This is a genomic window from Streptomyces sp. NPDC085866 (assembly GCF_044541035.1).
Lineage (GTDB): Bacteria > Actinomycetota > Actinomycetes > Streptomycetales > Streptomycetaceae > Streptomyces.
On record NZ_JBITSQ010000001.1, the window covers coordinates 590,388 to 705,730 of the forward strand.

A 115,343-nucleotide genomic window follows, 5' to 3' on the forward strand; every position below is an offset into this window, starting at 1 on the left:
TCCCGAACGGCCCGCACATCCAGATGTACCGCCGGCTGGAGTTCGGCCGCCTCGCCCGGCTCAACGTCCTCGACACCCGGCAGTTCCGCACCGACCAGGCGACCACCCAGGACGGCGCCGAGAGCCCGTCGATGACCATGCTCGGCGCCGAGCAGAAGCAGTGGCTGCTGGACGGGCTGCACGACTCCCCGGCCCGCTGGAACCTGATCGCCTCGCAGATCATGATGGCCGAGACCGACCTGCTGCTCGGCGACGGCAAGCTCTGGTACTACGACGCCTGGGACGGCTACCAGGTCGAGCGCAACGCCCTGCTGGAGGAGTTCGCCGACATCCGCAACCCGGTCGTGCTCAGCGGCGACCGGCACCTGACGATGATCAGCGACCTCAAGGAGGACTTCGCCGACCCGGACTCCGACGTGGTCGGCGCGGAGTTCGTCGGCACCTCCGTCTCCAGCAACGGCGACCAGGACCAGGCCGCCTTCCACGCCCAGTGGGACCCGCTGATGGCGGACAACCCGCACTGGAAGGTGATCGACGCCCACCGCGGCTACCACCTCTTCGACATCCGCCGCGACGGCATCGACGCCCAGGTCCGGGTCGTCGACACGGTGGTCGGGCCGCAGGCCACGGCGAGCACGCTGGCGCGGCTGCGGGTGGAGTCGGACGAGCCGGGCGTGCGCCTGGCCTGACAGGTGAGACCCAGGTAAGTCTCTTACCGTCCGTTGACCATGGAGACGGACTGCACGAAAGAGACCCTGCCCGCCGGGACCCGCCTGCTGCACATCGGCCCGCACAAGACCGGGACCACGGCCGTCCAGGGGGCGCTGTTCGCCGCGAAGGAGAGGCTGCCGGAGTACGGCGTCGCCTTCCCGGCGCACAGCCGCCACCCCATGGAGGCCGCCCTCGCCGCCTGTGCCCGGCCGGCGATGATGGGCGACACCGTGCCGACGGACCGGCACTGGACCCGGCTGCTGGAGCAGGTGCGGGCCACCGGGGCGAGGACCTCGGTGATCAGCAGCGAGTTCTTCGCCGACGCCCCCGACGACGGGACGATCAACCGGATCGTCCAGCAGCTCGGGGGCATGCAGGGGAGGGTGCACGTCCTGGTCACGCTGCGTCCGCTGGCGAGGATCATGCCCTCGCAGTGGCAGCAGTACGTGCAGAACGGGCTGCGTATGGGCTACGAGGACTGGCTGGAGCACATGCTCCGCAAGCCGCCGTACGAGAAGCCGAACCCCAGCTTCTGGCAGCGGCACCGGCACGACCGGCTCGTGGAGCGCTGGGCCCGGGTCGTCGGACCGGAACATGTCACCGTCGTCGTGGTGGACGACCGCGACCGCGACGGTTTGATGCGCACTTTCGAGACACTGCTCGGGTTGCCGGTAAATCTTCTTCAGCCGACCGCGGACACCGCTAACCGCTCTCTTACCTTGGCCGAGACCGAGATGCTGCGGAATCTCAATGTGGAATTCCGTGGCAATGGACTCCCCGCCGAGCTGTATTCCCGGCTTGTTCGCAACGGTGCGGTGCTGCATATGAAGAACTCGTGCAGCCCCACGCCCCGGGACGTGAAGATCTCGACTCCCGGCTGGGCGGCCGAGGCGGCCGGTGAGATCGGCGCGGAGATGGCCGAAACGATCGGTGCGCTCGGCGTACGCATCATCGGCGACCCCGCCCTGCTCTCGGCGGTGCCCCAACAGCCTTTGCCGGCCGCGCCGGAGCCGCGGATCTCCCTGGAAGCGGCGGCCCGGGCCCTGTACGGCGCGCTCGCCGCTGCCGCCTCGGCACCCCTCGCTGCGACCCCTGCCCGGACCGTGCACGAGACGTCGTCGAAGGAGCTGGTCAGGGTGCTCGGTCAGCGCTGTCTGAAGCGGCTCGGGCGACGCTGAACGGCACCTGAACGGAACCTGAACGAAAACCTGTGGACTTACTCACAGCAATTTCATGGGGGTTCAGGGCAACCTCCCCCAATCACCAGGAGTGCAAGGTGAATGACAGGTTGCGCGCACATATGCATGGGACGTCACTCACCTTGCACTGCGGTTACCCGAAGTGGGACCATTTCACGGTTCCCTGTCGCCGCAAGGTAGGTCAGCCTGTGTCCCAGCACATAGCCAAGCCCCGAACCACCGCAGTGATCCTGGCCGGTGGCACCGGTCAGCGGGTGGGTCTGTCGATCCCCAAGCAGCTGCTGAAGATCGCCGGCAAGGCAGTCATCGAGCACACCCTGACCACCTTCGAGAACGCCGAGTCGATCGACGACGTCATCGTGCTGATGGCGCCGGGCTATGTGCCGGACATCGAGAAGATCGTCGCCAAGGCCGGGTTCCAGAAGGTCAAGAAGATCATCGAAGGCGGCTCGACCCGCAACGAGACCACCGAGCGCGCCATCGAGGCCCTCGGCGAGGGCCTGGCCGAGGGCGAGGACCTCAACGTCCTCTTCCACGACGCCGTTCGCCCCCTGCTCTCGCAGCGCGTCATCGACGACTGCGTGAGCGCGCTGGAGCGCTTCCAGGCCGTCGACGTCGCCATCCCGTCCGCGGACACCATCATCGTCACGCGCACCCATGGTGAGGACGGCGAGTTCATCACCGAGATCCCGGACCGCTCCCGGCTGCGCCGCGGCCAGACGCCGCAGGCCTTCAAGCTGTCCACGATCAAGCGGGCCTACGAGGTCGCCGCCGGTGACCCCAACTTCCAGGCCACGGACGACTGCTCCGTCGTCCTCAAGTACCTGCCGGACGTGCCGATCCACGTCGTCGCGGGCGACGAGTACAACATGAAGGTGACGCAGCCGGTCGACGTCTTCATCGCCGACAAGCTGTTCCAGCTCGCCTCCACTGCCGCCCCCGAGCAGAACGGCGAGGAGGCCTACCGCGAACTCCTCACCGGCAAGACCGTCGTGATCTTCGGCGGCTCCTACGGCATCGGCAAGGACATCGCCGAACTCGCCGAGTCCTACGGCGCGAACGTCTACGCGCTGGGCCGCTCCACCACCGGCACCCACGTGGAGAACCCGGAGGAGGTCGACGACGCGCTGTCCAAGGCGTACGCGGAGACCGGCCGGATCGACTACGTCGTCAACACCGCGGGAGTGCTGCGCATCGGCAAGCTCGCCGAGACCGACAACGCCACCATCGAGGAGGCGCTGAAGGTCAACTACCTGGCCCCGGTGCAGATCGCCCGTTCGTCGTACAAGTACCTGGCCGAGACCAAGGGCCAGCTGCTGCTCTACACCTCCAGCAGCTACACCCGCGGCCGCGCCGAGTACAGCCTCTACTCCTCGACCAAGGCCGCCATGGTGAACCTCACCCAGGCGCTGTCCGACGAGTGGGCCGGCGACGGCATCCGCGTGAACTGCATCAACCCGGAGCGCACCGCCACCCCGATGCGCACCAAGGCCTTCGGCCAGGAGCCGGCGGGTTCGCTGCTCTCCTCCGAGGCCGTGGCTGGCACCTCCCTGGACGTGCTGCTGTCGGAGCTGACCGGTCACGTCATCGACGTCCGTCAGCAGGACCCGACGGCGGACGCCGCCAAGGCCTCCGGGTTCGAGCAGGCGCTGGCCTCCGTCCTGGACCGCCAGGACGGCATGTAATAATTGCGGCTAAATAGCTTTTATGAATTCAGGCCTCTGCGGCCGCCCATTCGCCGGGCATTCGCAGAGGCCTGAATCCGTACACCTCGCGAAAGCACCGCCACCTCCGGCAATACCGAACAAAACCGGCACTCTCCCTCCCAGAGCAGGTTTCTCTGTGATATCCACCGCTATTCGCGTCGCCCGGGTGGGCAGCGTGGCCGAGCTGGCCGCGGCGGCCCTCGTGATGCTGGGCTTCCCGGCGCTCATGCTGGCCGCGCTCGTCCCGAGCGTCTACGCCTTCGCGGCCGTTGCCGCCGTGACGTACCTGGCGGACCACTATCTGCACCGCAAGGGCAGCTACCTGATCAACCGCCTCAGCAAGGTCCGGGCCGGTCTGTCGATCCGGTTCCTGATCCGGCAGCTGCTGCTGATCCTGCTGCTGGCCCGGCTCTCGCACGCGGACGAACTGATCTTCTACGGCGCGGTCGCCTGCTTCATCGCCTTCTACGGCCTCCAGGCCCCGCACGGCGCGCTGGTCACCCTCATCCGCAACCGTCGCCGGATGCCGGTCGCCACCCGCAACGTGGACCTGAAGTCCCGCATCCGTATCCCGGACGCCCCGCCGCGCCGCCTGCTGCACCGCTCCGCGGAGAAGATGCTCCACCTCGACCTCTTCGCCGTCGTCGGCATCGTGGTCTCGGCGATCGTGGACTCGGCCGTCGCCGGCTTCGTCGGCATCGGCCTCACCGTGGGCCTCGGCTGCCTGTACGTCCTGGTGCTGGTGCCGTACGTGCGCGGCCGGAAGATCCCGCCGAAGGCCGACGTCGTCCTCGCCGCGGTCGACGAGTGGCTGGCCGGCTACAAGCCGGAGACGGTCCTGTACTTCTCCGGCTCCAAGGACTCCGCGTACCAGGTCAACATGTGGCTGGAGACGATGGAGCGGCTGGAGACCCGGCCGCTGATCATCCTGCGCGAGCGGGCCATCCTGAACAACCTGGCGCCCACCACGGTCCCCGTCATCTGCGTGCCCGGAGGGGTGCACCTGATGAACCTGGACCTGACGACCGTGCGCGTCGCCCTGTACGCGGCCAACGTCGGCAAGAACATCCACCTGCTGCGCGTGCCCACCATGAAGCACGTCTTCATCGGCCACGGCGACAGCGACAAGCTGGCCAGCGTCAACCCGTACAGCAAGGTGTACGACGAGGTCTGGACCGCCGGCCGGGCCGGCCGCGACCGCTACGCCATCGCCGACGTCGGTGTCCGCGACGACGACATCGTCGAGGTCGGCCGCCCGCAGCTGGCGCCCATCCAGACCTGGCAGGGCGTGCCCGGCACAACCGCCGACGGACGCTGCCCGACCGTTCTCTACGCCCCCACCTGGGAGGGCTGGGACGGCAACCCCGGCAACACCTCGATCGTGCTCGCCGGCGAGAACATCGTGAACAAGCTGGTGCAGGCCGACCCGCCGGTCCGCGTCCTGTACAAGCCGCACCCCTTCACCGGCACCGTCAGCAAGGAAGCCGGCGCCGCGCACCAGCGCATCACGGCCCTGGTGGAGAAGGCGGCTGCTGAGCGTGCCGTCGATCCGCGCTTCAGCGCCGACGCGGACGCCCAGGCCGAGGCGAAGGCGGACCTGGTCCGGATCGAGGCCCGGATCGCCGAACTGACCGGCAAGGGCGGTGAGAAGGGCGACGAGGCCGAGGCCACCCGCGACGGGGTCGTCGACGTCCAGCAGCACGAGGAGATCGCCCGGCTGCGCACCGAGTGGAACGACGTCTACTGGCGCTCCTTCCCCTCCTACGAGCACCGTGTCATCACGGGTGCCGAGCCTCGCCTTTACGACTGCTTCAACGTCTCGGACGCGATGGTCTCCGACATCTCCTCCGTGGTCTCCGACTTCATCGCGAGCGGCAAGCCGTACGCGGTGACGGACTCCGCCGAGCTGGGCGTGGAGGAGTTCAAGCGGCAGAACACGGCCGTGCGCGCGGCGACGATCCTCTCCAACAGCGCGGCCGAGCTGGGCGGCCTGCTGGAGGCCGTGCGCGACCCCTCCACCGACCCGCTGGCCGAGGACCGGAGCGAGCTGAAGCGGTACCTGCTGGGCCCCGACGAGCCGAAGTCCATCGACCAGTTCAACACCGCGGTCGCCGACCTGGCCCTCAAGGCCGAGGCCCGCAACGTCGGCCAGGAGTCCCGGCCGGTCGCCGGGAACGCCGACACCGCCGAGCTGACCAACGCGGTACCGGGTCAGCGCGGGGCGTCCGCCGGTGAGACGGACGGTGTGAGCGCGGGCTGACCCCCCCCGCTGCGCGGCCCCCGAGGAGCACCCCTCGGGGGCCGTTGCCGTGTCCGGCGGTCTTGCGCGGCTCTTAACCGCTGCTGAACCGCTCTTACTCCGGCTGCGTACTGTTTCGTACCGCCCGCCGTACTCCGTGTCTGTCCGTTTCCTGTGAGCGCGGCTCCGGTGTGACGTGCACCACTGATTACCCGCAGTGAGGCAACCGCTTCCCACGGGTGCCCGTCTATCAGGTTGCGAATGAGGCAATACGGGGGAAATGGTCCGTTGACCAGCGGGAAGCAGCAAGGGGGAAACGTGACCGTCGTGACGCAGCCTGATGTCACCGTGATCATCGGGGCGTACGAGGCGATGCCGTACCTGGTCGAGTGCCTGGCATCCGTCGAGGCGCAGACCATCGACCCGGCGCGTATGGAGGTCATCGCGGTCGACGACGGCTCGACGGACGGCACCGGGGAGTGCCTGGAGGAGTTCGCCGACCGCGCCCCCATGCAGGTCACCGTCATCCGCCAGGACAACTCCGGCGGCCCCAGCGGACCGCGCAACGTCGGCCTCGGCAAGGCGGCCGGACGCTACGTCTTCTTCCTGGACGCCGACGACCGGCTCGGGCCCGAGGCCCTGGAGCGCATGGTCGCCATGGCCGACAAGAACGGCACCGACGTGGTGCTCGGCAAGGTCGAGGGCATCAACCGCATCCCGCCGAAGTCCATGTGGGGCAAGACCCTCGACCGGACCGACGTCTTCTCGTCCAACATCAAGTTCACGCTCAGCGCGCAGAAGCTGTTCCGCCGGGCGCTGCTGGAGAAGCACGGCATGCGCTTCGACGAGTCCCTGTGGACCGGCGAGGACGCGCTGTTCACCATGGAGGCCTATCTGCGGGCCGACGGCGTCTCGGTGGTCGCCGACTACCCCTGCTACTACCTGGTCGGCCGTGAGGACGGCAAGCACGTCACGAAGACGGGCAGTTACACGCTCCGCTTCGACTCCGCGCGCGCCCTGATGAAGCTGATCGCCGACATGGTCCCGCCGGGCGCCAAGCGCGACACCCTGATGATCCGGCCGTTCCTCATCACCCTGCTGCCGCAGTTCGGGCCCAAGTTCCTGACGGACGGCGAGGACGTCCGCCGGCACAAGTTCGAGCTGGCCAAGCCGCTGATGGACGCCTACTGGACGCCCGAGGTGGCCCGTCGGCTCAAGGTGCACGAGCGGCTGCGGCTGCACCTCGTGGCCCTGCAGCGGCCCGAACTGCTCCTGGACGTCGTGAAGTTCGTCAAGGCGAAGAAGCAGGCCGCCGCGATCCTGGAGAAGCGCGGCACCCGCGTCTACCTCGTCTACCCGCACTTCCGGTCCAAGGAGGCCGGCATCCCCGACCAGGTCTACCTCGCCGAACCCCGCGAGGCCCGGGCCTTCGAGGGCTACCGGGAGGCCGCCGCCAACTCCTTCCTGCGCCGGGCGCTCAGGAAGATCCGGCGGATGCTGCCGAGCGGAGGATTCGGAGCGGCGGCGGCCTGAGGGCCCCCGCCGGCCGTCACTGCCTGCCGGACTGCAGCGCCCGGCGCAACGGTCGGCCCACCACGCGGCGGGCGCGTCGGTAGACGGATGCGGTGGGCGCGGGCACGCCGTCCTTGGTCTTCCTCGCCCGCGCCAGTTCCCGGCGCAACTGGGTGTTGTCCTGCGTCAGTTCGCTGACCCGGGTGTGCAGCCAGCCGAACCGGCTGCTGAGCGAGGCGAGGTCGGTGTCGTTCCAGGGGCGCACACCCGGCGGGAACGACAGCGAGTCCATCTTCTTCTCGAAGGCCGCACCGCCGTCGCCGTGGGTGAAGGTGTTCTGCAGCCCGTTCCTGTCCAGGAAGCCGACGAACCGCTCGAAGCGCTCCCGGTGGTTGCCGACCAGCCCGCCGAAGTCGGCCTGCTCGTACAGCCGCGCCGGGTCGGCCGCCTCCGGGTCCTTGACGACCTTGTCCAGCCGCTGGTGCGGGATCTCGAAGTACCGGCACAGCTCCAGCGTGCGCGAGTCGCCGCACAGCACGGTCGCGGGCGTCCCCGCGAGCAGCGCCGCGATGTTGCCGTGGATGCGCGAGCCGAAGGAGAAGTCGAAGGGGCGCAGCTCGTCGATCCAGGTGACCGGGTCGACGTAGACCCGCACCTTGTCCTCCCGGTACATCGGGTGGTCCGGGTGCGTCGGCATCGCGGTCACCACGGCGTTCGGGTCGCTGAGGTCCCGCCAGTGCAACTGCCGCGCGTCGCTGAGGTTCTGGCCGATGAAGCGCAGGTTCGGGTACCGGTCGTGGGCGCGGGTGATGACCGGGCCGAGGCCCTGCTTCTTCACCGCGCTGTGCGAACCGTTGACCGCGATTCGCGACTCGGCGGTGAGTCCGGGCACCCGCTTGCGTACGTCGAGTTCGCTGCCGTACAGGAACAGCGACGGGCAGCCGATGACCTCCACGTCCCTGAAGCCCATGTCCCGCAGGTACTGCTCGGTGAACTCGCCCCGCACCCCGATCGAGGCGCTGCGCTCCAGCACCGCGGCGCAGAACTCGCGCACCGTCGGCTCGATGCTCTTCAGCCGCGCCGGGTCGTAACTCACCCCGGTCTGCGCGCCGACGCCGAGCACCACGACCGGGATCCGCAGGCGGGTGATGAGCCGGGTCAGGCGCTTCAGCGCGGTCTCGAAGGACGGTCGGAAGGCGTTGGCGAGCGGCACGACGAAGGCGTCGTACTCCGCGTTGATGCGCGCGGCCGCGGCCACCTCGGTCCGTCCGCCGTTCGAGACGACCTCGGTTCCCGGGACCTCGAGGATCTTGTGCGCCGCGTCCTGGAAGATCAGGTTGCCCGCGTTGGTGGCGATGACGTCCTGGTGGAGAGCCTCCTCCACGGTGAAGACGTCGTAGGGGCTCTTGCCCGAGCGGAGGAGTATGCGCTTCGAATGGCGAACGTTAGGTGACACGGAGGTCAAATTATGTTTGTCAGAGATTTAATTTCTATAGGCAACCAGTACAACCTTTTTACCGTATGCAAGCAGTGAGCAAACGGTTACGCCGCGCCTGTCCGGAGGCTGGACCGGTGCGCAGCGCACGGCCCCCTTCGCGTAGATTGCCGCACAGGCAGCCGGAACCGGGCGAGGGGACAGCAGGCAAGGTGGCAAGGGCAAGGCAGGCCGTGGGTGAGGCCCGCAGGATCGTCGTCAAGGTGGGCTCCTCGTCGCTGACCACCGCCGCGGGCGGCCTGGACGCCGACCGCGTCGACGCACTGGTCGACGTCCTCGCCAAGATCCGCAGCGGGGGAGAGAAGGAGATCGTGCTGGTCTCCTCGGGTGCCATCGCGGCGGGCCTCGCTCCGCTGGGCCTGCGCCGCCGCCCCAAGGACCTGGCCCGTCAGCAGGCCGCCGCCAGCGTCGGCCAGGGGCTGCTCGTCGCCCGCTACACCGCCTCCTTCGCCCGCTACGGCGTGCGCGTCGGGCAGGTCCTGCTCACCAGCGACGACATGAGCCGCCGTGCCCACCACCGCAACGCCTCCCGCACCCTGGACAAGCTGCTGGCCATGGGCGCCTTCCCCATCGTCAACGAGAACGACACCGTCGCCACCGACGAGATCCGCTTCGGCGACAACGACCGCCTCGCCGCCCTCGTCGCCCACCTCGTCCACGCCGACCTGCTGGTGCTCCTCTCCGACATCGACGGCGTCTACGACGGTGACCCCAGCAAGCCGGGCACGTCGCGGATAGCGGAGGTGCGGGGGCCCGCCGATCTCGAGGGGATCGAGATCGGCAGCGCGGGCAAGGCCGGCATCGGCACCGGCGGCATGGTCACCAAGGTCGAGGCCGCCCGGATCGCCGCCGCCGCGGGCATCCCGGTGGTGCTCACCAGCGCCGTCCATGCCGCGGAGGCGCTGAGCGGCGGTGACACCGGGACCTACTTCCACCCCACCGGCAGGCGCTCCGCCGACCGGCTGCTGTGGCTCCAGCACGCCTCCACCCCGCAGGGCTCCCTCACCCTGGACGACGGCGCCGTCCGCGCGGTCGTGGAGCGGCGCAAGTCGCTGCTGCCCGCCGGAATCGCCGCCGTGGAGGGCGAGTTCAGCGCCGGCGATCCCGTCGAGCTGCGCGACGGCACCGGCCGCGCGGTGGCCCGCGGGCTCGTCAACTTCGACGCCAAGGAGATCCCCCAGCTGATCGGGCGTTCGACCCGGGAGCTGGCGCGCGAGCTGGGCCCGGCGTACGAACGCGAGGTCGTACACAGGGACGACCTGGTGCTCCTGCACCCGTAAAACGGGGCGTAACGACGGCCCCCGGTGGGGGACGTTCCGTAAAACCGCCCCGCGGAGCCGTAGGGCCTGCTCAACTTTGTCTCAGGAACACGTTCCCGAGCGCTGCGTGAAGGAGGCTGTCGTGAGACGAGTGCGCCCTGGGGCGGCGTCGCGTGGTGCTCTGACGAGCGTCGCGGCCGGGGACACCTACGAGGAGCCCAGGGACCTGCCCCGCCTGTGGCACGTCACCCTCAGCGTCTCCGGGCAGGAGGTCCCCCTCAAGGATCTGCGGCGCGCCCTGGAACAGCTGGCCCATGACCACCCCTTCCTGCTGACCAGCAGATACGCGAACGACCACGCGGAGATCCGCTACTGGGAAGAGGCCCGCGACCTGCACGACGCCGCCGCCGTGGCCCTGCGCCTGTGGGGCGAGCACCGCCAGACCTCCGGACTCCCCGCCTGGGAGATCGTCGGCCTGGAGGTCATCGACCGGGAGACCTACCACCAGCGCATCGCCGAGGGCTACGGCCCGCCGCCCGCGACCCCGGTAGGGATTCATCCCTTCTGACCCTGTATCGGCGTTTCCGCACGCTTGATCCCGTCTCGGGGTGTGGAACGAGCGATGAACGGCCCCGTTCGGCGCACTACCCTTCCCTCATGACCACGCTCTCGCCTTACGACTCCATGTCCCCGGTCACCCAGGCCGCCTACCGGGCCAAGGCCGCCGCCGCCGACCTCGCGCCGCTCCCGCGCGCCGTGAAGGACGACGCGCTGCTCGCCATCGCCGACGCCCTGGAGGTCCGGACCAGCGAGATCGTCGAGGCCAACGCCAAGGACGTGGCCAAGGCCCGGGAGAACGGCACCAGCGAGGCCATCGTCGACCGGCTCACCCTCACCCCCGAGCGGGTCCGTGCCATCGCATCCGACGTCCGCGACGTCGCGAAGCTGCCCGACCCGGTCGGCGAGGTCGTCCGCGGCTCCACCCTCCCCAACGGCATCGACCTGCGCCAGGTCCGCGTCCCGCTCGGCGTGGTCGGCATCATCTACGAGGCCCGCCCGAACGTCACCGTCGACGCCGCCGCCCTCTGCCTGAAGTCCGGCAACGCCGTCCTGCTGCGCGGCTCGGCCTCCGCCTACGAGTCCAACAGCGCTCTCGTCCGGGTGATCCGGGACGCCGTCGGCGGCGCCGGGCTGCCCGCCGACGCCGTCCAGCTGGTGCCCGGCGAGAGCCGCGACTCCGTGCGCGAGCTGATGCGCGCCCGGGGCCTCGTCGACGTGCTCATCCCGCGCGGCGGCGCCTCCCTGATCCAGACCGTGGTCAACGAGTCCACCGTCCCCGTCATCGAGACCGGCACCGGCAACTGCCACGTCTACGTCGACGCCCGGGCCGACATCGACATGGCGATCGAGATCCTCATCAACTCCAAGGCCCAGCGGGTCAGCGTCTGCAACGCCGCCGAGACCCTCCTGGTCCACCAGGACATCGCCCCCGAGTTCCTGCCGCGCGCCCTCGACGCCCTCGCCGAGGCCGGCGTCACCGTCCACGCCGACGAGCGCGTCATGGCCTACGCCAAGGACTCCAAGGCCACCGTGGTCGAGGCCACCCCGGAGGACTGGGAGACCGAGTACCTCTCGTACGACATCGCCGCCGCCGTCGTCGACTCGCTGGACAAGGCCGTCGAGCACATCCGGCTGTGGACCTCCGGCCACACCGAGGCGATCGTCACCACCTCCCAGCAGGCCGCCCGCCGATTCACCCAGCTGGTCGACTCCACCACCGTCGCCGTGAACACCTCCACCCGGTTCACCGACGGCGGCCAGTTCGGCTTCGGCGCCGAGATCGGCATCTCCACCCAGAAGCTGCACGCCCGTGGCCCGATGGGCCTGCCGGAGCTGACCAGCACGAAGTACATCGTCACCGGCGACGGTCACGTGCGCCGCTGACGGCCCTGGCGAAAAGGTGTCTCAGCAGGCGGATGAATTTCCATACCGTCTGCCCAAATTGACCCCCCAGGTCTACTCTGGATCCGTGCCGGAGGACGTGGGGGGCACGCCGTTCCCTGACGGCTGGGAGCCCGACGACGACCACGACCGCGGGGTGTCGGACGAAGAGTTCGCCTCCGTGGTCTTCGACGAGGCCTTCGTGCAGGCGGCCGTGGTGCACGAGCCGACCGCCGTGGAACGCCTCCTGGCCGCCGCGCAGGCGAGAGCCGAGGCCTCCGAGGCAGAAGCCCGCCGTGCCCGCGCCAGAGGCGAGCGCTACGACGACGGGTACGGCCCCGAAGGGACCGATTTCGGTCATGATCGGGACGACGGCGAACTGGACGACGCCTACGCCCTCGGCGACGGCCGCGGCGTCTTCGGGACCCACGGCAAGCAGGTCCGCTGGCACCGCCCCGTCGCCTGGGTGCTCGCCCTCGTGATGGGCATCGGTATGGTCGCTCTGGCCTTCGCCGCCGTCTACCGGGGCGCCTCCTCGAACACCCGCGACCGGGTGCCGTCCCCCGCCGCGACCGGCCTTGAGCAGGGCGCGGCCTCGCCCCCCTCGGCTTCCGCCGACTCCAACCCGCCGGCCGTCTCGGCTTTCCCGCGGACCCCCTGAACGCCCGTACGGGCACCTGTTGAGAACCTGTCAGAAGTTGTCGCGTAGCGGGGCGTTTACCCGAGGCCCACGAGACCTACTCTGAAAGTATGGGCGGGCCTGGAGACCCACCTGAGGGGACACCCGAGGGCGGCCCCGGAGGTGGAGAGGACGAGTACCGATCCGTCGTGTTCGACGAGTCGTTCGTCCGCGCTGCCCGCCTCCAGGAGTACTCCGCACAGGAGCGCATGGGCGACCACGCGCCCGCCGTGCGCCGCCGCCCGACCCTGCGCCGGGGACTGACCCGGCAGCTCCTGATCCTCGCCCTGCTGCTCGCGGTCGCCTTCGGTACCGCGATCTACATGGGCGTCCGTCACCCGTACGGCTCCCCGCAGGCCCGGCGCTCCGCCGAGGCCCTGCGGATGACCGTCATCCCGCTCGCGCCCCAGGGCAAGGTGCCCGGCGCCGCCGACGCCGAGCTGCTCTACGCGCACAGCCCCGCCGCCCAGTTCGAGGTCGGCGCCGCCGGGATCCCGCTGCCGGCCACCCGCAGCACCCCGCACTTCTCCGACAGCCAGGTCACGGCTGCCCTGAGCATCGCCAGGACCTACCTGGTCCGTTCCTCCCTCGACCCCGACGTGCTCACCGGCCGCCAGTTCCGCCCGGCCCGGGCCCTCCTCGACTCCGAGCAGCTCGACCAGTTCGACCAGAGCTTCGACCACCCCGCGGCGGACGGCCGCCACGCCTCCACCGGCTGGCTGGTCCGCCTCGACCCCTCCCGCGCGCAACTGGCCGACGACCGGATCCGCGTCCAGGGCACCCTGCAGGCCGACGAGGCCGACGCGGCCACGCTGGAGGTCAGCGCCGACACGATCTTCGTCTACGCCCTGCGCCGTACCGGCGCCGCCGACGACGCGCCCGTGTCGCTGTTCACGGTCCGCCGTGAGACGACCTTCCACTTCGACCGTGACGACCTGCGCGTGGGCCAGCTCCAGCTGGTCACCTCCTACACCCAGGCCGGCCCCATGTCCTGCGCGGAGGACACGACCTCCTACCTCCACCCCCTGCTGGCCGGGGAGACCGCGAGGACGGGCGGGCCGGCCGGGACCGACCCTTATGCGACGGACAGCGCCACCGCGCTGTGCGGGACGCTGGCCGCTGGGGCTCAGCCGACGGGGTGAGGGTGCGTTGCCGGGTGCGCATGCGTGGGGGTTGCTCGCGCCACGCGGCGGAGCCGCAGCACATCGATACAGCCCCGCGTCCCCGGGGAGTTGCGGTTACTCCTCGTCCTTCGGTGATGAGTCATTCGACGAGGCGTCCTTCGGCGGCGCGTCCTTCGACGGAGCCGGGCTCTTGAAACCGTCGAAGCCCCGGCGGACTCGGCCGCCCAGGTCGCCGGCGCCGCCCGCGAGGTCTGCGACGAGCTTCATCAGCGGGTCCTTGGAGGTCTTCACGTCGTCCGCGTAGCTCGCGGCGGACTCGCGGAAGGAGTCGCTGACCGAGGTGTCCTTGTCCTCGGAGCGCCGCGGGTAGTGGCCGTCCATGATCCGCTGGTAGTCCCGGGACTCGGCCCACTTCTTCAGCTCGGCCGCCCGGATGGTGGCGAAGGGGTGCGAGCGGGGGAGCACGTTGAGGATCTTCAGCACGGAGTCGCGCAGATCGCCGCCGGCCTCGTACTCCTCCGCCTGCTCCAGGAACGCGTCCACGTTCATCTCGTGCAGGTGGTTGCCGCCCGCCATCTTCATCAGGCCGCGCATGGAGGCCTTCGGGTCCTGCCCCACCAGCAGCCCGGCACGGTCCGCGGACAGCTCCGACTTGCGGAACCACTCCCGCAGCGCCGTGACGATCGCCATGATCGCGAAGTTGCCCAGCGGTATCCAGGCGACCTTCAGCGCCAGGGTGGTGAGGAACAGCAGGATCGTGCGGTACACCGCGTGCCCGGACAGGGCGTGGCCCACCTCGTGCCCGACGACCGAGCGCATCTCCTCCTCGTCGAGCAGCTCGACCAGCCCCGTGGTGACCACGATGATCGGCTCGTCCAGGCCGATGCACATCGCGTTCGGCTGCGGGTCCTGGTTGACGTACATCGGCGGGACCTTCTCCAGGTCCAGGATGTAACAGGCGTCCAGCAGCATGTCGTGCAGATGCTTGAACTGCCGCTCGGAGACGCGCACCGAGTCGGACAGGAACAGCAGCCGCAGGCTCCGCTCCGGAAGCAGCCCGCTGAGCGCCTTGAACACCGTGTCGAAACCGCTCAGCTTGCGCAGCGCCACCAGGGCCGACCGGTCGGCCGGGTGCTCGTACGCGCGCGAGGAGATCCCGGGGAAGCGCCTGCGCTGCCTGCTCGGCACGCGCTCGTGCCCCGTCTGCTCGCGGCCGTCGTCGGACATGTCTTCCCCCATGTGCGTATGAGTGCCTCACTGTGCCCCCGAGGCAGGAGCCAGCCTAGGCGGAGATACCGTGGACGGGCAGTACAGCCGAAGGAGTCCACGTCATGGTGCACCACCCCGCAGCCGCCTGGCTGACCGAGGCCGCCAGCAGTGCCGTCCAACAGCATGGTTCGGGGAATCTGCTCCGGGTCGTCCTGATCGTGATGATCCTTGGCTGTGTACTGACCGCGTGGTTCCTGCTGCGCGGCTACAAGCGGAAGGACGACTGACCGCCCGCGGAAGTTCCCTCGCCGACGGTCGAGCCGCGCCCGTGCCCGCACCAACGGCGGAGTCGGGGTGATCGCCGCCGGGCCGCCCGCTTACGATGAGCCGACGTCTTTATCCCGCCCACACGCGATAGGTCCTGCCGAAGATGAGCTTCCACAGCACCGCAGCCCAGTTGGTCACCCTCGCCGCCGGGGGCGAGGAGCACGGCGGCAACCACGACAGCCTGAACCCCGCCATCACCGGCGGCAGCGCCCTCGTCATCCTGCTCCTGCTCCTGTGGATCACCACTCGCTTCAACCGGGACCGCTGACCCGGGACCCCGTCCCCCGCCGGGGCCCTCGGGTGGGGCCGGTAGGGTCTGCACGCATGGGAGAGCAGGACATGCCTACCGGCCCGGCGCACGAGACGGCCGCACCCGCGGCCGCCGACGCCACCCAGCACGCCGAAACGGCGGCAGGCACGGTGAAGACCCCGGCGTACGGCCCGGGCAGCGGCCCCGCCCACTCGGGCAAGCGCCGCCTCGGCGTCATGGGCGGAACGTTCGACCCGATCCACCACGGACACCTGGTGGCGGCCAGCGAGGTCGCGGCGCAGTTCCAGCTGGACGAGGTGGTGTTCGTGCCCACCGGCCAGCCGTGGCAGAAGTCCCACCGCAAGGTCTCCCCGGCCGAGGACCGCTACCTGATGACGGTCATCGCGACCGCGGAGAACCCGCAGTTCTCCGTCAGCCGCATCGACATCGACCGCGGCGGCCCCACCTACACCGTGGACACCCTGCGCGACCTGCGGGCCCTCAACCCCGACACGGACCTCTTCTTCATCACCGGCGCCGACGCCCTCGCCCAGCTGCTGACCTGGCGCGACTCGGAGGAGCTGTTCTCCCTGGCGCACTTCATCGGCGTCACCCGGCCCGGTCACCACCTGACCGACCCCGGCCTGCCGGAGGGCGGTGTCACACTCGTCGAGGTACCCGCGCTCGCCATCTCCTCGACGGGCTGTCGTGCGAGAGTCGCCAAGGGCGAGCCCATCTGGTACATGGTGCCGGACGGAGTCGTGCGCTACATCGACAAGCGCGAGCTGTACCGCGGCGAGTGAGCCGAGAGGGGCACCGGTGAACGACCGATACGACGCGGGGTACGGAGACGGCCAGTACGAACTCGTCGGCTACGACGAGTACGGCCGGCCGGTGTACCAGCAGGTCCCGGCACAGCCGTCTCCGCAGCAGCCCTACGACCCGTACGCCCAGCAGGGCTACGGCTACGACCCGTACGCCACCGGACAGCAGCCGGCCCAGCCCTACGACACCGGCAGCCGGCGCCCCGCCCCGTCCTACGACGCGTACGACACCGGCCACCAGACGCCCGCCTCCTCCTACGACACCCACGGCGGCAGCGGCACGGCGAACGCGTACGACCCGTACGGCCAGACCGCGACCAGCGGGCAGTACCCGCGCGTCGCCGAGCAGACCGCCTACATCCCGCAGCAGGCCGGCCCGGCCGGGGAGCCGGAGCCCCAGGCCGACCCCGAACGCGAGTACCACACCGGGCAGTTCGCCTTCGTCGAGGAGCCGAGCGACGACTCCGAAGACGTCATCGACTGGCTGAAGTTCACCGAGAATCGCACCGAGCGCCGCGAGGAGGCCCGCCGCCGCGCCCGCAGCCGGATCGTCGCCCTGCTCGTCGTCCTCGCCCTCGTCGCCGTCGGCGGTGTCGGCTACCTCTGGTACGCCGGAAAGCTGCCCGGCCTGTCCTCCTCCGGCTCCAAGTCGGGCACGGCGACGCCGACGGCCGCCCAGAAGCGTGACGTGATCGTCGTCCACCTGCACAACACCGGCAAGGGCGGCACCTCCACGGCGCTGCTGGTCGACAACACCACCACCGAGCAGGGCACGACCGTCCTGCTGCCCAACTCCCTCACGCTCACCGGCGACGACGGCAGCACCACGACCCTCGCCAAGTCGGTCGACGACGACGGCGCCTCCGGCACCCGCGACCAGCTCGACACCGTCCTCGGCACGAACATCCAGGGCACCTGGCGCCTGGACACCCCGTACCTGCAGAACCTCGTCGACCTGGTCGGCAACATCGACATCGACACCAACACCGACGTACCCGACCCGGACGCCAAGAAGAAGGGCACCTCGCCGCTGGTCCACAAGGGCAAGGCCCAGACCCTCAGCGGCAAGGCGGCCGTCGCCTACGCCACCTACCGCGCCTCCGGCGAGGCCCAGAACGCCCAGCTGGAGCGGTTCGGGCAGGTCATGCAGGGCGTGCTGCGCAAGATCTCCTCGGATGCGCAGGGTGCCACGGTCACCGTGCAGACCCTCGCGCAGATCCTCGACCCGCCGCTGACCGACAAGGACCTCGGCGCCTTCCTGGCCAAGCTCGCCGACCTCGCCAAGGGCGGCGACTACAGGACGGCCCTGCTGCCCGTGCAGTCCGACGGCACGCTGACCGCCCGGACCAGCGACAGCGTGGTGAAGGACATCCTCGGCGGCACCGCCAAGAGCCCCGACGCGGGCTCCGCGGTCCGGGTCTCCGTCCAGAACGCCACCGGTGTGAAGGACGACACCGAGAAGGCCCGCGTGGTCCTGCTCAACGGCGGCTTCACCTTCCTGGAGGGCGGCACCGCGTCCGCCGCCCAGGGCACCTCGAAGGTGCTCTACGCCGATGCTGCCGACAAGGCGAACGCCGCCGAGGTCGCCAAGACCCTCGGCCTGCCCGCCGGCTCCGTGACCAAGGGCACCGTCTCCTCCGGCGCCGACGTCTCGGTCGTCCTGGGCAGCGACTACCGGCCCGCCTCCTCCTGACAGCGGCAGGGGCACCCCGTGTGATCCGTTAATCACATGGGGTGCGCCCGGCGGTCCGTGAGACCCTTGATGTCAAGTGACCCCTTGACGGAAAGCCATGTAGTGACCGCCACTGATCGTTCCCTTGAGCTCATCAACACCGCTGCCCAGGCGGCGGCCGACAAGCTCGCCCACGACGTCATCGCCTACGACGTCAGCGACGTACTGTCGATCACAGACGCCTTTCTGCTGGCCTCCGCGCCGAACGACCGCCAGGTCAGGGCGATCGTCGACGAGATCGAGGAGCGCCTGCTGAAGGAACTCGGCGCCAAGCCGGTACGCCGCGAGGGCGACCGCGAGTCCCGCTGGATCCTGCTCGACTACGTCGACATCGTCGTCCACGTCCAGCACAGCGAGGAGCGCGTCTTCTACGCCCTGGAGCGGCTGTGGAAGGACTGCCCCGAGCTCGAGCTGCCCGCCGACGCCAAGGCCACCCGCGGCAAGGCCGAGGAGCACGCCAAGCTGCAGGCCGCCGAGGTCGCCGACGAGCCGGGCGGGGACTGGTGATGACCGCCACCGGCGAGGTGAGCGACCGCAGGGACCGGGGTCGCCGCATCATCCTGTGGCGGCACGGCCAGACCTCGTGGAACGTGGAGCGCCGCTTCCAGGGCACCACGGACGTCGAGCTGACCGAGACCGGCCTCGGCCAGGCCCGCCGGGCCGCCCGGCTGCTGGCCTCCCTGGGCCCCGACGTGATCGTCTCCTCGGACCTGCAGCGGGCCGCGAAGACGGCCGCCGAGCTGGCCGCCCTCACCGGCCTCGACATCGTCCGCGAGGAGGGCCTGCGGGAGACCTACGCGGGCGTCTGGCAGGGCCTGACGCACGAGGAGATCATCGCCCGCTACGGCGAGCAGTACGCCGCCTGGAAGCGCGGCGAGGCGGTGCGTCGCGGCGGCGGTGAACTGGAGACCGAGGTCGCCGACCGCGCCGCCCCCGTCGTGCTGCGCCACGCCGAGAAGCTGCCCGAGGACGGCACCCTCGTGGTGGTCAGCCACGGCGGCACGATCCGCACCACCATCGGCCGGCTCCTCGGCCTGGAGGCCCAGTACTGGGAGAGCCTCGGCGGTCTGTCCAACTGCTGCTGGTCCGTGCTCGGCGAAGGCGCCCGCGGCTGGCGGCTGCTGGAGCACAACGCGGGCACCCTCCCGGAGCCCGTCCTCGGCGACGACGACTGACCTCTGACCCCGGATTTCACTTTCTGGCAGGTCACAGGCTAGAGTTCTTCTTGTTCGCCCCGCCGAGCGGGAAGAACACCAGGGGCTATAGCTCAGTTGGTAGAGCGCCTGCATGGCATGCAGGAGGTCAGGAGTTCAATTCTCCTTAGCTCCACTGATCGACACTCAGTCGAGTTGTCAAAGATCGGTGAAGAGGATCCCGTCCCCTCAGGGGGGCGGGATTTTCTGTGTTCATCCTTGAGTCGGTCGGGGCCCTGCGGGCGTATAGCTCGGCGGAGACGTTCTCGGTGTGCCCATGGGCGCGGCACGGAACGGCCGGAGTGGGGGCCGTGTCCGGACTGGTACTGAGGCGTCGCTGACCGTATTGGTCCGGCCGTGGCAGAATCAAACGGCCGGAAGGGGGCGCGGCCCGACGGGAGGAGTAGCGATGCCTGCGAGCATCCTTGAGGAGGGCGGCCACCTCCTCGGTGCGGCGTTGATACGGGACACGGCAACCCGGCTCAGCTGCCCTTCCTGCGGTTCCGCGCGTGTCGCCCAGGTTCTCGGGGACAACGGCGGAATCTCCTACGTGTGCACGGCCTGCGGCCACAGCTGGAGCTGATCGATGGGTGCACACAGGCGAAAGTGCGACTGGTGCGGCAGTGGTACGCCGATCGTCCGTGACATGGAACCGGTCAATCCCGACTACCAGTACTGGTGCGAGGAATGCGCGCGGGCGCTGATCATAAAAGGCGACCCGATCGAGACCTACCGCGAGCTGGAGGGCGAGCCGATCTACGGCCGGCTGCTCGAGGAGCACTGCACGCTCAAGAGGTTCTACTCCTTCGTGACCGCTTGACGCGCTGCTGACCGCGGCCGGGGGCTCGGCAACGATGTCCGGGCCAGCGCGAGGAACAGTGCGGCGGATCCTCCGTAGAGGGCCGACAGCGTCAACTGGGTGCCCGTCTCATGCAGTTCGGGCCGTCCGGGGCCGTGCGGCACCCACCACGGGGCGTACGAGCAGAAGACCAGCGCCGTCCCCAGGGCGGCGGCCCGGTGTCCGCGCGTCCACAGCAGCAGCACCACGGGCACGCACCACACCCAGTGGTGCGTCCACGACACCGGACTGATCAGCAGTGCCGTGACCGCACAGGCGCACGCCGCCCAGGGCCGCATCCCCCGCAGCTCCGCCGTCACCGCCACCGCGAGCCCCAGGGCGGCCGTCACGGCCGCGACGGCGACCCAGAGGGCTCCCGGGTCGGGCGTGTGCAGCAGACGGGCCAGAACGCCGCGCAGGGCCTGGTTGGCGGTGGCCTCGACGTGCCCGGCCCGGTCCGCGCGGAACACCGTGTCCGTCCAGAACCGCCACGAGTCGTACGGCAGAGCGGCCGCCGCGAGCAGTGTCGCCCCGGCGAACGTGGCGGCGGCCCCGCGTGCGTGCCGCAGCCAGGGCCCGCCCTGCCCGCCCCCGAGGCGGGCCACGACACCCGTGGCGAGCAGGAACGCCGGGAACAGCGCGGGGGTCAGCTTGACCGCTGCGGCGAGCCCGAGCCCCGCCCCGGCCAGACGGCCGTACCCGCCGGCGGGACGACGGGTCAGATCCCACAGCACCAGGGCGGCCAGCAGCAGGTTGACCTGGCCGTAGCGCAGCGTCGTCCACACCGGCTCGCACCAGACGGCCGCCGCCGCGACCCACCAGGCGCTCTCCGCGCGCGCGTGGCCGACGAGTTTCAGCGACAGCCGTACGAACACCACGAGCAGGGCGAGATTCCCCGCCGTCGCCAACACCCGCAGCGTCAGGGGGTCCGGCAGGGTCAGCGCGGTGAACAGCAGGGCCGCGAACGGCGGGTAGGTGGAGGGCAGGTGTGCGGCGGTCGCCCGCAGCGCGTACAGGTCGCCTCCCGCGCGGACGGCGGCCCCCTCGGCCCGGTACACCATCAGGTCGACCATCGTCACGTGCGCGGCCCGCTGTGCCAGCCAGAACGCCGTGAACGACACCAGGCACGCAACCACGGCCACCGGCACCCGGCGCCGGGCTCCGGCGAACGCGATCAGGGTCACGAAAGCAGACATTAGCCCCCGTATAAGGGCAGAGCGGAAACCGATTTGGTGCTGCCCCCCAGGGACCGTGTAATGTTGGCGTCGCCGCCGGGGAAACCGGGCGGAACACCGCAAGGGGCTATAGCTCAGTTGGTAGAGCGCCTGCATGGCATGCAGGAGGTCAGGAGTTCAATTCTCCTTAGCTCCACAGAAGTCGAGGGCGGACCATCCGAACGGATGGTCCGCCCTCGGCGTGTTCCACGCTGTTTCCCGGGCGTCCCGGGCGTCCCGGGCGTCCTGGGTTTTCCGGGCGGCCCGGGTTTTCCGGGTTCTCCGGGGTGGGCAGACCGGAGGCGGTCACCCGGCTCGGGTGACCGCCTCCGGCTTCGCTCAGCGTCCGAGGGCGCGGCGGCCGCGGCCCTGGGACAGGACGGGCAGGTTGCGGGAGGGCGCCTGCCCGCGCGTGTCCTCCTCGATGCGCAGCGCCAGTGCCGGGCAGCGGCGCACCGCGCGCAGTGCCTTCGCCTCCGCGTAGCGCGGCACCTGTGCCTGCGCCACGGTCGGGAAACCGTCCGCGCCCAGTTCGAAGACCTCCGGGAGGATGTCGGCGCACAGGCCGTGGCCCCGGCACAGTGTCCAGTCGACGTAGATCTTCTGGCGGCTGGAGCCGCTCTCCTCGGGCTCTCCGCCGCCCGCGATGCCCGCAGGGGCCCTGCCTCCCTCGAAGAGCGGCAGAACGCCCTCCACGGGCCGTCCGCAGCCGTTTCCGAGGACGTGCGCGGCCAGGTCGTCGGTGAATGCCTTGATGGTCGACTCCAGGAACATCGCGGAGCCGTCGGGGTGCGAACACGCCCCGCGCCGCTTCACGTTCTTCGCGACCTGCTTCAGCGCCTCAAGGGCGGCGGGGCCGCCGCCGTTGAGGATGTCCTCCATACCGCGCGCGGCGGCGGGCAGCCCGAGATAACAGGGGCCGCACTGGCCGGCGCTCTCCTCGGCCAGCCACTGGGCCACGCGCAGGGACTCGCCCAGCGGGCAGGTCTCCTGAGTGATCGGCAGGATCGCGCCCGCGCCCAGCGCGCCGCCCACCGCATCCAGGGAGTTGCGGGAGACGATCGCCTCGTTGACCGTGGCCGCGTCGATCCACTTGCCGTGGTAGCCGCCGGTCAGCACGCCCTGCGGCACCGGCGGGGCGCCGGCCAGCTGCAGGACGTAGCGCAGCGGCACGCCCGTGGGGACCTCCAGCACCATCGGTCGGGCGACCGCGCCGGAGACCGTCAGCATGACGGTGCCCGGCTCGTCGTACAGACCGGTGTTGCCGTAGCGCTCGGGGCCGATGCGGGCGGCGATGGCCAGTTGCGCGAACGTCTCCGCGTTCGACAGCAGGGTGGGCGCCCCGCCGACGCCGGACTGCGAGGCGCTGATCTTGCGGCCGGGCGGGATCGCCGGGCCGCCGTCGACCGAGCGGATCAGCGACGCGGCGGCGCCGGTGACCATACGCACGGGGTTGCGCTGCACCCACGCGCGCAGTGCCGATCTGCGGCTGTTGCTCAGGCCGCGCTCGGCGAGCGCGGCCTCCATGGAGCGCTGGGTGGACTCCCGGGTGACGCCGATCACGAGTGTGCGGGCACCGAGCGCCTCGGCGCACAGCAGGGCGCCGTCCAGGATGAGGTGCGGGGCACGGTTGATGAGCACCGTGTCCTTGCGGCAGGCCGGTTCGTCCTCACTGCCGTTGACGACGACGACCGGCCGCACCCCCCGCTTGATGGCGGACTCGGCGACCGAGCGCAGCTTCTTGTGGAAGGGGAAGCCCGCGCCGCCGCGGCCCTTGAGGTTGATGGCCTCGGCGAGTTGGGCGAGCTTCTCACCGCTCAGCGGGTCGAGCGGCCCGTGCACCTTCAGGTGCATGGGCAGGTCGAGCCGCTCCACAAGGTCGAAGCCCGACGTGAGCTGCGGAAGTCCGACCACGCGGACTTCGGGTACGTCGGGCAGGGCCTCGTTCACCTATAGCCTCCGGAAGGCGTGTTCCAAGGTTCGCCCGAACCCGGCGTCTCGTACGAGGTGCCGGGGTTTGGTTCTGTGGCGGGACCGCTGTTGAACGTGTCACCCGAGTTGTACGTGCCGTAGAGGTTGTTCGTCTCACCGGTGTCGTACATGTCACTCCCGCTGTATCCACCGGTGCCCGTATTGCCATAGACCGGGATGGTGTATCCCGTGTCCTGGAGCGGGTCGTACGCCGACGGCGGGGCCTCGCCGACCGGCGGCGGGGACGGGATCGGCCAGCTGCCCGAGGTGCTGGACGGGCCGTCCACGCGCGGCATCGCCTCCGTGGCCTGCAGATCCAGCGGCAGGTCCATGCGTGTGGTCTGGCCGGTGGCGAACGGCTGCTGCTGGGAGCCCGGAGTGGACACCGCGCGGTAGGCCGCCGCGAAGCCGGACGCGGGCTCGGATGCCGGGCTCGCGGGGGTCTGGTACAGCGGCGAGGCGGCGGGGGCCGGCCTCTCGGCCGGCGCGGCCTTCGGCTCGCGTCGGCCCTCGAAGCCCTGCAGGCCGGACTCGGCGACCCGGGAACGGCTCGCCTCCAGGCCCTCGAGGCCCTGCCGCTCCTCGCTGCCGATGAGCGCGACGATCCGGTCGGCGACCTTGCGCTTGAACGGGCGCGGCGCGGCCCGCAGCGCGAGCGCCGCCATGATGCCGACCAGGCACAACTCGTACGAGATCATGAAGAACGGCTTCGCTGCGCGCCCCGCGAACAGGCCGTGGATCAGCGCCGCGCACAGGGCCGGGTAGGCCAGCATGTGCATGGCGCGCCAGCGCGCCGCCACCGGGGCCGGGGAGGCGAACTGGTTGCGCAGCGCGCCGGTGACGCCCACGAAGATCATGAGCAGGGCGGCCAGCGAGCCGAGGCCGATCAGCCCCCCGCTGCCGGCGACGCCGAGGCTGAAGGGGATCAGCGCTGCGATCAGGACGGTGTGTCCCAGGGCCAGCTTGATCGTGATGTGCACCAGGAGGAACGCGATCGAGGCCACCGCGAGCACCCGGTGGATGGCTTGGGCGACGATCCGCTGACGGGTGTTGAGGATGAGCCGGTCCTGCGTGACCAGACCCCAGATCACCGAACTGGTGAGGCTGACGAGCGACAGGACGCCGGCACCGAAGTTCAGGAAGTCCTGGAGCCAGCCGCTTCCGTACACCACAACCACGGGTATGAGCAGCAGGACGACAGCAGTCGCCACCCCATAGGCCGACCGGCCCGGCTTGGGGAGTGAGCTGTTACTACGACGAGGGTTCATGGGGGCAACTCCGAGCAGTTTCGGGAAGGCGGTCCCGCTGCCGAACTCTAGGTGGCGCCATACCGATCAGTACGAGGTTTGAGTTATTGCGTTGTTATCAAAGGACAATGCGACCGTGTCGATGCCCTTTAGTGGGTGTTACGCGAAGTAATCCTTGACCTTCGTTCAGTTCTGGTCGGGTTCGTGGCATGTCCACATGGCATACGGACGTTCGTCGCCGCTTGCTCAAGGGCTGCGGTACCCTAGCGCCATGCGTGCCGTACGCCTTCTGCTTAGCGGGCCGCGCTGATCAGTACCGACCCCCGGCCGAGCCGGGTGGGTCGGCATCGGCGCGGCGTCCCCTCCTGTGCGAGGGGTTTTTTCGTTTCTCAAGGACACAGCCGCAGGCAGAGACGATCGATGGAGCTTTGAGGATCATGAGCGAGACGAACCCCGCTGCCCCCGCCGAGGTGGCCGCGCCGCACCGCTACACGGCCGCCCTGGCTGCCGAGATCGAGGCACGCTGGCAGGACTTCTGGGACGTCGACGGCACCTACGCGGCACCGAACCCGAAGGGTGACCTGGCCGGCGACGCCGAGCTGGCCGCCCGGCCCAAGAAGTTCATCATGGACATGTTCCCGTACCCCTCGGGTGCGGGCCTGCACGTCGGTCACCCGCTGGGCTACATCGCCACCGACGTCTACGCCCGGTTCCAGCGCATGACCGGCCACAACGTCCTGCACACCCTGGGCTTCGACGCCTTCGGCCTGCCCGCCGAGCAGTACGCCGTGCAGACCGGCACGCACCCGCGCGTGTCCACCGAGGCCAACATCGAGAACATGAAGGCCCAGCTGCGCCGGCTGGGTCTGGGTCACGACAAGCGCCGGTCGTTCGCCACGATCGACCCGGACTACTACAAGTGGACCCAGTGGATCTTCCTGCAGATCTTCAACTCCTGGTACGACGACGAGGCCCGCAAGGCCCGCCCGATCTCCGAGCTGATCGCCCAGTTCGAGTCCGGTGAGCGCGCCGTACCGGGCGACCACGGGCGCGCGTGGAACCAGCTGACCGGCGCCGAGCGCTCCGAGGTCCTGGGCGAGTACCGCCTGGCCTACGCCTCCGACGCGCCCGTCAACTGGTGCCCCGGCCTGGGCACCGTGCTGGCCAACGAGGAGGTCACCGCCGACGGCCGCTCCGAGCGCGGCAACTACCCGGTCTTCAAGGCCAAGCTGCGCCAGTGGAACATGCGCATCACCGCCTACGCGGACCGGCTGCTGGACGACCTGGAGGAGCTGGACTGGCCCGAGGCCATCAAGCTGCAGCAGCGCAACTGGATCGGCCGCAGCGAGGGTGCCCGCGTCGACTTCCCGATCGACGGCGAGCGCATCACGGTCTTCACCACCCGCCCGGACACCCTGTTCGGCGCGACCTACATGGTGCTGGCCCCCGAGCACCCGCTGGTCGACAAGTTCACCCCGGCCGCCTGGCCGGAGGGCACCCACGACGTGTGGACCGGCGGCCACGCCACCCCGGCCGAGGCCGTCGCCGCCTACCGCGCGCAGGCCGCCTCGAAGTCCGACGTCGAGCGCCAGGCCGAGGCCAAGGACAAGACCGGCGTCTTCGTCGGCGCGTACGCGACCAACCCGGTCAACGGCGAGCGGATCCCGGTCTTCATCGCCGACTACGTCCTGATGGGCTACGGCACCGGCGCGATCATGGCCGTCCCGGCGGGCGACCAGCGCGACTTCGAGTTCGCGCGCGCCTTCGAGCTGCCGATCCACTGCATCGTCGAGCCGACCGACGGCCGGGGCACCGACACCTCGACGTGGGAGGACGCCTTCGGGTCGTACGACGCGAAGATCATCAACTCCGCCAACGACGAGATCTCCCTGGACGGCCTGCCCGTCGCCGAGGCCAAGGCGCGCGTCACCGAGTGGCTGGCGCGCAAGGGCATCGGCGAAGGCACCGTCAACTTCCGCCTGCGCGACTGGCTGTTCAGCCGCCAGCGCTACTGGGGCGAGCCCTTCCCGATCGTCTACGACGAGGACGGCATCGCCCACTCGCTGCCCGAGTCGATGCTGCCGCTGGAGCTGCCGGAGGTCGAGGACTACTCGCCGCGCACCTTCGACCCGGACGACGCCGACACCCAGCCCGAGACGCCGCTGTCGCGCAACGAGGAGTGGGTCAACGTCACCCTGGACCTGGGCGACGGGCCGAAGAAGTACCGGCGCGAGACCAACACCATGCCCAACTGGGCCGGTTCCTGCTGGTACGAGCTGCGCTACCTGGACCCGCACAACAGCGAGAAGCTGGTCGATCCCGAGATCGAGCAGTACTGGATGGGCCCGCGCGAGGGTCAGCCGCACGGCGGTGTCGACCTGTACGTCGGCGGCGCCGAGCACGCCGTGCTGCACCTGCTGTACGCCCGCTTCTGGTCCAAGGTCCTGTACGACCTGGGGTACGTCTCCTCCGCGGAGCCGTTCCACAAGCTGTTCAACCAGGGCATGATCCAGGCCTTCGTCTACCGCGACAGCCGCGGCATCGCCGTGCCGGCCGCCGAGGTGGAGGAGCGCGACGGCGCGTACTACTACGAGGGCGAGCGGGTCACCCGGCTGCTGGGCAAGATGGGCAAGTCCCTGAAGAACGCGGTGACTCCGGACGAGATCGCCGCCGAGTACGGCGCGGACACGCTGCGCCTGTACGAGATGGCGATGGGCCCGCTGGACGTCTCCCGGCCCTGGGACACGCGCGCGGTGGTCGGCCAGTTCCGGCTGCTGCAGCGGCTGTGGCGCAACATCGTCGACGAGAACACCGGCGAGGTCACCGTCACCGACGCCGAGCCCGGCGAGGACACGCTGCGTGCCCTGCACAAGGCGATCGACGGTGTGCGCCAGGACCTGGAGGGCCTGCGCTTCAACACCGCCATCGCCAAGGTCACCGAACTGAACAACCACCTGACCAAGGGTGGGGGCGCCGTGCCGCGGTCGGTCGCCGAGCCGCTGGTCCTGATGGTCGCCCCGCTGTCCCCGCACATCGCCGAGGAGCTGTGGCGCAAGCTGGGCCGCACCGACTCGGTCGTCCACCAGGACTTCCCGGTCGCCGACCCGCGGTACGTGGTGGACGAGACCGTGACCTGTGTCGTGCAGATCAAGGGCAAGGTCAAGGCCCGTCTGGAGGTGCCGCCGGCCATCTCCGAGGAGGAGCTGGAGAAGGTGGCGCTGTCCGACGAGAAGGTCGTCGCGGCGCTGGACGGCGCGGGCATCCGCAAGGTGATCGTGCGGGCGCCGAAGCTGGTCAACATCGTTCCGGCCTAGGACGGGGTCCGAGCGGACGGCCGACTACCGATACCGGAACACCCGGGGCCCCGGGCGCCGGGGGAATCCGGCGTCGGGGTAGTCCCCTACGGGCAGGTTCGGGGTTTTTCTGGAACTCCGGGCCTGCCCGCTGCGTTTACCGTTGAGAGCACAGCGGCTCGTGCCGCATCCGGCGGAGGAGGAGCGTCATGGAAGCAGTGATCACCGTGTTCGCCCTGTTCTTCCTGCTCTTCGTCGGCCTCGGCGCCTTCGTCACGATCAAGGCGTTCGGCGCCGCCAAGCGGGGAGTGGACCGTACGATCGCGCAGGCCAGACGCACGGTCGAGGACCACACCCTGCGTGCCAAGTCCTTCGCCCAGGTCGGCCCCGCCGGGGAGATCGCCCAGCTGCGGCTCTCGCTGCGCACCTCGATGCGCGCCACCCAGGAAGCGCTGTACGCGGGCGCGCCCGAGGACGAGTCGCTGAAGGAGTCCCTCGGCCTCTTCGAGCGGCTCAGCGCCCACGGCCGTGAGCTGGACGCCGACCTCAAGCGCCTGGAGTCCGAGCCGGACCGGGCCACGCTCGCCGCACGGCTGCCCGAGCTGCGCAGCCGCACCGAGCGCATCACCAAGTCCGCCGACTCCCTGCGCTGGGCCGCCCGGGACCGGGCCCGCCGCTTCTCCGAGGACGACCTGGACTCGCTCAGCGCCCAGATCGACGTCGAAGCCGGGGCCCTTCGCCACTGGACGCGGGACGAGCCCACACCGGCGCCCCCGCCGTGGCCCGACGCCCCGGCCGCCGCCGGCGGCCCCGAGGCACGGCAGCAGACCTGGCAGGAAACACCCGGCTCCCGCACCGCCGATGAGCCGGCGACCCGGGCGATCACCCCGCCGACGCAGCGCCCCTCCTACCCCTGGCAGAAGAAGCCGCGCCCGGAGAGCACCACATGACCGGTCCGCTTCCGGACCGGCAGACAGGGGCTGGGCTGCCGCGTGAGCGCTACGGCAGGTAACCTCCAGCTCATGTCCCGCCATGTCGCTATCGTCACCGATTCAACGGCCTACCTGCCGCCGCGGACGATGGAGCGTCACGGCATCACAGCGGTGCCCCTGACCGTGGTCCTCGGCGACCAGGCGCTCGAAGAGGGCACCGAGATCTCGACCCGTTCCCTGGCCCAGGCGCTCCAGAAGCGGCGCCCGGTCACCACCTCCCGCCCCAGCCCCCAGATGTTCGCGGAGACCTACCGCAGGGTCGCCGAGTCCGGCGTGAGCGGCATCGTCTCCCTGCATCTGTCCGCCGAGCTGTCCGGCACCTACGACGCGGCGGTCCTCGCGGCGCGTGAGGCACCGGTACCGGTACGGGTGGTGGACACCGGGATGGTCGCGATGGCACTGGGCTTCTGCGCGCTCGCCGCGGCCGAGGCCGCGGAGGCCGGCGGCACGGTGGACGAGGCCGTGACGGCGGCCGAGAAGCGGGCCGCGGGCACCTCCGCCTACTTCTACGTCGACACGCTCGACTATCTGCGCCGCGGCGGTCGCATCGGCGCCGCACAGGCCCTGCTCGGTTCCGCACTGGCCGTCAAGCCGCTGCTCCAGCTGGACGGTGGCCGCATCGAGCTGTTGGAAAAGGTCCGTACGGCGTCCAAGGCGATCGCCCGCCTCGAGGAGATCGTGGCCGACCGGGCGGGCGGCGCCGACGTCGACATCGCCGTCCACCATCTCGCCGCCCCCGAGCGGGCCGCCGCCCTCGCCGACCGGCTGAGGGAGCGGGTGCCCGGGCTGGCCGATCTGCATGTCAGCGAAGTCGGAGCGGTGATCGGGGCGCACACCGGGCCCGGGCTGCTGGGAGCGGTCGTCTCGCCGCGCTGACACCCCCGTTTCCCGGGCCGCTGTCACTCGTGCGAGTGGTGGAGTTCTCCACAACCGGGCGGTGATCCCCGGGAATTGACCAAGATCATCGTGAAGTGGCGAGATGTTCCATCCTCGTCGCATGGCACTTCGATCACGCTCACGCACCGCCACCCCGACCAGCGGACCGGGCCGTGGCCCCACCTCCGACGGGCGCATCCGCCGCCACCCAGCCGACCGTCGCCGCGCCCGTCACCGCGTTCCCGCACCCGCGGAGGAGCTGCGCCGCCGTGCGGAACTCCTCTTCGGCGAACGAGCCGCGCAGTGGCGGGAGTCGGGGAACGCGCCGCCGGAGAGGCAGCAGCCGGCGCGTACGGCGATGGGGGTGGGGGCGGCGCCCGGGTCGAGGACGGCGACGCGGGTGGCGCCCGGGGTGGGGACGGCAACGGGATCGGCGTCAGGCGTGAGTACGGCGTCACCCGAACTCGCCGAGGCTCGTGTGCTGTCCACCGAGCTGGGGTCGGCTGCGGTGTCCGCGGAGCAACCGGCCGGTCCGGCAGACCAATCGGACACGGCGGAGCCCGTCCTGCCGGGCCTGCGGGAGCGGGCCGGGGTCGCTCTGCGGGAGCGGTTGCCGGTGTGGTTGCAGGTGCGGTGCGGGGTGGAGCGGCGGGGAGTGGTCGCGCTCACCGTGGTGCTCGTGGTGGCCGCCGTGTTCGCCGTCCAGCACTTCTGGTCCGGGCGGACACAGACCGTGAGCGCTCCCCAAGTGGTGCGTGCCGAGGCGCCGTTCGCCGGGAAGGAGGAGGGCGCGAAGTCCGGTGGTGCGGTGAGCGCCCCGGCGAAGCCGGGCGGGGAGATCGTCGTCGACGTCGGCGGCAAGGTGCGCAGGCCGGGGATCCGGCGGCTGCCGGCCGGCTCGCGGGTGGCGGACGCGTTGCGGGCGGCGGGCGGGGTGCGACCGGGGGTGAGTACCGAGGGGCTCAACCGGGCCCGTTTCCTGGTGGACGGCGAGCAGATCCTGGTCGGTGCGTCCGCAGGAGCGGCGGCCGCCCCGCCCGGGCCCGGCGGCGGTGCGGGTTCCGGACCGGTGGGGACGGGACCGGCGGCCCCGGTCTCCCTCAACACGGCGACCGTGGACCAGCTGGACACCCTGCCCGGGGTCGGCCCTGTGCTGGCCCAGCACATCATCGACTACCGCACCCGGCACGGCGGCTTCCGCTCGGTCGACGAGCTGCGCCAGGTCAACGGCATCGGCGACCGCCGCTTCGCCGACCTGCGGACCATGGTGCAGCCATGAGCGGGCCTTCCGAGCAGCCGCCGCCGACCGCGACCGACCTCCGCCTGGTGCCCCCGGCACTCGCGGCCTGGGCGACGGCTGCCCTGGTCCTCGATGCTCCGCCGGGCTGGAGTGCCGGCATCGCTCTGGCCTGTCTGCTCGCCGGAGCAGTCCTGCTGTCGGCCCGGCGGTGGGGGAGGCCGGTCGGGCCGCCCGCCCGGTTCGCCTGGGCCCGCGCCCCGGTCGCAGCCGTGCTCCTGTGCGTGGCCGCGGCCGCCGCCTCCGCCGGGCTGCACGGGGCGGATGTGCGGCGCGGGCCGGTGCCCGAGCTGGCGCGGCGGTTCGCGACCGTGACCGTCGAGGTCGAGCTGACCGGCGACCCCTGGCTGAGCAGGCCACGGGTGCGGGGTGATCACGCGGCGCCCGTGGCGGTGCTGGCCAGGGCGGAAGTGCGGCGCGTGGCGGAGGACGACGGGGCCGGGGTACGGACGCGGACTCCCGTGCTGATGGTCGTCGACACGGACGTGGCCGCGCCACGCGCCCCTCCCACGGGGGACGCGGCCGGTGTGCGGGGCACCAGCGGTGCACGCCCGGGCTGGCTCGGGCTGCTGCCGTCCACCCGGCTGCGCGTGAACGCCCGGCTGGCGCCCGCTCTGGTGGGCGGTGACCGGACAGCGGCCGTGCTGCGGGTGCGGAGCGAGCCCGTTCCGGAGCTAGTCACGGGGCCGAGCGGGCCGCAGCGGCTGGCGGGCCGGCTCAGGGCCGGGTTGCGGGAGGCGACCGAAGGACTGCCGGCGGACGCCCGGGCGCTGCTTCCCGGGCTGGTCGTCGGCGACACCTCCCGGATCACACCCGAACTGGACGACGCTTTCAAGGAGACGGACCTGGCGCACACCCTCGCCGTCTCGGGCAGCAACCTCACGATTCTGCTCGCGTTGCTGATCGGGCCGCCCGGTCTCGCCCAGCGCGTCGAGCGCCGTGGACTCGCCCCGCGCCTGGGGCTCTCGCTGCGGGCCACCGCCCTGCTCGCGGGAGCGCTCACGCTCGGCTTCGTGATCGTGTGCCGGCCCGACCCCAGCGTGCTGCGGGCCGCGGCCTGTGGCGCGGTCGCCCTGCTCGCCCTGGCGACGGGGCGCCGCAGATCCCTGGTCCCGGCGCTGGCCACGGCTGTTCTCCTGCTGGTGCTGTACGACCCCTGGCTGGCCCGCAGCTTCGGCTTCCTGCTCTCCGTGCTGGCCACCGGTGCGCTGCTCGTGCTGGCGCCCGGCTGGAGCGAGGCGCTGCAGCGGCGCCGGGTGCCGGCCCGGCTCGCCGAGGGGCTGGCCGCGGCCGCCGCCGCACAGGCCGTGTGCGCGCCGGTCGTGGCGGTGCTGTCGGCCCGGGTGAGTCTGGTGGCGGTGCCCTGCAATCTGCTGGCCGAGGTGGCGGTCGCTCCGGCCACCGTGCTGGGGTTCGCCGCGCTCGCCACGGCGCCGGTGGCGATGCCGCCGGCCAAGGTGCTGGCCTGGTGCGCCGGTTGGCCCGCCGGATGGATCGCGCAGATCGCCCGGACGGGGGCGGCGTTGCCCGGCGCGGGAGTGGACTGGCCGGGGAGCTGGCCCGGGGCGCTGCTGCTCGCGGCGGTCACCGTGGCCGTCGTCCTGGCCGGCCGGCGCCTGCTGCGGCACCCCTGGTGGTGCGGTGCGCTCGGTGTGCTGCTCCTGCTGGTGGTGATGCGGCCGGCGCCGCTGACCCGGGTGATCACGGGTTGGCCGCCGCCGGGCTGGCGGTACGCGATGTGCGACGTCGGGCAGGGCGACGCGACCGTACTGGCGGCCGGCGAGGGGGCCGGGGTGGTCGTGGACACCGGACCCGACCCCGCGCTGGTCGACCACTGCCTGCGGGAGCTGGGCATCACCCGCATCCCCCTGGTCGTCCTGACCCACTTCCACGCCGACCACGTCGCGGGGCTGCCCGGTGTCCTGCGGGGCCGCTCGGTGGCCGCGATCGAGACGACGGACTTCGAAGAACCGGCGGATCAGGCCGAGTTCGTGCGAAGGGAGGCGGCCGAGCGGCACATCCCGCTCACCCGGGCCGTGGCCGGCGAGGAGCGCCGCAGCGGACCGCTGGCCTGGCGGGTGCTGTGGCCACCCGCCGACCCGGCCCCGGGGCAGGCCGCGGTACCGGAGCCGGACGGACCGAACGACGCCAGTGTCACCCTGCTCGTCCGGTCCGGCGGACTGCGGATGCTGCTTCTCGGGGACCTCGAACCCCCGTCTCAGCAGGCCCTGTTGCACTCCCCGGCAGCGGCCCGGCTGGCGGGAGTGGACGTGCTGAAGGTGGCCCACCACGGCTCGGCCTATCAGGATCCGGACCTGATACGGCTGGCGGCCCCGCGGGTGGCGCTCATCTCCTGCGGCGCCGACAACCCCTACGGCCACCCGGCACCGGCGACCGTCGCCGCGCTGCGGGCCGGCGGGGCGGTGGTCCTGCGCACGGACCGGGACGGGGCGCTCGCGGTCGGCGGCGGCGGGACGGACGGGGAGGTGCGGGTGGCGAGAGACTGAGGGTTCGGCGAGAGACTGAGGGCGGGTGTTCGCCCAGACTGGGTGCATGAACCCAGCACAGGCAGACGCCTATCTCGGCCGCCTCGGTGCCGCCCGCCCGCCGCAGCCCACCACCGAGGCCCTGCGCGAGCTGCACCTGCGCCATCTGCGGACCGTGCCCTTCGAGAACCTGTCCATCCACCTCGGCGAGGAGATCGTGCTGGAGGAGAAGCGGCTGCTGGACAAGGTGGTCGAGGGGCGACGGGGCGGCTTCTGCTACGAACTCAACGGCGCGTTCGGGGCGTTGCTCGCCGCCCTCGGATAAGACGTCCAGCTGCTGGCGGCGCGGGTGTACGGGGACGAGGGGCGCCTCGGCATCCCGTACGACCATCTCGCGCTGCGGGTGCGGACGGCGGACGGCGGGGACTGGCTCGCCGACGTCGGGTTCGGGGCACACAGCCACTATCCGCTGGCCTTCGCGGAGCGTGCGGAGCAGCATGATCCCGGCGGGACGTTCCGGGTGGCGGAGGCCGGCCCGGACCCCGCCGGGGTGCTCGGTGGCGGGGGTGACTCGGCCGCGGCCCCGGACCTGGACGTCGTACGCAACGGCAGGCCGCAGTACCGGCTGGAGACGCGGCCCCGCGCGCTCGGGGACTTCGCGGCCGGGGCCTGGTGGCACAGCACCTCGCCGCAGTCGCACTTCACCCGGTCCCTGGTGTGCTCGCGGGTGACGGAGGACGGCGGGCGGATCACCGTCAGCGGCCGGGCGTTGACGACGACGGCCCCCGACGGGAGGAAGGAGACAACGGAACCGGGGACGGACGAGGAGGTGCTGGCGGTGTACCGGGAGCGGTTCGGGATCGGGTTGAGCCGGGTGCCGACCGTGCGGCATCGGAACGACTGATTCGGAAGGGCTGACCTGGCCGTTCGGTGTGCGGCGGGTGCCGGAGAATGGGGCGGTGAGCGATGTGAGACACGTGCTGGTGCTGCCCGACCGCGATGCCGCCGAGGAGGCGGCCGAGGCGCTCGGGGAGCGCTTCGCCGTCGACGAGGAGCCCCAGCTCGTCCGGGACGCCCTGGCCGGCGAGGACGACGCGGAGGACGCCCAGTGGCTGTTGGTCCTGCACGACGAGGACGGACGCCTGGACCCCGCCGAACTGGACGCCTTCGCGGGCGAGTGGGACGGCTGGCGCGAGGAGCCGTGACCCCGGGGCCGGCTCCGGGGGTGGTCCGGGACCGGTCGGAGCGCGCGGCCGGTTCGTTGTCAGTGCCGCGTGGGATGCTGTAGGCGATGGCCAGGAAGACTGCGAATGACGACCCTCTCGCCCCGGTGACCCTTGCCGTGGGCCAGGAGGACCTCCTGCTCGACCGTGCCGTGCAGGAGGTGGTGGCCGCCGCGAAGGCCGCCGACGCCGACACGGACGTACGGGACCTGACCCCGGACCAGTTGCAGCCCGGCACGCTCGCCGAGCTGACGAGTCCCTCGCTCTTCGCCGAGCGCAAGGTCGTGGTCGTACGCAACGCCCAGGATCTCTCGGCCGACACGGTCAAGGACGTGAAGGCGTACCTCGGGGCGCCCGCGGAGGAGATCACCCTCGTGCTGCTGCATGCGGGCGGTGTGAAGGGCAAGGGCCTGCTGGACGCCGCGCGCAAGGCCGGGGCGCGGGAGGTGGCCTGCCCGAAGATGACCAAGCCGGCGGACCGGCTGGCGTTCGTGCGAGGCGAGTTCCGGGGATTCGGGCGGTCGGCCACGCCCGAGGCGTGCCAGGCGCTGGTCGACGCGATCGGCAGCGACCTGCGCGAGCTGGCCTCGGCGGTGGCGCAGCTCGTCGCCGACGTCGAGGGGACGATCGACGAGGCCGTCGTCGGGCGGTACTACACGGGGCGGGCCGAGGCGTCCAGCTTCACCGTCGCCGACCGGGCGGTGGAGGGTCGTACGGCGGAGGCGCTGGAGGCGCTGCGGTGGTCGCTGGCCACCGGGGTGGCCCCGGTGATGATCACCAGCGCGCTGGCCCAGGGGGTGCGGGCGATCGGGAAGCTGTCGTCGGCGCGCGGCGGCCGGCCCGCCGATCTCGCCCGTGAGCTGGGCATGCCGCCGTGGAAGATCGACCGTGTGCGCCAGCAGATGCGGGGCTGGACGCCGGACGGGGTGGCCGTGGCGCTGCAGGCGGTCGCCGAGGCCGACGCGGGCGTGAAGGGCGGCGGTGACGACCCCGAGTACGCGCTGGAGAAGGCGGTCGTGACGATCGCCCGGGCCGCGCGGTCCAGAGGGCGGGGCTGAGCCTCCGGCCGGAGCGGTGATCCAGTCGCCCGGTGGCCGTCGGCGAGGAGAATCGGAGCTGTCAGCCGTACATCGCCGAAACACTGGAAGGTGGCGATCGACATGGCTGAACATCCGCACGCAGCCCTGGTCCGTAAGGGTTACGACGCCTTCTTCCGAGCCGACATGGACGCCCTGCGGGAGCTGATGACGGCGGACGTGACCTATCACGCGCCCGGCAGCCATCCGCTCTCCGGCGACTTCAAGGGCCGGGACGCCGTGATCAAGATGTACGGCAAGCTCTTCCAGGACAGTGGCGGCAGTCTGCGCCTCCAGCTGCGCAGCGTGTTCGTCGACGGCCGGGGGCATGTCGTGGCCCTGCACCACGTCACCGCGGAACGCGGGGACAAGCGCTACGGGGAGGAGGGATGCCTCGTCCTCAGGATCGTCGGGGACAAGATCACCGACATCGACGAGTGCGTACCGGACATCGACAGGAACAACGCCTTCTGGTCGTGACGCGAAGGCCCGGGGCGGCCATGCCGAAGGCCCCGCCGCCCACCCTGGGGAAGGGAGGGCACCGGGGCCTCGGACCAAGCTGGCGAGCCCGTTCCCGCGTGGCGAACGCAGGCCGCGAACAGGCTCTGGGGTGCCGGACGGGAGCGGATGAGAGAGGGCCCGCTCTGGGTCCTTCCGGCGGTCAGATCAGAAGGGAGTTTCAGCCCTTGAGGGACGTGACCTTGGAAGCAAGCGCCGACTTCTTGTTGGCGGCCTGGTTCTTGTGGATGACGCCCTTCGAGACGGCCTTGTCGAGCGCACGCGCGGCAGCGCGCTGCAGCTCGGTGGCCTTCTCGACGTCACCCGCGGCAGCGGCCTCACGGGCCTTGCGGATCGCGGTCTTCAGGGAGGACTTGACGGCCTTGTTGCGCAGCCGAGCCTTCTCGTTGGTCTTGATCCGCTTGATCTGGGACTTGATGTTCGCCACGAAGGAGCCTTTTCAGGTTCTGGTGCGGGGCCGCTCGGGTCCCGTACCGGTGATCCAAAAATTTTCTGTTCGTGCCTCGCGCTGAGAGGGCATGAGGCACAGCCATCTACAGTACCAGTGGCCCTCCGGGCGGCCCAAAACGGTCCCCGGTCCCTTCGCGTGGGACCATGGAGACTACGTATCGATCCGACCCGAGGCATAAGGCGCCTCAAGAGACAGGACCCTGCGTGCCCGCGACCCCTAACCATGTGCCCGAGCCGAGCCGTACCGCCCCGGCTCTGATCCGCAATTTCTGCATCATCGCGCACATCGACCACGGCAAGTCCACGCTCGCCGACCGGATGCTCCAGCTGACCGGTGTGGTCGAGCAGCGGCAGATGCGTGCTCAGTACCTCGACCGGATGGACATCGAGCGCGAGCGCGGCATCACGATCAAGTCCCAGGCGGTGCGTCTGCCCTGGGCCCCGACCGAGGGCCCCGACCAGGGCACGACGCACATCCTCAACATGATCGACACCCCGGGGCACGTCGACTTCACCTATGAGGTCTCGCGGTCGCTGGCCGCCTGCGAGGGGACCATCCTCCTCGTCGACGCCGCCCAGGGCATCGAGGCGCAGACCCTCGCCAACCTCTACCTGGCGATGGAGAACGACCTCACGATCATCCCCGTGCTGAACAAGATCGACCTGCCGGCCGCGCAGCCGGAGAAGTTCGCCGAGGAGCTGGCGAACCTGGTCGGCTGCGACCCGTCGGACGTGCTGAAGGTCTCCGCCAAGACCGGCCTCGGCGTCGACGCGCTGCTGAACAAGGTCGTCAAGGAGATCCCGGCGCCGGTCGGGGTCGCCGATGCGCCGGCCCGCGCGATGATCTTCGACTCGGTCTACGACTCCTACCGCGGTGTCGTGACCTACGTCCGTGTCATCGACGGCCAGCTCAACAAGCGCGAGCGCATCAAGATGATGTCGACCGGCGCGACCCACGAACTGCTGGAGATCGGCGTCAGCTCGCCCGAGATGCTCCCGGCGGACGGTCTGGGCGTCGGTGAGGTGGGCTACCTCATCACCGGCGTGAAGGACGTGCGTCAGTCGAAGGTCGGTGACACCGTCACCAGCCAGGCCAAGGGCGCCACCGAGGCGCTCGGCGGCTACAAGGACCCGAAGCCGATGGTCTTCTCGGGTCTGTATCCGCTGGACGGCTCCGACTACCCGGAGCTGCGCGAGGCCCTCGACAAGCTGCAGCTCAACGACGCCGCGCTGGTCTACGAGCCGGAGACGTCAGCGGCCCTCGGCTTCGGCTTCCGCGTGGGCTTCCTCGGCCTGCTGCACCTGGACGTGATCCGGGAGCGGCTGGAGCGCGAGTTCGGCCTCGACCTGATCGCCACCGCGCCCAACGTGGTCTACCGCGTGGTCATGGAGGACCGCACCGAGCACATCGTCACCAACCCGAGCGAGTTCCCCGAGGGGAAGATCGGCGAGGTGTACGAGCCGGTCGTGCGCGCCACCATCCTGGCGCCCACCGAGTTCATCGGCTCGATCATGGAGCTGTGCCAGACCCGGCGCGGCACCCTGCTCGGCATGGACTACCTCTCCGAGGACCGCGTCGAGATCCGCTACACCCTCCCGCTCGCGGAGATCGTCTTCGACTTCTTCGACCAGCTGAAGTCCAAGACCCGCGGCTACGCGTCCCTCGACTACGAGCCCACCGGCGAGCAGACCTCCAGCCTGGTCAAGGTCGACATCCTGCTGCACGGCGACAAGGTGGACGCCTTCTCGGCGATCACCCACAAGGACGCCGCGTACGCGTACGGGGTGCGGCTCGTCGCCAAGCTGCGCGAGCTCATCCCGCGGCAGGCCTTCGAGGTGCCGATCCAGGCCGCCATCGGCTCCCGGGTCATCGCCCGCGAGACCATCCGTGCCATCCGCAAGGACGTCCTCGCCAAGTGCTACGGCGGTGACATCTCCCGTAAGCGGAAGCTGCTGGAGAAGCAGAAGGAAGGCAAGAAGCGGATGAAGATGGTGGGTTCCGTGGAGGTTCCGCAGGAGGCCTTCATCGCGGTCCTGTCCAGCGATGACAGCGCGGGGTCGGGCAAGGGCAAGAAGTAACCAACGGTTACAGCGGGCTGTGTCCGCAAACCGGGCACAACAGGGGCTCGTCGTGCGAAAGCATGGCGGGCCCCTACGCGTGCGTAGCGTCGCTCTGCGTGGAAAGTGACAGGCCGATGCCCCTTACGCAGCGGCCGGTCGCGCCTTACCCTGATCCCTGCTCGATAGTTACTCGCGAGTTAAACAACAAGCCCGAACCTCACCCGTGAGTTAACCCAGCCGCACTTGAGCCAGCCGCACTGTCGCGGGCCCCGGAGGATGTCGTGACCGACACACAGACCCTGATCGAGAACCGTCCGCCGTCCGTCGCGGCCCTCTTCCTGGAGCGCGTGGCGGCCACACCGGACGCCGAGGCCTACCGCTATCCGGTCCCGGCCGCCTCCGGTCAGGGGCCCGACGACTGGAAGTCGCTGAGCTGGGCCGAGGCGGCGCAGCGGGTGTACGCGATCGCGGCCGGGCTCATCGAACTGGGTCTGCAGCCGGAGCAGCGGGTGGCGCTCGCCTCCTCGACCCGCGTCGAGTGGATCCTCGCCGACCTCGGCATCATGTGCGCGGGCGGCGCCACCACGACCGTCTACCCGCAGACCAATGCCGACGAGTCCGCGTTCATCCTCTCCGACTCCGAGAGCCGGGTACTGATCGCCGAGGACGCGGCCCAGGTCGCCAAGGCGGTGGAGAAGCGCGCCGAGCTGCCCACGCTGACCAAGGTCGTCGTCATCGACCCGGCCGGCGTCGAGACCGACGACTGGGTGACCACCCTCACCGAGCTGGAGCAGCGCGGCACCGCCTATCTGGAGAAGCACCCCGAGCTGATCAAGGAGCGGGTCGGCGCGCTCAGCAAGGACCAGCTCGCCACCCTCATCTACACTTCCGGCACCACCGGCCGCCCCAAGGGTGTGCGCCTGCCGCACGACAACTGGGCGTACATGGCGAAGGCCATCGCCGCGACCGGCCTGATCAGCGGCGAGGACGTGCAGTACCTGTGGCTGCCGCTCGCCCACGTCTTCGGCAAGGTCCTCACCTCCGGCCAGATCGAGGTCGGCCACGTCACCGCCGTCGACGGCCGCGTCGACAAGATCATCGAGAACCTTCCGGTGGTGCAGCCGACGTACATGGCGGCCGTGCCGCGCATCTTCGAGAAGGTCTACAACGGCGTCGCCGCCAAGGCCCGCGAGGGCGGCGGGGCCAAGTACAAGATCTTCCAGTGGGCCGCCGAGGTCGCCCGCGAGTACGCCAAGGTCTCGCAGGACAACTTCCGCCGCACCGGCAACCACGCCGTGCCGTTCGGCCTCGGCGCCAAGCACAAGGTCGCCGACGCCCTCGTCTACTCCAAGCTGCGGGAGGCCTTCGGCGGCCGGCTGCGCGCCTGTGTCTCGGGCGCCTCCGCGCTGGCCCCCGAGATCGGCTACTTCTTCGCCGGCGCCGGCATCCACATCCTGGAGGGCTACGGCCTCACCGAGACCTCCGCGGCCTCCTTCGTCAACCCGGGCGAGGCCTACCGCACCGGCACCGTCGGCAAGCCGCTGCCCGGCTGCGAGGTGCGCATCGCGGACGACGGCGAGATCCTGCTGCGCGGCCCCGGCATCATGGACGGCTACCACCAGCAGCCCGAGAAGACCGCCGAGGTGCTGGAGAGCGACGGCTGGTTCCACACCGGCGACATCGGCGAGCTGTCGCCCGACGGCTACCTGCGCATCACCGACCGCAAGAAGGACCTCATCAAGACCTCCGGCGGCAAGTACGTCGCCCCGGCCGAGGTCGAGGGCCAGTTCAAGGCGGTGTGCCCGTACGTCTCCAACATCCTGGTGCACGGCGCCGACCGGAACTACTGCACCGCGCTCATCGCCCTCGACGAGATCGCGATCCTGCAGTGGGCCAAGGAGAACGGCCTGGAGGGCAAGTCGTACGCCGAGATCGTCGCGGCCCCGCAGACGGTCGAGATGGTCGACGGCTACGTCAAGCAGCTCAACGAGGGCCTGCAGCGCTGGCAGACCATCAAGAAGTTCCGGCTGCTGCCGCGCGACCTGGACGTCGAGCACGGCGAGATCACCCCGAGCCTGAAGCTGAAGCGGCCGGTGGTCGAGCGGGCGTACAAGGCCCTGATCGACGAGATGTACTCGGGCACCCGCGAGGCGTGAGACAACCGCCCGGCCCCGGAAGGCACTTCGCCTTCCGGGGCCGGCGTGTGCCCGGAACAGGCGGAAAGGGCACGAGTGTCAGACCCGCCCCATAGGATGCACACAATCCCTCCACATGTGGGTTCCGCCAGTTCAGCGAGGTGAGCGTGCCCGTGTCCGCCGCGACGCCCGACGACGTCGTCCGTCACGTCTTCCGCTATCTCGCGGAGGTCGGCGAAAGCCGCACCAGGCCGGTACGCACCCACGACGACGCCCGGCACCAGATGTGGTTCGCGGATCTGCCCGAGCAGTTCGCCTGCTTCCTCACCGAAGCCGTCCCCGGCGACACCCCGTTGTGGCTGCGGGCCGACCGGCCCGTACGGCACGACCCGCCCACCCCGCCCCTGCCCCTCGCCCACTGGCTGGACGGACAGGAGATCCGCGACTCCGGGCGGGAGGAGCCGCCCGCGCCCCGCGCCGAGGCGGACATCCCTGCCGACGAGGTGTCGGCGGGCGGCAGTTCACGCACCGGGCACCTCACGGTCGCCCTCGCCGACCACCCCCACCGCGACGTCGTGCACGAGCAGTACGCCACCTGGTCACGCCAGTGGGAGAGGTGGGCGGCGCGCGACCGCGCCACGAAACCGGTCGTCCGCGCCTACGACCGCCTCTACCGCCTGTGCGTGGACGCCTCCGAACTCGGTGAGAGCTTCGAACTCGTCGTCGGCTTCGGCCATCTGACCTGGTCCGCCCAGAGCGAGCCGATCCGCCGGCACCTCGTCACCTGCCGGGCCGTCATCGCCATCGACCCCGACACCGGGGCCATCACCGTCGGACCCGACCCCGAGCACGGCAGCCCGGTCCTCGAGGAGTCCATGCTCGACGCCGGACAGAAGGCGCGCGCCGAGATCCGCGCCCTGGTCCGCCGGGAGCTGGAAGCCGCCGGCGACACCACGGACGCGATGCTCGCCGACCAGCTGCACCGCGCGCTCAGGACCTGGACCATCGCCGCCCACGAAGCGGGTCGCTACGACCCCTCACCCGTCCGGCACCGCGCGACGGGAGACCCCGTCGTACCGGTCGTCGGCTTCGCGCCCGTGCTGCTGCTCAGGGAGCGCACCCGGCGCAGCATGCTCGAGGCACTGCGCGGTGTCGCCCTGCACATCGAACAGGGCGCCGAACCCACCGCGCTGCTCCGCGCCGTCGCCGGAGCCGGCGGCGACCGCCCGCTGGGCGACCCCGAGCCCGACTCTCCGCAGGCCCACGGCGCCCGGTCCGAGCTGTACTTCGCCCTGCCCTCCAACGACGAGCAGCGCACCATCGCCGAGCGGCTGCGGGACCGCGACCTGGTCGTGGTGCAGGGGCCGCCCGGCACCGGCAAGACCCACACCATCGCCAACCTGGTCACCGACCTGCTCGCCCACGGCAACCGCGTCCTGATCACCAGCCACACGGCCCGCGCCCTGAAGGTCCTGCGGGACAAACTCCCCGCCAGCATCCGCGAACTGTGCGTCAGCCGCACCGACGACGGAGCCGGACAGCAGGAACTGGAACAGTCGGTCAAAGCCATCCTCGACCGGCAGGGTGACTTCTCCGCGCGCGCCTACCGCCGGCGCATCCAGGAGCACGAGGAGCGCCTCAGGTCCGCGCGCTCCGCACAGGCGCTCGCCCTCAAGTCCCTGCGGGCCCTGCGGGAACAGGAGACCTACCGCCACCCGGCCGAGATCGGCGACTACGAGGGCACCCTGACCCGTATCGCCGAACGCCTCGCCGCCGAGCGCCCGCGGTACGAGTGGCTCGGCGCCGTCCCCGCGGAGGAGCCCACGCTCGGCCCCGAAGCACTGACGGACCTGCGTCGCGCGGCCCTCGCCTTCACCGACCGGCACCGCGCCCTCGCGGCCACGGTCACCGCCGCGCTGCCCGATCCGGGGTGCCTGCCCACCGGACCCGCGTTCGCCGAGGCGGTCGAGACCGTCCGGGAGGCCGAGGCCGGCCTCGCCGCGCTCCGCCGGGACGGCTCCGCCTCGCGTCTGGACGACGCCGTGTCCAGCCTGACCGTCGAGCAGCAGGACCAGCTGGCAGCGGCCCTGGACCGGTTCACGGCGGCGGCCGCCGCGGCGTCCACCCTGCCCGCCGACTGGGCCGCAGCGCTGCGCCGCGAGGTCATGGCCGGGCAGGACCTCGGCACCCGTGACCGGCACGCACGTACCACGGCGGCCCTGACCGCGGTCGAGGAGGCGGCAGCGGCCCTCGGCTCCACCCTGGTCAGCGGCCTGGAGGCGTACGACGTGCCGACGGCGCTGGGGCTGGCCACCTCCCTGCGCGACGGCCTCGCCGCCGGCGAGAAGCTGCGCGGCCCGCTCGGCCTGAAGACCCGGCTGCGCAAGGCGGTGGGCGACTTCCCCGAGACGGCGCGGGTCGACGGCCGCACCGTCGAGACGGAGACCGCCGCCTCGGCCGTGGTGCACCGCGTCACCCTGGAACGGCACCTGCAGGACATCGAGCGGGAGTGGGGCGAGGGTGCCGAGGCCTGGCAGAGCGCCAACCGGCGCATGACCCGGCTGCGCCAGGACATCCACACCCTCACCGCCCTCACCACCCTCGCCGACCTGCGCCGGGGCGTGACGCGCGGGGCGGCCCCCGCACCGGGGCTCGCGGGCGTCGACTGGGGAGACGAGGAGCGGGTGGACACCGTCCGCGCCGCGCTCCGTGCCCGAGCCGCCCGCCGTGCCGCCGACCCCGCCCGCGCGCTGCTCGCCGACGCGCTCGACGTGCTCCGGGCCGCCGCCCGCCGGCGAGGTGCGACGGCGCCCGTGGAGCGGGCGCGCGCGGCGGCCGAGGCCCGTGACGCGGCGGCCTACGGCGCCGCGGTCGGCGAACTGGACGACCTGCGCGTGGCTCTGGACCGCAAGCAGGCGTGCGACGACGCCTACCGGGTGGTCGCGGCCGAACTCCCCGACACCGCGGACGCGTTGGAGTCCGCACCGGACGATCCCGCCTGGGACACGCGCCTGCCGGAGTTGGAGGCCGCCTGGGCCTGGTCGGCCTGGCACGCCCGGATGACGGACCTGACGGACCCCGAGGCCGAGGCACGGCAGCTGCGCCTGCTCGCCGAGGCGGACGCCGACATCCGCATCGGCCTGGAGCGGTTGGCGGCCGACAAGGCCTGGTTCAACTGCCTGTCCAGGCTCACCGACGACCAGGCCGTCGCCCTCACCTCGTACCAGCAGAACGTCCGCAGGCTCGGCAAGGGCACCGGCAAGTACGCGGCCACCTACCGCAGGCAGGCGCGGGAGAGCCTCCAGGCCAGCCAGGAGGCCGTGCCCGCCTGGATCATGCCGCTGCACCAGGTGACCGAGACCGTCCCCATGGACCGCGCCGGCCGCTTCGACGTCGTGATCATCGACGAGGCGAGCCAGTCCGGGCCCGAGGCACTGCTGCTCGCCTGGCTCGGCGCGAAGGTCGTGGTCGTCGGTGACGACCAGCAGGTCAGCCCTGCCCAGGTCGGCGTCGACCACGACGAGCAGTTCGCCCTCCAGCGGCGGCTGCTCGGCGAGCTGCCCGCCGCCCGCCGCAACCTGTTCGCGCCGACCGCCAGCCTCTTCGACATCGCCTCCGGACTCGCCGGCGGCCGCGGCCGGCTGATGCTCCAGGAGCACTTCCGCTGCATGCCGGAGATCATCGGCTTCTCCAACGAGCTCTGCTACGGCGGCCGGCTGCAACCCCTGCGGCAGTACGGCGCCGACCGGCTGCCACCGCTGCGCGCGGTCCACGTGGCCGACGGATGGGTGGAGGGCAGCGGGCAGAAGCAGGTCAACCGGCCCGAGGCCGACCGGCTGGTGGACGCCGTCGCCCGGTGCATCGCGGACCCCGCCTACGCCGGACGCAGCATGGGCGTGATCACCCTGCTCGGTGCCGGGCAGAAGTTCCTCATCGAGGATCTGCTGGCCGACCGGATCCCGCTCGACGAGCGGCAGCGGCGGCGGCTGCGCGTGGGCAACGCCGAGGAGTTCCAGGGGGACGAGCGCGACGTCGTCTTCATCGGCACGGTCGCCTCGCTCGCCGGTCCGGACGGACCGCGCCGCATGGGCCCCTACAGCAGCGCCCTGAACCGGCAGCACCTCAACGTGGCCGCCTCCCGGGCCCGCGACCAGGTCTGGCTCTTCCACAGCGTGACGCTCACGGAGTGGGGCGAGACCGACCTGCGGCGCGCCTACCTGGACTGGTTCTCGCGGCCGGCCGAGGAGCAGGACGGCGCGGGGCTCGGCGAGGTCCGCCCGGACGTGCCGCACGAGGCGTTCGACAGCCTCTTCGAGCAGCGGGTGTACCTGGCCCTGCGGGCCCGGGGCTACCGGGTGCGACCCCAGTATCCGGCCGGCCGCTACCGCATCGACCTCGTCGTCGAGGGCGGAACCCGGCGCCTGGCCGTGGAGTGCGACGGCGACGCCTTCCACAACGAGGAGAACGCGGACGCGGACGCGGCACGCCAGCGTGAACTGGAGCGGGTCGGCTGGACGTTCGTCCGCATCCGCGGCAGCCGCTTCTTCCTCGACGCGGAGAAGGCCCTCGAACCCCTGTGGGCGGAGCTGGACCGACTGGGCATCGAACGGGCGACGGCCGACGCCGAGCGGAAGCCCCGACCGTCCGCCCCGGCCGCGCCGACTGCAGCTCCGGCCGCGCCACTCGCGCCGCTTGCAGGTCCAGCCGCGTCGCCCGCAGCCAAGGCCGAACCCCGGCCCCGCACTGCCGCACGACAGCCCCGCGCATCCGTACCGAAGCCCCGCCCGGCAGAAGCGCCGACCACCCCGGCCGTCCCGCGCATCACGCCACCCACACCGCGCAGCACGCCTCCCACACCGCAAGCCGCGCCCGCCGCACCACAAGCGACCCCTGCCGGCCCCGAGTTGGTCTCCGTCGCCCGTCTCGACCGCGACGAGGTCAACTCGGCCCAGCACGCGTTCAGCCTGCGTGCGACCGTGACCGGTGCCGCTCGCTTTCTCAGCGATGCCGGGGTACCGGGCTTTCCGGGCGCCGATGCCGTGGACGTCCTGCGCGGTGGGCGACCCGTCGCACGGGTGGCCCATGCCGAGGTGCAGGCGATGATCCGTGCCGCGATCGCGCGCGTCGACGTGCCCGTCCTCGGGGACGACGGCCAGGTCGGAGTGGCCCGCTATCACGCGCCCGGCACCCCCGAAGCCGCTCACGGCCGGACGACGGAGCTGCTCCGCGTGGACCGACGGCCGACCGGAGCCGGAGCGGCGGACCGGCAGCCCGTGGCCCGGAACGCGCCCGGCCGGACGGCGGCCAAGCACACGCTGCCCGCCCTGCCGCGGCAGCCCGTGCGGACCGCCGAGACGGCCGTCGTCACTCGCGCCGCTCCCCCTTCCGAGCGAACGTTGCCGCGCCTTCGCGTCGACCGGATCAGTCTGGGCGCCCACCGGCGGGTGCAGCGGGAACTCAAGCGGGTGCAGGACGTGCTCGACCTGCCGTTGCCCGAGGTGGTGGCCGTCGACTCCGCGTCCCGCAAGGCCCAGCTGGCCGACCACGAGAAGCGGCGCGAGGCGCTGAAGCAACGGCGGAGCTTCCTGCGGGCCGTGCTCGACCAGGTCGTCCCCGACCCGTCCTACACCGGCGGTGCCGTCGTCGTGCCGGGATGCCTGGTCGGCGTGGAGGACCCGGACGAACCGGGGATCACGACATACGAAATAGCGTTGCTCGCCGGTGACGAGGCGGAGCGGCTCAGCCCCGACTCGGCCCTCGGCAAGGCACTGCTGTGGCGCGAGGTGGGGGACGAGGTGACCTGGCGGACCGAGCGCGGCACGACGCTGCGCGTGCTCATCCGGTACATCGAGGACTGAGCCGAGGCCACGGGAGGACCGAGCCGAGGAGGCGCGGGTGCTCGAATTCCGCACATTTTCCGACCGTGTTCGAGCACACCCCTAGCACAGTTCTCACGGGAGCCTGTCCACTTCGGTAACTCAGCGCATAGGCGTGGGGTCGCTCTGTCACCCTGGCCGCATGGACATGGCGGCCATACCGACGCAGCGGGAGAGCGAGAGTGACGACTGTGGGGCACGGGGACTCGCCACCCTGCCCGGCAGTCCCCTCGCGCCCGGCTCCGCCCGTGCGCTGGTGCGCGCCGCCTTCGCCGAGTGGTCCGACCGTGGGCTCGTCGACCCGGAACGGTCCGCACGGCTGGCCGACGACGCCACGGCCGTCGTCAGCGAACTCGTCACCAACGCCGTCGTCCACGCGGGCACGGGGGTGGAGATCGGCTGGCGCCTGGAGGAGTCCGGCGCGTTCGTGGTGGAAGTGCGCGACCACCACCCGGCGCGCGCGCCGCGCGACCCAGCGCACGGCGAGGCGCCGTACGACACCCCCGAGCACGGGCGCGGCCTGCGCCTGGTCGCCACCCTCGCCGAGTCCTGGGGCGTCACCTACCGCACCGGCACCAAGACGGTGTGGGCGCGGCTGTCCGCCGACGGCGGGGAGGACCCGGACGGGCCCGCCCCGGCCCGCACCCTGGCGGCCGCCGAGGCCCTCGCCCCGCAGCCGCAGCGCCCCGGGGCCGACCGGGACTGGCTCGGCCGGGGGGCGCTGTCCTTCCTCGCCGAGGCTTCCGACCTGCTCGCCGGGCAGCTGGACGAGAGCCTGGTCACGGCCCTCACCGGCCAGCTGATCGTGCCCCGGCTCGCCGACTGGTGCGCGGTGTGGCTGGAGGACGAGGCGACCGTGCGCGGCGGCGACGGCGGCGCGCCCACGCGTGTCTGGCACGCCAGCGAGAACCGCATCGAGGAGCTGTCCCGTGCCCTGGAGAAGGATCCGCCCTGCCCACGGGACGGGACGGGGGTGCCCCCGCTCGAGCAAAGTCGGGAGTGGGGGAGGTCCGGCCCGGAGCCGTACCCCTGGCCCGGCGACGCGCTCGGCCCGCAGGACGCCCACGGCGCGGCGCTGGCGTACCGGCTGATCGCGGGCGGCCGCCCGCTGGGCACGCTGGTCATCGGGCGCTGCGGGCTGCAGCGCTTCCCGGACGAGGTCACCGGGCTCGTCGAGGACCTCGGCCGCCGGGTCGCCCTGGCCATCGGCGCCGCCCGCCAGTACGCCCGGCAGGCCACCATCAGCGCCGTCCTGCAGCGCGGCCTGCTGCCCGGCGCGGTCGCCGAGATTCCCGGAGTGAGCAGCGCGCTCGTCTACGAGCCCTGCGACAAGGGCGGCCCCAGCGGCGACTTCTACGACCTGTTCCCGGCGGGCGACGGCCGCTGGTGCTTCGCCGTCGGCGACGTGCAGGGCAAGGGCCCCGAGGCGGCGGTCGTGATCGGACTCGCCCGCCCCTGGCTGCGGCTGCTCGCCCGCGAGGGCTACCGGGTCGCCGACGTCCTCGACCGCCTCAACCAGCTCCTCCTGGACGACGCCACCGAGGCCGCCGACGCGGCCGCCCGCGCGCTGGTCGCCGGCGGCGCCCGGCCCGTGGCCCCCGGGGACGGCCCGCAGACCCGTTTCCTGTCCCTCCTGTACGGCGAGCTGACCCCGCACGACGGCGGCGTCCGCTGCACCCTGGCCTCCGCCGGACACCCCCTGCCGCTGCTGCTGCGCCCCGACGGCGACGTGCGCACCGCCGCCCGTCCGCAGACCCTGCTGGGCGTCGTGGAGGACGAGACCTACACCAGCGAGACCATCGAGCTGGGACCCGGGGACAGCCTGCTGTGCGTGACCGACGGGGTGACCGAGCGCCGTTCCGGCTCGCGCCAGTTCGACGACGGCGACGGGCTGGCACGGGCCCTGTCCGGCTGTGCGGGCCTGAGCGCCGACCTGATCGCGGAAAGGATCCGTCGTCTGGTGCACGACTTCGGCGGCGGCCTTCCGGAGGACGACCTGGCCCTGCTGGTGCTGCAGGCGGAGTAACCGGCGTCGTACGGGACAATGGAGGACATGCCTTCCGCACTCCCCGACGGCGAGCCGGTCCCCGACGACGGCGCGCTGCCCGCCGCCGCGCTCGCCGGCGCCACCGACCGACCCCTCGGGTTCTATCTGCACGTCCCGTACTGCGCGACCCGCTGCGGCTACTGCGACTTCAACACGTACACCGCGACCGAGCTGCGCGGCACCGGCGGAGTGCTCGCCTCCCGGGACAACTACGCGGACACCCTGACCGACGAGATCCGCCTGGCCCGCAAGGTGCTCGGCGACGACCCGCGCGAGGTCCGTACGGTCTTCGTCGGCGGCGGTACGCCGACCCTGCTGGGCGCCGACGACCTGGTGCGGATGCTGGGTGCGATCCGCGACGAGTTCGGTCTCGCGCCGGACGCGGAGATCACGACGGAGGCGAACCCGGAGTCGGTCGACCCGGCCTACCTCGCCGCCCTGCGCGAGGGCGGCTTCAACCGGATCTCCTTCGGCATGCAGAGCGCGAAGCAGCACGTGCTGCGCGTGCTCGACCGCACGCACACCCCGGGGCGCCCCGAGGCGTGCGTGGCGGAGGCGCGGGCCGCGGGTTTCGAGCATGTCAACCTGGACCTGATCTACGGCACGCCGGGGGAGTCGGACGACGACTGGCGGGCCTCGCTGGAGGCGGCGCTGGGGGCGGGGCCCGACCACATCAGTGCGTACGCGCTGATCGTCGAGGAGGGCACGCAGCTCGCCCGCCGGATCCGCCGGGGCGAGGTCCCGATGACGGACGACGACGTCCACGCCGATCGCTATCTGATCGCCGAGGAGATGCTGTCCGCGGCGGGCTTCGACTGGTACGAGGTCTCCAACTGGGCCACCTCGGAGGCGGCCCGCTGCCTGCACAACGAGCTGTACTGGCGGGGTGCGGACTGGTGGGGCGCCGGGCCGGGGGCGCACTCGCACGTGGGCGGGGTGCGTTGGTGGAACGTCAAGCACCCGGGGGCGTACGCGGCGGCGCTGGCGTCGGGCCGCTCACCGGGCGCGGGCCGGGAGCTGCTGTCCGACGAGGACCGCCGGGTGGAGCGCATCCTGCTGGAGCTGCGGCTGCGGGAGGGGGCGCCGCTGTCGCTGCTGAAGGAGGAGGGGCTGGCGGCGTCCCGGCGGGCGCTGGCGGACGGACTGCTCCAGGAGGGGCCGTACGACGAGGGGCGGGCCGTGCTGACGCTGCGGGGGAGGTTGTTGGCGGATGCGGTGGTGCGGGATCTGGTGGACTGATCGCTCAGGCGGGTGAATCGGTGAGGGAGGCTGCGCAGGGTGCCTTGTTGGCGGTTCATGGGGGTGCGGCCCTGAGACCGCCAGGGCATGATCAAGTACTTCCAGAGCCGGAACCGCCCGAGGGCATCAGGGCCGAGTTGCTGCGGCGAGAAGGTCAGGCCCCACCGCCACCCGTGACGAAGTCGATCAGTTCCTCCACTCGCCCCAGCAACTCGGGCTCCAGGTCCTTGTAAGACCCCACGCGCTGCAGGATCGCCTGCCACACCGCGCCGGTGTTCTCCGACGGCCACCCCAGCGCCCGGCACACCCCCGTCTTCCAGTCCTGCCCGTGCGGCACACGCGGCCACCCCGGAATCCCCAGCGAGGACGGCTTCACCGCCTCCCAGATGTCGATGTACGGGTGACCGACCACCAGCGCGTGCTCGCTCGTCACCGACTCCGCGATGCGCCACTCCTTCGTGCCCGGGACGAGGTGGTCCACGAGCACACCCAGCCGCGCGTCCGGCCCCGGCCCGAACTCCGCCACGATCGCCGGCAGGTCGTCCACGCCCTCCAGGTACTCCACGACCACGCCCTCGATGCGCAGATCGTCGCCCCACACCTTCTCGACCAGTTCGGCGTCGTGCCGGCCCTCGACGTAGATGCGTCCGGCACGGGCCACGCGCGCGCGTGCGCCGGGGACGGCCACCGAACCGGACGCCGTACGGGTGGGCCGTACCGGACCCGAGGCGGGCCGCACCAGGGTGACCACCCTGCCCTCCAGCAGGAAGCCGCGCGGTTCCATCGGGAACACCCGGTGCTTGCCGAAGCGGTCCTCCAGCGTCACCGTGCCCGCCTCGCAGCGGATCACCGCCCCGCAGAAACCGGTGCCGGGCTCCTCGACCACCAGGCCGGGCTCCGCCGGGACCTCCGGCACCGGCTCGGGCTTCTTCCAGGGCGGGGTCAGGTCCGGCGAGTACATGCGAGGGCGCGGGCCCGAAGGGCCCTCGTTGGAAGGGCGGTGGCGGGAGACGGGTGGGCGCATTCGGATGACGATAGGAGAAGCGGCCGACCTGCACTCACGACACGCCGAAACGCGCTGCCAGCTCGTCGCGCTGCCGTCGTACGAACGCCGCGTCGACCACCGCACCGTGACCGGGGACGTACAGCGCGTCCTCGCCGCCGAGGGCCAGCAGCCGGTCCAGGGCGTCGGGCCAGCGGGACGGTACGGCGTCGGGGCCCGCCTGGGGTTCGCCGGACTCCTCCACCAGGTCGCCGCAGAAGACGATCTCCGTGCTGCCGGAGACCGAGCCGGGGACGAGGACCGCGAGATCGTGGGCCGTGTGGCCGGGGCCCACGTTGGCCAGCAGCACCTGCCGGCCGTCGCCGAGGTCCAGCGTCCACTCGCCCGAGACCAGGTGGCGGGGAGGCGACAGGGTGGCGACGGCCGCGTCCGCGTCCGCGGCCGGCAGTCCGTGCCGGACCGCGTCCCGGCGCAGCTCCTCGCGTTCGTGGGCGAACACCGAGTCGATGCCCACCGCCGCGTACGTCTGCGCCCCGGTGAAGGCGGCCGCGCCGAAGACGTGGTCGAAGTGGGGATGGGTGAGCGCGAGATGGGTCACATCGTGCCCCGCCAGCTGCTGCGCCCACGTCCGCAGCCGCTCGCCCTCGGCCGGGCTCGACCCGGCGTCCACCACCAGCGCCGTACCCGCCCCGAGAACCAGGCCCACAGTGCAGTCCCAGCCGGGCAGCCGGCACCGTCCGACCACGGGCGCCAGCCGCTCCCACCCCAGCTCTTCCCAAGTCACCGTCATACCGCGACGCTAGCGGTAGAACCTTCCCCCGCTCTCGGCCTCGCTCGAGCCGGGGGACGCCCATCAGCAGGACCGACCTTGCCCGGTGAGTACCCCACGCCCGTACACTGGGCTGGGGAAGGCTGGCACTCGGACACGCAGAGTGCCAGGCGGGCGACCGGAAGAGCCGAGGGGACGACATGCTGGAGGTGCGCGCGAATGCTGAGTGAACGCAGGCTTCAGGTGCTGCGCGCCATCGTCCAGGACTACGTGGGCACCGAGGAGCCGGTGGGCTCGAAAGCGCTCACCGAGCGGCACAACCTCGGCGTCTCCCCGGCGACCGTGCGCAACGACATGGCGGCCCTGGAGGACGAGGGGTTCATCGCCCAGCCGCACACCAGTGCCGGGCGCATCCCCACCGACAAGGGCTACCGGCTGTTCGTGGACAAGCTCGCGGGCGTCAAGCCGATGTCCGCGCCCGAGCGCCGGGCGATCCAGAACTTCCTCGAGGGCGCCGTCGACCTCGACGACGTCGTGGCCCGCACGGTACGGCTGCTCGCGCAGCTGACCCGGCAGGTCGCCGTCGTGCAGTACCCGTCCCTGACCCGGTCCACCGTGCGACACGTGGAGCTGCTCTCGCTCGCCCCCGCGCGCGTGATGCTCGTGCTGATCACGGACACCGGCCGGGTCGAGCAGCGGATGGTCGACTGCCCGGCGCCCTTCGGTGAGGCGTCCCTGGCGGACCTCAGGGCCCGGCTGAACAGCCGGGTCGCGGGCCGCAGGTTCACCGACGTGCCGCGCCTCGTCGAGGACCTGCCCGAGGCCTTCGACGTCGAGGACCGCGGTACGGTCTCCGCAGTGCTCTCCACCCTGCTGGAGACACTGGTCGAGGAGAACGAGGAGCGGCTGATGATCGGCGGCACCGCCAATCTCACCCGCTTCGGACATGACTTCCCCCTCGTGATCCGGCCCGTCCTGGAGGCCCTTGAGGAGCAGGTCGTGCTCCTCAAGCTCCTCGGCGAGGCGAAGGATCCGGGCATGACCGTGCGCATCGGGCACGAGAACGCCCACGAGGGACTCAACTCCACCTCCGTCGTGTCGGTCGGCTACGGTTCGGGCGGCGAGGCGGTTGCCAAGCTCGGCGTGGTCGGACCGACCCGCATGGACTACCCGGGAACGATGGGAGCGGTACGCGCAGTGGCACGGTACGTCGGACAGATCCTGGCGGAGTCGTAAGTGGCCACGGACTACTACGCCGTTCTCGGCGTGCGCCGCGACGCGTCGCAGGATGAGATCAAGAAGGCGTTCCGTCGGCTCGCGCGCGAGCTGCACCCGGACGTCAACCCGGATCCGAAGACCCAGGAGCGGTTCAAGGAGATCAACGCCGCTTACGAGGTGCTGTCGGACCCGCAGAAGAAGCAGGTCTACGACCTCGGCGGCGACCCGCTCTCCCAGGCGGGCGGCGCCGGAGCGGGCGGCTTCGGGGCCGGTGGCTTCGGCAACTTCTCCGACATCATGGACGCGTTCTTCGGCACGGCGTCGCAGCGCGGCCCGCGCTCGCGCACCCGGCGCGGCCAGGACGCGATGATCCGCATCGAGGTCGAGCTGGACGAGGCGGCCTTCGGGACGACCAAGGACATCCAGGTCGACACCGCGATCGTCTGCAACACCTGTAACGGTGAAGGTGCCGCACCCGGCACGTCCGCCCAGACGTGTGACATGTGCCGCGGCCGCGGTGAGGTCTCCCAGGTGACCCGGTCCTTCCTGGGCCAGGTCATGACCTCCCGCCCCTGCCCCCAGTGCCAGGGCTTCGGCACGGTCGTGCCGACCCCGTGCCCGGAGTGCGCGGGCGACGGCCGGGTCCGCTCCCGGCGCACGCTCACCGTCAAGATCCCGGCCGGTGTCGACAACGGCACCCGCATCCAGCTGGCCGGCGAGGGCGAGGTCGGCCCCGGTGGCGGTCCGGCCGGTGACCTGTACGTCGAGATCCACGAGCTGCCGCACCAGACCTTCCAGCGGCGCGGCGACGACCTGCACTGCACGGTCACGATCCCGATGACGGCGGCGGCCCTCGGCACCAAGGTGCCGCTGGAGACCCTGGACGGCATGGAAGAGGTCGACATCCGGCCCGGCACCCAGTCCGGCCAGTCGATCCCGCTGCACAACCGGGGCGTCACGCACCTGCGCGGCGGCGGCCGGGGCGACCTGATCGTCCACGTCGAGGTCACGACCCCGACCAAGCTCGACCCCGAGCAGGAGCGACTGCTGCGCGAGCTGGCGAAGCTGCGCGGCGAGGAGCGTCCGCAGGGGCAGTTCCAGCCGGGTCAGCAGGGGCTCTTCTCGCGGTTGAAGGACGCTTTCAATGGGCGCTGACGCCGGCTGAAGCGGCGGCCGGGGGTCCGGGGGTTGGCCCCCGGGCAGGCACAGTCGGCCGGGTCAGCAGGGCCTGTTCTCCGGCCTGAAGGACGCGTTCAACGGGCGCTGAGCCATCGGCTGCGGGGTGCTCCGGCACCCCGTATGCCGGTGGCCTATGCCGCGGGAAGCCCGGATTCGGACTTGTTCAGAGGACGTGACAACATGCCGTCATGTCCTCCGCACTGACCGATCTCTTCCCCCACCCGATCGTGCAGGCCCCCATGGCGGGCGGTGTCTCCGTCCCGCAGCTCGCCGCCGCCGTGTCCGAGGCGGGCGGTCTCGGGTTCCTCGCCGCCGGATACAAGACCGCCGACGGCATGTACCAGGAGATCAAACAGCTGCGGGGGCTCACGAGCCGGCCTTTCGGCGTGAACCTCTTCATGCCCCAGCCCGAGTATGCGGAGTCCGGCGCCGTCGAGGTCTACGCGCACCAGCTGGCCGGTGAGGCCGCCTGGTACGAGACCGAGCTGGGCGACCCCGACAGCGGCCGGGACGACGGCTACGACGCCAAGCTCGCGGTCCTCCTCGACAACCCGGTACCGGTGGTCTCCTTCCACTTCGGCGTCCCGAGCCGGGACGTCCTCGACTCCCTGCGCCGTGCCGGAACCTTCACCCTGGTCACCGCCACCACCGCCGAGGAGGCCCTCGCGGTCGAGCGGGCCGGCGCGGACGCGGTGATCGCACAGGGTGTGGAGGCCGGCGGCCACCAGGGCACCCACCGGGACATCCCGGAGAACGACGGCTCCGGCATCGGCCTGCTCTCGCTGATCGCCCAGATCCGTGAGGCCGTGAGCGTCCCGGTCGTCGCCGCCGGCGGCCTCATGCGCGGCAGCCAGATCGCCGCCGTCCTCGCGGCGGGCGCGAGCGCGGCACAGCTGGGCACGGCGTTCCTCGTCACCCCGGAGTCCGGCGCCAACGCCCAGCACAAGCAGGCGCTGACCAACCCCCTGTTCGCCCGCACCGAGTTGACCCGCGCCTTCTCCGGCCGCCCGGCGCGCGGCCTGGTCAACCGCTTCCTGCGCGAGCACGGCCCGTACGCCCCCGCCGCCTACCCCGAGATCCACCACCTGACCTCACCGCTGCGCAAGGCCGCCGCCAAGGCCGGCGACGCCCAGGGCATGGCGCTGTGGGCAGGCCAGGGCCATCGGATGGCCCGCGAGCTGCCGGCCGGGGAGCTGGTGGAGGTCCTCGTCGGCGAGATCGATGCGGCGAGGACAGCGTTGTCGCGCGGAGGTGACGGGCGATGACGGCTCCGGTCTTCGTGGTCGAGCATTTCCGCTCGGACGGCTACCGGTACGTCCTGGACGGGCCCGAGGGGCGGCACGCCGTCTCCGTGAAGCGGCTGCAGCCCGGTGAGGAGGTCGTCCTCACCGACGGCGCCGGGCGCTACGCGGTGTGCGAGGTGATCGGCACCGAGGGCAAGGACCGGCTGATCGTCCACATGACCTCGGTCTCCGAGGAGCCGGAGCCCGCCCCGCGCATCACCGTCGTCCAGGCGCTGCCCAAGGGCGACCGGGGCGAGGTCGCCGTCGAGACCATGACCGAGGTCGGCGTAGACGCCATCGTGCCCTGGCAGGCGGCCCGCTGCATCACCCAGTGGAAGGGCGACCGCGGACTGAAGGCCCTCGGCAAGTGGCGGGCCACCGCCCGCGAGGCCGGCAAGCAGTCCCGCCGGGTCCGCTTCCCCGAGGTCGCGGACGCGGCGACGACCAAGCAGGTTGCCGCACTTCTCGCCAAAGCCGACTTCGCCGCCGTCCTCCACTCCGACTTCGAGCACGGCAGCGCACCGCTCGCCACCGCCGAACTTCCCGCCGAGGGCGAGATCGTGCTGATCGTGGGGCCCGAAGGGGGCGTGTCCCGCGACGAGTTGGCACTCTTCGAGGAGGCGGGTGCGCGGGCCCACGTGCTCGGCCCCACCGTGCTGCGCACCTCCACCGCCGGTACCGCCGCCGCGGCGCTGCTCCTGGGCCGCACCGGCCGCTGGTCCTGACCCGAACCTGGGGGAACACGATGGAACTCGCACAGGTGCGGCTCCTCGTCACCGACTTCGCCGCCTGCTACCGCTTCTACGCCGAAGTCCTCGGTCTCAAGCCGCAGTCCGGCGCCACCGAGGGCCCGTACGAGAAGTTCAGCCCGCACGCGGGCTCCGCCGGGATCGCCCTGCAGGACCGCGCCATGATGGCCGAGATCCTGAACGAACTGGGCGACCCGGCCGACGGCCACCGCTCCCTGGTCGTCCTGCGCGTCGACGACCTCGACGCCTACTGCGAGCAGATCACCTCCCGCGGCGCCACCCTGCTCCACGGCCCGGCCCCCATGACCGACCGCATGCGCGTGGCCCACCTCAAGGACCCCGAGGGCAACCTGGTGGAGCTGCAGGAGTGGCTGCTGCTGCGCGGCTGAGGTCAGCCGGCCGGACAGCGGCCCGACGCCGGGTTCCTCGCCGGGAACAGCTGGACGTCCTCACGCCGGACGGCGAAGGAACGGTGGCCGGCGTCGCCGGGCCGGGCGGGGTCCCACAGCTCGATCCAGTCGCCCGCGGCGCCGAAGGACAGCACCGGGTGGCCGGTGACCACCGGTCCGTTGTCGACGGGGATCGGCCGCGCGACGGGGCGTACGCAGACGAGTGTGCCGTGCAGGCCGAAGTAGGCGCCCGGCGTACGGCCCTGGGCCGCGGCGGACTGGGCGCGGGCCGCGGCCGACGTGGCCTTGTCCACCCCGTACTTCACGCCCTGCGTGGCGAAGAGCAGGGCGACGGCGCCGAGCATGAGCAGGGTCGGACGGCCGTAGTCGCCCTTGGTGAGGTGGAAGTGTCGCAGCCAGCCTGCGGTGGCGGCGATCAGCGCGACGAAGAACACGACGACGGTCAGCGGTTCGGCCACGGCCACGTACGTCCACAGGGAGGAGGACGGCACCGAGTCCTGGCCGATGCCGAACTCGTCCAGATAGGCCGTGCGCAGCTGTTGTCCCAGCCAGGCCACGAAGGTCCCGAGCACGGGCACCGCGAGCGGGATCAGCCACACGGCGTGGCGGACGACGAAGGTGCCGCGCAGGGCCACCACCAGACCGGTGACGGTGTAGCCGGCGAGCACCAGCAGGACCACGATCTCCCACCAGAAGCGCTGGGGGAAGGTGGTCCCGGCCAGGGCGCCGAAGCCGGTCGCACACAGGGTCACGGTCAGGCCGGCCACCAGCTTCACGGACAGGCTTCTGTCCCGGGTCTCCTTGAACACGTGCCCGAGCGGCAGTCCGCCCGCCAGGCCGAGCAGCGCGGGCAGCAGCTTCCAGCGGCCGGGCAGCCAGGCCACGTACAGACCGCACAGGAGCGCGAGCACGAGACCCACCCCGCCCGCCAGCGTCCAGGCCAGCTGGATCCGGCGTTCCTGATCCGGCAGGGACGAGGGAGGCGTGGTGTCCGAGTAGTGCGGCACGCGCACCGCGTGCCGGGTCGCGTCGAAGGCGACCCCGCCCAGATCGCGGCTCCCCAGTTCCGTGCGCACCTCGTCCTCCGTGGTTCCGGCGGGGACGGAGATCAGTCGGTGTTCGTCGGCGAGGCCGAGCCGCTTCCACAAGTCTGCGGCCAGACGGCCGACGGCGGTTGTGGCCGGCGGTTTCACGTGCAGGTGGTACGTCGTACGGCCGCGGGTCCGCTCTCGCTGCACCAGGGCCGCGTCCCGGACCCACGCCCCCAACTCGGCCTGCGCGGCGAGCTGTTCCACCTGGCGGACCCCGGCCCGCACCGCACCCCTGCGGGCGCCGCTCAGCCGGACCTCGACCGTGAGGGCCGTACGGTGTGCGGTGTCCGTGCGGGCGGAGCGCACCGACCAGCCGCGTTCTTCGAAAAGCCGTGTGACCAGCGCGACTTCGTCCGCGTGGTCCACGACCTCCACCAGCATGCGCACCCGGCGCCGCGGCGGCACCGGAACCGTACCGGCCGGGGCCGACGGCGGGCCGGCGTCGCTGTCCGGGGCCCCCTCGCCGGAGTCGCGGCGCTGTGCGGGCAGTGCGCCGTTCCGGCGGGTGCGGATCCGCAAGGGGAGCAGGGGCGTCAACGGTCCTCCGGCGAAGGCGAAGTGGGGCTGCGTGCCATCCGATTGTGGCGCCGGCCGATCATCCGATGGTGACCGCTCCGAACTGACGAGTGGCCGTATGCGGCCTTCCCTCGTGCCCGGGTCGGTGGCACGCTGCCCTGCATGGGGGTGTTGAGGCGGATTCGGTGTCGGGCGCGGCCCGCGCGCGTGCCGGCCGTGGCCGGGCTTGCCGTGGTGGCCGTGGGAGCGGTCGTGGGATGCCAGCCGGGGGGTCTCGGTTCGGCCGCGGCGGCGTACACCACCGACACGACCGCCACCGCCGAACTGAAGCGGCAGCATGTGAACGTGAGTTGGCTCACCTGTACCGGGAACTACGGCGGCTCGGGCAGCCGCACGCCCGGGAGGGCGCCCTCGCCGACGGAGACCACCGTCGTCTCCGTCGACTGCCAGGGGCAGACCGACGACCTGCGGAAGATCACCGTCGTCGGGGTGGTGACCAAGACCGTCGACGGCGCCTGTGTGCGCGGGGATCTGACGGCCCGGGTCGAGGGCAAGCAGGTGTTCCACGTCGGGGGGCTGGGCAACTGCAACGCCAAGCCGGGGCCGACGTACGCACCGCCCGTCACCTCCCGGCCCTCCGGCGGGCAGCCGACCGTCACCGTCACCGTGACCCGGACGATCTGGTGCAAGGGCGACCCGACCTGCTGGCCCGCGCAGGGCAAGTGATCGAAACCCAGGGCGCGGGCGGCGGTCGCTGCGTAAGGTGACGGGGTGACTAAGGGCGCTTCGACGGGAACCTCCGGCTACCTCCGATTCCCCCATCTCCACGGCGACTTGGTGACCTTCACCGCCGAGGACGACGTGTGGCTCGCACCCCTGGACGGCGGGCGGGCCTGGCGGGTCAGCGCCGACAACGTGCCGGTGACCCACCCCCGCATCTCGCCCGACGGCACGACCGTCGCCTGGACCTCCACCCGTAACGGCGCACCCGAGGTGCACACGGCCCCGGTCGCCGGCGGTCCCGCCAAGCGGCTGACGTACTGGGGGAGTTCGAAGACCCAGGTGCGTGGCTGGACCCCGGACGGCGAGGTCCTCGCGGTCAGCACCCAGGGCCAGGCGAGCCTGCGCCGCAGTTGGGCGCGGGCGATCCCGCTGGACGGCGGCCCCGCCACCACGCTGCCGTACGGTCCGGTCGGCGACGTCGCGTACGGCCCGCGCACCGTGCTGCTGTCCGCCCCGATGGGACGCGAGGCCGCCTGGTGGAAGCGCTACCGAGGCGGCACGGCAGGCAAGTTGTGGATCGACCGTGCCGCCGAGGGCGAAGAAGGCGCCGGCGAGTTCGTGCGGCTGCACGAGGAGCTGGACGGGAACATCGAGTACCCGCTGTGGGCGGGGGACCGGATCGCGTTCCTGTCCGACCACGAGGGCACCGGAGCCCTCTACTCCTCCCTCGCCGACGGGACCGACCTGCGGCGTCACACTCCCCATGGGGGCACCTCCCGCTCGAGCGAAGCCGAGAGCGGGGGAGGCTTCTACGCCCGGCACGCCGCCTCGGACGGCCGCCGGGTCGTCTACGCCAGCGCGGGCGAACTCTGGCTCCTCGACGACCTCGACGGCGCGGAACCACGCCGCCTGGACGTCCGGCTCGGCGGCGCGCGCGTCGACCTGCAGCCCCACCCGGTGAACGCCTCCCGCTGGTTCGACCACGCCGCCCCCGACCACACCGCGCGCGGCAGCGCGGTCGCCGTGCGCGGCGCCGTCCACTGGGTCACCCACCGCTCCGGCCCGGCCCGCGCGCTGGCCGCACAGCCCGGCGTACGGGCGCGGCTGCCGCACACCTTCCGCGCGGACGGCGAGGAATGGGTGGTGTGGGTGACGGACGCCGAGGGCGAGGACGCGCTGGAGTTCGCGCCCGCCACCGGAGTGGCACCCGGCGCCGTCCCGCGCCGGATCGCCGCCGGACAGCTCGGCCGCGTCCTGGAGCTGGCCATGGCCCCCGACGGCAGCCGGGCCGCCGTCGCCTCGCACGACGGCCGGCTGCTGCTGGTCGAGCGCGACACCGGCGAGGTCCGCGAGGTGGACCGCAGCGAGGACGGGGACGTCAGCGGCCTCGCCTTCTCGCCCGACTCCGGCTGGCTCGCCTGGTCCCACCCCGGCCCGCATCCGCTCTGCCAGCTCCGCATCGCCAACACCACCGACCTGTCGGTCACCGAGGCGACCCCGCTGCGCTTCCAGGACTACGCGCCCGCCTTCACCCTGGACGGCAAGCACCTCGCCTTCCTCTCCAGCCGCTCCTTCGACCCGGTCTACGACGAGCACGTCTTCGACCTGGCCTTCGTCGAGGGCGTCCGCCCGTACCTGATCGCCCTCGCCGCGACCACGCCGTCCCCGTTCGGGCCGCAGCGGCACGGCCGGCCCTTCGGGACCCCCGACAAGGAGGAGACCCCCGACGCCGAGGGCACCCCGGCGACCCGGATCGACCTCGACGGTCTCGCCGACCGCATCGTGCCCTTCCCGGTCGAGGCCGGCCGCTACGCCAACCTGCGGGCCGCCAAGGACGGCGTGCTGTGGCTGCGCTACCCGGTGCGCGGCGTCCTCGGCGCCTCCCGGGCCACTCCCGACGACCCGGACCCCAAAACCGAGCTGGAGCGCTACGACCTCGCCCAGCAGCGCCTGGAGCACCTCGCCGCCGACGCCGACTACTTCGAGGTCAGCGGTGACGGCAAGCGGGTGCTGCTGTGGACCGACAGCCGTCTCAAGGTCGTACCCGCCGACCGGCGCGCCTCCGACGACGAGGACAGCGACTCGAACATCACGGTCGACCTGAGCCGCATCCGGCAGACCGTCGACCCGGCCGCCGAGTGGCGGCAGATGTACGACGAGACCGGCCGCATCATGCGGGACAACTTCTGGCGGCCGGACATGAGCGGCGTCGACTGGATCGGCGTCCTCGACCGCTACCGCCCACTCCTCGACCGCCTCGCCACCCACGACGACCTGGTGGACCTCCTGTGGGAGGTGCAGGGCGAACTCGGCACCTCGCACGCCTACGTCACCCCGCGCGGCGGCTTCGGCAACGGCGCCCGGCAGGGCCTGCTCGGCGCCGACATCTCCCGCCACCCGGACGGCAGTTGGCGCATCGACCGCATCCTGCCCGCGGAGACCTCCGACCCCCAGGCCCGCTCCCCGCTCGCCGCGCCCGGTGTCGCCGTGCGCCCCGGGGACGCGATCGTCGCGGTCGCCGGACAGCCGGTCGACCCGGTCACCGGCCCCGGCCCGCTGCTGATCGGTACGGCCGGAAAGCCGGTCGAGCTGACCGTCTCGCCCGCCGGCGGGGGCGACCCCCGGCACGTGGTCGTGGTCCCCCTCGCCGACGAGGAGCCCCTGCGCTACCACGCCTGGGTCGCCGACCGTCGCGCCTACGTCCACGAGAAGTCCGGCGGCCGTCTCGGCTACCTCCACGTGCCCGACATGCAGGCCCCCGGCTGGGCCCAGATCCACCGCGACCTGCGCGTCGAGGTGGCCCGCGAGGGCCTGGTCGTCGACGTCCGCGAGAACCGCGGCGGCCACACCTCCCAGCTCGTCGTGGAGAAGCTGGCCCGGCGCATCGTCGGCTGGGCGCTGCCGCGCGGCATGCGGCCGTACAGCTACCCGCACGACGCGCCGCGCGGCCCCGTCGTCGCCGTCGCCAACGAGTTCTCCGGCTCCGACGGCGACATCGTCAACGCGGCGATCAAGGCCCTCGGTATCGGCCCGGTCGTCGGCACCCGCACCTGGGGCGGCGTCATCGGCATCGACAGCCGCTACCACCTCGTCGACGACACCCTGATCACCCAGCCGAAGTACGCGTTCTGGCTGGAGGGATACGAGTGGGGCGTCGAGAACCACGGGGTGGACCCCGATGTGGAGGTCGTCCAGCGACCGCAGGACTACGCGGCGGGCAGGGATGTGCAGCTGGACAAGGCGATCAGCCTGGCGTTGGAGGCACTGGAGGAGCAGCCGGCCAAGACTCCGCCAGGCTTGCCCGCCTAAGGGGCGCGGGGCCGTGTCGATATGCGGCTCCGCCGCGGGGCGGGATCAGCCCCCACCGGACCCGCAGCCGAGCGACTACCATGCCCCCGTACTGATCACCGGCGAAAGCGAGCGCAGCGCAATGGCGGGAGAACCGCAGGACGACTGCCTGTTCTGCAAGATTGTCGCGGGGCACATCCCGGCGACGATCGTGCGTGAGACGGAGACGACCGTCGCCTTCCGGGACATCAATCCCCAGGCGCCCACGCACGTCCTGGTGATCCCCAGGGTGCACTACAAGAACGCGGCCGAACTCGCCGCCGCGGAACCGGCCGTGGCCGCCGACATACTGCGCGAGGCCCAGGCCGTCGCCGACGAGGACGAGTTGGAGAGCTACCGCGTCGTCTTCAACACCGGCAGCGGCGCCGGCCAGACCGTCTGGCACACCCACGCGCACATCCTCGGTGGCCGTGGCATGCAATGGCCCCCCGGGTAAGGCGTCATGTCCGTACGTGAATTGGTGGTCCTCGGCACCGCCAGCCAGGTTCCGACCCGGCACCGCAACCACAACGGCTACCTGCTGCGCTGGGACGGCGAGGGCATCCTGTTCGACCCGGGCGAGGGCACCCAGCGGCAGATGCTGCGCGCCGGGGTCGCCGCCCACGACCTGAACCGGATCTGCGTCACGCACTTCCACGGCGACCACTCCCTCGGCCTCGCCGGGGTGATCCAGCGGATCAACCTCGACCAGGTGCCGCACGAGGTCACCGCGCACTATCCGCGCTCCGGGCAGCGCTTCTTCGACCGGCTGCGGTACGCGACCGCGTACCGGGAGACCGTCCGCCTCACCGAGGCACCGGTCGACGCCGACGGCACCCTCGCACGGACTCCGTCGTACACGCTGGAGGCCCGCAAGCTGTCCCACCCCGTCGAGTCCTACGGCTACCGGCTGGTCGAACCCGACGGCCGCCGCATGCTGCCCGACCGGCTCGCCGCGCACGGGATCAAGGGGCCGGACGTCGGCCGGATCCAGCGCGAGGGCCGGCTCGGGGACGTGACCCTGGACGAGGTCAGCGAGGTACGGCGCGGGCAGCGGTTCGCGTTCGTCATGGACACCCGGCTGTGCGACGGGGTGCACGCGCTCGCCGAGGGCTGTGACCTGCTGGTCATCGAGTCCACCTTCCTCGACGAGGACCTCGAACTCGCCGAGGACCACGGCCATCTCACGGCCGGCCAGGCGGCGGCCGTGGCACGGGACGCGGGGGTACGGCACCTCGTCCTCACCCACTTCAGCCAGCGCTACTCCGACCCCGAAGCCTTCGAGCGGCAGGCGCGTTCCGCCGGGTTCGAGGGGGAGCTGACCGTGGCGCACGACCTGCTGCGAGTGCCGGTTCCGAAGCGCGGATAAATCACGCTTACGATGCTTTGATGCCCCTCCCCAAAGCAGAACTGCACCTCCACATCGAAGGCACCCTGGAGCCCGAGCTGGCGTTCGAGCTGGCCGCCCGCAACGGCGTCGAGCTGCCCTACGCCGACACCGACGAGCTGCGCAAGGCGTACCAGTTCGCGGACCTCCAGTCCTTCCTGAACCTGTACTACGAGCTGATGGCCGTCCTGCGCACCGAGCAGGACTTCGCCGATCTGGCCGACGCCTACCTCGCCCGGGCCGCCGCGCAGGGCGTGCGGCACGCGGAGATCTTCTTCGACCCGCAGGCCCACATCGCGCGGGGCCTGGCCATGGGCACGGTCGTGGAGGGGCTGTGGCGCGCGCTCGGCCGCAGCGAGGAGAACCACGGCGTCTCCACGAAGCTCATCATGTGCTTCCTGCGCGACGAGTCCGCCGACTCGGCGCTCGAGACCCTGGAGGCGGCCAGACCCTACCTGGACCGGATCACCGGCATCGGCCTCGACTCGGCCGAGATCGGGCACCCGCCGGTGAAGTTCCGGGAGGTGTACGAGGCCGCCGCCGCACTCGGGCTGCGCCGGGTGGCGCACGCCGGTGAGGAGGGTCCGCCCGCGTACATCACCGAGGCGCTGGACGTCCTCGGTGTCGAGCGGATCGACCACGGCCTGCGCTGCATGGAGGACCCGGAGCTGGTCGAGCGGCTGGTGCGGGAGCGCATCCCGCTGACCCTGTGCCCGCTGTCCAACGTCCGGCTGCGAGCGGTGGACGTCCTCGCGGACCATCCCCTTCCGGCCATGCTCGACGCGGGTCTGCTCTGCACGGTCAACTCCGACGACCCGGCCTACTTCGGCGGGTACGTCGCCGACAACTACCACGCGGTGCGCGACGCCCTCGGGCTGCCCAGGGAGCAGATGCGCGAGCTGGCCCGCAACTCCTTCCTCGCGTCCTTCCTGGAGGACGACGAGGAGCGGCGGGCCCGTTACCTCGCCGAGGTCGAGGCGTACGAGTTCGGGTAGGCGGTGTCGTACGCGGGCCGGGCAGGCACGGCCGGGGTGTCCACCTGGATCTCCACCACGGAGACCGTCTGCCTGCCCGCCCGCAGTGCCACCACCGTCATCGGCACCGCCACCGCCAGCAGCCCGACGGCCAGCACCTCGCCCATCACCGGGAAGCCCGCCCACGCCGCCAGCATGCTCCCGGCCAGCGGGCCCGCTGCCGTGCCCAGGGACGCGGCGGAGCCGACGAACACCGCCCAGCGGCCGCGCGGGTCGAGGGAGGCGGCGAGGCCGATGACGTACGACAGCACGACCGGGTAGACCACGTTCCAGGCGATCTCGCCCCCGGCGAAGGACGCCAGGTCGGTCGCCGACGCGCTGAGTGCGATGCAGCCCGCGATGAGCGCCGTACCCACACCGATCGGCACCGCCCGGCCCAGCCGCGGCCCGAGTGCTCCCGCGCCCACGACCCCGAGAAGGCCGGCGCCGAGCGCGACCGCGAACACCGCGCCGACGGTGACCTCGGTGAGGTGTGCCTGGTCGAGACCGATGCGGCCGCTGACGCCCCACAGGGAGTTCTGCGCCAGGGACCAGCAGGGCATGGTGGCGGCCAGCAGCAGACCGGCGCGCAGGTGGGGGAGCCGGCGGCGCTCGATGGGGGTCCCCCCGCGCGAGCGTGTTCGAGCGTGGGGGAGGGTGCGGGCCGGGGCCGTACGGCCGGACAGGCGGCCGGTGAGCGGCCAGACCGCGAGGGCGGTCAGCGCGATCGCGGCAAGGGGCTGCCCGTGGCCGGGGCCGAGGTGCGGGATCGTCAGGTAGAGGGCGCCCGCGAGGCCGGAGACGCCGAGCAGGCCGAGCGTGGTGACCCGGTGAGGGTCCTGCTGCCCGGCGATGCCACCGGCGGCGACCGCCGTGACCGTGCCGGATCCGAACCCGCCGACCAGCGCGCCCGCGACGACGGCCGGTACGACTCCGGTGAGCGCGGCCCCGCCGTAGCCGAGGAAGGCGAGCGCGAGCCCGAGCCGGGCGAGGGTGCGGGCGCCGATCCGCTCGACGAGGGAGGCCAGCAGGAAGCCCGCCGCGGCCGAACTCAGCAGCAGCGCACTGCCGATGGCACCGGCCTGGGTGGTGGAGAGCGGAAGCCCGGTGTCGAGGCGGCCGACGGCGGTCGGCAGCAGGTACGGGGCGAGGTACCCGGCCGTGAAAAGGGCGACGAGGGGCCAGGGCAGGGAGCGGGGGGCGGACACGGGCGTTCCAGGGCGGACGGGAGCAGCGGCTCAGAAAAGAGGGGGGGATGAGCGACGACCGTCGACGGACAGGAACGCGCGAGCAAGTTGTATCAATTACGAGGTTCGGGAAGAAGGTCGGGTGGCGTGATCCGGGTCACGTCTGAGTTTGTGATCAGTAGGCCGGGGTAGGAGTAGCCCCCTTGCCGGCGAGTTGGCTCGCTCCCGGCCGGATGCGCTATGGTTGATCACGTCGCGGTCGCCGGAACTCCCGGTGCCGGACAGTGCGTTGGTGGTCCAAGGAAAGACGCCCCGCTTCCTGCGGGGAAATGCAGGTGCAAGGCCTGCCCGGCGCTCCAGTAGAGCCCCATCCCGCTATGTGCGGGGTGGGGCTCTTTTGCTGTTCCCTCATTGACTCTCATGTGTCCATGTATCTAGCCTCTGTTCTCATACATAGACAACATTCATAAGGGGAGATGGTCAGGTGGGCGGCGACCCGACTCCGCAGGACGTGACGCGGCGGCTGCGGGAGGGCATGGCGCACGGCGTGCTGTCCTTCCCGCTCACCGCCTTCCACGACGACGGCTCCCTGGACCCGGACGGTCTGCGCGCCCATGTCGCCGCGCGGCTCGCGGCCGGTCCCGGGGCCCTCTTCCCGGCCTGCGGCACCGGCGAGTTCTTCTCGCTGGACGAGGAGGAGTACCGGCAGGTCGTCACCGTCGCCGTCGAGGAGGCGGCCGGGCAGGTGCCGGTGGTGGCCGGGACCGGATACGGCTGGGCGCAGGCCGCCCGGTTCGCGCGGATCGCCGAGGAGGCCGGCGCCGACGCCCTGCTCGTGCTGCCGCACTACCTGGTCGCCGCCCCGCAGGAGGGCCTCGCCGCCCAGCTGGAGCAGCTCGCGGCCCGCACCCGGCTGCCGATCGTCGCCTACCAGCGCGGCCAGGTCGCCTATGGTGTGGCCTCGTTGCGGCGCATCGCGCGCATCCCGAACGTCATCGGCCTCAAGGACGGCCACAGTGACCTCGACCGCCTCCAGCGCCTCACCCTCGCCGCCCCCGAGGACTTCCTGTTCTTCAACGGTGCCGCCACCGCCGAGATCCAGGCCCGCGCCTACGCCACCGTCGGCGTCCCCGCCTACTCCTCCGCCGTGCACGCCTTCGCCCCCGAGATCGCGGGCGCCTTCTTCGGTGCGCTGCAGAGCGGCGACCACGGCACGACCGGGAAGCTGCTGCGCGACTTCTACGTCCCCTTCGTCGAACTCCGCGACCGCGCACCCGGATACGCGGTGTCCCTGGTGAAGGCGGCGGCCCGGCTGCGCGGTGAACGCGTCGGCCCCGTCCGCGCCCCGCTCACCGACCCCTCGCCCGCCGACCTCGCCGACCTGAAGGCCCTCCTCACCGCCGGACTCGACCTCGTAGGAGCCTCCCTGTGACCCGTGACCTGACCATCACCGAGGTACGCCTGACACCGATCCTGGTCGCCGACGCGCCGCTGCTCAACACCCAGGGCGTGCACCAGCCGTACACCCCCCGGCTGATCGTGGAGGTCGTCACGGCCGACGGGATCACCGGGCTCGGCGAGACCTACGGCGACACCAAGTATCTGGAGCTGGCCCGCCCTCTCGCCGAGCGCCTTCCCGGACGCTCGGTCATGGATGTGAACGGATTGTTCGCGCTGGACCTCGCCGTGGACGAGGACCGGATCAGGGGCGCCGTGGACGCCGGCGGTCTGCGGGGCGTGCAGAGCGCCGACAAGCTGCGGCTGTCCGTGCTCTCCGCCTTCGAGGTGGCCTGCCTGGACGCGCAGGGCCGGGCACTCGGCCTCCCCGTGCACGCACTGCTCGGCGGCAGGGTGCGGGACGCGGTCGAGTACAGCGCCTACCTCTTCTACAAGTGGGCCGGCCACCCGGAGGGCGTCACCGCCGAGCCGGACGACTGGGGTGCCGCACTGGACCCCGCCGGAGTCGTCGCCCAGGCACGGAAGTTCAAGGAGCGCTACGGGTTCACCTCCTTCAAGCTCAAGGGCGGTGTCTTCCCGCCCGAGGAGGAGATCGCGGCCGTACGCGCCCTCGCCGAGGCCTTCCCCGGGCATCCGCTGCGACTCGACCCCAACGGCGCCTGGTCCGTCGAGACCTCGCTGAAGGTGGCCGAGGAACTCGGGGACGTCCTGGAGTACCTGGAGGACCCGACCCTGGGCACTCCCGCGATGGCCGAGGTGTCGGCCGGATTGAGAGGGGCGGCGCGAAGCGCCTCGGACAAGGGGGGCGGTGGGCGACGGGCGGGCGTCCCGCTGGCCACCAACATGTGCGTGACCACGTTCGGCGAGATCAAGGAGGCGTTCGCCAAGGACGCCGTCCAGGTGGTGCTCTCCGACCACCACTACTGGGGCGGACTGCGCAACACCCAGCACCTCGCCGCGATCTGCGACGTCTTCGGCGTCGGGGTGTCCATGCACTCCAACACCCACCTCGGCATCAGCCTCGCCGCCATGACCCAGGTGGCGTCCACCGTGCCCGGCCTGCACCACGCCTGCGACTCCCACTACCCCTGGCAGTCCGAGGACGTCCTCACCGAGCGGATCGCGTTCGCCGACGGCAGGGTCGCGGTGTCCGACGCACCCGGCCTCGGCATCGAACTGGACCGGGACGAGCTGGCCCGGCTGCACCGGCGGTGGGCCGAGGACGACGGCACGATGCGCGAGCGCGACGACGCTGCGGCGATGCGGGTGGCCGAGCCGCAGTGGCGGACGCCGGTGATGCCTCGCTGGTAGCCGCGCCCCGGGTGGGATCTGGTGCACACTGGCCAGATCCGCATCACCTCAGGGAGCGCACCGTGACCCCGTCCCACACGATCGCCGGAGAGGAACCGGAGCACCTCACCCGTGCAGCGCCCTGCCGGGTCCAGGTCGACCCGCTGGTCGCCCTGCGCGCACCGGACGATCCGCCCTGGGACGTCTACCTCACGGGCACCGTCTTCCTCGACATCATCTTCACCGGCCTGGACTCGGCGCCCGTGCGCGGCACCGAGTCCTGGGCCCGGGGGATGGGATCCAGCCCGGGCGGGGTCGCCAACATGGCCGCCGCGCTCGCCCGCCTCGGTCTGCGGACGTCCCTCGCGGCGGCCTTCGGGGACGACCACTACGGCGAGTACTGCTGGGACGCGCTGGCACAGGGCGAGGGCATCGACCTCACCCTCTCGCGGACCGTGCCCGGCTGGCACTCGCCGGTGACCGTCTCCATGGCCTACGAGGGCGAGCGGACCATGGTGTCCCACGGTCACGAGCCGCCGCCTGAGGAGCCGGCGCCGGACTTCCCGCCCCGCGCGCGTGCGGCCGTCGCCTCCCTGGTTCCCGGCACGCGCGCCCCCTGGATCGCCCAGGCCGCCCGCGCGGGCACCCGGGTCTTCGCGGACGTCGGCTGGGACGACACCGGGGCCTGGGACCTGGGGGGTCTCGCCGATCTCGAACACTGCGAGGCGTTCCTGCCCAACGCGCAGGAGGCGATGCGGTACACCGGCGTGGACTGCCCGCGGGCGGCGGCGCGGGCGCTGACCGAGTACGTGCCGCTGGCGGTGGTGACGCTCGGGGCGGAGGGGGCGTACGCGGTGGACCGGCGTACGGGGGAGACGGCCGAGGTGCCCGCGATCGCGGTGGAGGCGCTGGATCCCACCGGGGCGGGGGACGTCTTCGTGGCCGGGTTCGTGACCGGCACGCTGGCGGGGTGGCCGCTCGCCGACCGTCTTGCCTTTGCCGGGCTCACGGCGGCGCTGTCGGTGCAGGAGTTCGGGGGCTCGCTGTCGGCGCCGGGGTGGTCGGAGATCGGGGCGTGGTGGCGGAAGGTGCAGTCCCTTCCGGGGCAGGAGCCGATGGCGTTGCAGCGGTTCGAGTTCCTTGAAGGGCTGGTGCCGGCTCAGCTGGACCGGCCGTGGCCGCTGCGGCGGGCCGTGCCGACCATCGGGTTCCGTCGGTCCAGCTGAGCAACCAGGGGGCTCCGCCCCCTGGACCCCTGGCCTGTGCCCACCCACCACCCGACTCGGTAGGCGGAAGAGTGGCCGCGCCGCCCGGCCCGGTGGGCAGAGAAGTGGCCGAGAAGTCCCCCTGCGAAAAGCCCTACGGCCTTGTCAGTCCACCGTCGTACCCTGGAATCGCGAGGCCGCCCTCAGCTATGCGGCCGTGACGAGGAGGAACCGCAGGCCTACAGCGCCGGCCCATGACTCAGACACCCACAGCTCACACCCCCGCGCAGGAGCAGGCGAGAGCGCACCTCACCGTCCCCGCCCAGCACCCCATGGTGACCGTGCTGGGTTCCGGCGACTCCCTTCTGCGCGTGATCGAGAAGGCCTTCCCGGCAGCCGACATCCATGTCCGGGGCAATGAGATCAGCGCGGTCGGCGACCCTGCGGACGTCGCCCTCATTTCGCGCGTGTTCGACGAGATGATGCTGGTGCTCCGCACCGGGCAGCCGATGACGGAGGACGCAGTGGAACGCTCGATCGCCATGCTCAAGGCGAGTGAGGACGGGACGAACGACGGACCGGAGACCCCGGCCCAGGTACTGACGCAGAACATCCTGTCCTCCCGTGGCCGCACCATCCGCCCCAAGACGCTCAACCAGAAGCGGTACGTCGACGCGATCGACAAGCACACGATCGTCTTCGGCATCGGCCCCGCCGGTACCGGCAAGACCTACCTGGCCATGGCCAAGGCCGTGCAGGCCCTGCAGTCCAAGCAGGTCAACCGGATCATCCTGACCCGTCCCGCGGTCGAGGCCGGCGAGCGCCTCGGCTTCCTGCCGGGCACGCTCTACGAGAAGATCGACCCCTATCTGCGCCCGCTGTACGACGCGCTGCACGACATGCTCGACCCGGACTCGATCCCGCGCCTGATGGCCGCGGGCACGATCGAGGTCGCGCCGCTCGCGTACATGCGTGGCCGTACGCTCAACGACGCCTTCATCATTCTCGACGAGGCCCAGAACACGAGCCCCGAACAGATGAAGATGTTCCTCACCCGCCTCGGCTTCGACTCGAAGATCGTGATCACCGGTGACGTGACGCAGGTCGACCTGCCGAACGGCACGAAGAGCGGTCTGCGGCAGGTGCAGGAGATCCTGGAGGGCGTCGAGGACGTCCACTTCTCCCGGTTGTCGTCCCACGATGTCGTACGGCACAAGCTGGTGGGCCGTATCGTCGACGCGTACGAGTTGTACGACAGCAAGCACGGCACCGAGAACGGCGCCCACAAGGGCGGCCACGGCAGGCCCGGTGCCAAGGGCTCCAAGGGGAAGTAGAACAGCACGACCATGTCGATCGACGTCAACAACGAGTCCGGCACCGAGGTAGACGAGCAGGCGGTCCTCGACATCGCCCGCTACGCGCTCGCGCGGATGCGCATCCACCCGCTCTCCGAGCTCTCGGTGATCGTCGTGGACGCCGACGCCATGGAGCAGTTGCACATCCAGTGGATGGATCTGCCGGGTCCCACCGATGTCATGTCGTTCCCGATGGACGAGCTGCGGCCGCCCGCGAAGGACGACGACGAGCCGCCGCAGGGGCTGCTCGGCGACATCGTGCTGTGCCCGGAGGTCGCCGCCAAGCAGGGCGCGGAAGCGCCGACGCAGCACTCCATGGACGAGGAGCTCCAGTTGCTCACCGTCCACGGAGTGCTGCACCTGCTCGGGTACGACCACGAGGAGCCCGACGAGAAGGCCGAGATGTTCGGGCTCCAGGCCGCCATCGTGGACGGGTGGCGGGCCGAGCGCGGGCTGACCGGCCCGTCGCCGGCGCCGACCGTCTCGTAGTCCGAGGGCCGGTCTTCGCATGAGTCCGCAGATCGTGATCGGCGCGATCGCTTTGGTCGTCGTCGCCTGGCTGGCCGCGTGCGCGGAGGCGGGCATCGCGCGCGTCTCCAGCTTCCGCGCCGAGGAGGCCGTGCGCAACGGCCGGCGCGGCAGCGCCAAGCTGGCCCAGGTCGCCGCCGACCCCACCCGCTATCTGAACGTGGCCCTGCTGGTCCGCGTCGCCTGCGAGATGGCGGCCGCGGCCCTGGTGACGTACGCCTGCCTGCAGGAGTTCGCGGCCACCTGGCAGGCCCTGCTGGTCGCCATCGGCGTGATGGTCCTGGTGTCGTACGTCGCCGTCGGCGTCTCCCCGCGCACCATCGGCCGCCAGCACCCGCTGAACACGGCGACGGCGGCGGCGTACGTGCTGCTGCCCCTCGCCCGGATCATGGGTCCGATCCCGTCGCTCCTCATCCTCATCGGCAACGCGCTCACCCCCGGCAAGGGCTTCCGCCGCGGTCCGTTCGCCTCCGAGGCGGAGCTGCGCGCACTGGTCGACCTCGCCGAGAAGGAGTCGCTGATCGAGGACGAGGAGCGCCGCATGGTGCACTCGGTCTTCGAGCTGGGCGACACCCTCGTACGGGAGGTCATGGTCCCGCGCACCGACCTGGTGGTGATCGAGCGCTACAAGACCATCCGGCAGGCGCTCACCCTCGCCCTGCGCTCCGGCTTCTCGCGGATCCCGGTCACCGGTGAGAGCGAGGACGACGTCGTCGGGATCGTGTACCTGAAGGACCTGGTCCGCAAGACGCACATCAGCCGCGACGCCGAGAACGACCTGGTGTCCACGGCCATGCGCCCGGCGGTCTTCGTCCCCGACACCAAGAACGCCGGCGACCTGCTGCGTGAGATGCAGAAGGACCGCAACCACGTCGCCGTCGTCATCGACGAGTACGGCGGCACCGCCGGCATCGTCACCATCGAGGACATCCTCGAGGAGATCGTCGGCGAGATCACCGACGAGTACGACCGTGAACTCCCGCCCGTGGAGGACCTCGGCGACGACCGTTACCGGGTCACCGCGCGCCTCGACATCACCGACCTCGGCGAGCTGTACGGCCTGGAGGAGTACGACGACGAGGACGTGGAGACCGTCGGTGGCCTGCTCGCCAAGGCGCTCGGCCGCGTGCCCATCGCCGGTGCGTCCTCGGTCGTGGAACTGCCCGACGGCCGCGAGCTGCGCCTGACCGCGGAGGCCGCGGCCGGCCGCCGGAACAAGATCGTGACCGTCCTTGTGGAGCCGGTGGGCCCGGCGGACCCGCCCGAGGGGGAGAAGCCCGAGTGACCCCCGAGGAGCTGCGCGCCTTCTGCCTGTCCTTCAACGCGGCGGTCGAGGACTTCCCGTTCAGCCCGGACGTCTCGGTCTTCAAGGTCCTGGGCAAGATGTTCGCGCTGAGCTGGCTGGACGCGCGGCCCCTGACGGTCAACCTCAAGTGCGACCCGGAGGACGCGGTCCGGCTGCGCAGTGAGCACGAGGGACTGATCATCCCCGGCTACCACATGAACAAGCGGCACTGGAACACCGTCACCGTGGACGGCGAACTCCCGGACCGCCTGGTCCGCGAGCTGATCGAGGACTCGTACGACCTCGTCGTCGCGGGCCTGCCGAGGGCGGAGCGGCTGCGGCTGGACCGGCCGTAAATGCGTTTGCCGGGCCCCTCTGACCACGTGTCAGAATCCGGCATGTCTTCTGTGCGATATCCGCGCCCGCTGCGCCCTGGTGACCGTGTCGGTGTGACCTCCCCCTCCAGCGGGGTGCCCGAGAAGATGCGCGGGCGCCTCGACGTGGCGATACGCGACCTGGAGGCGCGAGGGTACGAGGTGGTCGTCGGCCGGTGCATGGACGGCTCGGGGCACATCAGCGCCCCCGCCGCCGAACGCGCCGCCGAGCTGACCGAGATGCTGACCGACCCGGCGATCCGGGCGGTCGTACCGCCCTGGGGCGGGGAGACGGCGATCGACCTGCTGTCGCTGCTGGACTTCGAGGAGATCGGGCGGGCCGAGCCGACGTGGGTGGTCGGCTGGTCCGACATGTCGACCCTGATCACGCCCCTGACCCTGCTCACCGGGGTCGCGACCGTGCACGGCAACAACCTCATGGACACGCCGTACCGGACGCCCGAGGGCCTGCTGTCCTGGCTCGACATCGTGGCGGCGCCGCAGGGCGGGCCGCTCTCCCAGACCCCGCCGGGCCGCCACCGGTCGGGCGGTTTCGACGACTACCGGTTCCACGCGGATGTACGGGACCTCACCCTGGACGCCGAGGGCACCTGGACCCGGCTCGACGGCACCGGTGACGTGGACGTCGAGGGCCGGCTGATCGGTGGCTGCATCGAGACCCTCGCCAACTTCGCCGGCACGCCGTACCTGAACACCTCGTCCTTCGCCGGCGACGAGGGACTGCTGGTCTACGTCGAGGCCGCCGAGGACAACGCGTACACCATCTGCCGCAACCTGCACGGCATGCGCCTCGCCGGCTTCTTCGACCGCGCGACCGCCGTCCTCGTGGGCCGCACCCACGCCCCCGACGGCCGCACCCTCACCCAGCACGAGGCCGTCCTCGACGCCCTCGGCTCCCTGGGCGTACCGATCGTCGCGGACGTCGAGTGCGGCCACGTGGCGCCCTACCTCCCGCTGGTGAACGGCGCCCGTGCCCGGGTGGTGCACACGGCCGCCCGGAGCGAGATCGTTCAGACCCTGGACTGACCTCGTCGCAGGTCCGGGCCGGTCCGTATGCTCGGGGCATGACCGACAGCAACGCGCTTGACCCCGAGGACCGCAAGATCGTCACCCTGGCCCGTTCCGCCCGGGCCCGCAACGGCGTGCCCGAGGGCGCGGCCGTACGGGACGAGACCGGGCGCACGTATGTCGCCGGGTCGGTGCAGCTGGCCTCGCTGAAGCTGAGCGCCCTGCAGACCGCTGTCGCCATGGCCGTGGCCTCCGGGGCGAAGTCGCTGGAGGCGGCGGCCGTGGTGAGCGAGGCGGAGTCCGTTCCGGCGGAGGACCGAGCCGCTGTGGCCGACCTTGGAGGGGCTGAGACGCCGGTGCTGCTCGCCGGGCCCGACGGGGCCGTGAAGCTGACCGTCCCGGCGGGTGCCGCGGAGTAGTCCGGATTTCATCCTTGCCGTCGCCTGCCTCTCGCGCATCAATGGAGCCGTAAGTTCCGACGATCCGTCAGATCCGCACCGCCGCCGCAGCGTGCCCGCACCCACCTGCTCAGGCCTGCTCGTTCGTCGGCGCACCTTCCGACCATCCCCACATGGCATCCCCACAGGGAAGGGAAGCGGATCCCCATGAGAGGCAAGCGCACGGCAACAGGTGCGGCGCTGGTCGCCGGGGCCCTCGCGGTCACCGGACTCGCCTTCGCGCCCACCGCTGCCGCCGTCACTCCCCAGACGGCGACCATCAACGCGAGCTGCGGCATCTTCGGCGGTGGCGCGGCCACGCTCACCGCCACCCAGAGCGGCACCTCGGCCACCATCACCCTCACCTCCACCGCGGTCAAGGCGCCGGTCGCGGTGGCGAAGGACTCCATCACCTCCAAGCTCACCCTGGTCAGGGCGAGCGGCGGCACCACCGTCTTCACCGGGACGAAGAACCCGGCCATGGCCGCCGGCGACCCGGTCACCGCCGGCCCGCTCACCGGCACCGTGGCCTCCGGTGACAGCCTGGAGGCGTACGGCGGCTCGCTGCAGATGACGATCTTCGGGATCAACGTCACCTGTACGGCCACCGGCAAGCAGTCGCCCGGGCCGTTCGTGTTCGACTGAGTGACCCGAGTGACCTGAGTGATCTGTTCCGGATAGTTCCGGATCTCCCGGGGATGCCGCAGAAACTGATGATCCGTCAGATTTCTGCGGCGTCTCCATTGACTTCTCACGCGGGCTCCACATCAATGCCCCCTGTCGGCGCAGATGAGCCGCTGCGCCCGCAACCCTCAGGAGGGGCCCCCATGGGTTCGACACCCCGAAGATCCCGACGGTGGCGCTGGGCGTCACTGTTCGGGGCGACCGCCCTCGCGGTCACCGCGGGCGGCGCACTGGCCTGTCCGGCCGGTGCCGCCGGTACGAACGTGGACTTCGCCACGCACTGCATCCCGCCCGCAGTCGCGGGCATCCCGCCGATCGACGGCACCACCACAGGGAGCGTGTCGGTGGACAACGCCAGCCCGAAGGTCGGCGACACGGTCACCGTGACCTACACCGTGGTCACGGCCGCCGCCAGCAACCCCACCGACCTGGCCCTGCCGGCCGACATCATGACTCCGACCGGCAAGGTCACCCTCGGCGGCGCCCAGACCGGTGACGTCACCGTCGCCGGACCGAAGAAGAACCCCCCGGTGCCGGGGAAGGCCGCGTTCCCGTCCTTCTCCATGACCGGGACGTTCACCGTCACCAAGGCCGGCCAGATCACCCTCTCGCCGGGCGACTACAACATCCACACCAGCTACATCCTCGAACTGGACACCCCCTGCACGGTCACCAACCCGCCCGCCCCGGTGTCGCAGACCGTCACCGCGACCGACGGGACTCCGGCCAACACCCGTGCCATCTCGCTGGGTTCGGCCTCCGGTGACCCGGGTGCCGGTGTCACGGTCAACGGCAGCAACTTCACGCCGGGCGCCACCGTCACCCTGGCCGGGCGGGCCGGGGGCACCCAGACCGCGGACACCGCCACCGTGACCGCGGGCGCCTCGGGCTCCTTCAGTGGTTCGCTGGTCGTCAACGACAAGACGACGACCGGGATCGTGGCCTACGAAGGCGGCTCCTGGAGCGCGGACAAGGGCGCGGGCCCCGCGGCCTACGTCGTCAACGACAACACGCCCGTCCCGGCCGGCAGCCAGAAGCTGACCACCACCGTCAAGGCGGGCACCCTGTCCATGTCCCAGGCCGGGGACGCCGTCGCGCTGTCGTCGGTCGACTTCGGCAAGGGCGGGGCCTCCAGCGGAGCCCTGCAGACGGTGACGGTCAAGGACTTCCGCGGCGGGCCCGCGGGCTGGTCCCTGACCGGCAAGGTCACCGACTTCACGGGCCCCGGCGCCAAGATCGACGCGAGCAGACTGAGCTGGACCCCCGCCTGCGTCACCAAGGCGGGCAGCCCCAGCACCTGCAAGGCCGGTTCGACGGGCACGGTGGGCACCTCGGGAGCGACCCTCGCGTCGACCCCGGACGCCACGCTCACCGGCGGTGAGTTCACCGTCGACGCCGGACTCTCCCTGGACGTACCGGCGTTCACGCCTCCGGGCTCGTACTCCGGCGTCCTGACCCTCACCCTCACCTGACCCGAACATCCACCACGGTGGCCGGGCGCCCGCCGCACCACGGGGCCGCACCCGCCCGACCGCCACGACCCGAGCCCATGGGGGGTCCGCACCCATGCGCAAGCCGTACGTCCTCCTCCTGAGCCTCATCTGCCTCGCCCTGGGGGTGTCCACCGCACCGGCCCACGCCGCCGACAACGGCAGCTGGTCGGTCTACCCGGTCGCCTCCAAGGTCGCCGCGCGCCCCTACTTCTACCTCTCGGCCGACCCCGGGCAGACCCTCACCGACAAGGTCGCCGTCGCGAACAAGACCGGCAGGCCGCTCACGTTCCGGCTCTACGCGGCCGACGCCTACAACACCGCCCGCGACGGCGGGTTCGCCGTACGGACCCTGAAGGAGCGGATGCGCGGGGTGGGCGCCTGGGCGCGGCCCGCGAAGTCACGCGTCACCGTGCCCGGCCACAGGACCGTCACCGTGCCCTTCACCCTGAAGGTGCCTCAGGGCGCCGAACCGGGCGATCACCCGGGCGCGATCGTCGCGCTCGACGTGGGGGACCCCCCGCTCGAGCAAAGCCGAGAGTCGGGGAGGATCGACCCCGGCAGCGGCAAGCTGGCGCTCGGCGTGCAGCGGGCCGTCGGTGCCCGGGTCTATCTCCGGGTCGGCGGGCCCACGCTGTCCGCGATCTCCGTCGAGCAGGTGCACATCAGCCACCACCAGCCACTCGTCCCCGGCCTCGGCGACAGCACGGCCACCATCGGCTACACCCTGCGCAACACCGGGAACGTCACCCTCGACCCCAAGGTGGAGCTGAAGGCGCGCGGGCTGTTCGGCCGTACGCTGCTCGACCGCGACCTGACCGGGGTCCCGTCCGAGCTGCTGCCGGGGCAGCGGGTGCGGCTCACCGAGACCTGGCACGGGGCACCCCAGCTCGACTGGGGCGACATCACCCTGACCGCGAGCGCGCCGGACACCCGCCAGTCGGCGAGCGCCTCCTTCTTCGCGCTGCCGTGGCTGCTCGCCGGGCTCGTGTTCGTGGCCGGAGTGGTGACCGGAGTGCTGCTGGTCAGAGCGCGTCGGGGCCGCGCTCGCCGGTCCGCACCCGTACGACGGTCTCCACGGGCACTGCCCACACCTTCCCGTCCCCGATCTTCCCCGTCTGCGCGGCGCTGACGATCGCGTCGATCACGTCGTCGGCGACCGCGTCCTCGACCACGACCTCGATCCGGACCTTCGGCACCAGGTCGACGCGGTACTCGGCCCCCCGGTACACCTCGGTGTGGCCGCGCTGACGGCCGTAGCCGCTCGCCTCGGTCACGGTCAGACCGTGCACACCCAGCTCCTGCAGGGCGGTCTTGACCGCGTCCAGGCGGTACGGCTTGACGATCGCGGTGATGAGCTTCATGCCTGGCTCTTGACCTTCTGGGCGGTGGGGACGACGGAGGAGGAGACCGGGGCGCCATGTCCCAGGACCCCGTGATCGTAAGCCGTCTCGGCGTGCACCGTAAGGTCCAGGCCGGTGTGCTCCTGCTCCTCGCTCGCCCGCAGGCCCAGCACCCGGTCGATCAGCTTGCCGAGGCCGTACGTCACCGTGAAGGCGTACCCCGCGACGACCACGACGGCCAGCAGCTGCTTGCCGAGCGGGGCGAGCCCGCCGCCGTAGAACAGGCCCTCGACGCCGCCGGTCATCGCCTTCTCGGCGAACAGGCCGATGAGGAGGGTGCCGATGACACCGCCGACCAGGTGAACGCCGACGACGTCCAGCGAGTCGTCGTAGTTCAGCTTGAACTTCCAGCTCACCGCGTAGGAGCAGACGACACCGGCGGCCAGGCCCACGACCAGCGCGCCGAGCAGGGAGACCGTGCCGCAGGAGGGCGTGATCGCGACCAGGCCGGCCACCGCGCCGGAGGCGGCGCCCAGGGTGGTCGGGTGGCCGTCGCGCCGCTGCTCGACGAAGAGCCAGCCGAGCAGGCCGGTGCAGCCGGCGGCCAGGGTGTTGAGGAAGGCGGCCGCGGCCAGGCCGTTCGCGCCGAGCGCGGAGCCCGCGTTGAAGCCGAACCAGCCGAACCAGAGCAGACCGGCGCCGAGGACCACCATGGGCAGGTTGTGCGGACGCATCGCGTCCTTCTTGAAGCCCAGGCGGGGGCCGAGGACCAGGCACAGGGCGAGGCCGGAGGCGCCGGAGGTGATCTCGACGGGCAGACCGCCCGCGAAGTCGAGCGCACCGAGGTTGTCCAGGATCCAGCCGCCCGGGCCCCACACCCAGTGGGTGACCGGAACGTATACCAGGAGCGTCCATACCGGGACGAGGACCAGCCAGGCCGAGAACTTCGTACGGTCCGCGACCGCGCCGCTGATCAGCGCCGCCGTGATGATCGCGAAGGTGAGCTGGAAGGTCGCGAAGAGGAGGGTGGGGACCGAGCCGTGCACGCTGTCCGGGCCGAGGCCGCTCATGCCGGCGTGCTCCAGCCCGCCGATCAGCCCGCCGCCGATGTCGTCGCCGAAGGCCAGCGAGTAACCGGCCGCCAGCCACACCACCGTCACCAGGGCGATCGACACGAAGCTCATCATCAGCATGTTGAGGACGCTCTTCGTGCGGACCATGCCGCCGTAGAACAGGGCCAGTCCCGGAGTCATCAGCAGGACGAGGGCGGTGGCTGCGAGCAGCCATGCGGTGTCGCCGGTGTTCACGTGCGCGGCGGCGAGGGTCACGGGCGTCTCCAACGGTGTGCGGGCTCGTCAGAGGGTCACCGGTGAGCGTTTCCGGTTGCGTACGGGTGTGTTTCCGTGACGTTTCGTTGCGTGGGGGTTTCCGAAAGCTCACGTGAGGACGGGGTGCACCCCACTGGTACGGCGCGGCTTCGTGGATCAGGGAGAATGGTCGCCATGAGCGTTCGTACCCAGTCATCCGAGCAGCCGGCCGAGTCCGCCCACCGCGCCGGCTTCGCCTGCTTCGTGGGCCGCCCCAACGCGGGCAAGTCCACCCTCACGAACGCTCTGGTCGGGCAGAAGGTGGCGATCACCGCCGACCAGCCGCAGACGACGCGGCACACGGTGCGCGGCATCGTGCACCGGCCCGACGCCCAGCTCATCCTGGTGGACACCCCGGGCCTGCACAAGCCGCGCACGCTGCTCGGCGAGCGGCTCAACGACGTCGTACGGACGACGTGGGCGGAGGTCGACGTGATCGGCTTCTGCCTTCCCGCGAACGAGAAGATCGGCCCCGGCGACCGTTTCATCGCGAAGGAACTCGCCGGCATCAAGAAGACCCCGAAGGTCGCGATCGTCACCAAGACCGATCTGGTCGACTCCAAGACCCTCGCCGAGCAGCTGATCGCCATCGACCAGCTGGGCAAGGAGCTGGGCTTCGAGTGGGCGGAGATCGTGCCGGTGTCGGCGGTCGGAGACAAGCAGGTGGGCCTGCTGGCCGACCTGATCGTCCCGCTGCTGCCGGAGGGCCCGGCGCTCTACCCCGAGGGTGACCTCACCGACGAGCCCGAGCAGGTCATGATCGCGGAACTGATCCGCGAGGCGGCCCTGGAGGGCGTCCGCGACGAACTGCCGCACTCCATCGCCGTCGTCGTGGAGGAGATGCTCCCGCGCGAGGACCGCCCCGCCGACCGTCCCCTCCTCGACATCCACGCCAACGTCTACATCGAGCGCCCCAGCCAGAAGGGCATCATCATCGGCCCCAAGGGCAAGCGCCTCAAGGAGGTCGGCATCAAGTCCCGCAAGCACATCGAGGCTCTGCTGGGCACGCCGGTCTTCCTGGACCTCCACGTCAAGGTCGCCAAGGACTGGCAGCGGGACCCGAAGCAGCTGCGCAAGCTGGGGTTCTGAGGCCCTGGGGCTCTGCCCCTGGACCTCCACGTCGAGCTCGGGCTGCTCAGGGACGTCGCCGTGGCAGCCGACGACGAGCCGGGGCGGGCCGAGGCGTCGGGGCGGTCAGGACTTGCCGGTGACCTGTCCCGGCAGCTCACGCCACGCCCCTGATCCGCCCCACCAGCACCGCCCCCGCCAGCCCGATCACCGCCGCCACCAGGTACAGCACCCGGTAGCCGCCGAGGTACGTCACTATCGGTGCCGCCAGGACCGGGGCCGCCACCTGGGGGAGGGCGTTGGCCACGTTGATGACGCCGAGGTCCTTGCCCCGGTCCAGGGCCTTCGGCAGGACGTCGGTCATCAGGGCGAAGTCGACCGAGGTGAAGACGCCGAAGCCGATCCCCAGGAGCGCCGACGCGACGACGGCCCCCGGCCAGGTCTGCCAGCCGGACAGGGCCGCCGTGGCCACCGCCATCAGCACGCCCGACCAGACGACGAACGGTTTGCGCCGACCCACCCGGTCCGACCAGGCGCCGCCCGCCACGACCGTCGCCATCAGCGTCAGGCTGTTGACCGCAGTGAGGACGAGGACACCCTGGTCGGGGTCGGAGTAGTGCAGGCGGTCGCGCAGGTAGTAGAGGAGATACAGCAGCACCAGCGAGTTGCTGAGGTTGATCAGGAAGCGGGTCAGCCAGGCCCAGGCCAGGTCGGGGTGACGGCGTGGGCTCAGCCAGAACGAGGCCAGGAAGCCGCGCCAGGACCAGGGTGACCGGTCCTCCGGTGCCAGGCGCAGGTCCTCGTAGCGCAGTACGTAGGGCAGGACGCCCACCACCGTGAACACCGCGCAGGCCGTGTACCCGGCGCCGACCCCGCCCGCCGCCGTCGCCAGACCCGTCCCGCCGACCACGCCCAGGATCTGCGCCGCTCCCAGCCAGCCGCCCACCGAGCCCCGTTGGAGCCGCGGCACCCGGTCCGGCACGGCCGCGGTCACCGCCGCGAAGGCCGCGTTCAGCGTGAGCTGCACCAGGCACCAGCCCAGCGTCATCGTCCACAGCCCGCCCGCGCCCGCGAGCAGCAGGAGGGAGAGCGCACCGCCCGCCGCGCCCGCCACGATCCACGGGGTACGGCGGCCCCAGCGGGCGGTGGTCCGGTCGGACAGGGCGCCGAAGAACGGGTTGGCTAGCAGCGAGACCACCGCGCCCGCCCCCGTCACCCACGCCAGCATCGTCTCCTTCGACATCCCGGAGCCGGGCGCGAAGTCCCCCGCCTGGGAGGCGAGCAGGATCTGCAGCGGGCCGAACCAGCCCACCCAGATCGCCCCGTTGGCCAGCGAGAGCGCCGCCGTCCAGCCGCGGCCGACCCGCTCCACGGGCTCGGCGAGGGCGGCCGAGGCGCGGGCGGTGGTCATCTCTGCGCCCGCAGCACGTCCCGGAACCAGTGGTAGGAGGCCTTCGGGGTGCGTCGCTGGGTCTCGTAGTCCACGTGGACCAGGCCGAAGCGGCGCGCGTAGCCCTCCGCCCACTCGAAGTTGTCCATCAGCGACCAGACGAAGTAGCCGCGCACGTCCACCCCGGCCTCCAGCGCCGCGTGCAGGGCGCGGACATGGCCGTCCAGGTAGGCGATGCGGTCCTGGTCGTCGATGCCCTCGTAGGAGCAGCCGTTCTCGGTGATGACGATCGGCGGGAGCCGGTCGCCGTAGCGGTCGCGGAAGGTCGTGAGCAGCTCCGTGAGCCCCTCCGGGACGACCGGCCAGCCGAAGTCGGTCACCGGGCGGTCCTCGATCTCCCGCACGGAGAAGGGGAGTTCGGCCGGCATGGTCAGGCCACCGAACTCGATCTCGGTGCCCTGCGGGGCGCCCACCCGGGTCGGCGCGTAGTAGTTGATGCCGTACCAGTCGATCGGCTCGGAGATGACCTTCAGGTCGGCGGACACGTCGCCGGGCATCAGGTCGCCGATGCCCTCCGGGTAGGCGCCCAGCACGATCGGCTCGGCGAACAGCCGGTTGAGGAGGAGGTCGTAGAAGCCCGCCGCCTCCTGGTCGGCGGGTTCCGCGGAGGCGGGCCAGGTCGGGCCGTGGGAGTTGGCGATGCCGATGTCCGTCGCGCCGGCCGTGCGCAGGGCCTGCACGGCGAGACCGTGGGCGAGGAGCTGGTGGTGGGCGGCCGGGAGCGCGTCGAAGAGCAGCCGCTTGCCGGGGGCGTGGGCGCCCAGGGCGTGGCCCAGCAGGGTGTGCTCGGCGGGCTCGTTGAGGGTGATCCACTTGGTGACGCGGTCGCCGAGGCGCTCGGCCACCACGGACACGTGGTCGGCGAACCGGGCCGCCGTGTCCCGCTCCAGCCAGTCCAGCGAGGCGGGCAGGTCCCAGTGGAAGAGGGTGGGCACGGGCCGTACGCCGGCCGCGCACAGCTCGTCGACCAGGCGGTCGTAGAAGTCCAGGCCGCCGGGGGAGTTCACGCGGGGCCACGAGACGGAGAAGCGGTACGCGTCCACGCCGAGGCCGGCCAGGAGGGCCACGTCCTCCCGGTAGCGGTGGTAGTGGTCGCAGGCCACCGCCGCCGTCGTGCCGTCCTTCACCCGCCCCGGCTCGGCCGTGAACACGTCCCACACGGACGCCTCGCGCTCGTCGGCCGCGCCCTCGATCTGGTGGGCGGAGGTCGCCACACCCCACAGGAAGCCGGCCGGGAAGCGGGGGATCGGATTGCCTGCATCAGTCGCCATGGCGGGGATCATCCTTACCCCCGGTAACGGAAGTCAACGCCCCGGCGTGAAACAGCGGTTACGCACCCTCCTTCAGCACCCGGGAGATCAACTCCCGCTCTGCCTCGGTCAGTCGGGGATCGGCCGCGTACACCGTCCGGCCGTCCACGGTGATCTCGTAGCTGAAGCCGTCCGGGACCCCGGCCGGGCGTGTGCCCCGGCCGGACGCGAGGGCGCGTTCGGCCAGGGCGTGCCACTCATGGGCGTCGGGCCGGCCCGAGGTGTCGACCTCGGCCCGGCGCTCGATGCCCGCGAAGCCGCCCGTGCGCCGTACTTGGATACGCATGGGTCACTTCTAGTACGGAACTACAGCGTCCGCACCCCCACCTGCTCCCACGCCTTCTGCACGGCCTGGAGTTCGTCGCCGGCGCCGTAGCGCTCGCGGGCCGCCTGGACGGTCAGCGTGGCGAAGTCGGCGAAGCCGGCGTCCTGCTTCAGCTCGCCGCCGGTCAGGACGTCGTACCAGATCTGGCCGGCCCGCTCCCAGGCGTTGCCGCCGATGGCCGTGGCGACCAGGTAGAAGGCGTGGTTCGGGATGCCCGAGTTGATGTGCACGCCGCCGTTGTCGCGGCCGGTGCGGACGTAGTCGTCCATGGTCGCGGGCTGCGGGTCCTTGCCGAGGACGTCGTCGTCGTACGCCGTGCCCGGCGCCTTCATGGAGCGCAGGGCGGTGCCGGTGACGCGCGGGGCGAGCAGGCCCGCGCCGATCAGCCAGTCGGCCTCGGCCGCGGACTGGCCGAGTGCGTACTGCTTGATCAGCGAGCCGAAGACGTCGGAGACCGACTCGTTGAGCGCGCCGGGCTGACCGAAGTAGGTCAGGTTGGCGGTGTGCTGGGTGACGCCGTGGGTCAGCTCGTGGCCGATGACGTCCACCGGGATGGTGAAGTCCAGGAAGATCTCGTTGTCGCCGTCGCCGAACACCATCTGCTCGCCGTTCCAGAAGGCGTTGTCGTAGTCCGTGCCGAAGTGCACGGTCGCGTCCAGCGGCAGCCCCTCGCCGTCGATGGAGTTGCGGCCGTACGCCTTCAGGTACAGCTCGAAGGTGGCACCGAGGCCCGTGTAGGCGCGGTTGACCGTGGCGTCCGCACCGGGCTCGGCGCCCTCCTCGCGGACCTTAGTGCCGGGCAGGTCCTGCTGGTGGCCGGCGTCGTAGATGGTGCGGTGCGGCTGGTCGGCCACGGCCCCGGCGGGCGCGGCGACGGCGGGTGCGCCGATCACCGTGGTCAGGCGGCGGTGGGTGCGCTGGTACGCGTCGTGCTCCAGGGACCGGCGGGCGGGCCGGGAGAGCGCGGGGTCCTCGTTCCGGGCGAGCCGGTCGAGGACGTGCGGCGGCACGATCGTGCAGAAGACGGGCTGGAAGCCCCCGTTGGTCGTCATGCCCGGCACCCTTGCACTGTGTGATCCGACTGTCACTACTCGCAACCATGATTGGTGAAATACGGTGACATCGGGCTCACTCCGCGTAGTCAAAGTGGTATGGCGCACTTTTTGTCCGTTTTGCCCTCACGGTCCCGCATACTGATACGAACCCTCGCGGTGAGGCGCCGCTCGGCTAGCATGCGGAGCATCATGCGTTTCGGGCTGCTCCTTCTTAGCTGCCGCGGCGAGGGCCTGTAGTCGAGGCCGACTCCCTCCCCGCGGAGCTTGGCGTTGCGTCGTCGGCCGTCCTTCCGGACACCTCCCAAGGAGCCCCCGCATCATGGCCAACCGCCAGCAGCCCAGTTCCATGCCGATCCACAAGTACGGCCGCTACGAGCAGGTCGACATCCCGGACCGCACCTGGCCGGAGCAGCGCATCACCGTCGCCCCCCGCTGGCTCTCCACCGACCTGCGGGACGGCAACCAGGCCCTGATCGACCCGATGTCGCCCGAGCGCAAGCGCCGGATGTTCGACCAGCTGGTCAAGATGGGTTACAAGGAGATCGAGGTCGGCTTCCCGGCCTCCGGCCAGACCGACTTCGACTTCGTGCGCTCGATCATCGAGGAAGAGGGCGCGATCCCCGAGGACGTCACCATCTCCGTACTGACCCAGGCCCGCGAGGACCTGATCGAGCGGACCGTGGAGTCCCTGAAGGGCGCCCGCCGGGCCACCGTCCACCTGTACAACGCCACCGCGCCGGTCTTCCGCCGGGTCGTGTTCCGCGGCTCCAAGGACGAGATCAAGCAGATCGCCGTCGACGGCACCCGCCTGGTGATGGAGTACGCCGAGAAGCTGCTGGGCCCGGAGACCGAGTTCGGCTACCAGTACTCGCCGGAGATCTTCACCGACACCGAGCTGGACTTCGCGCTGGAGGTCTGCGAGGCGGTCATGGACGTCTACCAGCCGGGCCCGGGCCGCGAGATCATCCTCAACCTGCCCGCCACCGTGGAGCGTTCGACCCCCTCCACGCACGCGGACCGCTTCGAGTGGATGCACCGCAACCTGTCCCGCCGCGAGCACGTCTGCCTGTCCGTCCACCCGCACAACGACCGCGGCACCGCCGTCGCCGCCGCCGAGCTGGCGCTGATGGCCGGCGCCGACCGCGTCGAGGGCTGCCTGTTCGGCCAGGGCGAGCGCACCGGCAACGTCGACCTGGTCACCCTGGGCATGAACCTGTTCTCGCAGGGCGTCGACCCGCAGATCGACTTCTCCGACATCGACGAGATCCGTCGTACGTGGGAGTACTGCAACCAGATGGAGGTCCACCCGCGCCACCCGTACGTGGGTGACCTGGTCTACACGTCCTTCTCCGGCTCCCACCAGGACGCCATCAAGAAGGGCTTCGACGCCATGGAGGCCGACGCCAGGGCCAAGGGCGTCACCGTCGACGACATCGAGTGGGCGGTCCCGTACCTGCCGATCGACCCGAAGGACGTCGGCCGCTCCTACGAGGCGGTCATCCGGGTCAACTCGCAGTCCGGCAAGGGCGGTATCGCGTACGTCCTGAAGAACGACCACAAGCTGGACCTGCCGCGCCGGATGCAGATCGAGTTCTCGAAGATCATCCAGGCCAAGACGGACGCCGAGGGCGGAGAGGTCACCGGCGGCGACATCTGGTCGGTCTTCCAGGACGAGTACCTGCCGAACCCGGGCAACCCGTGGGGCCGCATCCAGGTCCGCACCGGCCAGTCGACCACCGACACCGACGGCGTGGACACCCTCACCGTCGAGGCCACCGTCGACGGCGAGGACACGGTGCTGACCGGCTCCGGCAACGGTCCGATCTCTGCGTTCTTCGACGCCCTGCAGTCCATCGGCATCGACGTACGCCTGCTGGACTACCAGGAGCACACGATGAGCGAGGGTGCCTCCGCGCAGGCCGCCTCCTACATCGAATGCGCGATCGACGACAAGGTTCTGTGGGGTATCGGCATCGATGCGAACACGACGCGTGCCTCGCTGAAGGCCGTCGTCTCCGCGGTGAACCGCGCCGCCCGCTGACCCTCGCCGACCTGCACTTTCAGGGCCCTGACCGCTGTATACGGCGGTCAGGGCCCCGTCGCTTATCGGCCATCGCACCCATCAGGTCACGGACGGGTCTCGTACGAGGTGCTGACTCAGCCTCCGTGATGTGGCTAACATCACGCCAGCGCGGCGATGTTGCCGCGTCGTTACGGAGGTGCGACGTGCTGCCAGTACGGGGACGAGAAGACCGTGCCACCCGGGCTGTGCGCCTCCTGGGCACCCGCACCGCATGGACACCCGTGGGGGACGGCGAGTTCTACTGCCCCGGCTGCGGAGGCGACCGCAACTACCAGCGGCTCACCGGCCGCCGCCGCTTCACCTTCCTCGGGGTGCCCGTGCTGCCACGCGGGGCGACCGGACCGGTCGTGGAGTGCGCCGCCTGCCGCCACCACTTCGGCACCGACGTCCTCGACCACCCCACCACCCGCCGCTTCTCCGCGATGCTCCGCGACGCCGTGCACACCGTCGCCCTCGCCGTCCTGGCCGCCGGCGGCGCCTCCTCCCGTACGGCCCTGGAGACGGCCGCCACCGCGGTCCGCGCCGCCGGCTTCGAGGACTGCACCGAGGACCAGCTGGCCGCCCTGGTCGAGGCACTCGCCGCCGACACCGGCCGGGTCCTCGGCGGACCGTGCGGGGCGAGCCTCGCCATAGAGCTGCACGAGGCCCTCGACCCCCTCGCCGCGCACCTCGCCCCGGTCGGCCGCGAGTCCCTGCTCCTGCAGGCCGCGCGCATCGCCGTGGCCGACGGCCCCTACACACCCGCGGAACGGGACGCACTGGCCACGATCGGCGCCGCGCTCACCATCTGCGCCGACGACGTGAACCGGCTGCTGGCCGCCGCGCGGACTCCGTCCTGACCCGTGCCGCCCGGATCACCGGGCTCGACGACGGCACCGATCCCGGGCCGAGGAAACGGCTTCACGGCATCTCCTCGACGTGATGTGCGAGGGGACACCAGACCCTCGACGTGACGTGCGAGGGACACCGGAGCCTGCTGATCCGTCAGCGCCTGATCAGGCCCAGGTCGGTGGCGGTGGCGACGGCGGCGGTGCGTGAGTCCACGCCGAGCTTGGCGTAGACGCGGGCCAGGTGCGACTTGACCGTGCCCTCGGTGAGGTGGAGCCGCCGGCCGATGGCCTGGTTGGACAGGCCCGCCGCGACCAGGGCGAGGACTTCCGTCTCCCGCCGGGTCAGGGCGGCGCCGGGGTCGCGCAGGCGGTTCATGAGCCGGTCGGCGACCGTGGGAGCCAGGGTGGTGCGTCCCGCTGCGGCGGTGCGCACGGCGGCCGCGAGATCCTCGGGAGGGGCGTCCTTGAGGAGATAGCCGGTGGCGCCGGCCTCGATGGCCGGGAGGGTGTCGGCGTCCGAGTCGTAAGTGGTGACGATCAGAACCCGGGGAGCGCCCGGCCGGGCGGTGATCGCGGCAGTGGCCTCGGCACCGCCCATTCCCCTGCCGAACTGCAGGTCCATCAGCACCACGTCGATGTCACCCGCGGCGGCGCGGGCGACCGCGTCCTCGGCGGTGGCGGCCTCGGCCACCACGACGAGGCCGGGTTCGGTCTCCAGGACGGCGCGCAGCCCGGCCCGCACCACGGGATGGTCGTCGGCGACGAGGAGGCGGATGGCGGAGTCGGTCACGGACGGGCCTCGGTCTCGGCGGGTGGGGCGAGGGGGAGCCGGGCGGCCAGTGCGGTGCCCTGGCCGGGGGCGGACTCGATGGTCAGGGTGCCGCCGAGCGCGCCGAGCCGGGCGCGCATGGAGGCCACACCGAAGCCGCCCCTCTCCGGGTCGGGCGCGGGCAGCTCGGCGGGGTCGAAACCGATGCCGTCGTCGACGACGTCGAGGGCGACATGGTCGCGGCACCGGCGGAGGGTGACCTCGACGGTGGTGGCCCGCGCGTGGCGGACGGTGTTGGCGACGGCGGACTGGGCGACGCGCAGCAGGACGACCTCGTACGGGGTCGGCAGCGGTGCCTGATCGCCGTTGAGGCGGAAGCGGGCGGTGAGCCGGTGCCGGGCACCGGTGGTGGCGCACAGCCGTTCCAGAGCGCCGGCCAGGGTGGTGCCCTCCAGGGCGGGCGGGGCGAGGGCGGCGACGAAGCGGCGGGCCTCGGCGAGATTGTCGACCGCGGCCTGGCGGGCCTGGCCGACGTAGCGGGCACTGTTCTCCGGAGCGTCGGGCAGGGCCCGTTCGGCGGCGCGCAGCAGCAACTGGATGCTGGACAGGCCCTGGGCGAGGGTGTCGTGGATCTCCCGGGCCAGGCGTTCGCGTTCGGCCAGCACACCGGCGGTGTGCTGCGCCTCGGCCAGGTCCGCGCGGGTGGCGGTGAGTTCCTCGATCAGGCGCCTGCGCTGTTCGCTCTCCCGGTACAGGGCCTGGTATCCCCACACCACGGCGACCGCGACGGCGGCGCCGATCGCCGGGCCGATCGCCATGGCCGCGCTGAAGGAGCCCTGGTGGACGGCGAACGCGGCGATCGCCGCGAGCGCGGTCGCGGCCACGGCGGCCAGGCCGGTCCGACGCGGCAGCAGGTGGAGCTGGAGGAAGTACAGCGGGAAGGCGACCCACACCCCGTCGGCGGTCAGGCCCAGCAACACCAGCCACACCGCGCCGACGGCGGCCAGCCACCAGACGGCGGCCCGCCGGTCGCCGCGGATGCGGGGCACGAGCGGGCCGGCTGCGTACACGAGCCCGCACGCCACGGCCACGGCGACCGTCGCCCCGGCGTGCGGCCGGCCTTCGGTCACGGCGCGGCCGGCGGCCAGGGCGAGCAGGGCGACGATCAGCAGGTGCAGGCACCAGGCCAGGGTCCGGGTGGTCGGGGTCAGGGCGGGAGCGGCGGTGTTCACAGTCCCTCAAGCCTAAGGAACCGGTCCGGGCCGGGCCTCCGCCGAAAGTTACAACCCGCGCGCCGCCTTTCGGTCCGCGAAGTGCCGTCCGTCGCCGGATGCCCGGCACGGGCAGCGGAGGCGACGCTGGGGTCCTATCGCTTCCACCGCCGGAAAGGGCAGGCCAAGGTGTTCGTCGCCTGGAGAGATCTGAAGTTCGCCAAGGGGCGGTTCGCCCTCATGGGAACCGTCATCGTGCTCATCACCCTGCTGGTCGGGCTGCTCTCCGGACTGACCGCGGGCCTGGGCCGGCAGAACATCTCCGCCATCACCGGCCTGCCGGCCGACAGGATCGCCTTCCACGTGCCCGGCGGAGCCCAGGAGCTGTCGTACGCCAACTCGACCGTCACCGCGGAGCAGTGGCGGCGGTGGGCCGAGGTCCCCGGAGTCACCGGCGCCGAACCGCTGGGCATCAGCACGACCAGGGCCACCGCGGGCGACAGGAGCACCGGGGTCTCCGTGTTCGGCGTCCGGCCCGGCTCCCGCCTGGCCCCCGAGGGCAGCAGGATCACGGGGCACGCGGCGGTGCTGTCCGGCACGGCCGCCGACGACCTGGGCCTCGCGCCCGGGGACCGCTTCATCCTGGCCGGACAGAAGCTGACCGTGGCCGCCGTGCAGGGCGACGCCTCCTTCAGCCACACCCCCGTGATCTGGACCAGCCTCGACGCCTGGGCGAGGACGGCGCCCCCCGCCGGCGCCGACGACGGCCCGACCGCGACCGTGATCGCCCTGAACACCGGCTCCGGCGCCGATCTCACCGCCGCCGACCGGGCCATCGGCACCAGAACGGTCTCGAAGGACGACTCGCTGTCCGCGATCGGCTCGTACGCCTCCGAGAACGGCTCCCTGCAGCTGATGCGCGGCTTCCTCTTCGCCATCTCCGCCCTGGTCGTCGGCGCCTTCTTCACCGTCTGGACCATCCAGCGCAGCGGCGACATCGCCGTCCTCAAGGCACTCGGCGCCTCCACCGCCCAGTTGCTCGGGGACGCCCTCGGCCAGGCCGCGGTCCTCCTGACCGGCGGCACCCTCCTCGGTACCGGCATCGCAGCCGGTCTCGGCGCCCTCGTCACGGGAAGCGCGGTGCCGTTCCTCCTCACTCCCGCCACGGTCCTCGTCCCCGCCGCCGTGATGATCCTGCTCGGCGCGCTCGGGGCCGCCCTGTCCGTCCGCCGCATCACCTCCGTCGACCCGCTGACCGCTCTGGGGAGCGCCCGATGAGCCTGAACCTGACCGACATCACCCTCACCTATCCCGATGGAGAGTCCCGCCTGACCGCCCTCGACCACGTCACGCTGGACGTGCCCAAGGGCAGTCTGACCGCCGTGGTCGGCCCCTCCGGATCCGGCAAGTCCAGCCTCCTCGCCGTGGCCGCCACCCTCATCACCCCCGACGCCGGCACGGTCACCATCGACTCCACCGCCACGACCGGCATGACCCGTGACGAGCTGACCCGGCTGCGCCGCGACAAGATCGGCATCGTCTTCCAGCAGCCCAACCTGCTGCCCTCCCTCACCGCGGCCGAGCAGCTCCAGGTCATGGCCCGGATCGACGGCCGGTCACCGGCCAGGGCCCACGGCCGGGCCATGGAACTGCTCGACGCGGTGGGCGTCGCGGCCCAGGCCGGACGCAGGCCCCACCAGCTCTCCGGTGGTCAGCGCCAGCGCGTCAACATCGCCCGTGCCCTGATGAACGGCCCCGCCGTCCTTCTGGTCGACGAACCCACCAGCGCCCTGGACCACGAACGCGGCGCCGCCGTCGTCGACCTGATCACCCGCCTCACCCGTGAGCAGGCCATCGCCACCGTCCTGGTCACGCACGACCGCACCCACCTCACCGCGGTCGACCGGATCGCCGAGGTCCACGACGGACGCCTCCGCCTCGCGACGGCACCCTGCTGACCGAAGACCCCGGAAGGGGCTTCGGCCACGAGCCGGGGCGGGTGATACCCGGGACCATGGGGACACCCCCGGGCGGACCCGCACCGGGCCGGACCAGCGCTCGCCCGCGACATGCCCGATCGCTCAGCGCCCTCCTGATACTCCCCAGGGAGTAGTCCGCCCGCCCGGCCGCCCTGCGGAGTACCGCCGAACTCGCCCCCGCGCCCGACGAACGCGCCCCTTTCCGGCGGAAGTCTGGAAGCCGTATCCAGACATCCGCTCCGGAGGGAGGGCCCGTTTCCATGGGGGCCGCGACAACACGTGTGAGAGGCGGGCGACGAGGCCTGCCCTGGCTGGCGCTGGGCCTGTGGGTGGTCCTGCTGGCCGTGGCCGGGCCGTTCGCCGCCAAGCTCGGCGACGTCCAGCACAACCGGGCGACCGACTACCTGCCCGCCTCCGCCGACTCCACCCAGGTGGCCCGGCTCCAGGACCGCCTCCCGGGCGGCCAGACCACCGAACTGGTGCTCGTCTACCGCCGCGCGAGCGGCCTGACCGCCGCCGACCGGGCCACCGCCGGCGAGCAGGTCGACGCCCTCGCCCACCGGCACACCCTGACCGGCGGCCGTACTCCACAGGGCATCCCGTCCGCCGACGGCACCACCCTCATGTATCCGGTCACCAGCAACGAACCCGGCACCGACGAGAAGAAGCGCGACGCCTTCGTCGACGACGTGCGCAGCATCGTCCACGACACCGGCGGACTCTCGGTCGACGTCGGCGGCCCGGCCGCCCTCGCCACCGACGCCTCGGGTGTCTACAAGTCCCTCGGCGGCCCGCTGCTCTACACCACCGTCGCCGTCGTCGCGATCCTGCTGATCCTCATCTACCGCAGCCCGCTGCTGTGGCTGGTCCCGCTCGTCGTCGCCGGTGTCGCCGACTTCCTCGCCCAGGCCGCCGCCTACACCCTCAACCAGGCCTTCGGCACCGCTGTCACCGGCGCGAGCACCGGCATGATGACGATCCTCGTCTTCGGCGCCGGCACCGACTACGCCCTGCTCCTCGTCTCCCGCTACCGCGAGGAGCTACGACGCCACGAGCGGCCGTACGACGCCATGCGGGCGGCGCTGCGCGGCTGCGGGCTCGCCGTCCTCGCCTCCGCCGGCACGGTGGCCGCCGGACTGCTGTGCCTGCTCGCCGCCGACCTCAACTCCAGCCGGGGCATGGGCCCGCTCGGCACGGTCGGCGTGCTGTGCGCGCTGGTTGCGATGCTGACCCTGCTGCCCGCCGTTCTGGTCCTGCTGGGCCGCCGTCTGTTCTGGCCGCTCATCCCCGCCTACGGCTCCACACCCAAGGTCCGCCGGTCGCTGTTCGCCGCGATGGGCTCCTCGGCCGGGCGCCGCCCGCTGACCGTCCTCGCCTCCGGCGCCGCCCTGCTCGGCGTACTGGCGCTGGGCGCGCTGAACCTGCCCGGGCCGCTCAAGCAAGTGGACACCTTCGTCGACCGGCCCGACTCCGTCACCGCCATGCAGACCGTGGCGAAGGCCTTCCCGGAGCAGTCCGCGCAGCCCATCGAGATCCTCACCCCGGCCGGCCGCGCCGACGCCGCCCTGGCGACGATCCGGGGCACGAAGGGAGTGGCGGGCGCGCGGCAGGGCCGTACAGGCGGCGGCTGGACCGAGATCACGGTGACCGCGTCCGCACCGCCCCAGTCCGCCGCCGAGACCGCCACGATCAAGGCACTGAGGCACCGGCTGGACGGCTCCCGGGTCGGTGGGCCCAGCGCCCAGCAGCTCGACCTCGCGGACACCAGCGCCCGTGACCGGCTGGTCGTCGTACCGATCGTCCTGCTCTCCGTGCTGCTCATCCTGATCGTCCTGCTGCGGTCCCTGGTCGCCCCGCTGCTCCTGGTGGTCGCCGTGGTCGCCGTGTGGGGAGCGGCACTTGGCCTCGGCGGGCTGGTCTTCGAGCCGCTGTTCGGCTTCCACGGCACCGATCCCGGCCTCGGCCTGCTGTCCTTCGTGTTCCTCGTCGCCCTCGGCGTCGACTACGGCATCTTCCTGATGCACCGGATGCGGGAGGAGTCGCTGCGAGGTCTGGAGCCTGCCGCCGCCGCGTTGACCGCGTTGCGGACGACCGGTGGAGTCATCGCGTCCGCCGGGCTCGTCCTCGCCGCCACCTTCGCGGTGCTGACCAACATGGGGCTCGTCCAACTCGTCGAGCTGGGCTTCGTCATCGCGGTCGGGGTCCTGCTGGACACCTTCCTCGTCCGCACCTACCTGGTGACCAGTGCGAGCGTGGCGCTGGGCCGGAAGGTGTGGTGGCCGGGTCCGCTGTCCCGGACACCGGACGCGGCGAGCGCCGAGCGGGCACCGCAGCCCGTGGGCTGAACCACCGGGCGCCCCTGCCCTCGGCGGGGGCGCCCGCCTACCGGAAGATGAACCCCGTGCAGGAAACCACGACCACGACAGGCCGCCGCCGGGCTCCGAGGATCCCGGCGGCGGTGCGCGGCGTCCCGGCGGCGGGACGGACCCGCCAGGGCGAGCGGATCGTCGCGGCGATCAACCGCGATCCCCTCACCGCCCCGCACGCCACCCGCAACGACGTCCTGCTCGCCCTCGCCCTCGCCGTGCCGGCCGTGTGTCTCGCCCTGTTCACCGACCCGGGCCGCCGCCCGGACGCGCTCGGCTGGGCGCTGCTGCTCGCCGCATACGTACCGCTCGTGTGGCGGCGCCACCGCCCCCTGCTGGTGCTCGCCGCCGACGTGGCCCTCATCGCGACGTACAACGCCCTCGACAACAACCACGCGGCGACGATCCCGGCCGGACTCACCGCGCTCTACACGGTCGCCGTCACCAGTCGCCCCCTGCGCACCGTCCTGACCGGCATCACCGTCCTCACCGTCATCGTCGGCGTGATGACGACGGTGAACGCCCACCATGCCGTCCAGGTGCTGCGCACCTCCGGCTGGGTGATCGCCGTGCTCTTCCTCGGCGTCGCCGTCAGCTACCACCGTCGGCACGTCACCGCGATCGTCGAACGCGCCGAACGCGCCGAACGCACCCGCGAGGAGGAGGCGCGCCGCCGAGTCGCCGAGGAGCGGCTGCGCATCGCGCGCGACCTGCACGACCTGCTCGCCCACAGCATCACTCTCATCGGTGTGCAGACCTCGGTCGCCGCGCACGTCCTGGCCGCCGATCCCGGCCGCCTGGACCGGGCCGCCGTCGCCAAGGCCCTGGACGACATCGCCGAGACCTGCCGCACGGCCCGTGGCGAACTCCGCACGACCCTGGACGTCCTGCGCGACCCCGGTTCCTCGGACGGCCGCGGTCCGCTGCCCGGACTGCACGGCCTGGCAGGCCTCGCGCGGACCGCCGCGGGTGCCGAGGTGGAGGTCGCGGTCACCGTGGACGAGGTGCCGCCCGCGGTGGGGGCCGCCGCCTACCGGATCGTGCAGGAGGCGCTCACCAACGCCGTACGGCACGGAGACCGCGAGGACCTGACGGTGCATGTGCGCGTGTACGCGGACGAGGACGCCCTCCGCGTCCACGTCACCGACGACGGCGTGGGCGCCAAAGACGGTACGCCGGGCTACGGTCTGGTCGGCATGCGGGAGCGGGCCCGCAGCGTCGGCGGCACGCTGGCCGCCGGGCCGCGCGAGGACTCGCAGGGCTTCGAGGTGACGGCCGTACTGCCGTTGGGAGGAACCAGATGAACCCCGTCCGGGTACTGCTCGCCGACGACCAGGCCCTCGTCCGGGCCGCGTTCGCCATGCTCGTGGAGTCCGCGCCGGACATGGAGGTCGTCGGGCAGGCGGCCACCGGACGCGAGGCCGTCGACCTCGCCCGCACCACGCGCGCCGACCTGGTGCTGATGGACGTCCGCATGCCCGACCTCGACGGCATCGAGGCGACCCGGCTGATCGCCGTCGACGAGGACCTCGCCGGGGTGAAGGTGCTGGTCCTCACCACCTACGACACCGACGAGAACATCGTGGACGCGCTGCGCGCCGGCGCCTCCGGGTTCCTGGTGAAGGACACCCGTCCGGCCGACCTGCTGGATGCGATCCGCACGGTCGCCGCGGGCGAGGCGCTGCTCTCACCGGGGCCGACGGCACGCCTGATCGAGCGGTTCCTACGCAGCCCCTCCGCGCCCATGACGGGCGGCCCGGAGTGTCTGTCGGACCGGGAGCGGGAGGTGCTGACGCTGGTCACCCGTGGCCTCAACAACACTGAAATAGCTGAGGTGTTGGGGCTGAGCCCGCTCACCGCGAAGACCCACGTGAGCCGGATCATGGGCAAGCTCGGGGCGCGCGACCGGGCCCAGTTGGTCATCGTGGGCTACGAGTCGGGGCTGGTGATTCCGGGGAGCATGTGAGGCGTGATCCCGCTGAGCCGCGCTCTTCTCGTCGCCACCGCGTTCCTCACCCCGCTCACCGCCGTCCACCCGGCGCACTCCGCACACGGCTGCGTCTCCTCCGTGCCGTACGTGGGCGGGAAGGGCGGCTACGACACGTACCGCATCCCCGCGACCGTCGTCACCCGGCGCGGCACGGTCCTGGCCTTCGCCGAGGGCCGGCACACGGGCGCCGCCGACACCGGCGACATCGATGTCGTCCTGCGCCGCTCCACCGACGGCGGCTGCACCTGGGGCCCGCTGAAGGTGGTGGCCGCCGGGCACGGGGACACCCGGGGCAACCCGGCCCCCGTGGTCGACCCGCGCTCCGGCGCCGTCGTGCTGGTGACGTCGTACAACAGCGGGGCCGTGACGGAGGCCCAGATCATGCGCGGCGAGGTCGCGCCCGGACGGGGCCGCCGGGTGTTCGTGCAGCGCAGCCGGGACGACGGCCGCAGCTTCACGCCCCCGCGGGACATCACTGCCGCCGTGAAGCCGCCGGGCTGGCGCTGGTACGCGACCGGCCCCGGCCACGCGCTCGCCCTGACCCGCGGCCCGCACGCCGGCCGCCTCCTCGTCCCCGCCGACCACTCCGCCGCCCCGCCTCCAGGCTCCTCCGACACCGGCCGGGAGCCCCGGTACTACGGCGCCCACGCCCTCTACAGCGACGACGGCGGCCGCACCTGGCACCTGGGCTTCGTGGACGGCACCCACGACGGGGTGACCAACGCCAACGAGACCAGCGTCGCCCAACTCCCGGACGGCCGCCTCTACATCAGCTCCCGCGACCAGAACGGCAGCGGGCGCGGCCACCGGCTCGACACCTACAGCGGCGACGGCGGCCGAAGTCTCGTCCGCCCCTTCGCCGTCCAGCGCACGCTGAACGACGTTCCCGTGGTCGAGGGCAGCGTGCTCCAGCTCCAGGGCGGTGCACAACCACTGCTGTTCTCCGGCCCGTCGGTGCCGACCGCCCGCCGGGCCATGGGCCTCTGGTCCAGCACGAACGCCGGCCGGACCTTCACCCGCCTGGTGACCCTGTCAGACCGCCCGGCCGCCTACTCCGACCTGGTCCAGCTAGGCCGCGACAGGGTCGGGCTCCTGTACGAGACGGGGGTGACGGGGCCGTACGAGACGATCGAGTTCCGGCGGATGCGGCTGACTCGGCTTGCCAGTTGACCGATGCTTTAACCCTTTTTGATCCGACCGACGTTGTTCGTATCGGTCCACACAGGTGAGTATCGAAGGTCGTTCAGTGAACGAAAGTGATTGAACGCGACAGGATACTTGGTGAGGGGGGAAGGCGCTGTGGGCAGCGCTGAGCCGACGGGATCGGCGAGGACGACGGACGAGACCGGAGTGCATCCGCCCAGGTCGGCGCTGGCGGACATCGCCGAGCAGACAGTTGTGCGAACGGGTCGTACGCCGCCGCCTGCCGAGGCTCTCCCCGTACCCCAACCGCCGCCGGACACCGGCGCATTCGCGACCGCACAGCAACCTGCCCAGGCAGAGGCGCTGCTCTCTCCGCAACAGGCCACTCAACTCCGCGAACACCAGCGCAGGTTCCGCACGATGCTGGGCGAGTTCCGGCGTCGCCGCGTCCTCGTCCCGTACGGGGGGAACGGTGCGGCCCTGACGGTGGAGACGAGCGGGGCACGATGGTTGCTCGTATTCACCGACGAGGCTGCGCTGGCGCGGTATGTGAGGGCGCGCGGGGAGGGCGACCGGAACTGGCGGTACCGCGCGGTGTGGGGTGCCGCGGTGCTGGATGCCGGTGTACCGGCGGTGGCCGGGACCGGGCTGCCGTGCGGGGTGTTGGTGGATGCCGGTGACGGCGAGCGGGGGTTGGTGCTGCCGCCGGTCGTCGGGATCGTGCCGGAGGGGGTCGCCGTGGACGGGCCGGACATGGGCGCGCTCGGCGGCAGCGGAACCGGAACACGTACGCGTGACGTGCTGGACATGGACTCCGGTGTCGAAACCGGATGACTGACGGGGGAGGGACGGCAGTGACGACGCCGAGCGGGGGCGGGCAGCCGGATCTGCAGGTGCAGGGGCTGAAGTCGATCGCCGAGGGCATCAACAAGGCGCTGAGCGAGATGGATTCGCTGGGTGGGATGAAGGGCTGGGCGGGCGCGGGGCGTGGTTTCACCAGCCTGGAGATGGACGGCATGGACGTCGGCGACGACCAGCTGGGCGCGATGCTGCACACCTTCTGCGAGCGCTGGCAGTGGGGGGTGCGCGATCTGATGCAGGAGGGCAACGCGCTCGCGGAGGGGATGGGGCTGGCGGCCGGCACCTTCCACCAGACGGACGAGTACGTGAAGGGCTCGCTGAAGGTCGCCTACAACTCCGTGGTCGGAGATCCCTTCGCCTCCAACGAGGTGGTGGAGAAGGAGAGCGTGGACCAGATCAACCATGCCGCGGCGACGACGGGTTACGGCGAGAAGGACCGCGACAACCTGGTGAAGACCGTGAAGCAGACGGGGAAGGGGATGCTCACGGACGTGGAGACGAGCGAGGGCGCGCCGGGCAGCCCGATCCCGATCACGCCGTCCGTCGTGCGGGACGTGACGGGGACGGGTGACGGCAACTGATGTCTCTCACGGGGAAGTTCAACAGTGCCCTGGGGTCGCTCAAGTCCGGCTACGACCATGTCAAGCGGGCGACGGGCCATGTCATCGACGAGGGCGCCCATGGAGTGGGTGACGCGCTCGACTGGGCCGGTGCGCACGGTGCGGCCGACAAGGTCGACGACTGGGGTGACTCCACCGCGTCCAAGCTGGGCGCGCACGTGGACGAACAGCAGCTGGACGAGACCGAGGATCCGAAGGAGCTGATCCACGGCAACCCGGCGAAGCTGCGCGAGACGGCGGGACATCTGCAGCACTTCGCGCAGGCTTTCGGTGTGGTCGCGACCGGCATGCAGAATCTCGACTCGTCGGACTTCAAGGGCGAGGCCGCGGACACCTTTCGCGAGAAGTTCGCCTCGCACCAGGTGAAGTGGCAGCAGGCTGCGGAAGCCTGTGGTGAGGCGGCATCGGCGCTGGAGAACTTCGCGCACACGGTGGAGTGGGCGCAGGCCCAGGCGCGGGAGGCGGTTGCGAAGTACCGCGAGGGCAAGGCCGCCTCGAAAGCCCACCAGCAGAAGGTGCAGACATACAACGACGCGGTCGACGCGGGCGACAAGGACCCCGGGCCCAGGCCCTCGGAGCAGGACCCGGGCGACGAGGCCAAGCACGCGGCCGAGCAGATCCTGGCCGCCGCACGGAGCCAGCGCACCCGCCTCGCCTCGGAGGCCGCCGACCGTGTCAAAGCTGCCCTGCAGCACGCCCCGCACGAGCCGTCGGCCGTGAACCAGCTCAAGCTCGACGGGGCCGACGTCCTGGATGCAGCCAAGACGGAGGACATGCGCTTCTTCGGCGGTGTCATGCGCGGGCTCGGCGACCTGAACAACCTGGCCCGCAACGCGAACCCGCTCGATCCGTACGCGGTCACGCACCCCTACGAGGCGCTCCAGGCGAAGGTGGAACTGCTGGGCGGCGCCGTCCACATGGTCACCCACCCCACCCAGACCGCCGACGGTCTCTGGAAGTCCTTCCTCGAGGACCCCGGCGGGGTCGGTGGCGAATTCGCTGCCCAGTTCATGATCCCGGAGGCGGGGGCGGAGGAGGCCGCCGTCGATGGCGCCCGGGTTGCGGAGGACGGGGCGAAGGGGGCAGAGGGGGCGACGGCCGGCGAACGGGGGGCGGCGGAGGGCGAGGGGGCGAATTCCGAAGGGAACGCCGCCCGGGAGGGGGTGAAGGACCCGTCGGCGCCCTCCCACGAGCAGAACAGCACGGTGAGCACGGGCACCGACCCGATCAACCTCGCCACCGGCAAGATGTACCTGCCGCAGACGGACGTCACCCTCCCCGGGGTACTCCCCTTGGTCCTGAAGCGGCGAGTGGAGTCCGGCTACCACCTGGGCCGCTGGTTCGGCCCGTCCTGGTCCTCCACGTTGGAGCAGCGCCTGGAGATCGACGCCGAGGGAGCCGTCTTCGTCACGGAGGACGGCCTGCTCCTGGCGTACCCGCACCCGGCACCGGGCTTGCCGACCCTCCCGAGCCACGGCCCCCGTTGGCCGCTCGACCGTGTGGACGACGGCTACACGATCACGGACCCGGGCACGCACCGCACCTGGCACTTCGCCGACCGAGGCGAAGACCTGGCGGTGCTGGAGCAGATAGACGACCGCAACGGCAACTGGATCACCTTCGAGTACGACGCGGAGGGCACTCCTCTCACGGTCGTCTCAAGCAGCGGCCAGGCTGTACGCGTCACCTCGGACTCCGGCCGCATCACCGCCCTCCACCTGGCCGCGACCGGCGAGGAGCTGAAGCGTTACGGCTACACCGACGGCAACCTCACGGAGGTCTACAACTCCTCCGGCCTGCCTCTCCGTTTCACGTATGACGAGGCGGGCCGGATCACCTCCTGGACGGACACGAACGATCGCGGCTACACGTACGAGTACGACGACCGGGACCGCTGCATTGCCGAGGGCGGCTCGGCGGGCCACATGACCCTGCGTCTGTCGTACGGAGAACCGGACCCGGAATCAGGCCTTCGGACCACGACAGCGACGACGGGTGAGGGCCACACCCGCCGCTACCTGGTCAACGACACCTGGCAGGTGGTCGCGGAGATCGACGCCCTCGGTGCGACCACCCGCTATCTCCGCGACCGCTACCACCGTCTGCTCTCCCAGACGGACCCGCTGGGCCACACGACGACGTTCCGCTACGACGAGGCGGGCAATCTCACGTCGGTCATCCGCCCGGACGGCCGCGAGGTGAGAGCGGAGTACAACGAACTCGGCCTGCCGGTGAAGGTGGTCAACCCGGACGGCACGGTGATCCGTCAGGGATTCGACGAGCGCGGCAACCTCACCTCGGTGACGGCCCCGGCGGGCCAGACCACCCACTTCACCTACACGGAGGCCGGCCACCTCACCTCCGTGACCGACCCACTCGGCAACACAACAAGGGTGGTCTGCGACCGCGCGGGCCTCCCGCTGGAGATCACGGACCCGCTGGGCGCGACCACCCGTTACGAGCGTGACGCCTTCGGTCGTCTGACAGCGATCACGTACCCCCTCGGGGCAACGACGCTGCTGGAATGGTCGACCGAGGGCTGCCTGACCCGACGTACGGCCCCCGACGGCGCAACCGAGACGTGGACGTATGACGGCGAGGGCAACTGCACGAGCCACACCGACCCGATCGGCGGCGTCTCCCGTTTCGAGTACACCCACTTCGACCTGCTGACGGCACGCACGGGCCCGGACGGTGTCCGCTACGAGTTCGACCACGACACGGAACTGCGTCTGACGAAGGTCACGAACCCGCAGGGCCTGACGTGGACGTACGAGTACGACGCTGCAGGCCGCCTGGTGGTGGAGACGGACTTCGACGACCGCACCCTGACCTACGGGTACGACTCCGCAGGTCGTCTCACCTCGCGCAGAAACGTTCTCGGCGAAGTGGTGTCCTTCGAGCGGAACGAACTGGGCCAGGTGACCCGCAAGGACGCGGCCGGTCAGGTCACTACGTACGCCTACGACCTGACCGACCAGCTGGCCCAGGCATCCGGCCCCGACGGCGCCACGCTCACCCTCCTCCGCGACCGCTACGGCCGCCTGCACTCGGAGACGGTCGACGGCCGCACGCTGAGCTACACGTACGACGCGCTGGGCCGCCGTACAGGGCGCACGACCCCCACCGGCGCCACCACCACCTGGTCGTACGACGTCGTGGGCCGCCGCACGGGGATGGTGGCCTCGGGCCGCGCCATCGACTTCACCTACGACGAGGCAGGCCGCGAGCTGTCCCGCCATATCGGCGGAACGATTGCCCTGGAGCACAGCTTCGATGCCTTGGGCCGTTTGACGACCCAGTCGGTGACGGGTGCCGAGGGCCGCACCGTCCAACACCGTGCGTACACCTACCGAGCTGACGGCAACCTGATCGGCATCGACGACCAGCTCACCGGCTCCCGCCACTTCGACCTGGACGCGGCAGGCCGGGTGACGGCGGTGAACGCGGCGGGCTGGACGGAGCGGTACGCGTACGACGAGGCAGGCAACCAGACGCAGGCGAGCTGGCCGGCCAACCACCCGGGCCAGGAGGCAGCCGGCCCCCGCACCTACACCGGCACCCGCATCACGCGCGCCGGCAACGTCCGCTACGAACACGACGCCCTCGGCCGGATCACCCTCCGCCAGAAGACTCGCCTGTCCCGCAAGCCCGACACATGGCGCTACGAGTGGGACGCCGAGGACCGCCTGACATCGGTGACGACACCGGACGGTACCCGCTGGCGCTACACCTACGACCCCCTGGGCCGCCGTACCGCGAAACTCCGCCTCGCGTCGGACGGCGAAACGGTCGTAGAGCGGGTGGACTTCAGCTGGGACGGCACCACCCTCTGCGAACAGACCACGACGTCCCCCGACCTCCCGAACCCGGTGACCCTCACCTGGGACCACCAGGGCCTGCGTCCCCTGGCCCAAACGGAACGCATCACAGCGGCCGACGGACCCCAGGACGAGATCGACTCCCGCTTCTTCGCCATCGTCACCGACCTGGTCGGCACCCCCAGCGAACTCATCGACGAACACGGCGACATCGCCTGGCACACCCGCAGCACCCTGTGGGGAACGACAGCATGGGCGGCCAACAGTTCGGCGTACACGCCCCTGCGCTCTCCGGGGCAGTACTACGACCCGGAAACGGGCCTGCACTACAACTACTTCCGTCACTATGACCCCGAAACCGCCCGTTACCTTACCTGTGACCCCCTTGGGCTCTCCGCAGCTCCGAACCCAGCAACGTACGTAGAAAATCCACACCGTGTCATCGATCCTCTCGGACTTGCTCCGTATAAGAATCTGTTGCCGGATGAGCTTGAGGGGGAGCTGGCCGATGCAGAGCGCCTCGGCGTCAAACCGCTGAAGGTGGGAGATAGTGGGTTTGATGAAGCGATCAACTCGGGGACCATTAAGTGGGTCGTGGATCAAAACGGCGAACTGCTCGTCATGCCAAAGCACGTCAACGGTATCGAGCTTAAGCATCCGGTATTGACCCGTGGGGGGCCAGTGCAGGCTGCCGGTGAAGCAGAGATCGCAGGCGGGGACGGAAGCTACTTCGGCATGGAAATCAACAGAAATAGCGGGCACTACAAGCCGTCACCGGAAAGTCTCCAGGTGGGAAGGGATGCATTCGAGCGTGCAGGAATCATATTCATCGAATGAGTCGTCGGATGCGAACCTCGCGGCCTTGGCGGGGGAAACTATCTCCGGTAAGTCCGCTGAAGAAGTAGAGCAAATGGTCGAAAGGGTGGAAAATAGCGCGACCAATTGGCAAGAGTGGGAAAGCTTGCGCGTATTGTCTGACGGGCGGATGCGTGATGACCGCCGGGATGTTGAGACGCGACTTCGGTGGGTTCAGCTAGCTTTGGTGGCATGCCGGCGAAAGCGAGAGAGTGTCGAATTTAATTCGGCAAATATTCTCACCGACGAGGTAAATGTCCGAGCTTACGCCATTCGGGAGTTTGGTGCTGTCCAGGGTGATCGAATTCGTGACCCGCATGAACTGTGTAGAGTTGTGTTCCGCGAGATCGGGGCGTCCCAGGAGCAAATTTCTATCGAGGCGACTGACTGGCGGTCGCTTCCCCGTGAGAGGATGCTTCGACTGCGGTATGTGAAAAATCTGTTGACACCGCTGCGGTCGATGATGGGTGTTTTGCCGGAAAATGATCCGCTACGTCGGCAACTCTCGGCGTGGCTGTCGCTGATTCCCAACTTGCCGTAAGCTTTCGGTGATCCTTGCGTGAGTCGCGCCTTCAAATGCCGATTCCGCAGCCCCTCGGCGGTATTGCTACCTATCGGGACGCCCCTGTGTTGGTGATGTATTCTTCCTGTGGGTTGCTCAGGAAAGTCACTTGGAGCCGGCCAGAGGCATGCAAATGCATCTTCTCGCAACGAAAGGGCAGAGGGTCTCATGTCATTCGGCCTGCCTGCTGCGGGTTTCCAGCCTCATGCAGCGCCTGCCTGGAAACCGCCAACGGACATCGAGCAGGCCTTGTTCGACGCCAAGTCGCGTGAGGACTGGGCCGCGTACTTCGATGCGCTCGCGCGGGAACCGCTGTATTTCGAGATACAGCGCGACAAGGCAGACACCGACCCGGACAAGACGTACTCGGTCTTTGGGCACGATCCACGTGCCGGCGGTCCCGTCTGGGCGGTGTACACCGTGGGCATGCTGCCCGCCCCTGAACCGCATCGGGTGTTCCACCGCAGCAGCCTCGGGTGGTTCGCCGAGGCATGGAAGCCGGGGCGTCCGCCGTGGATCGTGGTCAATCCCGGCAGTCCCTGTGAGGCGTTCCTCCCGGCAGCGCCACCGCACTCCAACGCATGGGCTCAGCATTACCGGACCAATGGCCCCCTGAGAGTCCCCGCCAGGCTGCTCACTCTCCGGGTCGGCGGCCCGCTGCACGGATCCGTCGCCCACGGCCTCGCCTGCGGAGCGCTCCTGTGTGTCAGCAACGGCTCCGTCTGGAACGCCATGGCCTGGCACGGCACCGGGTATCTGAACGAGCTCAAGCGGCTTCGCGAGTGGTGGGGCATCACCACCCGTGAGGAGTGGCAGTCCTACCTCCGCGACCTCCTCGCCTGCGAGCAGCACAGCTCGGTCTGGGATTTCGCCCTCGGTCTGCGCCGTCGCATCGCCCGGGATTTCGGCGGGCATGTCGACCTGGGGTACTGGCGGCAGGCCGCCGCCAACCTCATCCGGGCGAACTCCGAGGGTTCGGTCGTGGTGTCCGAGGACGGCGTCTCCAGGACCGAGCCCCGACCCGAGTCCGAGGTCGAGGCCCGTGTCGAGGGTGTGCAGCGGCTCATCGGGCGTATCACCCGCTACGAGGCCCGGATGCGTGCCGACGGTGTGCTCGACGAGAACCGGTACGTGACGTCCGTCGACGCCTGGGATCTCGGGCGTGCCTCGAAGATGGCCCGGTGGGGGCTCGGGGCCCGGTTCGGCACCCTTGCGGAGGCCGAGTCCGCCGTCATCAAGGCGGGGCGGGCCGCCTCCCTGTCCTACAAGTCGTGGCAGGACTTCTCCGCCGGCTACATCCTCGGCCGCTGCCTCCACTTCGACGACGAGGAGTTCGGGGATTGGTACCAGGACATGCTCGCGGCCCATCGGATCCTGATGTCCGAGCCTGGCAGTCCCTGGCTCAACATTCCGTTCCGGTGACCGCCCCACCGGGCGGCCCCGTAACCCGTCACTTCTCGGCGAACAAATCCGCCGCGTCCGTGGCGTGCACGGCTCGCTGGGCCCACAGCTCGAGTTGGTCCAGATCCGTGCAGGCGCTCACCCGGTCGCGGACGGCGTCGGGTACCGGGATGCCGCGCCACTCCAGGATGTGAAGGATCATCTCGGCCTTGGCCTCGGCCCGGCCCTGTTCGAGGCCCTGTTCTCGGCCCTCCTCGCGTACCTGTTCTGCCAGCGGGTGTCGCCAGAAGTACTGGATCGCCGTCATCAGGTCCCTCCACATCTGCTTCGCCTGGGGATCGGCCAGGCATGAGTCGACGAACTGCACGAAGACCGCGGCACTGTCAGGGTCGATGGTCCGCAGAGCGGAAGCCAGGGACTCCAGTATGGCCGGAGCCTGCGGACCACGCCCGTGTGTCATCGCCGAGAGCACCGCAAGGGGGACATCCCGTTCCGCCTGCCGCTCACTCGTGATCACCGGCACGTTGTCCGGCCCCAGCACCAGCGGCCGCACTGTCAGCGAGTGCCAGCCTGGGAAGCCGAGCCGGATCGGGCGCGACGCCCACCGCGCCGTGGCACTGCTCTGCGTGATGACGATCAGCACCGGCTCACAGCGGTACTTCTCGTAGAGGTAGGACAGGTAGTACGGCCAGCTGCCCCGCTTGCGGTCGTCCACCTTCCCCTGCGACTCGACCACCAGGAGATACGTCCCCTCGTCCGTCTCCGCCCGCAACAACGTGTCCACCCGACGCTCGACCGGCTCAATCTCCGTCAGGTCCACGTTCAGCGCCGCGATCTCCCGCGGCTCCGGAAACGGCACGTCCAGCACCCGCTGTAACGCCCGGGTCAGCAACGCCGGATCCTTCTGGAAGATCCGGTGCAACGCCTCATGCGACGAACCCACGATCACGCAGCCCCCAGCTCACACCACACGAACTTCCCCCGGTTCCCGAACCGGGCCGACGGCTGCCAACCCCAGAAGTCCGCACACGCCCTGACCAGCGCCAGACCCCGCCCCTCCTCCACCAGCTCGGCAACCTGCCCCAACGACCGCGGAGGCTCCGGCGGCCCCGGGTCCGTGTCCCACGCCCCGATCCACATCACCCCCTCCGGCGAGCGGCGCACCCTGAGCGCGGCCGGCCCCTTCGTGTGCCGCACCGCGTTGGAGACCAGCTCCGTCGCCAAGAGCTCCGCCGTGTCCACCAACCCGATCAGCCCATGCATCGTCAAAATCAGACACAGGGTCCGGCGACAGACGGTCACGGCTCTGAGATCGTTCGGGATGTAGAGGGTGTAGTCCCAGGTTTCAGGCATGCGTCAACTCCGTTCCGAAGAAGGGGATTTCGCGCGCGGTGGCATTGCCGCACCCGTCATGGCAGGACGGAGCAGTGCGCTTCCGCTGCGTGTGCGTCGTGTCACTGACGGTAGGGCTCAAATTTGGTCCCGTGCAAGTCGTTGCCGTAATCTCACCCCTGAACGAGTCACTCCCTCCCGACAGTTGGGTATCTCAGGAGGAGCCATGCCACGCAGGCAGCAGGCGAGTGCACGTCAGCAGCGCCTAGGCGCCGAGCTGCGGAAACTTCGTGAGGCCGCGGGACTCAAGGGGCGCGAGGCCGCCGCGCTGCTCGGGACCGACTCCGCGCAGGTGAGTCAGATCGAGGCCGGCCTCGCAGGGGTCAGCAAGGTGCGCATACGGCGGATTGCGGCGCAGTACGCCTGCACGGACCAGGAGTTGGTCGATGCGCTGGCTGCAATGGCGGTCGGCCGGACGCAGGGTTGGTGGGAGGAGTACCGAGGCCTCCTCCCGACGTCGTTCCTGGATCTGTCGGAGTTGGAGCACCATGCCGCTTACCGATGGGACGTGGAACTCCTGTACGTCCCCGGGCTTCTTCAGACAGAGGAGTACGCTCGGGCGCTTTTCTCGTCCCGCGTTCCCGAACTGCCTGAGGAAGAGTTGGAGTTGCGGGTCCAGCACCGGATGCAGCGGCGGTCCATCCTTGGGAAGGAGCCGTTGATCCCGTACGACGCCTTGGTTCACGAGGCAGCGCTGCGCATCATGGTCGGCAGCCGCGCTACGTCACGGGCTCAACTCACTCGCGTCCTGGAACTCTCCGAGGCGGACCACGTCACTGTGCGAGTGATCCCCTTCGATCTGGAGCACTTCACCGACGTCGGTGCCGCCATGGTGTACGCGGGCGGTGCCGTTCCGAAGCTGGACACCGTCGTACGCGATGGGCCTCACGGCACCGTCTTCATCGACTCCGAAGCACAGCTGGGCGTGTTCCGAACGCACTTCCGTAGACTGCAAGCAGTGTCACTTGACCCTGAGCGATCGCGTGACTTCATCCACAGGCTGTCAAAGGAGCTGTGAGGCACTCATGGCCAACCGCGATCACTGGCGCAAGTCGTCCTACTCCGGCGGCGGCGACGGCAACGCCTGCGTGGAGATAGCCGACCGCCGGACCCACATAGCCATACGCGACTCCAAGACCCCAGCCAGAGCAACCCTCACCTTCCCGACCGCAGCCTTCACCCCCTTCATAGACGCCCTGAAGGAAACTCGCCCCACGGCGGCGAACGCCCACAAGCCCACCTGCCCCTAGCCGGCGGAGTCGACGCAGTACTCATCCCAGGATCAGAGGCTCGGGCGCCGCCGGGCGACGAGGGCGGCGATGTCGTCGTCGAGGGCGCCGCCGCTGTAGGCGATCAGATCACGGTGGAGATGGTCGAGGAGCTGGTGGGGGGCCTCGCCGCTCCATGAGCGGACGCGTTCGGCAAGGGGGTAGAAGGTGCCGGACCGGTCGCGGGTCTCGGTGACCCCGTCGGTGTACAGCAGGAGCTGGTCTCCGGGGTGGAAGGGGGTGAGGTCCACGTGGTATCCGTCGCTCACCAGGTCGCCGAGGTTGAGCGGCGGCGAGGGGGCGGCGGGCTGCAGCTCGTGTACCTCGCCGCGGTGCAGCAGCAGTGGGGGAGGGTGGCCGCAGGTGACGGTCCGGACGACCGGTTCGTCGTCCGGGATCTCGGCGAGGAGCGCGGTGGCGAAACGTTCGACGATCTCCGAGCCGGGGATCTCCGGGTACTTGGAGGCGCTGCGCCTCACGCTCGTCTCCAGGCGGCGTGCGAGGTGGGGCAGGTCGGGCGCGTCGTGGGCGGCCTCGCGGAAGGCGCTGAGCAGCATCGCCGCCGCCTGCATCGCGAGCAGGCCTTTGCCGCGTACGTCTCCGATGAGCAGCCGTACGCCGTGCGGGGTGCGTATCGCCTCGTACAGGTCGCCGCCGATCCGGGCTTCCGCCGCAGCAGCCAGGTACAGGCTCTCGAGTGTGACGTGACCGAGGTGTCGTGGAATCGGATGCAGCACCGCCAGCTGGGCGGTCTCGGCCACTGAGCGGACCTGGACCAGCTGATGGGCGCGTCGGTCCAGCAGCCGGTTGAAGAAGACGGCGAATGCCGCAATCGCCACGAGGGTGGCCAGCTCGGAGTAGGCGGTCGCATCCCGCAGCGCGTCGAAGTCGGCCATCAGGCCGACGAAGATGCCGCACGCGCCCACTGCGGTGAGCACGGTCCCCCACAGGGGCAGCAGTGCGGCGCCGGAGATCATGGCTGTGGCGAGGAAGGCATCCGGCCTGACGGCGCGGGGTGTGAAGAGGCCGATGAGCAGGCCGATGAGCAGCAGTAGAGCGGGCAGGAGGGGCAGCAGCCTGCCCCGCACACCAGTGCTGTGCGGGACTCCGCGTCTCTCAGGAGACCTCGCCATCATGCCGCTCCCCAAGGTCGCACAGGTCGAGTGCAGCCCAGGTCCGGAAGTCCGGTCATCGGTTCGGGTAATTTTATCGCTTCTCGTCCTGCAGCCCCTGAGCATCGCGTGAGCGGTGGTGACGCACAGGCATCACAGGGTGCCGGCACCAAGGGCCGACCGATCCGAACGAAACCGCCTAGAGCAACCCGGACCCCGCCAGGAACTTCCCCACCTTCGCCACCTCGTCCCCGGACAGCGGCACCTGCGGCTCCGCCGTCACCGGGCAGTCGATGATCCCGCGCAGGTGCAGTGCCGCCTTGAACGCGCCGATCGCCGACGAGCTGCCGCCCATCCGTGCCGGGTCCCCGACGCCGACCATGCCGAACAGTGTGCACAGTCGCTCCTGTTCGCTCCGGGCGCTCTCCCAGTCGCCCGCCCGGGCGGCCCGGTAGAGGCGGACGTAGCCGTGCGGGTCGACGTTGCCGAGGCCCGGCACCACGCCGTCGGCGCCGAGTGCCAGGGCCGAGTCGACGATCAGTTCGGAGCCGGTCAGCACGCTGAATCCGTGGTGGGCGCGGGCGCCGGTGACGACCTCCCGGAACGCGGCCAGGTCTCCACTGGAGTCCTTCAGGCCCTCCAGCACCCCGTCGCCGGCGAGACCGAGCACGACCTCGGCGGGGAGCTTGGTGTGCACGGCGGACGGGATGTCGTAGGCGATCACCGGGACCGGGCTCGCGGCCGCGATCCGGCGGTAGTGGTGGACGATCTCGGCGGGGTGGGTGCGGGCGTAGAAGGGGGCGGTGACGACGACGGCCCGGGCGCCGGCCGCGGTGACCGCCGAGACATGGTCGAGGACGCGCGGGGTGGTCATGTCGATGGCCCCGGCGAGGACGGGCAGCTGTCCGCCGATGTGGCCCACGACCGCCTCCACCACCTGCCGGCGCTGCCGGTCCGTAAGGAAGGCCGCCTCCGAGGTCGAGCCGAGCAGGAACAGCCCGTGCACCCCGCCCTCCACCAGGTGCTCCACCAGCCTGAGCAGCGAGGGGACGTCCACCTCGCGGTCCGGTGTCAGGGGGGTGCAGACGGGCGGAACGACACCGGTCAGCGGGGCGGGAAGCGTCATCAAGGCTCCTGGGGCAGGTGCTGGCGAACCAGATCGCGGGTCGACCGGTCCTCCTCCACAGGATGGTGACAGCGGTAGCGGTGTCCGGGCTGCGACGCGGCCGAGAAGGACGGCATCGTGTCGGCGCAGCTCTCGTCCGCCTTCCAGCAGCGGGTACGGAAGGGACAGCCGCTCGGCGGGCGGGTCGCCGACGGCACCGGGCCGGTCAGCGGGATCGGGTCGATGGGGTCGAGCAGACCCGGCGTGGCGGAGAACAGGGCGCGGGTGTACGGGTGCCGTGCCTGGTCGGTGACCCGGTCGGCCGGAGTCTCCTCCACGATCCGGCCCAGGTACATGGTGATCACCCGGTCGCTCATCCGCCGTACGGTCTGGATGTCGTGCGAGACGAACACCAGGGCGAGACCGAGGCGTTCCTTCAGGTCCAGGAGCAGGTTGAGGATCTGCGCGCGGACCGAGACGTCCAGGGCGCTCGTCGGCTCGTCCGCGACCACCAGGCCGGGGTCCAGCGCGAGGGCGCGGGCGATGACGACGCGCTGCCGCTGGCCACCGGAGAGCTGCCCGGGCAGCGCGTCGGCGAGGGCCCGGGGGAGACCCACCAGGGCCATCAATTCCGCTACCCGGTCCTCCCGTTCGGCCTTGGTGCCGCGCCCGTGGACGTCCAGCGGGTCGCGCAGGATCCTGCGCACCGTCAGCCGGCGGTTCAGGGCCGTCGACGGGTCCTGGAAGATCATGCCGGTGCCCGCGCCGACCGTGGCCCGGCGTTCGGCGGGCGGCATCGACCACAGGTCCCGGCCCCGGAACGACACCGTCCCGGACGTCGGCCGCTCGATGCCCACCAGTACCTTCGCCAGCGTCGACTTCCCGCACCCCGACTCGCCGACCACCCCGACCGTCTCGCCGGGCGCCACGGTGAGATCGGCACCGGTCAGGGCGTACACCCGGTCGCGGGTGAACAGGCCGCCGCTGCGGGCCTTGTGGACGACATGGGCGTCCCGGACCTCCACGACAGCGGTCACTGCACGGTCCTCCACGACAGCGGTCACTGAACGGCCTCCTCGCTCTCCGCCGACGTCAGCTCCACCGCCGGGTGGTGGCAGGCGGCCGTGTGCGTGGGGGTGCCCGCGAGGACCGGCGCGGCGGTGTGGCACACCTCGGTCGCCAGCGGGCAGCGGTCGGCGAAGCGGCAGCCCGCCGGGAAGTCGGCGGGGGACGGTACGACCCCCCTGATCTGCGTCATCCGCTCCTCGGCGGACTCCAGCGAGAGCACGCTGCCGAGCAGGCCGCGCGTGTAGTGGTGGGCCGGTGCCGCCACCAGGTCGGCGGTCACGCCCGTCTCCACGATCTGCCCGCCGTACATCACCACCACCCGGTCGGTGATGTCGGCGACCAGCGCCAGGTCGTGCGAGACGAGGATCAGCGCGAAGCCCAGTTCCTCGCGCAGCCGCAGCAGCAGCTCCATGACCTGGGCCTGCACGGTGACGTCCAGGGCGGTGGTCGGCTCGTCGGCCACGATCAGGGCGGGGTCGCGGGAGAGGGCCATCGCGATCAGGACGCGCTGGCGTTGCCCGCCGGAGAGCTCGTGCGGGTAGCTGCGCAGGGTGCGCTCGGCGTCGAGGCCGACCAGCGTCAGCAGTTCGTGCGGGCTGCGGCGGCCACCGCGCCGCACCAGCTGCTTCAGCTGTGCGCGGATGGTCATCGCCGGGTTCAGCGAGGACAGGGCGTCCTGGTAGACCATCGCCATCTCGTGGCCGAGCAGCCGCCGTCGTACCCGCATCGGCTCGGCGAGCAGGTCCCGCTGCCGGAAGCGCACCTGCCCGCGCACCCGGGCCTCCTTGGGCTGCAGGCCCATGACGGTGAGCGCGGTCAGCGACTTGCCGCAGCCCGACTCGCCCACCAGGCCCAGCACCTCGCCGGGGTGCACCTCGAAGCTGACCCCGTCCACGATGTCCACGCCCCGGTGCCGGTCCGGGAAGCCGATGGCGAGGTTCTCCACCGCGAGCACCGGCTGACCGCCGCCGGCCGGCCGGGGCCGGGCCCGCGCGCGCAGCCGTCGGGCGGCGTCGGTCAGGCCGGGCAGCGGGAGCACCTCGCCGGTGCCGGGTTCCGGCGTCTCCAGACGGTCGCCGGGCGCCGCCACCTCCCGGGCCGCCGGGGCCGCCCAGGCGTCCGAGACGCCCTCGGAGAGGATGTTCAGGGACAGGACGGTGAGCAGGATCAGCAGCCCGGGGAAGACGGTCGCCCACCAGCCGCCGGTCAGCACCATGTTCTTGCCGTCGGCGATGACACTGCCCCAGGACGGGTCCGGGGGCCGCACGCCCGCGCCGATGAAGGACAGCGACGCCTCGAAGACGATGGCCTCGGCGACCTGGACCGTGCAGAACACCAGTACCGGCGCGGCACAGTTGACGGCCACGTGCCGCAGCACGATGTGCGGGGTGCGCGCGCCGATCACGCGTTCGGCGGTGACGTAGTCCTCCCCGTACTGGTCGAGCACGTTGGCCCGCACCACCCGGGCGACCGGCGGGGTGAACAGGAAGGCGATCGCGCAGATCAGCACGCCGATCCCACCGCCGAAGACGGCGACCAGCACGGCCGCGAGCGCGATGCCCGGGAACGCCATCACCACGTCCAGGCAGCGCATCAGCGTCTCGTCCACGGACTTGCGGGAGGTGGCCGCGAACGCCCCGAAGACCGCACCCACGACGAGCGCGAGCGCGGTCGCGCCCAGCCCGATCGCCAGCGACCAGCGGGCGCCGTACATCAGCCGGCTCAGGATGTCCCGGCCGAGGCTGTCCTGGCCCATCCAGTGCGCGGCCGACGGGTGTCCGGTGCCGTCGACCGGGTCCTGCTGGTCGAGCGGGTCGTGCGGGGCGAGCACCGGGGCGAGTACGGCGACCAGGACGACCAGGGCCAGGAAGCAGACGGCGACCTTCGACAGCGGCGGCAGCCGGCGCCGGCCGCGGAGCCGGACGCCGGGCCGGGAGAGCCGCTCGGTGAGTTCGGCGCGCGTGACCATCAGGCCGCCCTCAGACGTGGGTTGACGAGCAGGTAGAGGATGTCGATGACGAGGTTGACGACGACGAACCCGGTCGCGGTGGTCAGTACGACCCCCTGGACGACGGCCGGGTCGCCGTTCTGCACGGCGTCGATCATCAGCTTGCCCATCCCGGGCAGCGAGAAGATCGTCTCGATGACGACGGCACCGCCGAGCAGATAGCCGACGCGCAGGCCGAGCACGGTGAGCGGGTTGACCAGGGCGTTGCGCAGCACGTTCCGGCCGACCACCACCCGGGGCGGCAGGCCGCTGCCGATCGCGGTGCGCACGTAGTCCTTGTCCAGCTCCTCCACCACCGACGTCCGCACGATCCGGGTCAGCTGGGCGGCCACCGGCAGGGACAGCGCGAAGGCGGGCAGGGCCATGGTCTTCAGCCAGCCGGTGAAGGAGTCGGCCGGGTTGATGTAGCCGCCGGTCGGGAACCAGCCCCGGTCCACCGCCAGGTACTGGATCATCAGCAGCGCCAGCCAGAAGCCGGGCGCGGCGACCCCGACGAGGGAGACGACCCGGATGACCTGGTCCGGCAGCCGGTCGCGGTACACGGCGGCGGTGACGCCACCCGCCAGTGCCAGGACGACCGCGATGCCGAGGCCGAGGAAGGTCAGCTGGAGGGTGAGCGGCAGCGCGGTGGTGACCTGGTCGACGACCGGGGCCCGGGTCAGGGCGCTGGTGCCCAGGTCGCCGTGGAGCAGGTCGCCGACGAAGTGGACGTAGCGCACCGGGAGCGGGTCCAGCAGGCCGTTGCGCGCCCGGAAGTCGTGCAGCTGCTGCGGGGTCGGGTTCGCGCCCTGGAAGAAGGCGGACGCCGGGTCGACGTCCGAGAACCGCATCACCAGGAACACGAACAGCACGATCCCGAGCAGCAGCGGCACCAGCAGGGTGACGCGGCGGAGCAGGATCCGTACGACAGCTGTCATGCCGTCAGGTCCACTGGGCTTGCAGGAGGTTGATGCCCGGGTAGGGCTGTGGCCTTATCCCGCTGAGCTTGCGCGGGTCCCAGGCGGTCATCAGCTCGTTGTGGACGACCGGGTAGAGCACGGCCTGCTCGGCGACGACGTCCACGTAGTCCTGGATCATCGCCTTCTTCTTCGCCGGGTCCGGCTCCCGGGTCGCCCGGTCCATGTCCTTGAAGAGCTGCTTGGCGACCGGGTTGTCGGCCCACCGCGTGTACTGCATCCACAGGTTCTGGGGGCCGTAGTTGTAGTGCATGATCAGGTCGGCGTCGAGCCCGAACTGGTTGGGGTTCGAGGCCGCGGCCACCACCTGGTAGTCCTGCTTCTGGTCCATCTTGGTGAACACGGCCGTGGTCTCCTGCGGCGCCAGCGTCGTCTCCACGCCGATCGCGTCCCAGGAGGACTTGACGGTCGGCAGGCAGTCCACGATCCAGCTGACGTTCACGGCGAGGATCTCGATCTTCAGGCCCTTGACCCCGGCGGCCTTCAGCAGCGCCTTCGCCTTCTCGGGGTCGTGGTCGTAGACGGCCTTGGCCCGCCGGTAACCGGGGTTGCCCTCGTTCAGGAACGACGACGCGGGCTTCCCGTGCCCCTTCAGCGCGACCTGCACCATCTTCTCGGTGTCGATCGCGTAGTGCAGTGCCTGCCGCACCCGCACGTCGTCGAAGGGTTTGTGCTTGGTGTTGAACATCAGGAACAGGTTGTTCATCCCGGCGCCGCCCGCGACCTTCAGACCGCCCTGCTCCAGGCGGGGGATGTTGGCGTAGGGGATGTTGTCGGCGATCTGCGCGCCCGCAC

The 115,343-nt window shown here is 71.2% G+C and carries 95 protein-coding genes, 2 tRNA genes and 1 pseudogene (2 of these 98 cut by a window edge); 72 read left to right on the top strand and 26 right to left on the bottom strand.

Features of this window, described 5'->3' with window-relative positions:
* The 5 genes from ACIF83_RS02605 to ACIF83_RS02625 all read left to right on the top strand — a co-directional run.
* Nucleotides 1-689, top strand: partial view of an alkaline phosphatase D family protein gene (locus tag ACIF83_RS02605; RefSeq protein ID WP_399722933.1) — the final stretch only. It extends 865 nt beyond the left edge of the window; 689 of the gene's 1,554 nt are visible here — the last part of the coding sequence; its start codon lies beyond the left edge, outside the window; its stop codon occupies nucleotides 687-689.
* 39 nt (nucleotides 690-728) lie between these two features.
* Nucleotides 729-1,889, top strand: coding sequence for a hypothetical protein (locus tag ACIF83_RS02610; RefSeq protein ID WP_399722935.1), 1,161 nt, complete (start codon nucleotides 729-731; stop codon nucleotides 1,887-1,889).
* Nucleotides 1,890-2,098: 209 nt separating this feature from the next.
* Nucleotides 2,099-3,595, top strand: a complete 1,497-nt coding sequence (locus tag ACIF83_RS02615; RefSeq protein WP_398137444.1) for a D-ribitol-5-phosphate cytidylyltransferase — start codon at nucleotides 2,099-2,101, stop codon at nucleotides 3,593-3,595.
* 187 nt (nucleotides 3,596-3,782) lie between these two features.
* A complete protein-coding gene (locus tag ACIF83_RS02620; protein ID WP_399723153.1) occupies nucleotides 3,783-5,876 on the top strand; it encodes a hypothetical protein in 2,094 nt (697 codons plus the stop codon).
* Nucleotides 5,877-6,182: 306 nt separating this feature from the next.
* Nucleotides 6,183-7,388 (top strand): glycosyltransferase family 2 protein, encoded by a 1,206-nt coding sequence (locus ACIF83_RS02625; RefSeq protein WP_393465083.1) that lies wholly within the window; start codon nucleotides 6,183-6,185, stop codon nucleotides 7,386-7,388.
* A gap of 16 nt (nucleotides 7,389-7,404) precedes the next feature.
* Here ACIF83_RS02625 and ACIF83_RS02630 read toward each other — a convergent pair whose 3' ends face one another.
* Nucleotides 7,405-8,823: a polysaccharide pyruvyl transferase family protein gene (locus ACIF83_RS02630; protein ID WP_393465085.1), complete on the bottom strand. Its 1,419-nt coding sequence runs from the start codon at nucleotides 8,821-8,823 to the stop codon at nucleotides 7,405-7,407.
* Nucleotides 8,824-9,035: 212 nt separating this feature from the next.
* On the opposite strand from ACIF83_RS02630, the gene proB reads away from it, so the two are divergent.
* The 5 genes from proB (at nucleotide 9,036) to ACIF83_RS02655 (ending at nucleotide 13,883) form a co-directional block, all read left to right on the top strand.
* Nucleotides 9,036-10,142, top strand: a complete 1,107-nt coding sequence (gene proB, locus ACIF83_RS02635) for a glutamate 5-kinase (RefSeq protein ID WP_393466930.1) — start codon at nucleotides 9,036-9,038, stop codon at nucleotides 10,140-10,142.
* A gap of 121 nt (nucleotides 10,143-10,263) precedes the next feature.
* Nucleotides 10,264-10,689, top strand: coding sequence for a hypothetical protein (locus ACIF83_RS02640; RefSeq protein ID WP_399722938.1), 426 nt, complete (start codon nucleotides 10,264-10,266; stop codon nucleotides 10,687-10,689).
* Between the two features lie 89 nt (nucleotides 10,690-10,778).
* Nucleotides 10,779-12,065 carry a glutamate-5-semialdehyde dehydrogenase gene (locus tag ACIF83_RS02645; protein ID WP_393465088.1) on the top strand — a complete coding sequence of 429 codons (1,287 nt, stop codon included), beginning with the start codon at nucleotides 10,779-10,781 and terminating at the stop codon, nucleotides 12,063-12,065.
* A gap of 85 nt (nucleotides 12,066-12,150) precedes the next feature.
* A complete protein-coding gene (locus ACIF83_RS02650; RefSeq protein ID WP_398137442.1) occupies nucleotides 12,151-12,723 on the top strand; it encodes a hypothetical protein in 573 nt (190 codons plus the stop codon).
* A gap of 89 nt (nucleotides 12,724-12,812) precedes the next feature.
* Entirely contained in the window at nucleotides 12,813-13,883 is a 1,071-nt protein-coding gene (locus tag ACIF83_RS02655; protein WP_399722940.1) for a hypothetical protein, read from the top strand.
* Between the two features lie 96 nt (nucleotides 13,884-13,979).
* On the opposite strand, the gene ACIF83_RS02660 is transcribed toward ACIF83_RS02655, so the two are convergent.
* A complete protein-coding gene (locus ACIF83_RS02660) occupies nucleotides 13,980-15,092 on the bottom strand; it encodes a M48 family metallopeptidase (protein ID WP_398137440.1) in 1,113 nt (370 codons plus the stop codon).
* Nucleotides 15,093-15,196: 104 nt separating this feature from the next.
* Here ACIF83_RS02660 and ACIF83_RS02665 point away from each other — a divergent pair, with 104 nt between their 5' ends.
* From ACIF83_RS02665 to ACIF83_RS02705, 9 genes are all read left to right on the top strand, one after another.
* The gene (locus tag ACIF83_RS02665) at nucleotides 15,197-15,361 is read left to right on the top strand and encodes a hypothetical protein (RefSeq protein WP_399722943.1); all 165 of its coding nucleotides are present in this window, start codon (nucleotides 15,197-15,199) and stop codon (nucleotides 15,359-15,361) included.
* Nucleotides 15,362-15,504: 143 nt separating this feature from the next.
* Nucleotides 15,505-15,669 carry a hypothetical protein gene (locus ACIF83_RS02670; protein ID WP_399722945.1) on the top strand — a complete coding sequence of 55 codons (165 nt, stop codon included), beginning with the start codon at nucleotides 15,505-15,507 and terminating at the stop codon, nucleotides 15,667-15,669.
* 56 nt (nucleotides 15,670-15,725) lie between these two features.
* A complete protein-coding gene (nadD, locus tag ACIF83_RS02675; RefSeq protein ID WP_399722947.1) occupies nucleotides 15,726-16,454 on the top strand; it encodes a nicotinate-nucleotide adenylyltransferase in 729 nt (242 codons plus the stop codon).
* Between the two features lie 16 nt (nucleotides 16,455-16,470).
* Nucleotides 16,471-18,168 carry a LytR C-terminal domain-containing protein gene (locus ACIF83_RS02680; protein WP_399722949.1) on the top strand — a complete coding sequence of 566 codons (1,698 nt, stop codon included), beginning with the start codon at nucleotides 16,471-16,473 and terminating at the stop codon, nucleotides 18,166-18,168.
* A gap of 102 nt (nucleotides 18,169-18,270) precedes the next feature.
* Nucleotides 18,271-18,714 carry a ribosome silencing factor gene (gene rsfS / locus ACIF83_RS02685; protein ID WP_393465108.1) on the top strand — a complete coding sequence of 148 codons (444 nt, stop codon included), beginning with the start codon at nucleotides 18,271-18,273 and terminating at the stop codon, nucleotides 18,712-18,714.
* The gene (locus ACIF83_RS02690) at nucleotides 18,714-19,382 is read left to right on the top strand and encodes a histidine phosphatase family protein (RefSeq protein WP_399722951.1); all 669 of its coding nucleotides are present in this window, start codon (nucleotides 18,714-18,716) and stop codon (nucleotides 19,380-19,382) included. The genes rsfS and ACIF83_RS02690 overlap by 1 nt, the downstream gene beginning before the upstream one ends.
* Before the next feature lie 81 nt (nucleotides 19,383-19,463).
* Nucleotides 19,464-19,536, top strand: a tRNA-Ala gene (locus ACIF83_RS02695).
* A 273-nt stretch (nucleotides 19,537-19,809) separates the two neighbouring features.
* A complete protein-coding gene (locus ACIF83_RS02700) occupies nucleotides 19,810-19,983 on the top strand; it encodes a hypothetical protein (RefSeq protein WP_386571858.1) in 174 nt (57 codons plus the stop codon).
* Between the two features lie 3 nt (nucleotides 19,984-19,986).
* Nucleotides 19,987-20,220: a hypothetical protein gene (locus ACIF83_RS02705; RefSeq protein ID WP_003976229.1), complete on the top strand. Its 234-nt coding sequence runs from the start codon at nucleotides 19,987-19,989 to the stop codon at nucleotides 20,218-20,220.
* Here the strand turns inward: ACIF83_RS02705 and ACIF83_RS02710 are convergent.
* On the bottom strand, nucleotides 20,199-21,434 hold the full coding sequence (locus tag ACIF83_RS02710; RefSeq protein ID WP_399722954.1) for a glycosyltransferase 87 family protein: 1,236 nt from the start codon (nucleotides 21,432-21,434) through the stop codon (nucleotides 20,199-20,201). The genes ACIF83_RS02705 and ACIF83_RS02710 overlap by 22 nt on opposite strands.
* A gap of 102 nt (nucleotides 21,435-21,536) precedes the next feature.
* Between ACIF83_RS02710 and ACIF83_RS02715 the strand changes: the two genes are divergently transcribed.
* Nucleotides 21,537-21,609: transfer RNA gene (locus ACIF83_RS02715), tRNA-Ala, on the top strand.
* Nucleotides 21,610-21,791: 182 nt separating this feature from the next.
* Here ACIF83_RS02715 and ACIF83_RS02720 read toward each other — a convergent pair.
* Together ACIF83_RS02720 and ACIF83_RS02725 are read right to left on the bottom strand one after the other, a co-directional pair.
* Nucleotides 21,792-23,402, bottom strand: coding sequence for an NADH-ubiquinone oxidoreductase-F iron-sulfur binding region domain-containing protein (locus tag ACIF83_RS02720; RefSeq protein WP_393465118.1), 1,611 nt, complete (start codon nucleotides 23,400-23,402; stop codon nucleotides 21,792-21,794).
* The gene (locus ACIF83_RS02725; RefSeq protein ID WP_399722956.1) at nucleotides 23,399-24,634 is read right to left on the bottom strand and encodes a cytochrome b/b6 domain-containing protein; all 1,236 of its coding nucleotides are present in this window, start codon (nucleotides 24,632-24,634) and stop codon (nucleotides 23,399-23,401) included. Before ACIF83_RS02725 ends, ACIF83_RS02720 begins: the two co-directional genes overlap by 4 nt.
* A 473-nt stretch (nucleotides 24,635-25,107) precedes the next feature.
* Between ACIF83_RS02725 and leuS the strand changes: the two genes are divergently transcribed.
* From leuS to ACIF83_RS02770, 9 genes and pseudogenes are all read left to right on the top strand, one after another.
* Complete coding sequence (gene leuS, locus ACIF83_RS02730; RefSeq protein ID WP_399722958.1) at nucleotides 25,108-27,984, top strand: leucine--tRNA ligase; 2,877 nt, start codon at nucleotides 25,108-25,110, stop codon at nucleotides 27,982-27,984.
* A 188-nt stretch (nucleotides 27,985-28,172) separates the two neighbouring features.
* Nucleotides 28,173-28,913 (top strand): hypothetical protein, encoded by a 741-nt coding sequence (locus ACIF83_RS02735; protein WP_393465125.1) that lies wholly within the window; start codon nucleotides 28,173-28,175, stop codon nucleotides 28,911-28,913.
* A 72-nt stretch (nucleotides 28,914-28,985) separates the two neighbouring features.
* Complete coding sequence (locus tag ACIF83_RS02740; protein ID WP_393465128.1) at nucleotides 28,986-29,831, top strand: DegV family protein; 846 nt, start codon at nucleotides 28,986-28,988, stop codon at nucleotides 29,829-29,831.
* Nucleotides 29,832-29,952: 121 nt separating this feature from the next.
* Entirely contained in the window at nucleotides 29,953-31,110 is a 1,158-nt protein-coding gene (locus ACIF83_RS02745) for a helix-hairpin-helix domain-containing protein (RefSeq protein ID WP_399722961.1), read from the top strand.
* Nucleotides 31,107-33,635: a ComEC/Rec2 family competence protein gene (locus tag ACIF83_RS02750; RefSeq protein ID WP_399722963.1), complete on the top strand. Its 2,529-nt coding sequence runs from the start codon at nucleotides 31,107-31,109 to the stop codon at nucleotides 33,633-33,635. The genes ACIF83_RS02745 and ACIF83_RS02750 overlap by 4 nt, the downstream gene beginning before the upstream one ends.
* A 46-nt stretch (nucleotides 33,636-33,681) precedes the next feature.
* A pseudogene (locus ACIF83_RS02755) lies at nucleotides 33,682-34,518 on the top strand (arylamine N-acetyltransferase).
* Nucleotides 34,519-34,573: 55 nt separating this feature from the next.
* A complete protein-coding gene (locus ACIF83_RS02760; RefSeq protein ID WP_393465139.1) occupies nucleotides 34,574-34,819 on the top strand; it encodes a hypothetical protein in 246 nt (81 codons plus the stop codon).
* Between the two features lie 86 nt (nucleotides 34,820-34,905).
* Nucleotides 34,906-35,895: a DNA polymerase III subunit delta gene (gene holA / locus ACIF83_RS02765; RefSeq protein WP_393465142.1), complete on the top strand. Its 990-nt coding sequence runs from the start codon at nucleotides 34,906-34,908 to the stop codon at nucleotides 35,893-35,895.
* Nucleotides 35,896-35,997: 102 nt separating this feature from the next.
* Entirely contained in the window at nucleotides 35,998-36,393 is a 396-nt protein-coding gene (locus ACIF83_RS02770) for a nuclear transport factor 2 family protein (RefSeq protein ID WP_393465144.1), read from the top strand.
* 199 nt (nucleotides 36,394-36,592) lie between these two features.
* Here ACIF83_RS02770 and rpsT read toward each other — a convergent pair whose 3' ends face one another.
* Nucleotides 36,593-36,859 (bottom strand): 30S ribosomal protein S20, encoded by a 267-nt coding sequence (rpsT, locus tag ACIF83_RS02775; protein ID WP_067006864.1) that lies wholly within the window; start codon nucleotides 36,857-36,859, stop codon nucleotides 36,593-36,595.
* Between the two features lie 227 nt (nucleotides 36,860-37,086).
* On the opposite strand from rpsT, the gene lepA reads away from it, so the two are divergent.
* From lepA to hemW, 5 genes are all read left to right on the top strand, one after another.
* Complete coding sequence (lepA, locus tag ACIF83_RS02780) at nucleotides 37,087-38,961, top strand: translation elongation factor 4 (protein ID WP_145878543.1); 1,875 nt, start codon at nucleotides 37,087-37,089, stop codon at nucleotides 38,959-38,961.
* Nucleotides 38,962-39,224: 263 nt separating this feature from the next.
* On the top strand, nucleotides 39,225-41,099 hold the full coding sequence (locus tag ACIF83_RS02785) for an AMP-dependent synthetase/ligase (protein ID WP_393465150.1): 1,875 nt from the start codon (nucleotides 39,225-39,227) through the stop codon (nucleotides 41,097-41,099).
* Between the two features lie 146 nt (nucleotides 41,100-41,245).
* The gene (locus tag ACIF83_RS02790) at nucleotides 41,246-46,936 is read left to right on the top strand and encodes an AAA domain-containing protein (RefSeq protein ID WP_399722967.1); all 5,691 of its coding nucleotides are present in this window, start codon (nucleotides 41,246-41,248) and stop codon (nucleotides 46,934-46,936) included.
* Nucleotides 46,937-47,102: 166 nt separating this feature from the next.
* Nucleotides 47,103-48,980: a SpoIIE family protein phosphatase gene (locus ACIF83_RS02795; RefSeq protein ID WP_399723155.1), complete on the top strand. Its 1,878-nt coding sequence runs from the start codon at nucleotides 47,103-47,105 to the stop codon at nucleotides 48,978-48,980.
* 27 nt (nucleotides 48,981-49,007) lie between these two features.
* Complete coding sequence (hemW, locus tag ACIF83_RS02800) at nucleotides 49,008-50,240, top strand: radical SAM family heme chaperone HemW (RefSeq protein WP_399722969.1); 1,233 nt, start codon at nucleotides 49,008-49,010, stop codon at nucleotides 50,238-50,240.
* 154 nt (nucleotides 50,241-50,394) lie between these two features.
* On the opposite strand, the gene ACIF83_RS02805 is transcribed toward hemW, so the two are convergent.
* Together ACIF83_RS02805 and ACIF83_RS02810 are read right to left on the bottom strand one after the other, a co-directional pair.
* Nucleotides 50,395-51,201 (bottom strand): DUF3097 domain-containing protein, encoded by an 807-nt coding sequence (locus ACIF83_RS02805; protein ID WP_393466936.1) that lies wholly within the window; start codon nucleotides 51,199-51,201, stop codon nucleotides 50,395-50,397.
* 97 nt (nucleotides 51,202-51,298) lie between these two features.
* The gene (locus ACIF83_RS02810) at nucleotides 51,299-52,033 is read right to left on the bottom strand and encodes an MBL fold metallo-hydrolase (RefSeq protein ID WP_399722971.1); all 735 of its coding nucleotides are present in this window, start codon (nucleotides 52,031-52,033) and stop codon (nucleotides 51,299-51,301) included.
* 198 nt (nucleotides 52,034-52,231) lie between these two features.
* On the opposite strand from ACIF83_RS02810, the gene hrcA reads away from it, so the two are divergent.
* From hrcA to ACIF83_RS02835, 5 genes are all read left to right on the top strand, one after another.
* Nucleotides 52,232-53,248 (top strand): heat-inducible transcriptional repressor HrcA, encoded by a 1,017-nt coding sequence (gene hrcA, locus ACIF83_RS02815; RefSeq protein ID WP_094221129.1) that lies wholly within the window; start codon nucleotides 52,232-52,234, stop codon nucleotides 53,246-53,248.
* Complete coding sequence (gene dnaJ / locus ACIF83_RS02820) at nucleotides 53,249-54,385, top strand: molecular chaperone DnaJ (RefSeq protein ID WP_393465161.1); 1,137 nt, start codon at nucleotides 53,249-53,251, stop codon at nucleotides 54,383-54,385. It begins immediately after the preceding gene.
* 212 nt (nucleotides 54,386-54,597) lie between these two features.
* A complete protein-coding gene (locus ACIF83_RS02825) occupies nucleotides 54,598-55,674 on the top strand; it encodes a nitronate monooxygenase (RefSeq protein ID WP_399722973.1) in 1,077 nt (358 codons plus the stop codon).
* On the top strand, nucleotides 55,671-56,417 hold the full coding sequence (locus ACIF83_RS02830) for a 16S rRNA (uracil(1498)-N(3))-methyltransferase (protein ID WP_399722975.1): 747 nt from the start codon (nucleotides 55,671-55,673) through the stop codon (nucleotides 56,415-56,417). Before ACIF83_RS02825 ends, ACIF83_RS02830 begins: the two co-directional genes overlap by 4 nt.
* A 20-nt stretch (nucleotides 56,418-56,437) precedes the next feature.
* Nucleotides 56,438-56,830 (top strand): VOC family protein, encoded by a 393-nt coding sequence (locus tag ACIF83_RS02835; RefSeq protein WP_393465169.1) that lies wholly within the window; start codon nucleotides 56,438-56,440, stop codon nucleotides 56,828-56,830.
* A 2-nt stretch (nucleotides 56,831-56,832) separates the two neighbouring features.
* On the opposite strand, the gene ACIF83_RS02840 is transcribed toward ACIF83_RS02835, so the two are convergent.
* On the bottom strand, nucleotides 56,833-58,479 hold the full coding sequence (locus tag ACIF83_RS02840) for a hypothetical protein (protein ID WP_399722977.1): 1,647 nt from the start codon (nucleotides 58,477-58,479) through the stop codon (nucleotides 56,833-56,835).
* Nucleotides 58,480-58,620: 141 nt separating this feature from the next.
* On the opposite strand from ACIF83_RS02840, the gene ACIF83_RS02845 reads away from it, so the two are divergent.
* The 5 genes from ACIF83_RS02845 to ACIF83_RS02865 all read left to right on the top strand — a co-directional run bounded on the left by ACIF83_RS02845 (nucleotide 58,621) and on the right by ACIF83_RS02865 (nucleotide 64,890).
* A complete protein-coding gene (locus ACIF83_RS02845; protein WP_393465174.1) occupies nucleotides 58,621-59,184 on the top strand; it encodes a hypothetical protein in 564 nt (187 codons plus the stop codon).
* Nucleotides 59,185-59,292: 108 nt separating this feature from the next.
* Entirely contained in the window at nucleotides 59,293-62,490 is a 3,198-nt protein-coding gene (locus ACIF83_RS02850; protein ID WP_399723157.1) for a S41 family peptidase, read from the top strand.
* Between the two features lie 121 nt (nucleotides 62,491-62,611).
* Nucleotides 62,612-62,965 (top strand): histidine triad nucleotide-binding protein, encoded by a 354-nt coding sequence (locus ACIF83_RS02855; protein WP_399722979.1) that lies wholly within the window; start codon nucleotides 62,612-62,614, stop codon nucleotides 62,963-62,965.
* A 6-nt stretch (nucleotides 62,966-62,971) separates the two neighbouring features.
* A complete protein-coding gene (locus ACIF83_RS02860; RefSeq protein ID WP_399722981.1) occupies nucleotides 62,972-63,877 on the top strand; it encodes a ribonuclease Z in 906 nt (301 codons plus the stop codon).
* 20 nt (nucleotides 63,878-63,897) lie between these two features.
* Complete coding sequence (locus ACIF83_RS02865; RefSeq protein WP_399722984.1) at nucleotides 63,898-64,890, top strand: adenosine deaminase; 993 nt, start codon at nucleotides 63,898-63,900, stop codon at nucleotides 64,888-64,890.
* Here ACIF83_RS02865 and ACIF83_RS02870 read toward each other — a convergent pair.
* Entirely contained in the window at nucleotides 64,854-66,116 is a 1,263-nt protein-coding gene (locus ACIF83_RS02870) for an MFS transporter (RefSeq protein WP_399722986.1), read from the bottom strand. The genes ACIF83_RS02865 and ACIF83_RS02870 overlap by 37 nt on opposite strands.
* A 514-nt stretch (nucleotides 66,117-66,630) precedes the next feature.
* Here ACIF83_RS02870 and ACIF83_RS02875 point away from each other — a divergent pair.
* From ACIF83_RS02875 to ACIF83_RS02930, 12 genes are all read left to right on the top strand, one after another.
* On the top strand, nucleotides 66,631-67,527 hold the full coding sequence (locus tag ACIF83_RS02875; RefSeq protein ID WP_398137484.1) for a 5-dehydro-4-deoxyglucarate dehydratase: 897 nt from the start codon (nucleotides 66,631-66,633) through the stop codon (nucleotides 67,525-67,527).
* Entirely contained in the window at nucleotides 67,524-68,864 is a 1,341-nt protein-coding gene (locus ACIF83_RS02880) for a glucarate dehydratase family protein (RefSeq protein ID WP_398137430.1), read from the top strand. The genes ACIF83_RS02875 and ACIF83_RS02880 overlap by 4 nt, the downstream gene beginning before the upstream one ends.
* Nucleotides 68,865-68,944: 80 nt before the next feature.
* Entirely contained in the window at nucleotides 68,945-70,069 is a 1,125-nt protein-coding gene (locus ACIF83_RS02885; protein ID WP_393466945.1) for a carbohydrate kinase family protein, read from the top strand.
* Between the two features lie 233 nt (nucleotides 70,070-70,302).
* Complete coding sequence (locus tag ACIF83_RS02890; protein WP_393465187.1) at nucleotides 70,303-71,382, top strand: PhoH family protein; 1,080 nt, start codon at nucleotides 70,303-70,305, stop codon at nucleotides 71,380-71,382.
* 12 nt (nucleotides 71,383-71,394) lie between these two features.
* Nucleotides 71,395-71,892: an rRNA maturation RNase YbeY gene (gene ybeY / locus ACIF83_RS02895; RefSeq protein ID WP_393465190.1), complete on the top strand. Its 498-nt coding sequence runs from the start codon at nucleotides 71,395-71,397 to the stop codon at nucleotides 71,890-71,892.
* A 19-nt stretch (nucleotides 71,893-71,911) separates the two neighbouring features.
* The gene (locus tag ACIF83_RS02900; protein ID WP_393465192.1) at nucleotides 71,912-73,216 is read left to right on the top strand and encodes a hemolysin family protein; all 1,305 of its coding nucleotides are present in this window, start codon (nucleotides 71,912-71,914) and stop codon (nucleotides 73,214-73,216) included.
* Nucleotides 73,213-73,572 (top strand): MmcQ/YjbR family DNA-binding protein, encoded by a 360-nt coding sequence (locus ACIF83_RS02905; protein ID WP_393465195.1) that lies wholly within the window; start codon nucleotides 73,213-73,215, stop codon nucleotides 73,570-73,572. The genes ACIF83_RS02900 and ACIF83_RS02905 overlap by 4 nt, the downstream gene beginning before the upstream one ends.
* A 126-nt stretch (nucleotides 73,573-73,698) precedes the next feature.
* The gene (locus tag ACIF83_RS02910; protein WP_398137483.1) at nucleotides 73,699-74,637 is read left to right on the top strand and encodes a S66 peptidase family protein; all 939 of its coding nucleotides are present in this window, start codon (nucleotides 73,699-73,701) and stop codon (nucleotides 74,635-74,637) included.
* Between the two features lie 38 nt (nucleotides 74,638-74,675).
* Nucleotides 74,676-75,038: a cytidine deaminase gene (locus tag ACIF83_RS02915; RefSeq protein ID WP_399722989.1), complete on the top strand. Its 363-nt coding sequence runs from the start codon at nucleotides 74,676-74,678 to the stop codon at nucleotides 75,036-75,038.
* A gap of 186 nt (nucleotides 75,039-75,224) precedes the next feature.
* Complete coding sequence (locus ACIF83_RS02920; RefSeq protein ID WP_393465200.1) at nucleotides 75,225-75,701, top strand: hypothetical protein; 477 nt, start codon at nucleotides 75,225-75,227, stop codon at nucleotides 75,699-75,701.
* A gap of 182 nt (nucleotides 75,702-75,883) precedes the next feature.
* Nucleotides 75,884-77,212 (top strand): beta-xylosidase, encoded by a 1,329-nt coding sequence (locus ACIF83_RS02925; protein WP_399722992.1) that lies wholly within the window; start codon nucleotides 75,884-75,886, stop codon nucleotides 77,210-77,212.
* Nucleotides 77,213-77,306: 94 nt separating this feature from the next.
* The gene (locus ACIF83_RS02930; RefSeq protein ID WP_399722994.1) at nucleotides 77,307-78,362 is read left to right on the top strand and encodes a WxL protein peptidoglycan domain-containing protein; all 1,056 of its coding nucleotides are present in this window, start codon (nucleotides 77,307-77,309) and stop codon (nucleotides 78,360-78,362) included.
* On the opposite strand, the gene ACIF83_RS02935 is transcribed toward ACIF83_RS02930, so the two are convergent.
* Both ACIF83_RS02935 and ACIF83_RS02940 read right to left on the bottom strand, forming a co-directional pair.
* Entirely contained in the window at nucleotides 78,256-78,594 is a 339-nt protein-coding gene (locus ACIF83_RS02935) for a P-II family nitrogen regulator (RefSeq protein WP_393465208.1), read from the bottom strand. The genes ACIF83_RS02930 and ACIF83_RS02935 overlap by 107 nt on opposite strands.
* Complete coding sequence (locus tag ACIF83_RS02940) at nucleotides 78,591-79,901, bottom strand: ammonium transporter (protein ID WP_399722996.1); 1,311 nt, start codon at nucleotides 79,899-79,901, stop codon at nucleotides 78,591-78,593. The genes ACIF83_RS02935 and ACIF83_RS02940 overlap by 4 nt, the downstream gene beginning before the upstream one ends.
* Nucleotides 79,902-80,075: 174 nt before the next feature.
* Here ACIF83_RS02940 and era point away from each other — a divergent pair, with 174 nt between their 5' ends.
* Nucleotides 80,076-81,029 (top strand): GTPase Era, encoded by a 954-nt coding sequence (gene era, locus ACIF83_RS02945; protein ID WP_393465214.1) that lies wholly within the window; start codon nucleotides 80,076-80,078, stop codon nucleotides 81,027-81,029.
* 136 nt (nucleotides 81,030-81,165) lie between these two features.
* Here era and ACIF83_RS02950 read toward each other — a convergent pair whose 3' ends face one another.
* Genes ACIF83_RS02950 through ACIF83_RS02965 form a run of 4 tightly spaced genes read right to left on the bottom strand, consistent with a single transcriptional unit; the run spans nucleotide 81,166 to nucleotide 85,145 of the window.
* A complete protein-coding gene (locus tag ACIF83_RS02950; RefSeq protein ID WP_399722998.1) occupies nucleotides 81,166-82,419 on the bottom strand; it encodes an MFS transporter in 1,254 nt (417 codons plus the stop codon).
* Nucleotides 82,416-83,729 (bottom strand): GH1 family beta-glucosidase, encoded by a 1,314-nt coding sequence (locus ACIF83_RS02955; RefSeq protein WP_399723000.1) that lies wholly within the window; start codon nucleotides 83,727-83,729, stop codon nucleotides 82,416-82,418. Before ACIF83_RS02955 ends, ACIF83_RS02950 begins: the two co-directional genes overlap by 4 nt.
* 58 nt (nucleotides 83,730-83,787) lie before the next feature.
* Entirely contained in the window at nucleotides 83,788-84,054 is a 267-nt protein-coding gene (locus ACIF83_RS02960) for a protealysin inhibitor emfourin (RefSeq protein WP_399723002.1), read from the bottom strand.
* Between the two features lie 20 nt (nucleotides 84,055-84,074).
* Nucleotides 84,075-85,145, bottom strand: a complete 1,071-nt coding sequence (locus ACIF83_RS02965) for a M4 family metallopeptidase (protein ID WP_393465225.1) — start codon at nucleotides 85,143-85,145, stop codon at nucleotides 84,075-84,077.
* 322 nt (nucleotides 85,146-85,467) lie between these two features.
* On the opposite strand from ACIF83_RS02965, the gene leuA reads away from it, so the two are divergent.
* Together leuA and ACIF83_RS02975 are read left to right on the top strand one after the other, a co-directional pair.
* A complete protein-coding gene (gene leuA, locus ACIF83_RS02970; RefSeq protein ID WP_393465228.1) occupies nucleotides 85,468-87,189 on the top strand; it encodes a 2-isopropylmalate synthase in 1,722 nt (573 codons plus the stop codon).
* A 185-nt stretch (nucleotides 87,190-87,374) separates the two neighbouring features.
* Nucleotides 87,375-88,070, top strand: a complete 696-nt coding sequence (locus ACIF83_RS02975; RefSeq protein ID WP_399723004.1) for a TerB family tellurite resistance protein — start codon at nucleotides 87,375-87,377, stop codon at nucleotides 88,068-88,070.
* A gap of 145 nt (nucleotides 88,071-88,215) precedes the next feature.
* Here ACIF83_RS02975 and ACIF83_RS02980 read toward each other — a convergent pair whose 3' ends face one another.
* Together ACIF83_RS02980 and ACIF83_RS02985 are read right to left on the bottom strand one after the other, a co-directional pair.
* Nucleotides 88,216-88,851, bottom strand: coding sequence for a response regulator (locus tag ACIF83_RS02980; protein ID WP_393465234.1), 636 nt, complete (start codon nucleotides 88,849-88,851; stop codon nucleotides 88,216-88,218).
* The gene (locus ACIF83_RS02985; RefSeq protein ID WP_399723007.1) at nucleotides 88,848-90,062 is read right to left on the bottom strand and encodes a sensor histidine kinase; all 1,215 of its coding nucleotides are present in this window, start codon (nucleotides 90,060-90,062) and stop codon (nucleotides 88,848-88,850) included. The genes ACIF83_RS02980 and ACIF83_RS02985 overlap by 4 nt, the downstream gene beginning before the upstream one ends.
* 168 nt (nucleotides 90,063-90,230) lie before the next feature.
* Between ACIF83_RS02985 and ACIF83_RS02990 the strand changes: the two genes are divergently transcribed.
* The 11 genes from ACIF83_RS02990 to ACIF83_RS03040 all read left to right on the top strand — a co-directional run bounded on the left by ACIF83_RS02990 (nucleotide 90,231) and on the right by ACIF83_RS03040 (nucleotide 105,660).
* Complete coding sequence (locus ACIF83_RS02990; protein ID WP_399723160.1) at nucleotides 90,231-91,319, top strand: ABC transporter permease; 1,089 nt, start codon at nucleotides 90,231-90,233, stop codon at nucleotides 91,317-91,319.
* A complete protein-coding gene (locus tag ACIF83_RS02995; protein WP_393465239.1) occupies nucleotides 91,316-91,999 on the top strand; it encodes an ABC transporter ATP-binding protein in 684 nt (227 codons plus the stop codon). Before ACIF83_RS02990 ends, ACIF83_RS02995 begins: the two co-directional genes overlap by 4 nt.
* A 281-nt stretch (nucleotides 92,000-92,280) precedes the next feature.
* Nucleotides 92,281-94,365, top strand: coding sequence for an MMPL family transporter (locus ACIF83_RS03000; RefSeq protein ID WP_399723009.1), 2,085 nt, complete (start codon nucleotides 92,281-92,283; stop codon nucleotides 94,363-94,365).
* Nucleotides 94,366-94,421: 56 nt separating this feature from the next.
* Nucleotides 94,422-95,690 carry a sensor histidine kinase gene (locus ACIF83_RS03005; protein ID WP_399723011.1) on the top strand — a complete coding sequence of 423 codons (1,269 nt, stop codon included), beginning with the start codon at nucleotides 94,422-94,424 and terminating at the stop codon, nucleotides 95,688-95,690.
* Nucleotides 95,687-96,352, top strand: a complete 666-nt coding sequence (locus ACIF83_RS03010; protein WP_393465245.1) for a response regulator — start codon at nucleotides 95,687-95,689, stop codon at nucleotides 96,350-96,352. The genes ACIF83_RS03005 and ACIF83_RS03010 overlap by 4 nt, the downstream gene beginning before the upstream one ends.
* Nucleotides 96,353-96,355: 3 nt before the next feature.
* Nucleotides 96,356-97,546, top strand: coding sequence for an exo-alpha-sialidase (locus tag ACIF83_RS03015; RefSeq protein ID WP_399723014.1), 1,191 nt, complete (start codon nucleotides 96,356-96,358; stop codon nucleotides 97,544-97,546).
* Nucleotides 97,547-97,939: 393 nt separating this feature from the next.
* Nucleotides 97,940-98,353 (top strand): SseB family protein, encoded by a 414-nt coding sequence (locus ACIF83_RS03020; protein WP_399723016.1) that lies wholly within the window; start codon nucleotides 97,940-97,942, stop codon nucleotides 98,351-98,353.
* A 20-nt stretch (nucleotides 98,354-98,373) separates the two neighbouring features.
* Complete coding sequence (locus ACIF83_RS03025) at nucleotides 98,374-98,961, top strand: hypothetical protein (protein WP_393465253.1); 588 nt, start codon at nucleotides 98,374-98,376, stop codon at nucleotides 98,959-98,961.
* Complete coding sequence (locus tag ACIF83_RS03030; protein WP_399723018.1) at nucleotides 98,961-103,658, top strand: putative T7SS-secreted protein; 4,698 nt, start codon at nucleotides 98,961-98,963, stop codon at nucleotides 103,656-103,658. Before ACIF83_RS03025 ends, ACIF83_RS03030 begins: the two co-directional genes overlap by 1 nt.
* Nucleotides 103,633-104,217 carry a hypothetical protein gene (locus ACIF83_RS03035; protein WP_399723020.1) on the top strand — a complete coding sequence of 195 codons (585 nt, stop codon included), beginning with the start codon at nucleotides 103,633-103,635 and terminating at the stop codon, nucleotides 104,215-104,217. The genes ACIF83_RS03030 and ACIF83_RS03035 overlap by 26 nt, the downstream gene beginning before the upstream one ends.
* Nucleotides 104,218-104,487: 270 nt before the next feature.
* Nucleotides 104,488-105,660: a DUF1266 domain-containing protein gene (locus ACIF83_RS03040; protein WP_399723022.1), complete on the top strand. Its 1,173-nt coding sequence runs from the start codon at nucleotides 104,488-104,490 to the stop codon at nucleotides 105,658-105,660.
* A gap of 28 nt (nucleotides 105,661-105,688) precedes the next feature.
* Here the strand turns inward: ACIF83_RS03040 and ACIF83_RS03045 are convergent, their stop codons facing one another.
* Nucleotides 105,689-106,585 carry a hypothetical protein gene (locus ACIF83_RS03045; protein ID WP_399723162.1) on the bottom strand — a complete coding sequence of 299 codons (897 nt, stop codon included), beginning with the start codon at nucleotides 106,583-106,585 and terminating at the stop codon, nucleotides 105,689-105,691.
* The gene (locus ACIF83_RS03050; RefSeq protein ID WP_399723024.1) at nucleotides 106,585-106,992 is read right to left on the bottom strand and encodes an ATP-binding protein; all 408 of its coding nucleotides are present in this window, start codon (nucleotides 106,990-106,992) and stop codon (nucleotides 106,585-106,587) included. Before ACIF83_RS03050 ends, ACIF83_RS03045 begins: the two co-directional genes overlap by 1 nt.
* Nucleotides 106,993-107,197: 205 nt before the next feature.
* On the opposite strand from ACIF83_RS03050, the gene ACIF83_RS03055 reads away from it, so the two are divergent.
* Entirely contained in the window at nucleotides 107,198-108,049 is an 852-nt protein-coding gene (locus ACIF83_RS03055) for a helix-turn-helix domain-containing protein (protein WP_393465270.1), read from the top strand.
* Nucleotides 108,050-108,056: 7 nt separating this feature from the next.
* Nucleotides 108,057-108,281 carry a DUF397 domain-containing protein gene (locus ACIF83_RS03060; RefSeq protein WP_393465272.1) on the top strand — a complete coding sequence of 75 codons (225 nt, stop codon included), beginning with the start codon at nucleotides 108,057-108,059 and terminating at the stop codon, nucleotides 108,279-108,281.
* Nucleotides 108,282-108,313: 32 nt separating this feature from the next.
* On the opposite strand, the gene ACIF83_RS03065 is transcribed toward ACIF83_RS03060, so the two are convergent.
* From ACIF83_RS03065 to ACIF83_RS03090, 6 genes are all read right to left on the bottom strand, one after another.
* Complete coding sequence (locus tag ACIF83_RS03065) at nucleotides 108,314-109,387, bottom strand: PP2C family protein-serine/threonine phosphatase (protein ID WP_393465275.1); 1,074 nt, start codon at nucleotides 109,385-109,387, stop codon at nucleotides 108,314-108,316.
* A 223-nt stretch (nucleotides 109,388-109,610) separates the two neighbouring features.
* Nucleotides 109,611-110,537, bottom strand: coding sequence for a dihydrodipicolinate synthase family protein (locus tag ACIF83_RS03070; protein ID WP_393465278.1), 927 nt, complete (start codon nucleotides 110,535-110,537; stop codon nucleotides 109,611-109,613).
* Nucleotides 110,537-111,553, bottom strand: coding sequence for an oligopeptide/dipeptide ABC transporter ATP-binding protein (locus ACIF83_RS03075; protein ID WP_399723164.1), 1,017 nt, complete (start codon nucleotides 111,551-111,553; stop codon nucleotides 110,537-110,539). Before ACIF83_RS03075 ends, ACIF83_RS03070 begins: the two co-directional genes overlap by 1 nt.
* 23 nt (nucleotides 111,554-111,576) lie before the next feature.
* A complete protein-coding gene (locus ACIF83_RS03080) occupies nucleotides 111,577-113,553 on the bottom strand; it encodes a dipeptide/oligopeptide/nickel ABC transporter permease/ATP-binding protein (RefSeq protein ID WP_399723027.1) in 1,977 nt (658 codons plus the stop codon).
* Entirely contained in the window at nucleotides 113,553-114,509 is a 957-nt protein-coding gene (locus ACIF83_RS03085) for an ABC transporter permease (RefSeq protein WP_398137407.1), read from the bottom strand. Before ACIF83_RS03085 ends, ACIF83_RS03080 begins: the two co-directional genes overlap by 1 nt.
* A gap of 4 nt (nucleotides 114,510-114,513) precedes the next feature.
* Nucleotides 114,514-115,343, bottom strand: the 3' portion of a protein-coding gene (locus ACIF83_RS03090; protein ID WP_399723030.1) for an ABC transporter substrate-binding protein. 805 nt of this gene lie beyond the right edge of the window; 830 of the gene's 1,635 nt are visible here — the last part of the coding sequence; its start codon lies off the right edge, out of view; the stop codon is at nucleotides 114,514-114,516.

Bases quoted from the DNA above. Each gene is read 5' to 3' on its own strand.
- holA (WP_393465142.1), top strand. From the start codon at position 34,906: ATGGCCAGGAAGACTGCGAATGACGACCCTCTCGCCCCGGTGACCCTT.
- ACIF83_RS03060 (WP_393465272.1), top strand. From the start codon at position 108,057: ATGGCCAACCGCGATCACTGGCGCAAGTCGTCCTACTCCGGCGGCGGC.
- ACIF83_RS02865 (WP_399722984.1), top strand. From the start codon at position 63,898: ATGCCCCTCCCCAAAGCAGAACTGCACCTCCACATCGAAGGCACCCTG.
- ACIF83_RS02890 (WP_393465187.1), top strand. From the start codon at position 70,303: ATGACTCAGACACCCACAGCTCACACCCCCGCGCAGGAGCAGGCGAGA.
- ACIF83_RS02810 (WP_399722971.1), bottom strand. From the start codon at position 52,033: ATGACGGTGACTTGGGAAGAGCTGGGGTGGGAGCGGCTGGCGCCCGTG.
- ACIF83_RS03030 (WP_399723018.1), top strand. From the start codon at position 98,961: ATGTCTCTCACGGGGAAGTTCAACAGTGCCCTGGGGTCGCTCAAGTCC.
- ACIF83_RS02860 (WP_399722981.1), top strand. From the start codon at position 62,972: ATGTCCGTACGTGAATTGGTGGTCCTCGGCACCGCCAGCCAGGTTCCG.
- ACIF83_RS02950 (WP_399722998.1), bottom strand. From the start codon at position 82,419: ATGACCACCGCCCGCGCCTCGGCCGCCCTCGCCGAGCCCGTGGAGCGG.
- ACIF83_RS03010 (WP_393465245.1), top strand. From the start codon at position 95,687: ATGAACCCCGTCCGGGTACTGCTCGCCGACGACCAGGCCCTCGTCCGG.
- leuA (WP_393465228.1), top strand. From the start codon at position 85,468: ATGGCCAACCGCCAGCAGCCCAGTTCCATGCCGATCCACAAGTACGGC.
- ACIF83_RS02855 (WP_399722979.1), top strand. From the start codon at position 62,612: ATGGCGGGAGAACCGCAGGACGACTGCCTGTTCTGCAAGATTGTCGCG.
- ACIF83_RS02875 (WP_398137484.1), top strand. From the start codon at position 66,631: ATGGCGCACGGCGTGCTGTCCTTCCCGCTCACCGCCTTCCACGACGAC.
- ACIF83_RS02930 (WP_399722994.1), top strand. From the start codon at position 77,307: ATGCGCAAGCCGTACGTCCTCCTCCTGAGCCTCATCTGCCTCGCCCTG.
- ACIF83_RS02770 (WP_393465144.1), top strand. From the start codon at position 35,998: ATGGCTGAACATCCGCACGCAGCCCTGGTCCGTAAGGGTTACGACGCC.
- ACIF83_RS02825 (WP_399722973.1), top strand. From the start codon at position 54,598: ATGTCCTCCGCACTGACCGATCTCTTCCCCCACCCGATCGTGCAGGCC.
- ACIF83_RS03020 (WP_399723016.1), top strand. From the start codon at position 97,940: ATGCTGGGCGAGTTCCGGCGTCGCCGCGTCCTCGTCCCGTACGGGGGG.
- ACIF83_RS02645 (WP_393465088.1), top strand. From the start codon at position 10,779: ATGACCACGCTCTCGCCTTACGACTCCATGTCCCCGGTCACCCAGGCC.
- ACIF83_RS02845 (WP_393465174.1), top strand. From the start codon at position 58,621: ATGGGGGTGTTGAGGCGGATTCGGTGTCGGGCGCGGCCCGCGCGCGTG.
- ACIF83_RS02925 (WP_399722992.1), top strand. From the start codon at position 75,884: ATGGGTTCGACACCCCGAAGATCCCGACGGTGGCGCTGGGCGTCACTG.
- ACIF83_RS02745 (WP_399722961.1), top strand. From the start codon at position 29,953: ATGGCACTTCGATCACGCTCACGCACCGCCACCCCGACCAGCGGACCG.
- ACIF83_RS02965 (WP_393465225.1), bottom strand. From the start codon at position 85,145: ATGACGACCAACGGGGGCTTCCAGCCCGTCTTCTGCACGATCGTGCCG.
- leuS (WP_399722958.1), top strand. From the start codon at position 25,108: ATGAGCGAGACGAACCCCGCTGCCCCCGCCGAGGTGGCCGCGCCGCAC.
- ACIF83_RS03085 (WP_398137407.1), bottom strand. From the start codon at position 114,509: ATGACAGCTGTCGTACGGATCCTGCTCCGCCGCGTCACCCTGCTGGTG.
- ACIF83_RS02665 (WP_399722943.1), top strand. From the start codon at position 15,197: ATGGTGCACCACCCCGCAGCCGCCTGGCTGACCGAGGCCGCCAGCAGT.
- ACIF83_RS02995 (WP_393465239.1), top strand. From the start codon at position 91,316: ATGAGCCTGAACCTGACCGACATCACCCTCACCTATCCCGATGGAGAG.
- ACIF83_RS02700 (WP_386571858.1), top strand. From the start codon at position 19,810: ATGCCTGCGAGCATCCTTGAGGAGGGCGGCCACCTCCTCGGTGCGGCG.
- ACIF83_RS02830 (WP_399722975.1), top strand. From the start codon at position 55,671: ATGACGGCTCCGGTCTTCGTGGTCGAGCATTTCCGCTCGGACGGCTAC.
- ACIF83_RS02910 (WP_398137483.1), top strand. From the start codon at position 73,699: ATGCGCGGGCGCCTCGACGTGGCGATACGCGACCTGGAGGCGCGAGGG.
- ACIF83_RS03080 (WP_399723027.1), bottom strand. From the start codon at position 113,553: ATGGTCACGCGCGCCGAACTCACCGAGCGGCTCTCCCGGCCCGGCGTC.
- ACIF83_RS02655 (WP_399722940.1), top strand. From the start codon at position 12,813: ATGGGCGGGCCTGGAGACCCACCTGAGGGGACACCCGAGGGCGGCCCC.
- ACIF83_RS02920 (WP_393465200.1), top strand. From the start codon at position 75,225: ATGAGAGGCAAGCGCACGGCAACAGGTGCGGCGCTGGTCGCCGGGGCC.
- era (WP_393465214.1), top strand. From the start codon at position 80,076: ATGAGCGTTCGTACCCAGTCATCCGAGCAGCCGGCCGAGTCCGCCCAC.
- ACIF83_RS02610 (WP_399722935.1), top strand. From the start codon at position 729: ATGGAGACGGACTGCACGAAAGAGACCCTGCCCGCCGGGACCCGCCTG.
- ACIF83_RS02705 (WP_003976229.1), top strand. From the start codon at position 19,987: ATGGGTGCACACAGGCGAAAGTGCGACTGGTGCGGCAGTGGTACGCCG.
- ACIF83_RS02835 (WP_393465169.1), top strand. From the start codon at position 56,438: ATGGAACTCGCACAGGTGCGGCTCCTCGTCACCGACTTCGCCGCCTGC.
- ACIF83_RS02750 (WP_399722963.1), top strand. From the start codon at position 31,107: ATGAGCGGGCCTTCCGAGCAGCCGCCGCCGACCGCGACCGACCTCCGC.
- ACIF83_RS03050 (WP_399723024.1), bottom strand. From the start codon at position 106,992: ATGCCTGAAACCTGGGACTACACCCTCTACATCCCGAACGATCTCAGA.
- ACIF83_RS02740 (WP_393465128.1), top strand. From the start codon at position 28,986: ATGTCCCGCCATGTCGCTATCGTCACCGATTCAACGGCCTACCTGCCG.
- ACIF83_RS02960 (WP_399723002.1), bottom strand. From the start codon at position 84,054: ATGCGTATCCAAGTACGGCGCACGGGCGGCTTCGCGGGCATCGAGCGC.
- ACIF83_RS02710 (WP_399722954.1), bottom strand. From the start codon at position 21,434: ATGTCTGCTTTCGTGACCCTGATCGCGTTCGCCGGAGCCCGGCGCCGG.
- ACIF83_RS02935 (WP_393465208.1), bottom strand. From the start codon at position 78,594: ATGAAGCTCATCACCGCGATCGTCAAGCCGTACCGCCTGGACGCGGTC.
- ACIF83_RS03070 (WP_393465278.1), bottom strand. From the start codon at position 110,537: ATGACGCTTCCCGCCCCGCTGACCGGTGTCGTTCCGCCCGTCTGCACC.
- ACIF83_RS02900 (WP_393465192.1), top strand. From the start codon at position 71,912: ATGAGTCCGCAGATCGTGATCGGCGCGATCGCTTTGGTCGTCGTCGCC.
- ACIF83_RS02660 (WP_398137440.1), bottom strand. From the start codon at position 15,092: ATGTCCGACGACGGCCGCGAGCAGACGGGGCACGAGCGCGTGCCGAGC.
- hemW (WP_399722969.1), top strand. From the start codon at position 49,008: ATGCCTTCCGCACTCCCCGACGGCGAGCCGGTCCCCGACGACGGCGCG.
- ybeY (WP_393465190.1), top strand. From the start codon at position 71,395: ATGTCGATCGACGTCAACAACGAGTCCGGCACCGAGGTAGACGAGCAG.
- ACIF83_RS02955 (WP_399723000.1), bottom strand. From the start codon at position 83,729: ATGGCGACTGATGCAGGCAATCCGATCCCCCGCTTCCCGGCCGGCTTC.
- ACIF83_RS02795 (WP_399723155.1), top strand. From the start codon at position 47,103: ATGGCGGCCATACCGACGCAGCGGGAGAGCGAGAGTGACGACTGTGGG.
- nadD (WP_399722947.1), top strand. From the start codon at position 15,726: ATGGGAGAGCAGGACATGCCTACCGGCCCGGCGCACGAGACGGCCGCA.
- ACIF83_RS02690 (WP_399722951.1), top strand. From the start codon at position 18,714: ATGACCGCCACCGGCGAGGTGAGCGACCGCAGGGACCGGGGTCGCCGC.
- hrcA (WP_094221129.1), top strand. From the start codon at position 52,232: ATGCTGAGTGAACGCAGGCTTCAGGTGCTGCGCGCCATCGTCCAGGAC.
- ACIF83_RS02915 (WP_399722989.1), top strand. From the start codon at position 74,676: ATGACCGACAGCAACGCGCTTGACCCCGAGGACCGCAAGATCGTCACC.
- ACIF83_RS02735 (WP_393465125.1), top strand. From the start codon at position 28,173: ATGGAAGCAGTGATCACCGTGTTCGCCCTGTTCTTCCTGCTCTTCGTC.
- ACIF83_RS03055 (WP_393465270.1), top strand. From the start codon at position 107,198: ATGCCACGCAGGCAGCAGGCGAGTGCACGTCAGCAGCGCCTAGGCGCC.
- ACIF83_RS02805 (WP_393466936.1), bottom strand. From the start codon at position 51,201: ATGTACTCGCCGGACCTGACCCCGCCCTGGAAGAAGCCCGAGCCGGTG.
- ACIF83_RS02670 (WP_399722945.1), top strand. From the start codon at position 15,505: ATGAGCTTCCACAGCACCGCAGCCCAGTTGGTCACCCTCGCCGCCGGG.
- ACIF83_RS03000 (WP_399723009.1), top strand. From the start codon at position 92,281: ATGGGGGCCGCGACAACACGTGTGAGAGGCGGGCGACGAGGCCTGCCC.